Annotated in this window: 108 protein-coding genes and 1 pseudogene (2 of these 109 cut by a window edge); 61 read left to right on the top strand and 48 right to left on the bottom strand. The window is 59.4% G+C overall.

The window, feature by feature from the left end; translation table 11 throughout:
* On the bottom strand, positions 1-1,299 hold the start of the coding sequence (gene polA, locus J1N02_RS13945; RefSeq protein ID WP_027608031.1) for a DNA polymerase I. The gene continues 1,485 nt to the left of window position 1, outside the view; 1,299 of the gene's 2,784 nt are visible here — the first part of the coding sequence; it begins with the start codon at positions 1,297-1,299; the stop codon falls past the left edge of the window.
* Positions 1,300-1,373: 74 nt separating this feature from the next.
* On the opposite strand from polA, the gene J1N02_RS13940 reads away from it, so the two are divergent.
* Both J1N02_RS13940 and J1N02_RS13935 read left to right on the top strand, forming a co-directional pair.
* Entirely contained in the window at positions 1,374-1,664 is a 291-nt protein-coding gene (locus J1N02_RS13940) for a DUF2782 domain-containing protein (RefSeq protein ID WP_027608032.1), read from the top strand.
* A gap of 56 nt (positions 1,665-1,720) precedes the next feature.
* Positions 1,721-2,674 (top strand): homoserine kinase, encoded by a 954-nt coding sequence (locus J1N02_RS13935; protein ID WP_027608033.1) that lies wholly within the window; start codon positions 1,721-1,723, stop codon positions 2,672-2,674.
* 60 nt (positions 2,675-2,734) lie between these two features.
* Here the strand turns inward: J1N02_RS13935 and J1N02_RS13930 are convergent, their stop codons facing one another.
* Positions 2,735-3,664 carry a zinc ABC transporter substrate-binding protein gene (locus J1N02_RS13930; protein ID WP_043293815.1) on the bottom strand — a complete coding sequence of 310 codons (930 nt, stop codon included), beginning with the start codon at positions 3,662-3,664 and terminating at the stop codon, positions 2,735-2,737.
* Positions 3,665-3,722: 58 nt separating this feature from the next.
* On the opposite strand from J1N02_RS13930, the gene zur reads away from it, so the two are divergent.
* The 4 genes from zur to J1N02_RS13910 are packed head-to-tail and all read left to right on the top strand — an operon-like array spanning position 3,723 to position 6,528.
* On the top strand, positions 3,723-4,205 hold the full coding sequence (gene zur / locus J1N02_RS13925) for a zinc uptake transcriptional repressor Zur (RefSeq protein ID WP_026136513.1): 483 nt from the start codon (positions 3,723-3,725) through the stop codon (positions 4,203-4,205).
* On the top strand, positions 4,205-4,990 hold the full coding sequence (gene znuC, locus J1N02_RS13920; protein WP_421147419.1) for a zinc ABC transporter ATP-binding protein ZnuC: 786 nt from the start codon (positions 4,205-4,207) through the stop codon (positions 4,988-4,990). The genes zur and znuC overlap by 1 nt, the downstream gene beginning before the upstream one ends.
* The gene (znuB, locus tag J1N02_RS13915) at positions 4,983-5,771 is read left to right on the top strand and encodes a zinc ABC transporter permease subunit ZnuB (RefSeq protein ID WP_027608036.1); all 789 of its coding nucleotides are present in this window, start codon (positions 4,983-4,985) and stop codon (positions 5,769-5,771) included. Before znuC ends, znuB begins: the two co-directional genes overlap by 8 nt.
* Before the next feature lie 37 nt (positions 5,772-5,808).
* Positions 5,809-6,528: a PA5502 family lipoprotein gene (locus J1N02_RS13910; RefSeq protein WP_421147418.1), complete on the top strand. Its 720-nt coding sequence runs from the start codon at positions 5,809-5,811 to the stop codon at positions 6,526-6,528.
* 81 nt (positions 6,529-6,609) lie between these two features.
* Here the strand turns inward: J1N02_RS13910 and katE are convergent, their stop codons facing one another.
* Positions 6,610-8,751, bottom strand: a complete 2,142-nt coding sequence (katE, locus tag J1N02_RS13905) for a catalase HPII (protein ID WP_027608038.1) — start codon at positions 8,749-8,751, stop codon at positions 6,610-6,612.
* A gap of 265 nt (positions 8,752-9,016) precedes the next feature.
* On the opposite strand from katE, the gene J1N02_RS13900 reads away from it, so the two are divergent.
* From J1N02_RS13900 to J1N02_RS13890, 3 genes are read left to right on the top strand one after another with little or no spacing between them, the layout of a single operon-like run.
* The gene (locus J1N02_RS13900; RefSeq protein WP_027608039.1) at positions 9,017-10,024 is read left to right on the top strand and encodes a methionine ABC transporter ATP-binding protein; all 1,008 of its coding nucleotides are present in this window, start codon (positions 9,017-9,019) and stop codon (positions 10,022-10,024) included.
* Positions 10,024-10,698, top strand: a complete 675-nt coding sequence (locus J1N02_RS13895) for a methionine ABC transporter permease (RefSeq protein WP_098480654.1) — start codon at positions 10,024-10,026, stop codon at positions 10,696-10,698. The genes J1N02_RS13900 and J1N02_RS13895 overlap by 1 nt, the downstream gene beginning before the upstream one ends.
* 51 nt (positions 10,699-10,749) lie before the next feature.
* Positions 10,750-11,523: a MetQ/NlpA family ABC transporter substrate-binding protein gene (locus J1N02_RS13890; protein ID WP_027608041.1), complete on the top strand. Its 774-nt coding sequence runs from the start codon at positions 10,750-10,752 to the stop codon at positions 11,521-11,523.
* A 143-nt stretch (positions 11,524-11,666) separates the two neighbouring features.
* On the opposite strand, the gene J1N02_RS13885 is transcribed toward J1N02_RS13890, so the two are convergent.
* From J1N02_RS13885 to J1N02_RS13865, 5 genes are read right to left on the bottom strand one after another with little or no spacing between them, the layout of a single operon-like run.
* A complete protein-coding gene (locus J1N02_RS13885) occupies positions 11,667-12,302 on the bottom strand; it encodes an SCO family protein (RefSeq protein ID WP_027608042.1) in 636 nt (211 codons plus the stop codon).
* Complete coding sequence (gene cyoE / locus J1N02_RS13880; RefSeq protein WP_027608043.1) at positions 12,299-13,198, bottom strand: heme o synthase; 900 nt, start codon at positions 13,196-13,198, stop codon at positions 12,299-12,301. Before cyoE ends, J1N02_RS13885 begins: the two co-directional genes overlap by 4 nt.
* Positions 13,186-14,265 (bottom strand): COX15/CtaA family protein, encoded by a 1,080-nt coding sequence (locus J1N02_RS13875; RefSeq protein WP_098480656.1) that lies wholly within the window; start codon positions 14,263-14,265, stop codon positions 13,186-13,188. The genes cyoE and J1N02_RS13875 overlap by 13 nt, the downstream gene beginning before the upstream one ends.
* 10 nt (positions 14,266-14,275) lie before the next feature.
* Positions 14,276-14,860 (bottom strand): hypothetical protein, encoded by a 585-nt coding sequence (locus tag J1N02_RS13870; RefSeq protein ID WP_065946462.1) that lies wholly within the window; start codon positions 14,858-14,860, stop codon positions 14,276-14,278.
* Positions 14,826-15,590, bottom strand: coding sequence for an SURF1 family protein (locus J1N02_RS13865; protein WP_421147417.1), 765 nt, complete (start codon positions 15,588-15,590; stop codon positions 14,826-14,828). The genes J1N02_RS13870 and J1N02_RS13865 overlap by 35 nt, the downstream gene beginning before the upstream one ends.
* Before the next feature lie 45 nt (positions 15,591-15,635).
* Between J1N02_RS13865 and J1N02_RS13860 the strand changes: the two genes are divergently transcribed.
* Positions 15,636-15,839 (top strand): twin transmembrane helix small protein, encoded by a 204-nt coding sequence (locus J1N02_RS13860; protein WP_016978774.1) that lies wholly within the window; start codon positions 15,636-15,638, stop codon positions 15,837-15,839.
* Between the two features lie 6 nt (positions 15,840-15,845).
* Here J1N02_RS13860 and J1N02_RS13855 read toward each other — a convergent pair whose 3' ends face one another.
* From J1N02_RS13855 to coxB, 4 genes are read right to left on the bottom strand one after another with little or no spacing between them, the layout of a single operon-like run.
* Positions 15,846-16,733: a cytochrome c oxidase subunit 3 gene (locus J1N02_RS13855; RefSeq protein ID WP_027608047.1), complete on the bottom strand. Its 888-nt coding sequence runs from the start codon at positions 16,731-16,733 to the stop codon at positions 15,846-15,848.
* Positions 16,734-16,768: 35 nt separating this feature from the next.
* Positions 16,769-17,320 carry a cytochrome c oxidase assembly protein gene (locus J1N02_RS13850; protein WP_065926844.1) on the bottom strand — a complete coding sequence of 184 codons (552 nt, stop codon included), beginning with the start codon at positions 17,318-17,320 and terminating at the stop codon, positions 16,769-16,771.
* Between the two features lie 21 nt (positions 17,321-17,341).
* Positions 17,342-18,931, bottom strand: coding sequence for a cytochrome c oxidase subunit I (gene ctaD, locus J1N02_RS13845; RefSeq protein ID WP_024072609.1), 1,590 nt, complete (start codon positions 18,929-18,931; stop codon positions 17,342-17,344).
* 58 nt (positions 18,932-18,989) lie between these two features.
* Positions 18,990-20,117: a cytochrome c oxidase subunit II gene (gene coxB, locus J1N02_RS13840; RefSeq protein WP_092356028.1), complete on the bottom strand. Its 1,128-nt coding sequence runs from the start codon at positions 20,115-20,117 to the stop codon at positions 18,990-18,992.
* A gap of 367 nt (positions 20,118-20,484) precedes the next feature.
* On the opposite strand from coxB, the gene J1N02_RS13835 reads away from it, so the two are divergent.
* The gene (locus J1N02_RS13835; RefSeq protein ID WP_027608050.1) at positions 20,485-21,132 is read left to right on the top strand and encodes a hypothetical protein; all 648 of its coding nucleotides are present in this window, start codon (positions 20,485-20,487) and stop codon (positions 21,130-21,132) included.
* A 67-nt stretch (positions 21,133-21,199) separates the two neighbouring features.
* On the opposite strand, the gene J1N02_RS13830 is transcribed toward J1N02_RS13835, so the two are convergent.
* The 6 genes from J1N02_RS13830 to J1N02_RS13805 all read right to left on the bottom strand — a co-directional run bounded on the left by J1N02_RS13830 (position 21,200) and on the right by J1N02_RS13805 (position 28,769).
* Positions 21,200-22,747, bottom strand: a complete 1,548-nt coding sequence (locus J1N02_RS13830) for a SulP family inorganic anion transporter (RefSeq protein ID WP_421147416.1) — start codon at positions 22,745-22,747, stop codon at positions 21,200-21,202.
* 84 nt (positions 22,748-22,831) lie between these two features.
* Positions 22,832-23,563 carry a carbonic anhydrase gene (locus J1N02_RS13825; protein WP_027608119.1) on the bottom strand — a complete coding sequence of 244 codons (732 nt, stop codon included), beginning with the start codon at positions 23,561-23,563 and terminating at the stop codon, positions 22,832-22,834.
* Positions 23,564-23,789: 226 nt separating this feature from the next.
* Positions 23,790-24,848, bottom strand: a complete 1,059-nt coding sequence (locus J1N02_RS13820; protein WP_421147415.1) for a PA0069 family radical SAM protein — start codon at positions 24,846-24,848, stop codon at positions 23,790-23,792.
* A gap of 70 nt (positions 24,849-24,918) precedes the next feature.
* Positions 24,919-26,217 (bottom strand): cytochrome c, encoded by a 1,299-nt coding sequence (locus J1N02_RS13815; protein WP_027608121.1) that lies wholly within the window; start codon positions 26,215-26,217, stop codon positions 24,919-24,921.
* A 12-nt stretch (positions 26,218-26,229) separates the two neighbouring features.
* Positions 26,230-28,014: a GMC family oxidoreductase gene (locus J1N02_RS13810; protein ID WP_315871170.1), complete on the bottom strand. Its 1,785-nt coding sequence runs from the start codon at positions 28,012-28,014 to the stop codon at positions 26,230-26,232.
* A gap of 2 nt (positions 28,015-28,016) precedes the next feature.
* Entirely contained in the window at positions 28,017-28,769 is a 753-nt protein-coding gene (locus J1N02_RS13805) for a gluconate 2-dehydrogenase subunit 3 family protein (protein WP_141605196.1), read from the bottom strand.
* A gap of 274 nt (positions 28,770-29,043) precedes the next feature.
* Here J1N02_RS13805 and J1N02_RS13800 point away from each other — a divergent pair, with 274 nt between their 5' ends.
* Positions 29,044-29,730, top strand: coding sequence for a tyrosine-protein phosphatase (locus J1N02_RS13800; protein WP_108573551.1), 687 nt, complete (start codon positions 29,044-29,046; stop codon positions 29,728-29,730).
* Positions 29,731-29,755: 25 nt separating this feature from the next.
* On the opposite strand, the gene J1N02_RS13795 is transcribed toward J1N02_RS13800, so the two are convergent.
* Together J1N02_RS13795 and prlC are read right to left on the bottom strand one after the other, a co-directional pair.
* Positions 29,756-30,028, bottom strand: a complete 273-nt coding sequence (locus J1N02_RS13795; RefSeq protein WP_027608125.1) for a YheV family putative zinc ribbon protein — start codon at positions 30,026-30,028, stop codon at positions 29,756-29,758.
* On the bottom strand, positions 30,025-32,124 hold the full coding sequence (gene prlC, locus J1N02_RS13790; protein ID WP_169898816.1) for an oligopeptidase A: 2,100 nt from the start codon (positions 32,122-32,124) through the stop codon (positions 30,025-30,027). The genes J1N02_RS13795 and prlC overlap by 4 nt, the downstream gene beginning before the upstream one ends.
* A 54-nt stretch (positions 32,125-32,178) precedes the next feature.
* Here prlC and J1N02_RS13785 point away from each other — a divergent pair, with 54 nt between their 5' ends.
* Positions 32,179-32,721: a gamma carbonic anhydrase family protein gene (locus J1N02_RS13785; protein ID WP_027608127.1), complete on the top strand. Its 543-nt coding sequence runs from the start codon at positions 32,179-32,181 to the stop codon at positions 32,719-32,721.
* Positions 32,718-33,377, top strand: coding sequence for an HAD family hydrolase (locus J1N02_RS13780; RefSeq protein ID WP_027608128.1), 660 nt, complete (start codon positions 32,718-32,720; stop codon positions 33,375-33,377). Before J1N02_RS13785 ends, J1N02_RS13780 begins: the two co-directional genes overlap by 4 nt.
* 59 nt (positions 33,378-33,436) lie before the next feature.
* Here J1N02_RS13780 and J1N02_RS13775 read toward each other — a convergent pair whose 3' ends face one another.
* On the bottom strand, positions 33,437-34,480 hold the full coding sequence (locus J1N02_RS13775; protein WP_027608129.1) for an aminopeptidase: 1,044 nt from the start codon (positions 34,478-34,480) through the stop codon (positions 33,437-33,439).
* A 110-nt stretch (positions 34,481-34,590) separates the two neighbouring features.
* On the opposite strand from J1N02_RS13775, the gene J1N02_RS13770 reads away from it, so the two are divergent.
* Complete coding sequence (locus J1N02_RS13770) at positions 34,591-35,013, top strand: hypothetical protein (protein WP_027608130.1); 423 nt, start codon at positions 34,591-34,593, stop codon at positions 35,011-35,013.
* Here the strand turns inward: J1N02_RS13770 and J1N02_RS13765 are convergent, their stop codons facing one another.
* Positions 35,014-35,253 (bottom strand): DUF1161 domain-containing protein, encoded by a 240-nt coding sequence (locus tag J1N02_RS13765; RefSeq protein ID WP_017734725.1) that lies wholly within the window; start codon positions 35,251-35,253, stop codon positions 35,014-35,016.
* A gap of 146 nt (positions 35,254-35,399) precedes the next feature.
* Complete coding sequence (locus J1N02_RS13760; RefSeq protein ID WP_027608131.1) at positions 35,400-35,831, bottom strand: OsmC family protein; 432 nt, start codon at positions 35,829-35,831, stop codon at positions 35,400-35,402.
* A gap of 215 nt (positions 35,832-36,046) precedes the next feature.
* On the opposite strand from J1N02_RS13760, the gene J1N02_RS13755 reads away from it, so the two are divergent.
* Positions 36,047-37,048 carry an LLM class flavin-dependent oxidoreductase gene (locus J1N02_RS13755; RefSeq protein WP_021491416.1) on the top strand — a complete coding sequence of 334 codons (1,002 nt, stop codon included), beginning with the start codon at positions 36,047-36,049 and terminating at the stop codon, positions 37,046-37,048.
* Positions 37,049-37,139: 91 nt separating this feature from the next.
* Here J1N02_RS13755 and J1N02_RS13750 read toward each other — a convergent pair whose 3' ends face one another.
* Both J1N02_RS13750 and J1N02_RS13745 read right to left on the bottom strand, forming a co-directional pair.
* Positions 37,140-37,364: a DUF1161 domain-containing protein gene (locus J1N02_RS13750; RefSeq protein WP_005783407.1), complete on the bottom strand. Its 225-nt coding sequence runs from the start codon at positions 37,362-37,364 to the stop codon at positions 37,140-37,142.
* Positions 37,365-37,479: 115 nt separating this feature from the next.
* A complete protein-coding gene (locus J1N02_RS13745; RefSeq protein ID WP_027608132.1) occupies positions 37,480-37,695 on the bottom strand; it encodes a dodecin in 216 nt (71 codons plus the stop codon).
* A gap of 156 nt (positions 37,696-37,851) precedes the next feature.
* Between J1N02_RS13745 and J1N02_RS13740 the strand changes: the two genes are divergently transcribed.
* Entirely contained in the window at positions 37,852-38,178 is a 327-nt protein-coding gene (locus J1N02_RS13740; protein WP_003170746.1) for a DUF883 family protein, read from the top strand.
* 8 nt (positions 38,179-38,186) lie between these two features.
* Here J1N02_RS13740 and J1N02_RS13735 read toward each other — a convergent pair whose 3' ends face one another.
* Positions 38,187-39,083 carry a LysR family transcriptional regulator gene (locus tag J1N02_RS13735; protein WP_108573543.1) on the bottom strand — a complete coding sequence of 299 codons (897 nt, stop codon included), beginning with the start codon at positions 39,081-39,083 and terminating at the stop codon, positions 38,187-38,189.
* A 111-nt stretch (positions 39,084-39,194) separates the two neighbouring features.
* Here J1N02_RS13735 and trpB point away from each other — a divergent pair, with 111 nt between their 5' ends.
* The 4 genes from trpB to J1N02_RS13715 all read left to right on the top strand — a co-directional run bounded on the left by trpB (position 39,195) and on the right by J1N02_RS13715 (position 43,623).
* A complete protein-coding gene (trpB, locus tag J1N02_RS13730; protein ID WP_108573541.1) occupies positions 39,195-40,421 on the top strand; it encodes a tryptophan synthase subunit beta in 1,227 nt (408 codons plus the stop codon).
* Positions 40,422-41,231 (top strand): tryptophan synthase subunit alpha, encoded by an 810-nt coding sequence (gene trpA, locus J1N02_RS13725; protein ID WP_065926830.1) that lies wholly within the window; start codon positions 40,422-40,424, stop codon positions 41,229-41,231.
* Between the two features lie 135 nt (positions 41,232-41,366).
* Complete coding sequence (locus J1N02_RS13720) at positions 41,367-41,807, top strand: anti-virulence regulator CigR family protein (protein ID WP_027608136.1); 441 nt, start codon at positions 41,367-41,369, stop codon at positions 41,805-41,807.
* Between the two features lie 163 nt (positions 41,808-41,970).
* Entirely contained in the window at positions 41,971-43,623 is a 1,653-nt protein-coding gene (locus tag J1N02_RS13715) for an FAD-binding protein (protein ID WP_421147414.1), read from the top strand.
* Between the two features lie 36 nt (positions 43,624-43,659).
* On the opposite strand, the gene J1N02_RS13710 is transcribed toward J1N02_RS13715, so the two are convergent.
* The 6 genes from J1N02_RS13710 to J1N02_RS13685 form a co-directional block, all read right to left on the bottom strand.
* Entirely contained in the window at positions 43,660-44,970 is a 1,311-nt protein-coding gene (locus J1N02_RS13710) for an MFS transporter (RefSeq protein ID WP_027608138.1), read from the bottom strand.
* A gap of 115 nt (positions 44,971-45,085) precedes the next feature.
* Positions 45,086-46,234: a galactonate dehydratase gene (gene dgoD, locus J1N02_RS13705; RefSeq protein ID WP_003170741.1), complete on the bottom strand. Its 1,149-nt coding sequence runs from the start codon at positions 46,232-46,234 to the stop codon at positions 45,086-45,088.
* Between the two features lie 47 nt (positions 46,235-46,281).
* Positions 46,282-46,902, bottom strand: a complete 621-nt coding sequence (locus tag J1N02_RS13700) for a 2-dehydro-3-deoxy-6-phosphogalactonate aldolase (RefSeq protein WP_098480663.1) — start codon at positions 46,900-46,902, stop codon at positions 46,282-46,284.
* A 1-nt stretch (position 46,903) separates the two neighbouring features.
* Complete coding sequence (locus J1N02_RS13695; protein WP_098480664.1) at positions 46,904-47,869, bottom strand: 2-dehydro-3-deoxygalactonokinase; 966 nt, start codon at positions 47,867-47,869, stop codon at positions 46,904-46,906.
* A gap of 177 nt (positions 47,870-48,046) precedes the next feature.
* A complete protein-coding gene (locus J1N02_RS13690; RefSeq protein WP_027608141.1) occupies positions 48,047-48,373 on the bottom strand; it encodes a DOPA 4,5-dioxygenase family protein in 327 nt (108 codons plus the stop codon).
* 31 nt (positions 48,374-48,404) lie between these two features.
* Positions 48,405-49,355, bottom strand: a complete 951-nt coding sequence (locus tag J1N02_RS13685; protein ID WP_092356016.1) for a choline sulfate utilization transcriptional regulator — start codon at positions 49,353-49,355, stop codon at positions 48,405-48,407.
* 103 nt (positions 49,356-49,458) lie between these two features.
* Between J1N02_RS13685 and betC the strand changes: the two genes are divergently transcribed.
* The 3 genes from betC (at position 49,459) to J1N02_RS13670 (ending at position 53,632) form a co-directional block, all read left to right on the top strand.
* A complete protein-coding gene (betC, locus tag J1N02_RS13680; protein WP_421147413.1) occupies positions 49,459-50,973 on the top strand; it encodes a choline-sulfatase in 1,515 nt (504 codons plus the stop codon).
* Between the two features lie 16 nt (positions 50,974-50,989).
* Positions 50,990-51,904, top strand: coding sequence for a choline ABC transporter substrate-binding protein (gene choX, locus J1N02_RS13675; RefSeq protein WP_421147412.1), 915 nt, complete (start codon positions 50,990-50,992; stop codon positions 51,902-51,904).
* A 159-nt stretch (positions 51,905-52,063) separates the two neighbouring features.
* Positions 52,064-53,632 carry a SulP family inorganic anion transporter gene (locus J1N02_RS13670; RefSeq protein WP_421147411.1) on the top strand — a complete coding sequence of 523 codons (1,569 nt, stop codon included), beginning with the start codon at positions 52,064-52,066 and terminating at the stop codon, positions 53,630-53,632.
* Here J1N02_RS13670 and aroE read toward each other — a convergent pair whose 3' ends face one another.
* Together aroE and hemF are read right to left on the bottom strand one after the other, a co-directional pair.
* On the bottom strand, positions 53,633-54,454 hold the full coding sequence (aroE, locus tag J1N02_RS13665; protein WP_092356005.1) for a shikimate dehydrogenase: 822 nt from the start codon (positions 54,452-54,454) through the stop codon (positions 53,633-53,635). It lies immediately after the preceding gene.
* Positions 54,454-55,386 carry an oxygen-dependent coproporphyrinogen oxidase gene (gene hemF / locus J1N02_RS13660; protein ID WP_092356002.1) on the bottom strand — a complete coding sequence of 311 codons (933 nt, stop codon included), beginning with the start codon at positions 55,384-55,386 and terminating at the stop codon, positions 54,454-54,456. Before hemF ends, aroE begins: the two co-directional genes overlap by 1 nt.
* 176 nt (positions 55,387-55,562) lie before the next feature.
* Between hemF and J1N02_RS13655 the strand changes: the two genes are divergently transcribed.
* Positions 55,563-56,540 (top strand): quinone oxidoreductase family protein, encoded by a 978-nt coding sequence (locus J1N02_RS13655; protein ID WP_027608148.1) that lies wholly within the window; start codon positions 55,563-55,565, stop codon positions 56,538-56,540.
* A 103-nt stretch (positions 56,541-56,643) separates the two neighbouring features.
* Here the strand turns inward: J1N02_RS13655 and J1N02_RS13650 are convergent, their stop codons facing one another.
* The 3 genes and pseudogenes from J1N02_RS13650 to J1N02_RS13640 form a co-directional block, all read right to left on the bottom strand.
* Positions 56,644-57,201, bottom strand: a complete 558-nt coding sequence (locus J1N02_RS13650; protein ID WP_027608149.1) for an L-threonylcarbamoyladenylate synthase — start codon at positions 57,199-57,201, stop codon at positions 56,644-56,646.
* 75 nt (positions 57,202-57,276) lie between these two features.
* Entirely contained in the window at positions 57,277-58,380 is a 1,104-nt protein-coding gene (gene dprA / locus J1N02_RS13645) for a DNA-processing protein DprA (protein WP_421147410.1), read from the bottom strand.
* A 118-nt stretch (positions 58,381-58,498) separates the two neighbouring features.
* Positions 58,499-58,636: pseudogene (locus J1N02_RS13640) on the bottom strand (peptidoglycan-binding protein); the annotation flags it as partial.
* A gap of 136 nt (positions 58,637-58,772) precedes the next feature.
* Here J1N02_RS13640 and def point away from each other — a divergent pair.
* From def to J1N02_RS13615, 5 genes are all read left to right on the top strand, one after another.
* Positions 58,773-59,279, top strand: coding sequence for a peptide deformylase (gene def, locus J1N02_RS13635; protein WP_005783383.1), 507 nt, complete (start codon positions 58,773-58,775; stop codon positions 59,277-59,279).
* Positions 59,280-59,348: 69 nt separating this feature from the next.
* The gene (gene fmt, locus J1N02_RS13630; RefSeq protein WP_421147409.1) at positions 59,349-60,302 is read left to right on the top strand and encodes a methionyl-tRNA formyltransferase; all 954 of its coding nucleotides are present in this window, start codon (positions 59,349-59,351) and stop codon (positions 60,300-60,302) included.
* Positions 60,299-61,609, top strand: coding sequence for a 16S rRNA (cytosine(967)-C(5))-methyltransferase RsmB (rsmB, locus tag J1N02_RS13625; RefSeq protein WP_421147408.1), 1,311 nt, complete (start codon positions 60,299-60,301; stop codon positions 61,607-61,609). The genes fmt and rsmB overlap by 4 nt, the downstream gene beginning before the upstream one ends.
* Positions 61,610-61,631: 22 nt before the next feature.
* Positions 61,632-63,005, top strand: coding sequence for a Trk system potassium transporter TrkA (trkA, locus tag J1N02_RS13620; RefSeq protein WP_027608153.1), 1,374 nt, complete (start codon positions 61,632-61,634; stop codon positions 63,003-63,005).
* Between the two features lie 18 nt (positions 63,006-63,023).
* Positions 63,024-63,335, top strand: coding sequence for a tetratricopeptide repeat protein (locus J1N02_RS13615; protein ID WP_092488126.1), 312 nt, complete (start codon positions 63,024-63,026; stop codon positions 63,333-63,335).
* Positions 63,336-63,390: 55 nt separating this feature from the next.
* On the opposite strand, the gene J1N02_RS13610 is transcribed toward J1N02_RS13615, so the two are convergent.
* Positions 63,391-64,278 (bottom strand): lysophospholipid acyltransferase, encoded by an 888-nt coding sequence (locus J1N02_RS13610; RefSeq protein ID WP_330215322.1) that lies wholly within the window; start codon positions 64,276-64,278, stop codon positions 63,391-63,393.
* 40 nt (positions 64,279-64,318) lie between these two features.
* Positions 64,319-64,876, bottom strand: coding sequence for a DNA-3-methyladenine glycosylase I (locus tag J1N02_RS13605; protein WP_027608156.1), 558 nt, complete (start codon positions 64,874-64,876; stop codon positions 64,319-64,321).
* An 81-nt stretch (positions 64,877-64,957) separates the two neighbouring features.
* Here J1N02_RS13605 and glyQ point away from each other — a divergent pair, with 81 nt between their 5' ends.
* The 4 genes from glyQ (at position 64,958) to J1N02_RS13585 (ending at position 69,354) form a co-directional block, all read left to right on the top strand.
* Positions 64,958-65,911: a glycine--tRNA ligase subunit alpha gene (glyQ, locus tag J1N02_RS13600; RefSeq protein ID WP_003187265.1), complete on the top strand. Its 954-nt coding sequence runs from the start codon at positions 64,958-64,960 to the stop codon at positions 65,909-65,911.
* Positions 65,908-67,962 carry a glycine--tRNA ligase subunit beta gene (gene glyS / locus J1N02_RS13595; protein WP_027608157.1) on the top strand — a complete coding sequence of 685 codons (2,055 nt, stop codon included), beginning with the start codon at positions 65,908-65,910 and terminating at the stop codon, positions 67,960-67,962. The genes glyQ and glyS overlap by 4 nt, the downstream gene beginning before the upstream one ends.
* A 2-nt stretch (positions 67,963-67,964) precedes the next feature.
* Positions 67,965-68,501 (top strand): D-glycero-beta-D-manno-heptose 1,7-bisphosphate 7-phosphatase, encoded by a 537-nt coding sequence (gene gmhB, locus J1N02_RS13590; RefSeq protein ID WP_166655292.1) that lies wholly within the window; start codon positions 67,965-67,967, stop codon positions 68,499-68,501.
* Positions 68,502-68,583: 82 nt separating this feature from the next.
* Positions 68,584-69,354, top strand: coding sequence for a lysophospholipid acyltransferase family protein (locus tag J1N02_RS13585; RefSeq protein ID WP_027608159.1), 771 nt, complete (start codon positions 68,584-68,586; stop codon positions 69,352-69,354).
* Between the two features lie 180 nt (positions 69,355-69,534).
* Here J1N02_RS13585 and J1N02_RS13580 read toward each other — a convergent pair whose 3' ends face one another.
* Positions 69,535-71,817, bottom strand: a complete 2,283-nt coding sequence (locus J1N02_RS13580; protein ID WP_098480673.1) for a CHASE2 domain-containing protein — start codon at positions 71,815-71,817, stop codon at positions 69,535-69,537.
* A 448-nt stretch (positions 71,818-72,265) separates the two neighbouring features.
* Between J1N02_RS13580 and J1N02_RS13575 the strand changes: the two genes are divergently transcribed.
* Complete coding sequence (locus tag J1N02_RS13575; protein ID WP_027608161.1) at positions 72,266-72,991, top strand: response regulator transcription factor; 726 nt, start codon at positions 72,266-72,268, stop codon at positions 72,989-72,991.
* A 106-nt stretch (positions 72,992-73,097) separates the two neighbouring features.
* Here the strand turns inward: J1N02_RS13575 and gyrB are convergent, their stop codons facing one another.
* Genes gyrB through dnaA form a run of 4 tightly spaced genes read right to left on the bottom strand, consistent with a single transcriptional unit; the run spans position 73,098 to position 79,306 of the window.
* The gene (gene gyrB, locus J1N02_RS13570) at positions 73,098-75,515 is read right to left on the bottom strand and encodes a DNA topoisomerase (ATP-hydrolyzing) subunit B (protein ID WP_027608163.1); all 2,418 of its coding nucleotides are present in this window, start codon (positions 75,513-75,515) and stop codon (positions 73,098-73,100) included.
* A gap of 4 nt (positions 75,516-75,519) precedes the next feature.
* A complete protein-coding gene (recF, locus tag J1N02_RS13565) occupies positions 75,520-76,623 on the bottom strand; it encodes a DNA replication/repair protein RecF (protein ID WP_027608164.1) in 1,104 nt (367 codons plus the stop codon).
* A gap of 20 nt (positions 76,624-76,643) precedes the next feature.
* Positions 76,644-77,747, bottom strand: coding sequence for a DNA polymerase III subunit beta (gene dnaN / locus J1N02_RS13560; RefSeq protein WP_005783345.1), 1,104 nt, complete (start codon positions 77,745-77,747; stop codon positions 76,644-76,646).
* A gap of 38 nt (positions 77,748-77,785) precedes the next feature.
* Positions 77,786-79,306 carry a chromosomal replication initiator protein DnaA gene (gene dnaA / locus J1N02_RS13555; RefSeq protein WP_027608165.1) on the bottom strand — a complete coding sequence of 507 codons (1,521 nt, stop codon included), beginning with the start codon at positions 79,304-79,306 and terminating at the stop codon, positions 77,786-77,788.
* Between the two features lie 585 nt (positions 79,307-79,891).
* On the opposite strand from dnaA, the gene rpmH reads away from it, so the two are divergent.
* The 5 genes from rpmH to mnmE all read left to right on the top strand — a co-directional run bounded on the left by rpmH (position 79,892) and on the right by mnmE (position 83,841).
* A complete protein-coding gene (gene rpmH / locus J1N02_RS13550) occupies positions 79,892-80,026 on the top strand; it encodes a 50S ribosomal protein L34 (RefSeq protein WP_003213577.1) in 135 nt (44 codons plus the stop codon).
* A 16-nt stretch (positions 80,027-80,042) separates the two neighbouring features.
* On the top strand, positions 80,043-80,447 hold the full coding sequence (rnpA, locus tag J1N02_RS13545) for a ribonuclease P protein component (protein WP_053128141.1): 405 nt from the start codon (positions 80,043-80,045) through the stop codon (positions 80,445-80,447).
* Positions 80,440-80,685 carry a membrane protein insertion efficiency factor YidD gene (gene yidD, locus J1N02_RS13540; protein WP_010207715.1) on the top strand — a complete coding sequence of 82 codons (246 nt, stop codon included), beginning with the start codon at positions 80,440-80,442 and terminating at the stop codon, positions 80,683-80,685. The genes rnpA and yidD overlap by 8 nt, the downstream gene beginning before the upstream one ends.
* 2 nt (positions 80,686-80,687) lie before the next feature.
* On the top strand, positions 80,688-82,391 hold the full coding sequence (yidC, locus tag J1N02_RS13535; protein WP_027608166.1) for a membrane protein insertase YidC: 1,704 nt from the start codon (positions 80,688-80,690) through the stop codon (positions 82,389-82,391).
* Positions 82,392-82,470: 79 nt separating this feature from the next.
* Complete coding sequence (gene mnmE / locus J1N02_RS13530; RefSeq protein ID WP_043293853.1) at positions 82,471-83,841, top strand: tRNA uridine-5-carboxymethylaminomethyl(34) synthesis GTPase MnmE; 1,371 nt, start codon at positions 82,471-82,473, stop codon at positions 83,839-83,841.
* Positions 83,842-83,901: 60 nt separating this feature from the next.
* Here mnmE and J1N02_RS13525 read toward each other — a convergent pair whose 3' ends face one another.
* From J1N02_RS13525 to J1N02_RS13515, 3 genes are all read right to left on the bottom strand, one after another.
* Positions 83,902-86,340, bottom strand: coding sequence for a TonB-dependent siderophore receptor (locus tag J1N02_RS13525; protein ID WP_098480674.1), 2,439 nt, complete (start codon positions 86,338-86,340; stop codon positions 83,902-83,904).
* 92 nt (positions 86,341-86,432) lie between these two features.
* Positions 86,433-87,377 (bottom strand): FecR domain-containing protein, encoded by a 945-nt coding sequence (locus J1N02_RS13520; RefSeq protein WP_421147407.1) that lies wholly within the window; start codon positions 87,375-87,377, stop codon positions 86,433-86,435.
* Positions 87,377-87,883, bottom strand: coding sequence for a sigma-70 family RNA polymerase sigma factor (locus J1N02_RS13515; protein ID WP_027608171.1), 507 nt, complete (start codon positions 87,881-87,883; stop codon positions 87,377-87,379). Before J1N02_RS13515 ends, J1N02_RS13520 begins: the two co-directional genes overlap by 1 nt.
* Positions 87,884-88,447: 564 nt before the next feature.
* Between J1N02_RS13515 and mnmG the strand changes: the two genes are divergently transcribed.
* From mnmG to J1N02_RS13410, 21 genes are all read left to right on the top strand, one after another.
* Entirely contained in the window at positions 88,448-90,340 is a 1,893-nt protein-coding gene (mnmG, locus tag J1N02_RS13510) for a tRNA uridine-5-carboxymethylaminomethyl(34) synthesis enzyme MnmG (protein WP_027608172.1), read from the top strand.
* Entirely contained in the window at positions 90,337-90,981 is a 645-nt protein-coding gene (gene rsmG / locus J1N02_RS13505) for a 16S rRNA (guanine(527)-N(7))-methyltransferase RsmG (RefSeq protein ID WP_421147406.1), read from the top strand. Before mnmG ends, rsmG begins: the two co-directional genes overlap by 4 nt.
* A gap of 18 nt (positions 90,982-90,999) precedes the next feature.
* Complete coding sequence (locus J1N02_RS13500; RefSeq protein WP_016978715.1) at positions 91,000-91,797, top strand: ParA family protein; 798 nt, start codon at positions 91,000-91,002, stop codon at positions 91,795-91,797.
* Positions 91,798-91,806: 9 nt separating this feature from the next.
* Positions 91,807-92,679 (top strand): ParB/RepB/Spo0J family partition protein, encoded by an 873-nt coding sequence (locus J1N02_RS13495; RefSeq protein ID WP_027608174.1) that lies wholly within the window; start codon positions 91,807-91,809, stop codon positions 92,677-92,679.
* 148 nt (positions 92,680-92,827) lie between these two features.
* Positions 92,828-93,235 carry a F0F1 ATP synthase subunit I gene (locus tag J1N02_RS13490; protein WP_421147405.1) on the top strand — a complete coding sequence of 136 codons (408 nt, stop codon included), beginning with the start codon at positions 92,828-92,830 and terminating at the stop codon, positions 93,233-93,235.
* Positions 93,236-93,251: 16 nt separating this feature from the next.
* Entirely contained in the window at positions 93,252-94,121 is an 870-nt protein-coding gene (gene atpB / locus J1N02_RS13485; protein ID WP_017736231.1) for a F0F1 ATP synthase subunit A, read from the top strand.
* A gap of 133 nt (positions 94,122-94,254) precedes the next feature.
* On the top strand, positions 94,255-94,512 hold the full coding sequence (atpE, locus tag J1N02_RS13480) for a F0F1 ATP synthase subunit C (protein WP_002555987.1): 258 nt from the start codon (positions 94,255-94,257) through the stop codon (positions 94,510-94,512).
* Positions 94,513-94,567: 55 nt separating this feature from the next.
* Positions 94,568-95,038: a F0F1 ATP synthase subunit B gene (locus J1N02_RS13475; protein WP_008439543.1), complete on the top strand. Its 471-nt coding sequence runs from the start codon at positions 94,568-94,570 to the stop codon at positions 95,036-95,038.
* 12 nt (positions 95,039-95,050) lie between these two features.
* Entirely contained in the window at positions 95,051-95,587 is a 537-nt protein-coding gene (locus tag J1N02_RS13470) for a F0F1 ATP synthase subunit delta (RefSeq protein WP_027608176.1), read from the top strand.
* A gap of 21 nt (positions 95,588-95,608) precedes the next feature.
* Positions 95,609-97,153, top strand: coding sequence for a F0F1 ATP synthase subunit alpha (gene atpA, locus J1N02_RS13465; RefSeq protein WP_003177064.1), 1,545 nt, complete (start codon positions 95,609-95,611; stop codon positions 97,151-97,153).
* A 50-nt stretch (positions 97,154-97,203) separates the two neighbouring features.
* Positions 97,204-98,064: a F0F1 ATP synthase subunit gamma gene (gene atpG / locus J1N02_RS13460; RefSeq protein ID WP_003195829.1), complete on the top strand. Its 861-nt coding sequence runs from the start codon at positions 97,204-97,206 to the stop codon at positions 98,062-98,064.
* Between the two features lie 27 nt (positions 98,065-98,091).
* On the top strand, positions 98,092-99,468 hold the full coding sequence (gene atpD / locus J1N02_RS13455; protein WP_003177062.1) for a F0F1 ATP synthase subunit beta: 1,377 nt from the start codon (positions 98,092-98,094) through the stop codon (positions 99,466-99,468).
* A gap of 44 nt (positions 99,469-99,512) precedes the next feature.
* Positions 99,513-99,929: a F0F1 ATP synthase subunit epsilon gene (locus J1N02_RS13450; RefSeq protein ID WP_003177061.1), complete on the top strand. Its 417-nt coding sequence runs from the start codon at positions 99,513-99,515 to the stop codon at positions 99,927-99,929.
* Between the two features lie 122 nt (positions 99,930-100,051).
* Positions 100,052-101,419 (top strand): bifunctional UDP-N-acetylglucosamine diphosphorylase/glucosamine-1-phosphate N-acetyltransferase GlmU, encoded by a 1,368-nt coding sequence (gene glmU, locus J1N02_RS13445; protein WP_027608177.1) that lies wholly within the window; start codon positions 100,052-100,054, stop codon positions 101,417-101,419.
* 227 nt (positions 101,420-101,646) lie between these two features.
* Positions 101,647-102,414: a DeoR/GlpR family DNA-binding transcription regulator gene (locus J1N02_RS13440; protein ID WP_027608178.1), complete on the top strand. Its 768-nt coding sequence runs from the start codon at positions 101,647-101,649 to the stop codon at positions 102,412-102,414.
* Between the two features lie 10 nt (positions 102,415-102,424).
* Positions 102,425-104,257, top strand: a complete 1,833-nt coding sequence (gene glmS / locus J1N02_RS13435; protein ID WP_027608179.1) for a glutamine--fructose-6-phosphate transaminase (isomerizing) — start codon at positions 102,425-102,427, stop codon at positions 104,255-104,257.
* Positions 104,258-104,571: 314 nt separating this feature from the next.
* Positions 104,572-105,429: a TnsA endonuclease N-terminal domain-containing protein gene (locus J1N02_RS13430; protein ID WP_034139928.1), complete on the top strand. Its 858-nt coding sequence runs from the start codon at positions 104,572-104,574 to the stop codon at positions 105,427-105,429.
* Positions 105,426-107,594: a Mu transposase C-terminal domain-containing protein gene (locus J1N02_RS13425; protein WP_034139927.1), complete on the top strand. Its 2,169-nt coding sequence runs from the start codon at positions 105,426-105,428 to the stop codon at positions 107,592-107,594. The genes J1N02_RS13430 and J1N02_RS13425 overlap by 4 nt, the downstream gene beginning before the upstream one ends.
* On the top strand, positions 107,591-109,060 hold the full coding sequence (locus J1N02_RS13420; RefSeq protein WP_034139926.1) for an ATP-binding protein: 1,470 nt from the start codon (positions 107,591-107,593) through the stop codon (positions 109,058-109,060). Before J1N02_RS13425 ends, J1N02_RS13420 begins: the two co-directional genes overlap by 4 nt.
* A 15-nt stretch (positions 109,061-109,075) precedes the next feature.
* Positions 109,076-110,761 carry a TnsD family Tn7-like transposition protein gene (locus J1N02_RS13415; RefSeq protein WP_054898301.1) on the top strand — a complete coding sequence of 562 codons (1,686 nt, stop codon included), beginning with the start codon at positions 109,076-109,078 and terminating at the stop codon, positions 110,759-110,761.
* A gap of 316 nt (positions 110,762-111,077) precedes the next feature.
* Complete coding sequence (locus tag J1N02_RS13410; protein ID WP_082423442.1) at positions 111,078-112,751, top strand: TniQ family protein; 1,674 nt, start codon at positions 111,078-111,080, stop codon at positions 112,749-112,751.
* Positions 112,752-113,136: 385 nt separating this feature from the next.
* Here J1N02_RS13410 and J1N02_RS13405 read toward each other — a convergent pair whose 3' ends face one another.
* On the bottom strand, positions 113,137-113,552 hold the 3' portion of the coding sequence (locus J1N02_RS13405) for an arsinothricin resistance N-acetyltransferase ArsN1 family A (RefSeq protein WP_019334872.1). It continues 142 nt past the right edge of the window; 416 of the gene's 558 nt are visible here — the last part of the coding sequence; its start codon lies beyond the right edge, outside the window; the stop codon is at positions 113,137-113,139.

The following is a 113,552-nucleotide window of genomic DNA, read 5'->3' as shown; positions in this document are numbered from 1 at the left end:
CACGCTGATGCCATTCGCCGGGTCGCCGCCAATGGCACAGTTGGCCAGGATATTCATGTCGAACTTGGCGTGCTGGCCGACCTTGAGCTTGCTCGGGTCTTCCAATAATGGCTTCAAGGCCAGCAGCACGGTGTCGCGATCCAGCTGCTGCGGCGCACCGATGTAGGAATGGGTCAGCGGGATGTAGGCGGCTTCATGGGGCTGCACGGCGAAGGAAACCCCCACCAGTTGCGCCTGTTGAGCGTCGATCCCGGTGGTTTCGGTGTCGAAAGCGAACAACGTCGCGTCGTTGAGTTTCTTCAGCCAGACATCGAATGTGGCTTGGTCGAGGATCGTGGTGTAGGTCGTTTCTGCGGGTGCCGCAGGAGTAGCTTCAATAACCTCTTCGGCAACAGGCGCGGCCTTGAGCTCCACTCGCTTGGCATCGCGCTGAATCTCATCGAACCAGCTCTTGAACTCCAGCAGGGTGTAAAGCTCCAGCAACTTTTCGCGATCCGGTTCAATCAGGTGCAAATCGTCCAGACCCACGTCCAGCGGCACATCGATCTTGATCGTCGCCAACTGATAGGAGAGGAATGCCATCTCCTTATGCTCTTCCAGCTTCGCCGGCAGCGTCTTGGCACCCCGGATCGGCAGGCTCGGCACAATATCCAACTGCTCATAAAGTTCTTTGAGGCCGCCGTTCACCCCCACCAGCAAGCCGGAAGCGGTCTTCGGACCAATGCCCGGAACGCCCGGGATGTTGTCGGACGAATCGCCCATCAACGCCAGATAGTCGATGATCTGCTCCGGAGCGACGCCAAATTTCTCCTTTACGCCCTCGATGTCCATCGAGCTACCGGTCATGGTGTTGACCAGGGTAATGTGCCCGTCGACCAACTGCGCCATGTCCTTATCGCCGGTGGAGATCACCACCGGACGGTCAGCGGCGGCACTGCTGCGGGCCAGGGTGCCGATCACGTCATCGGCCTCGACGCCTTCGACGCACAGCAAAGGGAAGCCCAGGGCGATCACGCTCTGGTGCAGGGGCTCGATTTGCACGCGCATGTCATCGGGCATGCTTGGGCGGTTGGCCTTGTATTCGGCGTACATGTCATCGCGAAACGTCCCACCCTTGGCGTCGAACACTACCGCGAACGGGCTGTCCGGGTACTGCTTGCGCAGGCTTTTGAGCATGTTCAACACGCCCTTGACCGCACCGGTCGGCAGGCCTTTGGAGGTGGTCAGCGGTGGCAGCGCGTGGAACGCGCGGTACAGGTAAGACGAACCGTCCACCAGGACGAGGGGGGCTTGGCTCATGAGCAGGATCAACCTTTTCGGCGGGTCAGGCGCTAGAATAGCCGGACCAATGAAAACAAAGGGACAAGGTTATCATGCGTACATTCAATCGCCTGCTGTTGACCGGCCTGATTGCACTCGCTCCGATGGCTGCCATGGCGGCAGACGGCGCGCCTTCGGGTGATCCGGAAGTGACCATTCGCACGGAAGGCGACCGGACCATCCAGGAGTACCGTCAAAACGGTTTCCTGTATGCAATCAAGGTGACCGTAAAAGGCGCACCGCCGTATTTCCTGGTACGCGCAGACGGAACCGACGCGAACTTCATCCGCTCTGACCAGCCGGATATGCTGATCCCGTCATGGAAGATCTTCGAATGGAAATGATTTCTTAACTTCAATTGGCGCCGCGCACCGCGGCGCCCGTACTGGCAGTTTTAACCATGTCTGTGTTCACCCCCCTGGCTCGGCCCGAGCTGGAAACCTTTCTCGCCCCCTACGGGCTCGGCCGCCTGCTTGACTTCCAGGGGATTGCCGCTGGTAGCGAAAACACCAATTTCTTTATCAGCCTGGAACAGGGCGAGTACGTCCTGACCCTGGTTGAGCGCGGCCCCGTGCAGGAAATGCCGTTCTTCATCGAACTGCTCGACGTGCTCCACGACGCCGACCTGCCGGTGCCCTACGCTCTGCGCACCACCGATGGCGTGGCCCTGCGCGAATTGGCCGGCAAACCGGCACTGCTGCAACCGCGCCTGGCCGGCAAGCACATCAAGGAGGCCAACCCACAGCATTGCGCCCAGGTCGGCGACCTGCTCGGCCATCTGCACTTGGCGACGCAGGGCGAGAAGGTGCTGGAGCGCAAGACCGATCGCGGGCTGGATTGGATGCTCAGCGAAGGTGCGCAGCTGATTTCGCACCTGGACGATGCGCAGCAAAGCCTGCTGCAAGCAGCATTGACTGAAATCGAGGCCCATAAGGCCGAGATCCTCGCCCTGCCACGCGCCAACGTGCACGCCGACCTGTTCCGTGACAACGCGATGTTCGAGGGCACGCACCTGACGGGTCTGATCGACTTCTACAATGCCTGCTCGGGCCCGATGCTGTACGACGTGGCGATCGCCCTGAATGACTGGTGTTCGGACGCCGATGGCGTGATTGATGGCCCGCGCGCCCGTGCGCTGCTGGGTGCCTACGCGGGCCTGCGGCCGTTCACGGCCAAGGAGGCCGAGCTATGGCCGACCATGCTGCGGGTGGCGTGCGTGCGGTTCTGGCTGTCGCGCCTGATCGCCGCTGAATCGTTTGCCGGGCAGGATGTGTTGATCCACGATCCCGCCGAGTTCGAGCATCGGTTGACGCAGCGTCAGCAGGTCAGCGTCCACCTGCCATTCGCGCTCTAAGGACCAACCCGGTCAAAATGTGGGAGCAAGCCCCCTCCCACATTTGATCTGCGCTGCGGCTTATAACGACTCCAGGCAACCTGCCAAGTCATTCCCCAATTTCTCCAGCACCTGCTCATAACCCTGGGCCGTGGCCGGGGTGTAGCCGCCCAGCGCATCCAATTCCGCCAGCTTCACCGGCAAACCTGCCACCAGGGTTTCGGCCAAACGCGGACGCAACGGCGGCTCACTGAACACACAGGTCTTGCCCACTTCCTGCAAACGCGTACGCATCGCCGCCACATGCTGGGCGCCAGGCTGCACTTCGGCAGCAACGCTGAACACGCCGGTGTGCTTGAGTCCGTAGGCGTCTTCGAAGTAATCAAAGGCTTCGTGGAACACGAAGTAAGGTTTGTCACCGATGCTCGCCAGGCGTTTTTTCAGGCGCGCATCCAGTGCATCAAGGCGCTCGTCGAAAGCCTTGGCATTACTCTGATAACGCGCGGCGTTCACGGGGTCGGCTGCACTGAGGTCAGCGGCCATACGCGCTGCGATCACCCGAGCGTTCACCGTGGACAGCCACAGGTGCGCATCCAGGCTCCCCGGGCGGTGATCATGGTCATGTTCGTCGGCATCGTCGGCGTGGGAATGGCTATCTTCGGCGAACCTACGCAATTTCAGCCCGGGCAGGTCTTGAACCGCTACGGTCGGCGCGGTACGCCCCTTGAGCACGCGAGGCAGGAAGCCCTCCATGTCCGGCCCGATCCAATACAGCAGATCGACCGACTGCACACGCCGTACGTCGGATGGACGCAAGGCGAAGTTATGGGGCGATGCACCCGGCGGTAGCAACACCTCCGGAACCGCCACACCGTCCTGCACGGCAGCGGCAATCAACTGCAATGGCTTGATGCTCGTGAGCACCTTGACCTCGGCCTGAGCGGCGCCAGCGAGGAACAAACTGGTGACAAATACGACAAAAACGGGAAAAAGTCGGGACACGATGACCACTCAATGACGTAGGAACGGGTAACATAATAACGTCTCTATCAAATATCTGTCGCCGCTCATGCCTAAAACACCGCTTGCCAGCCGTCCACACGACCACTCTCACTGCGTGCATACCGCGCTGTCGGAGGCCGACACCCTGTGCGCACAGAAAGGCTTGCGCCTGACCGCCCTGCGTCGCCGGGTGCTGGAACTCGTCTGGCAGAGCCATAAGCCCCTGGGTGCCTACGACATCCTGGGCGTGCTCAGCGAGCAGGACGGCCGCCGCGCCGCGCCGCCGACCGTGTACCGCGCGCTGGATTTCCTGCTGGAAAACGGCCTGGTGCACCGCATTGCCTCGCTCAACGCTTTTGTCGGCTGCAACCACCCGGAACACGCGCATCAGGGCCAGTTCCTGATCTGCCGCGAGTGCCACGCCGCCATCGAGCTTGAACAAAAGAGCATCAGCGACGCCATCATCAAGAGCTCCGCCGACGTAGGCTTCCGGGTCGAAGGGCAGACGGTCGAAGTGGTCGGCCTGTGCTCGGGCTGCCAGGGGGCTTGATGAGCAATGTGTTAATTCGCCTGGAGCAGGTCGGCGTCACGTTTGCCGGGCAAAACGTGCTGGACAACATCGCGTTGAGCGTCGAGCCGGGGCAGATCGTCACCCTGATCGGCCCCAATGGCGCCGGCAAGACCACCCTGGTGCGCGCCGTACTCGGCCTGCTCAAGCCCGACACCGGCAGCGTGTGGCGCAAGCCCAGGCTGCGCGTGGGCTACATGCCGCAAAAGCTGCACGTTGATCCGACCCTGCCCTTTTCTGTACTGCGGTTTTTGCGCCTGGTGCCCGGCGTGGACCGCACCCGCGCGCAGGCGGCCCTGAAGGAGGTCGGCGCCGAGCAGGTCATCGACAGCCCGGTGCAAAGCATCTCCGGCGGCGAAATGCAGCGTGTGCTGCTGGCCCGTGCCCTGTTGCGCGAGCCCGAGTTGCTGGTGCTGGATGAACCCGTGCAGGGCGTCGACGTCGCCGGCCAGGCCGACCTGTACAGCCTGATTACCCGCCTGCGCGACCGCCATGGCTGCGGCGTGCTGATGGTCTCCCATGACTTGCACTTGGTGATGAGCACCACCGACCAGGTGGTATGCCTCAACCGCCACGTGTGCTGCTCCGGCCACCCGGAACAAGTCAGCAGCGACCCGGCGTTCGTCGAGCTGTTCGGCAAGAACGCCCAGAGCCTGGCGATCTATCACCACCATCACGACCATGCCCATGACCTGCATGGCGCTGTCGTAGACGATCCCGCGACGCCCCACACCCACGTTCATGGAGATAGCTGCAAGCATGGCTGATTTTCTGCTTTACGCCCTGCTGGCAGGCTTGGCTCTGGCGCTGGTGGCGGGCCCACTGGGCTCGTTCGTGGTCTGGCGGCGCATGGCGTACTTTGGCGACACCTTGTCCCACGCCGCGCTGCTGGGCGTGGCCATGGGCTTCCTGCTAGATGTGAGCCCGACCATCGCCGTGACCGTGGGCTGCCTGCTGCTGGCGGTGCTGCTGGTGACCCTGCAACAGCGCCAGCCACTGGCCTCGGACACCCTGCTGGGCATCCTGGCGCCAAGCACGCTGTCCCTGGGCCTGGTGGTGCTGAGCTTTATGCATGAAGTGCGCATCGACCTGATGGCCTATCTGTTCGGCGACCTGCTGGCGATCAGCCCCACCGATCTTGCCTGGATTCTCGGCGGCAGCGCCGCCGTATTGGTGCTATTGGTCGCCCTGTGGCGCCCACTGCTGGCCATCACGGTGCATGAAGAACTGGCCAGGGTCGAAGGTTTGCCCGTACCAGCGTTGCGCATGGCCCTGATGCTGCTGATTGCCGTGGTGATCGCTGTCGCGATGAAGATTGTCGGCGTATTGTTGATCACGTCGCTGTTGATCATTCCCGCCGCCGCCGCCCAGCGCCACGCCCGCTCACCGGAGCAGATGGCGATCGGTGCCAGCCTGTTGGGGATGCTGGCAGTGTGCGGGGGCCTGGCGTTGTCATGGTTCAAGGACACGCCTGCCGGACCGTCGATTGTAGTCACGGCGGCCGCCCTGTTTCTGCTGAGTTTTGTCCTGCCCCGTCGAGGGGTGTAGACTTGCTCGCTTTTTGCGCAAATAGAGAGTCGCAGGAATGAAGCTGTTCACCTCCCGTTATCTGCTCCTTGCCGCGTTTTCCCTGCTGCTGGGCGCCTGTCAAAGCACACCGCCCGCCGCCCCAGAGGCCCCGGATCCGCGTGCTGCGGCCATCGCGCAGCTGGAGCAAAACCTGGCCAGCAGTGAGCTGGCCACCGCCGAAGACCAACTGGCCGCACTGCAGGCCCAGTCGCCCAATGACCCGACGCTGGAACCCTACCAACGGCAATTGGCCGAGGCTTACCTGCAGCGCAGCCAGATCGTGCTGCAAAAAGGCGATGTAAACGCCGCCGCCACCGCCCTGAGCCGTGCCCGCGCGCTGATGCCCAAGGCGCCGGCGCTGACCGGTGGCGTCAACAGCGCCATCACCCACGCCCGTAAAGTCGAGCTGGATAAAGCCGAAGAGGCCCTCAAGGCCGCCGAAGCCAAGCCCGCTGCCAAGGTCATCGACCCGGCCGCGCCAAGCACCACCGTGGCGCTGAACCTCACTGATATTGAAGCGCTGCGCCATCAGCTGGATGCGATTGCCACCGATGTGCTGAATTACCAGTGTGATGTGACGATCCAGGCGCCACGCACCCAGGATTACCCGTGGCTGGCCACGTTGCTGACCAAACGGGTGAAGCGTATTGATTCAGGGTATGACCTGAAGATTCACCGGCAGATTCTGAAACATATTCCGGCGCAGGTTGTGCTGACTCCGCGCAAGGCGGAATAACGCATCGGGGGCAAGCCCCTCTCACATTTGAATTGTGAGAGGGGCTTGCCCCCGATAGCGATCCAACAAGCAACCAATAAATTAAGCCGGAATCGCCTTAGCCTTCGGCTCACGATCCCAAACCCGATGCTGTGCAATCGCGGCAAAAAACGCCTTGAACGCCTTAGCATCCGACCCCACGATCAACCCCGCATCCGTCTCCAGCTTCAGCAGATCCAGCAGTGGCTTCGCGTCACTGGCAACCGCAATCGCCTTCAGGTGTTTGTAGGCTTCCAGAACGTAATGCAGCGCCACACCATCACCGCTCAGTGCTTTCACCGACTCTTTTCCGCCCGGGATAAACACGGCGTCAAACGCAATCGACGGCATGCCTTCCATCGACGCATCCACCGGCAGGCTCTTGCCATCGGCCGTCTTCACCGGCGCCGAGGTCGGCCCCAGCAACTTGGCATGGGCACCTTCTGCCGCCAGGGCTTTTTTCAGCGCATCGATAGCCGCGCCATCCACACCGTCAGCCGCGAGAATCGCGACTTTGCGCGTCTTGATATCGCCGGACAGCAGGTTCACCTGGCTCAATGCCGGCGACTCTTTCAGCGAAGACTCACGCGGCGCTACCGTGCCTTTGGTCGGCGCCGGCAGACCAAGGTTCTGCGCCACGCGCTTGGCCAGTTCCAGATCGATATTGGCCAGAATCTCGTTGACCTGCCGCGCGCGGATAAACTCACGCTCCACCTTGCCCAACTCGAAGCTGTAAGCCGCGATAATGTGCTCTTTCTCATGGTGGCTCATGCTGTGGAAAAACAGTGCAGCCTGGGAGAAGTGGTCGCCAAATGACTCACTGCGCTCACGCACCTTATTGGCATCGACGCGCTCGTAATAGGTTTCGAAACCACCATCCTGGGCAGCCGGCGGCGTTTCTTTCGGCCAACCACCATCAATCGAATTCGGCTCGTACGCGGCTCGGCCCTTGTCGATCACGGTGCGATGCTGGGCGTCGCGCTGGCCGTTGTGGAAAGGTACTACCGGCCGGTTGATCGGCAGCTCATGGAAGTTCGGCCCACCGAGACGGCTGATCTGCGTATCCGTGTAGGAAAACAGACGACCTTGCAGCAACGGGTCGTTGGTGAAGTCGATACCCGGCACGATGTGGCCCGGGCAAAACGCGACCTGCTCGACTTCGGCAAAGAAGTTATCCGGGTTGCGGTTCAGCACCATCTTGCCCAGCGGTGTGATCGGCACCAGTTCCTCGGGGATGATCTTGGTCGGATCGAGCAGGTCAAAGTCGAACTTATGCTCGTCTTCTTCCGCAACGATCTGCACACCCAACTCCCACTCAGGGTAGTCGCCGCTTTCAATCGCCTCCCACAGGTCACGACGGTGGTAATCGGTATCTTTACCGGCAAGCTTTTGCGCTTCGTCCCACACCAGGGAGCAGGTGCCGACCTTCGGGTGCCAGTGGAACTTCACAAAGCTCGACTTACCTTCGGTATTGATCAAGCGGAAGGTGTGAATGCCAAACCCCTGCATGGCACGCAGGCTTTTTGGAATGGCGCGGTCAGACATCGCCCAGATCACCATGTGCGCCGATTCCGGCTGCAACGAAACAAAATCCCAGAACGTATCGTGGGCCGAGCCGCCGGTAGGAATTTCGTTGTGCGGCTCAGGTTTTACCGCATGCACGAAGTCGGGAAACTTGATCGCATCCTGAATGAAAAACACCGGCATGTTATTGCCGACCAGGTCGAAGTTGCCCTCGTCGGTGAAGAACTTCACCGCGAAACCGCGCACGTCACGCACCGTATCGCCCGAACCACGCGGGCCCTGCACGGTGGAGAAACGCACGAACACCGGGGTTTTATGCTCGGGGTTGCGCAGGAAACCTGCCTTGCTCAGCGCGGAATGGTTTTCATAGGTCTGGAAATAGCCATGGGCGCCGGTGCCCCGGGCATGCACGATGCGCTCGGGGATACGCTCATGGTCAAAGTGCGTGATTTTTTCACGCATGATGAAGTCTTCCAGCAGCGAGGGGCCGCGGGCACCGACTTTCAAGGTGTTCTGGTTGTCGGAGATCTTCACGCCTTGGTTGGTACGCAGGGCCTGGCCGGTCGCATCGGAACGGAATTCCTCCAGTGCTTGCAGCTTGGCGTTGGTGTTGCCACGGTCCAGGGTGTCGGTGCCTGCAAGTTCACTCTTCGACGGGGTGGCTGGCTTCTTGGTACTCATCAGTCAAAACTCCTTATTCAAAGTGGCCAGAGCGGTCCCCGGCTCGTTTGAGCAAAACCCCAGGCACGGCACCTGGGAAATCGAGTTGCTTAAGTAGTGACTGACACGGTTTTCTGCCGTTCCTTTTTTATGACCTTTGATCGCGTTATTGCCAAATCACTGGTTGAATGCGAAATAAATGCTAAGAAACGCTATACGGACAGGCTAAAATGCGCGCCCGGCTAACCGCTGATCCCTTTTCAATGCGCCCCACAAGGTTCGCTACGTGATCGAGTTTCAAAACGTCCATAAAACCTACCGCGTCGCCGGTAAGGATATTCCCGCGCTGTACCCCACCAGCCTGCGCGTCGAAAACGGCCAGGTGTTTGGCCTGATCGGCCACTCGGGTGCAGGTAAAAGCACGCTGCTGCGCCTGATCAACCGCCTGGAAGAACCCAGTGGCGGCCAGATCACGGTGGACGGCGAAGAAGTCACCGCCCTGGACGCCAACGGCCTGCGCCGTTTCCGCCAGCAGGTCGGGATGATCTTCCAGCACTTCAACCTGCTGGCGTCCAAGACCGTTGCCGACAACGTGGCCCTGCCACTGACCCTGGCCGGCGAATTGTCGCGCAAGGACATCGACCAACGCGTCGCCGAGCTACTCGCCCGCGTCGGCCTGTCGGACCACGCCAGGAAGTACCCGGCGCAGTTGTCCGGTGGCCAGAAGCAACGCGTCGGCATTGCCCGCGCCCTGGCGACCAAGCCGAAAATCCTGTTGTGCGACGAGGCCACCAGCGCCCTCGACCCGCAAACCACCGCCTCGGTCCTGCAACTGCTGGCCGAGATCAATCGCGAGTTGAAACTGACCATCGTGCTGATCACCCATGAAATGGATGTGATCCGCCGCGTATGCGACCAAGTCGCCGTGATGGATGCCGGCGTGATCGTCGAGCAAGGCTCGGTGGCCGACGTGTTCCTGCACCCCAAGCACCCGACCACCAAGCGCTTCGTGCAGGAAGCCGAGCAGGTCGATGAAGGCGAGCAGCGCGATGACTTCGCCCATGTACCGGGTCGCATCGTACGGCTGACGTTCCAGGGCGAAGCGACCTACGCGCCACTGCTGGGCACCGTCGCCCGGGAAACGGGGGTGGACTACAGCATCCTCGCCGGCCGCATCGACCGCATCAAAGACATCCCCTACGGGCAACTGACCCTTGCGGTCACCGGCGGTGACATGGAAGCGGCCTTTGCCCGCTTTACCGCCGCAGACGTCCACATGGAGGTGCTGCGCTGATGGACGTTTTCTTGAGTTTCTTCGCCAATATCGACTGGTCCGAAATCTGGCTCGCCACCGGCGACACCATGATCATGCTGTTCGGTTCGCTGTTCTTCACCGTGGTATTGGGCCTGCCTTTGGGCGTGCTGCTGTTCCTGACCAGCCCACGCCAGCTGTTCGAGCAAAAAGGCCTGTACGCGCTGCTGTCGCTGATCGTGAACATCCTGCGCTCGCTGCCGTTCATCATCCTGCTGATCGTGATGATCCCGTTCACCGTGCTGATCACCGGTACCTCCCTGGGCGTAGCGGGCGCGATCCCGCCGCTGGTCGTAGGGGCCACGCCATTCTTCGCGCGCCTGGTGGAAACCGCCTTGCGTGAAGTGGACCGCGGCATCATCGAGGCCACCCAGTCCATGGGGGCCAGCACCCGCCAGATCATCATCAACGCGCTGCTGCCCGAAGCACGCCCCGGCATCTTCGCGGCGATAACGGTGACGGCGATTACCCTGGTGTCCTACACGGCCATGGCCGGTGTTGTCGGCGCCGGCGGCCTGGGTGACCTGGCGATCCGGTTCGGTTACCAACGCTTCCAGACCGACGTGATGGTGGTCACCGTGGTAATGCTGTTGATCCTGGTGCAAATTCTGCAAACCGTCGGCGACAAGCTGGTGGTGCACTTTTCTCGAAAATAACGGCCATTGCCGGTCAAAAGCCGGCACATGCCCGAACAAGGAGCTTGTTGGATGAAAAAACTACTGGTTGCTTTCGCCGCCGTTGCCGCGTTTTCCGCCCACGCCGCCGAGACCCTGAAAGTCGCTGCCTCGCCGGTGCCCCACGCGGAAATCCTGGAATTCGTGAAGCCTGCCCTCGCCAAAGAAGGCGTGGACCTGCAAGTCAAAGTCTTCACCGATTACGTGCAGCCCAACGTCCAGGTAGCGGAAAAGCGCCTGGATGCGAACTTCTTCCAGCACCAGCCATACCTGGATGAATTCAACAAAGCCAAAGGCACTCACCTGGTGAGCGTCGGCGCTGTGCACCTGGAGCCTCTGGGCGCTTACTCCAGCAAGTACAAAAAACTGGAAGACCTGCCTGACGGCGCCAACGTGGTGATCCCGAACGACGCCACCAACGGTGGCCGCGCGCTGTTGCTGCTGGCCAAGCACAACCTGATCACCCTGAAGGACCCGACCAATATCCTGTCGACCATCAAGGACATCACCGCAAACCCGAAAAACCTGAAATTCCGCGAACTCGAAGCCGCCACCCTGCCGCGCGTGCTGACCCAGGTCGACCTGGCGCTGATCAACACCAACTATGCGCTGGAAGCCAAGCTGGACCCGTCCAAGGACGCCCTGGTGATCGAAGGCAATGACTCGCCTTACGTGAACATCCTCGTGAGCCGCGAAGACAACCAGGATTCGGACGCGATGAAAAAGCTGATTGCAGCCCTGCACACCCCTGAGGTGAAGCAATTCATCCAAGAGAAGTACAAAGGCGCGATCCTGCCGGCGTTCTGATCCGACTCGGTCTCCAACACGCTGGAGATCAAAAAATGTGGGAGGGGGCTTGCCCCCGATTGCGGAGTATCAGTCGCTGCATGAGCTGACTGACCTGCCGCCATCGGGGCAAGCCCCCTCCCACATGTGTTGTGCATTGCCTGTTACTTGCGCTGCAACAGCCCCGGCAGTTGCGCCACCAGCTTCTGGTTGTTCAACGGCGCACGGATAAAGCCGCGCTGGGTACCATCCGGACCGATCAGCGCGAGGTTGCCGCTGTGGTCGACGGTGTAGTTGGGCTTGTTGGTGTCTGCCGGGATGAACGGGATGCTCACGGCATTCGAAACCTTCTGCACATCCTCTACGTTCGCACCGGTGAGGCCTTGGAATTGCGGGTCGAAGTAGCCCAGGTACTGCTTGAGCTGGGTCGGGGTGTCGCGGTTCGGGTCGACGCTGACCAGGATTACCTGCAACTTATCCACAGCCTCCTTAGGCAACTCGCTCTTGATCTGGCGCAGTTGGGCGAGGGTGGTCGGGCAGATGTCGGGGCAGAAGGTGTAGCCGAAGAACAGCAGGCTCCACTTGCCTTTCAACTCGTTGACCAGCACCGGCTGGCCTTCCTGGTTGGTCATGCTCACCGACGGCAGCTGGCGGCTTTGCGGCAGCAGGATGATACCGGCATCAATCAATGCCGTAGGGTCGCCCTGGCCCTTGCCCGAGAGCACTTTGTTAACGGTCAGGCCCATGATCAACGCGACGATGGCCACCAGGATAAAGACGGTTTTTTGAGTTCGAGTCATAGGTTCAACAGTAAGTAGTGGTCTACGAGCAGGGCGATAAACAGCAGGAACAGGTACCAGATAGAGTACTTGAAGGTGTTGATCGCCGCGTGCGGCTGAGCGCCACGGTACAGCACCCAGGCCCATTGCAGAAAGCGTCCGCCCAAAACCAGCGCACAGGCCAGGTAGAGCGGGCCGCTCATGTGGATCACATAGGGCATCAGGCTCACCGCCAACAGGGCGAAGGTATAGAGCAGGATATGCACCTTGGTGTAGTGCTCGCCGTGAGTGACAGGCAGCATCGGGATATCGGCCTTGGCGTATTCCTCCTTGCGGTGAATGGCCAGGGCCCAGAAGTGCGGCGGCGTCCAGGCGAAGATGATCAGCACCAGCAACAAGGGCTCGGCGCTGACATGGCCGGTAACGGCGACCCAACCCAACAGCGGTGGCGCGGCACCGGCCAGGCCTCCGATAACAATATTTTGTGGCGTCGCCCGCTTGAGAAAACCGGTGTAGACCACCGCGTAACCGAGCAGCGAAGCCAGCGTCAGCCATGCCGCCAGAGGGTTGGTAAACGCCAGCAACAAGGCCAATCCTGCAACGGCTAGAAACAAAGCAAAGGCCAGCGCCGCCACCGGCGATACACGCCCCTCCGCCAACGGCCGCTTATGGGTGCGAGCCATCACTGCATCAATCCGTCGGTCCACCACATGGTTCACCGCCGCCGCACCACCGGCACACAGGGCTATTCCCAGGTTGCCGAAAATCAGTACCGCCCACGGCACACCGGCGCGGGTCGCGAGGAACATGCCGACCAGGGAGGTGATGAGCATCAGCACCACCACTTTCGGCTTGGTCAGCTCCAGGTAATCGCGCCAGATCGCCTGGCTGTGGCGCGCGCCGATCAAGGTCGCCATGGCATCTCTCCTTTAAGGGTGATGAGGCCCGATACGTGTTTGCGCGGGCTGAAGCGCCAGCCGAACGGCAACTGGTGACGCACCCGGACCAGACTGGTGCGGGCGTGGTAATTGACCAGCACCAGGGTCAATAACAGCGCCGCACCGCCGGCGTTATGGCCGACCGCAACCGGCAGCGGCAGGTGGAAATACACGTTGCTCAGGCCCAGGCTGATTTGTGCCGCCAGGGCAATCAACAGCAGGCCCGCGAGCCGCGTCATACCCACCGCACGCAGCTGCCAGGCCAGCCCCGCAAGCACCAGGGTGACCAGCACCGCACCGATGCGGTGGGTCAGGTGGATGGCGGTGCGTGCGTCGCTGTCGAGCTGGCCGCCAAGGTAATTGGGCCCGATGTGCTGGGTCAGGTGAAAGCCGTTGGCGAAGTCCGCCGCAGGCCACCACTGGCCGTGGCAGGTGGGCAAATCGATACAGGCCACCGCTGCGTAGTTGGAACTGACCCAGCCGCCCAAGGCGATCTGGCCGATCACCAGCACCAGACCCGCCGTGGCCCAATATTGCAGGCGCCTGGGCACGATCAACGCGGGCAACACCCCAGACAAGCGCAGGGTCAGCAGAAACAGCAGGCTCAAGGTCGCAAAACCGCCCAACAAATGCCCCGTCACCACCTGGGGCCACAGCTTCAAGGTCACCGTCCACATGCCAAACGCGGCCTGGGCGAACACCACCATCAACAGAAACAACGGCAGTTTCACTGGCTGGCCCGGATCACGCCGATGGCTCCACGAACGCGCCGCCAACAGCACAATCAACAGGCCCAGGGTGCCGGCGAAGTAGCGATGGGTCATCTCCGCCCAGCCCTTGTCAGCCTCCACCGGCGTATCGGGAAAATGCAATTCGGCATGGGCCAGCTGGGCCTCGCTTTGCGGCACGCTGATAAACCCGTAGCAGCCCGGCCAGTCCGGGCAACCGAGGCCGGCGTGGGTCAGGCGGGTGTAGGCGCCAAGCAGCACGACGATCAGCGCCAGCAGAGTGGCAAATAACGCGAGGCGAAATCCAGGTTTGGCCATGACGATGCCCTTATCCGATGTTCGACAGTTTCAACAGGTGGCGCAGGTCATTGAGCAAGTCCTTGCCCTTGACCTTGGCGTCGTAGCGCAGCACCAGGTTGCCGTGGGGGTCGACGATCCATAGTTGCGCAGCGCCCGGCGCGGCGGCGTTTTTGGTGAAGGTCGAGAGATCCAGCGAGTAGCGCTGCAATTGCGGGTATTCGGCCTTGAGCTTGGTGTCATAGTCGGCAGCGACCGGTTGCGCACTGGCCAAGGCATGGCTGGCGCGTGAAGCGTCGCGCCCCAGGCCGATCTGCAACTGGCGCGCGAGGTACACCAGTTGCTGGCAATCGGCGGCGCAGGCGCCAGGCGCGGTGACCAGCAACTGCCAGCGCTGTTCATCGGCCTGCACGCCAATATCGGCGCGGGTCTGACCGTTACCGATCATTTCTCCGTGGTAGCTGCGACTGTCCGGCACCCAGAACTGCAGTTTGTACATGAAGGTGGCCAGCACCATCGGACCGATCACCATCAGCAGGATCAGCATCAACTGCCAGCGGCCTTTGCGCCGATCAGGTACCTCAGACATGTTGAGTGGATTCGTGGCCGTTCCCATGGGGCTTCTCCTTTGTGGTGTGCCATCCGAGGTAGAGGTAAAGAGCCAGTAGCGCCAGGGACATGGCGAACCACTGCACCGCGTAGGCCAGGTGTTTTTCCGGACCCATCGCCACGATGGGCCAGGTGGTTTCGTACGTGCCGGGGCCGGCTTCGGTGCGCAGTTCGTAGGCAAAACCGTTGCGGCCCAGCTCGGCCCACAGCGCGGCGGGGTGCAGCGCGGTCAACAGGCGCGGCCATTGCACGGTCGTGGGGTCCGCATGCAGCTGGAAGGTTTCGCCGGGCGCGACATACACCCAGGCGTCGAGATTCAAGGGCTGAGCGGGAGTAGTGAAGACGGGCGGGGTGCGCCGATCAGGCCACGGCAACCAGCCCCGATTGAGCAATAGCCACAGGCCGCTGGCTTGGTCATGAAAGGGTTGCAGCAACTCGACACCCGCCTTACCGTCGCGCATGCGGTTATCCAGCAATACGCTGTGCTCGGCATCGAACTGGCCGCGCAGATGCACGCGACGAAAGGCCGGGTCCGCCATATCCCCGAGTTGCACACTGCTGATCGGCTCAGCGGCGCGGCGTTCGGCATAGCTGTCCACCAGCAACTGCTTCTCATGGCCGCGCGACAGCTGCCAGACGCCCAAGCCCACCATCAAAGGCAGCAGAATCACCACCACCACGGTCGGTGCGATACCTGGACGAAAGCGTTTCATGGCGCTGGCTATACTTGTTTTCATTGCCCGCCCATCCCCTTGATGCCCACCAACGCCAGGAACCAGACCATGCTCAAAGCAGCCATTGCCCTGATGCTGATCGCGACCGTCGTGAGCCTGTTCAGTGGCCTGTTCTTCCTGGTCAAGGACGAGGGCAACTCCAACCGCCTCGTCACGGCCTTGACCGTGCGTGTGGTACTGGCCGTGATCACCGTGGCGTTGATCGCCTGGGGATTTTTCAGCGGCCAGCTGGTATCTCATGCGCCCTGGTAAGTCGCCTCACAGCACGTAGACGAAGAAAAACAGCCCGATCCACACCACATCCACGAAGTGCCAATACCAACTGGCCGCCTCGAAACCGAACTGATGCTCGGCATTGAAATGCCCGCGCAGGATGCGCATCAGCATCACAAACAAAATGATGGTGCCGATAGTCACGTGGGCACCGTGGAAGCCCGTGAGCATAAAGAACGTCGCGCCGTACACCCCCGAACCCAAGGTCAGGCCCAGCTCTTTATAGGCGTGGATGTATTCCTCGGCCTGGAACCCGAGGAATGCCAGGCCCAGCAAGACGGTGATCGCCAGCCAGATCTTCAGCGCGCCGCGATGCCCCTTGCGCAAGGCGTGGTGGGCAATGGTGATGGTCACGCTGGAACTCACCAGCAGGATGGTGTTGACCAACGGCAAGCCCCACGGGCTGATGGTGCCCTCCGGCGCGGGATAAAGTTTCGGGTCCGGGTTGTTGAGCAACGGCCAGGCAAACTCGAAGTTCGGCCACAGCATGTGCGCAATACCTTTGGGGCCTTCGCCGGCCAACGCGGGGCCGGACAAGTGGCGCACGTAGAACAGCGCACCGAAGAACGCGATAAAGAACATCACCTCGGAAAAAATGAACCAGGTCATGCCCCAGCGAAACGAGCGGTCCATCTGGGCGCTGTACAAACCGGCGCGGCTTTCCTTGATCACCGCCCCGAACCAGCCAAACAGCATGTAGGCCAGCAACAGCCCTCCGACGAAAAAGATCCACGGCCCGTGGGATTCCGGGCGTGCCGCCTTCAGGTCGTTGAACCACACGGCCAGGCCATACACGGTGACCAGCATGCCAATCGTGGCAATTATCGGCCATTTGCTTTGCGCTGGTACGTAGTACGTATCATGAGTCGACATGTATTCGCTCTCCTGATTGAGCGGGCAAACAGTAGCTAGCCGCCGGTACGGACAGCCACGGGCGGTTGGCGCGCAGTGATATCAAACAGCGTGTACGCCAGGGTCAAATGCTTCACATCCTTGGGCATGTCACGGTCGACAATAAAACGCACCGGCATCTCGATGCGCTGGCCTGGCTGCAGCACTTGCTGGGTGAAGCAAAAGCATTCGGTCTTGTGGAAATACATGGCCGCTTCGGCGGGGGAAATGCTCGGCACCGCCTGGGCGGTCATCGGCTTGTCAGTAGGGTTGTAGGCCACGAACAGCATCTCGGTGACGGCACCGGGGTTGACCACCACCTCATCAGCCTTGGAATGAAACTCCCAGACCATGTCGATGGCATTGGTGGACAGGAACTGCACCCGTACCTGGCGCGTGAGGTCGACGACCTGCTCGCCTTCGTACTGCCCGGCCGTCTTGCCGTTGATGCCGAATGCCTTGCACATCACGTCGTAGATCGGCACCAGGGCAAAGCCGAAGGCGAACATCGCCACCACCAGGATCAGCAGGCGGGTAACCAGGCGCTTGAGAGGCACGGAGTCAGCCATGACCACCTCCGCTTACCCTGTTCATTTGACCTCCGGTGGCGTGGTGAAGGTGTGGTACGGCGCGGGCGAGGGCACGCTCCACTCCAGGCCTTCGGCGCCATCCCACGGCTTGGCCGGCGCGGGCGGGCCGCCACGGATGCACTTGATCACGATAAACAGGAAGAAGATCTGCGTGGCGCCAAACATGAACGCGCCAATCGACGAGACCATATTGAAGTCGGCGAACTGCAGGTTGTAGTCCGGTACCCGGCGCGGCATGCCGGCCAGCCCCACGAAGTGCATCGGGAAGAACGCCATGTTCATGCCCACGAAAGACAGCCAGAAATGCAGCTTGCCCAGGGTTTCGTCGTACATGTGGCCGGTCCATTTCGGCAGCCAGTAGTAGGCCGAGGCGAAGATGCCGAAGATCGCACCGGGCACCAGTACGTAATGGAAGTGCGCCACCACAAAGTAGGTGTCGTGGTACTGGAAGTCCGCCGGGGCAATCGCCAGCATCAATCCGGAGAAGCCGCCGATGGTGAACAGGATCACGAAGGCCACGGCAAACAGCATCGGCGTCTCGAAGGTCAGCGAGCCTTGCCACATGGTACTGACCCAGTTGAACACCTTCACGCCGGTGGGCACCGCAATCAGCAACGTGGCGTACATAAAGAACAACTCGCCGACCAACGGAATGCCCACCACGAACATATGGTGCGCCCACACGATAAACGAGAGGAACGCGATGCTCGCCGTGGCGTAGACCATCGACGTGTAGCCGAACAATGGCTTGCGCGAGAAGGTCGGGATAATCGAACTGACGGCGCCAAACGCCGGCAGGATCATGATGTACACCTCGGGGTGGCCGAAGAACCAGAACACATGCTGGAACAGCACCGGATCACCGCCACCGGCCGCACTGAAGAAGCTGGTACCGAAGTGGATGTCCATCAGCATCATGGTCACGCAGCCGGCCAGCACCGGCATCACCGCGATCAGCAGGAATGCGGTGATCAGCCAGGTCCAGACGAACAGCGGCATCTTCATCAGGGTCATGCCGGGCGCACGCAGGTTGAGGATGGTGGCAACCACGTTGATCGCACCCATGATCGAGCTGATGCCCATCAAGTGGATGGCGAAGATGAAGAACGTCACGCTTTCCGGCGCGTAGGTGGTGGAGAGCGGGGCGTAGAACGTCCAGCCGAAGTTCGGCCCGCCACCGGGCGTGAACAGGGTCGAGACCAGCAGCAGGAACGCCGCCGGCAGCAGCCAGAAGCTGAAGTTGTTCATGCGCGGCAAGGCCATGTCCGGCGCGCCGATCATCAGCGGAATCATCCAGTTGGCCAGGCCGACAAACGCCGGCATTACCGCACCGAACACCATGATCAGGCCGTGCATGGTGGTCATCTGGTTGAAAAACGCCGGCTCGACGATCTGCAGGCCAGGCTGGAACAGCTCGGCACGGATCACCATGGCGAACGAGCCGCCGAGCAGGAACATGGTGAACGCGAACCACAGGTACATCGTGCCGATGTCCTTATGGTTGGTGGTCAGCACCCAGCGCATCAAACCCTTGGCGGGGCCGTGGGCATGGTCACCGGCGTGGCCATGGTCATCGATCACAGCGCTCATGGCCGTTCTCCTGCAAGCGAGTGGGCGGGGCGGTTCGGGGCATACGCAATGAATGAAGTCATTTGCTTTCCGCCTGCTTGATGGCCAGCACGTCTTTAGGCGTGACCATGTCGCCTTTGTTGTTACCCCAGGCGTTGCGCTCGTAGGTCACCACGGCGGCGATATCCACTTCCGAGAGCTGCTTGCCGAAAGCCGCCATCGCCGTACCGGCCTTGCCGTGATAGACAAGATTCAGGTGGGCTTCCTTAGGCCCGGTGGCAATCTTCGAACCCTTGAGCGCCGGGAACATCGGTGGCAGGCCCTGGCCTTCGGCCTGGTGACAGGCCACGCAGGTGGTGTGGTAGACCTTGTCGCCACGGGCCACCAGCTCTTCCAGCGTCCACTCCTTGGAGGTCAGCTCCTTGAGCTTGGCGGCCTCTGCCTTGCGCTCGCCGAGCCAGGTGTCGTAGTCGGCCTTGGACTTGACCTCGACCACGATGGGCATGAAACCGTGGTCCTTGCCGCACAGTTCGGCGCACTGACCACGGTAGATGCCGGGCTTCTCGACGCGGGTCCAGGCCTCGTTGACGAACCCCGGGATGGCGTCACGCTTGACCGCAAAGGCCGGCACCCACCAGGAGTGGATCACGTCGGCGGCGGTCACCAGGAAGCGCACCTTGGCGCCCACCGGCAGCACCAGCGGCTGGTCGACTTCCAGCAGGTAATGTTCGCCCTTGGTGGCCTGGTTATGGATCTGCTCGGCGGGCGTGGCCAGGTTGCTGAAGAACTCCACGTCCTGGCCCAGGTATTTGTAATGCCACTTCCACTGATAGCCGGTGACCTGGATATCGATATCCGACTCGGTACTGTCGTAGATATTGATCAAGGTCTTGGTCGCCGGAATGGCCATCGCGACCAGGATCAGCAAGGGCACCACGGTCCAGAGGATTTCCACGGTGGTGCTTTCGTGGAATTTGGCCGCGACCTGGCCCGTAGAGCGGCGATGAAGGATCATCGACCAGAACATCGCGCCAAAAACGACAATGCCGATCACTACACAGATCCAGAAAATGGTCATGTGCAGGTCGAACACAGCGTGACTGACTTCAGTTGCCCCTGGCGCCATATTCGTTGTCCAGGCGGCGTGCGCCTGGCCGAATACCGACCACAACAGGAGGCCCATCCAAACATGTGGATGTCGCGTCATTGCGGGTTCCCCTTATCGTTCTTGTTATCCCGCCGGTTTGCACCTGCGTCGAAGGGAGCGGCTTCCATACTGCTTACAACCGCTTAGCCTTACCTGCTTATGCAGTCTGGCGTCATCAGCTAATCGCGTACAAACCCGAGTATAGACACGCTCTGCAACCCCGCAATGTGTAGGGGCAAATGAGCAAAAATGAGTGGCCAGGCCTAATAAAACCGAGTGCGGAATCGTTTATCCGACCAACGATGGCAATTCGATATAACGCCTGTGCATAACCATGAAATAATTATGACAAATGCGTCTTAGGCGCTCGTATAAACGAGCTACCTTATGCTGTCCCTATTCCTACACCTGCTTCACTGGAGCCTTCATGAACACCGCCGCATTGCGCGAGCAGATTTCCCGTGCCCATCAACACGAATCCAGCACTGGCCAGTTGGCCAAGCAGTTGGAAGAGCAATTGCCGCACCTGCATTCGGCCATTTCCCTGGCTGATGGCGATCGCAACATTGTCATGACCCGCTTCGTCACGGCCTACATCGATCTGGTACCAGACCTGCTGGACGCCGCCAACGACGTGGCCCGCGAGGCCGGCATCGAAAGCCAGATCAAGCCAGTGCTGAAAATCGCCGAGCATTTCTTCCTGCAGCCCCCCGCAATCCTGGCCGGCCATGAAGGGCTCGACGGCCTGCTGGACGAGGCTTACCTGGCCCATCGCCTGGTGGAAGAGGTCAACGATTTGTACATCAAACACTTTGGCCAGCCGCTGATTCCGGCAGATACCACCGTGGCCAACGTGATTGCCCATCAGTTGATCGGCGAAGCATTCGCCAACCAGCTGGATGAAGCCGTTCATCATGCGGTGGATGAAATGCTCAACGAAGACAGCTTTGCACTGGAGTCTGTCGAAGCATATCGCGAACAGCTGAAAAGCCCGGCAACGGAAGCCGCGTGGAAGCGCTGGCCATGCCTGTCCCGCCAGCTGGGGGTTGAGTTGGCGTTGGACCAGCCGGCTTAAATCCTGAATTCGACACAGAACGAATGTGGGAGGGGACTTGCCCCCTCCCACATGTTGATCCGACTTCTCAGCCGACTGAGGGCGCCGAGCCGATCCCTGTCGTCATCCTGACCCGGCCTTCGAGCCTGCGCTTCAACCCACGCGCTTCGATCACCAGCTTCGAGCCCTTGGCCGCATTCGCCCGACCCCACTCCTCCAGCAACTCCAGGCAGGAATGGTCGATATAACTCAGGTTACTCAGCGGTACGTGCACAGTCGTGCCCGGAGGCACTGTCGCCAGCACCCGGGTCAACGCCGGCACTTTCAGGAAAGTCGCCGCACCAGTCAAACGCAGCTCCATTTCCCCCTCCGGGGGCAGGTCGATCAGACTGACTTTCAGGCGTGAGGCCTTGAGCGCCAGCTTGACCAGTGTGAGCCCGAAGCCCACCAGCACACCGGTCAGCAGGTCGGTGAAAATGATCGCCAACGCGGTGGCCGCGTAGGTAAACATCGGCATACGCCCATAACGACCGAGGGCCTTGAAGGCCTTGATGTCCACCAGCTTGATCCCGGTGTACACCAACACACCCGCCAGGCTTGCCACAGGAATGCTTTGCAGCACGCTCGACAGCAACAGTACGAACCCCAACAGCCATACGCCATGGAACATCGCTGACAACCGCGTGGTGGCACCGGCCTGCACGTTGGCCGAGCTGCGCACGATCACACCGGTCATCGGCAGGGCACCGACCAGGCCGCACAGCATGTTGCCCACGCCTTGGGCGGACAATTCCTTATCGAAATCGGAACGCTGGCCGCTGTGCATGCGGTCGACCGCTGCCGCAGAGAGCAGGGTTTCGGCACTGGCGATAAACGCCACCGCAAACGCAGCGATCAACAACTGAGGGTCAGCCAGGCTCAACAGGTCGCTGGGACGCAGCCAATCGATGGCGTCGGCGAGATTCTCCGGGACTTCCACACGCTTGACCTGCAACGCCAGCACCAGGCTGGCCACCGTTGCCAGGCCCACGCCCAACAGGGCTCCCGGCACGAAACGCAGGGTTTGCGGACGGAATTTATCCCACAGGTACATCACCAGCATCGTCGACAACCCGAGCAATCCGGCCTGCCAACCCAGGCCGCCACCCAAGGTAGGAATCGCCTCCGCCAGCGCGGCGGGGAAGCCCGCCAGGTTATCCAGCCCTGAGGGCTTGGGCGCACCGTCGAGCATCACATGGATCTGCGATAGCACAATCAATACGCCGATCCCCGCCAGCATCCCGTACACCACCGCCGGCGCCGTGACGCGGAACCAGCAACCCAGGCGCAGGCGCCCGGCCACCAATTGCAGGAAGCCGGCCAGCAGCAGGATCGGCCCGAGCATCAGCATCCCGTGCTGGCGCACCAGCTCGAACACCAAGACCGCCAGCCCCGCTGCCGGGCCGCTGACCTGCAGCGGCGAACCCGCCAGCCAGCCCACCACCAGGCCACCGATAATCCCGGTGATCAGGCCCTTGGCCGGCGGCATGCCGGACGCGATGGCGATCCCCATGCACAGGGGCAGGGCGACCAGAAACACAACCACGGAGGCGAGCAGCTCCCGTGGCAATACAGCTTTCAATTGAGCAGCACGCATGATGGCTCTCCCGAGGTATTCGCCGGGCGCGGCAAAGCCTGGCTGCATCCATGGCAGCCACCGCTTTACCCGGCAGGGAAGTGTTTAGAAGCGCGCTTTAGGCGTCGCGGAAGGAATCGGCCCTTCGCCGCTCAACGGTCGGAACGCCGACTGATCAGCATCGTAGGCTCGAATTTCACTGGTCTCGATGTTGTAGATCCAGCCGTGAATAAACAGCTGACCGTTGGCCATGCGCGACGCCACCGAAGGATGGGTACGCAAATGCTGCAGTTGGGCGATGACGTTTTCTTCGGTGAGCACTTTCATGCTCTCGCCTTCGTTGGCACAGTCGCAGTTGTCCTCGACCATGGACTTGGCGACTTCGGCGTGCCGCAGCCAGGCCCTTACCGTTGGCATCTTCTCCAGGCTGGCGGGGTTGAGGACCGCGCGCATGGCGCCACAATCGGAGTGCCCGCACACGATGATGTGCTGCACACCCAGGGCCAGTACCGCGTACTCGATGGCAGTGGAGACACCGCCGTTCATCTGCCCATAAGGCGGCACGACGTTGCCGACGTTGCGGGTCACGAACAGGTCGCCGGGAGAGCTTTGGGTAATCAGCTCAGGCACGATGCGCGAGTCAGCGCAGGTAATGAACATCGCCCGTGGGCTCTGGGCCGTGGCGAGTTTCTTGAAGAGTTCTTCCTGCTGAGGGAAGACGTCGTGATGGAAATGCAAAAAGCCGTCAACGATATGTTTTAGCGCTGCATCGGCAGACTCTGCCACCTGAGGGGCTGAAGCCGACGCAGCCAACGGCTGTTTATCCTTGTCACTCATGATTCATCCTCTTGATTAATGCAGGGGAGTTTTCAGGTCAGTTCGACGCCAGGCCAGTGAAATAGTTGTAAAAGCCACAAACCAGGCTGCCGACTCATCAGTCACTCGCTGAACAAGGTAACCACCGAAACTTAACTCAAACTGAATGAACCGCTCTAGATCGCGGGTTTCAGTGATATCAAAACGCGACTATTCCTACAGGAACGGTGCATTCTGCCTTTTCAGTCTACAACAATGCCATCTGTCTGCCCGGTGGACAGAACGCCGTGCAATCCAGATTGAAGCCTTCTCTGCGATCGAGCCCCAGGCGTTTGATCGCCTTGCTGAAGCGCTGGGCCAGCAGGTCGGCGAACGGCCCCTCGCCCCGCATGCGGACGCCGAACCGACTGTCGTAGACCTCACCACCGCGCACCTGGCGCACCAGGCTCATGACATGGGCCGCACGCTGCGGGTAATGCGCCGCCAGCCACTCCTCGAACAGCGGCGCCACCTCCAGCGGCAGGCGCAACATCATGTACGCCGCACTCTGCGCACCGGCGGCATGGGCTTCGGTGAGCAGGCTTTCCAACTCGCTGTCGTTGATCATCGGGATCATCGGCGAGCACAGCACGCCCACCGGGATGCCCGCCCCGCGCATCACCCGTATGGCCCGCAACCGCGCCTTGGGCGCGGCGGTGCGCGGCTCCAGGATGCGCTTGAGCTCATCATCCAGGCTGGTGAGGCTGATCATCACCGCCACAAGGCGTTGCCTGGCCAGCTCCGCCAGCAGGTCCAGGTCGCGCAGGATCAACGAGCCCTTGGTAATGATGGTGACCGGGTGCCGATAACGCAGCAGCACCTCGAGGGTTTGCCGAGTGATCCTGTACTCGCGCTCGATAGGCTGGTACGGGTCGGTGTTGGAACCCAGGTTGATCGGCGCACACACATAGCCCGGCTTCGACAACTGCTGCTCCAGCACGTCGGCCGCGTTGCTCTTGGCGATCAGCCTGGTTTCGAAATCCAGCCCCGGCGACATGTCCCAATAGGCATGGCTGGGCCGTGCATAGCAGTAAATGCAGCCATGTTCGCAGCCACGGTAAGGATTGATGGAGCGGTCGAACGGCAGGTCCGGCGAGTTGTTGCGGGTGATGATGGTCTTGGCCGTTTCGATGCGCACTTCGGTGCCCTGGGTCGGCGGCACTTCCTGGTACCAGCCGTCGTCCTCGGCCACGCTGACGGTGGGCGCAAAGCGGTTGTGCAGGTTGGTGGCCGTGCCCCGACTACGGGGCGGCAGCGGAGTAGACATGAAAGCGCCTCGACACTGTTTTTATATACAGTACCGAGGCGCGAGGTTCCTGACCAGTGCCGTCTGGCGGTCAGTGCTTTTGGGTGACCTGCCCCAGGTCATCGCCCGAGGTGGTGCGCATGTCGTTCTTGCGCAGGTCGGCCACGTCACTGGCTTTCACCGCGGCCCCCTGGTTACCCCAACTGCCACGGATGAAGCTGACCACATCCGCCACTTCCTGGTCCGACAGACGCCAGGCGAACGCCGGCATGGTAAAGGTCGACGGTGCCGTGTGAGTGGCCGGCAATGTGCCGCCGTTCAACACGATGTTGATCAACGACGTGGCGTCCGCCGTCTGCACCACCGGGTTGCCCGCCAACGCCGGGAACACCCGTGTGTAACCATGGCCATCGGTACGGTGGCAGGCCGCGCAGTTGTCGATATACACCGAGGCACCGGGCTTGCTGTCATCGCCCTTCCACAGCGCCTCGGCCACCTGCTTGTCATACTGGTGCGGCTGGTCCTGTGGGTCCACCGCCGGCAGGCTCTTGAGGTAACGGGCGATAGCGGTCAGGTCGTCCTGGGACATGTACTGCATGCTATGCACGACCACGTCGCTCATACCGCCAAACACCGCACTGCGATCACTGCGACCGGTCTTGAGGAATTGCACCAGCTGCGCCTCGCTCCAACTGCCGAGGCCGTCCTTGTGGTCACCGCGCAGGCTCTTGGCGATCCAGCCTTCCAGTGGCGCACTGCCGGACAGGAAGGCCTTGCCGTCAGTCGCGCTCAGGGCTTTTTCCTGCATGGTCAGGGCGCGTGGTGTATGGCACGCGCCACAGTGGCCAAGGCCTTCCACCAGGTAGGCGCCACGGCTGATCACCGGGTCTGCGTCGGCCACGACAGGCTTATCCACCACCTCAGGGGCAAACATCCAGCGCCACGCCGCCAGCGGCCAACGCATGCTCAACGGCCACGGAATGTCGCTGTCCTTGTTCACCTGGGCGACCGGTTCCACGCCCTTCATGAAGTACGCATACAACGCCTGCATATCGCTTTCGCTGACACGCGCATAGGACGGGTAGGGCATCGCCGGGTAAAGCGTACTACCACTCTTGGCGACACCGTGACGCACGGCCTTGTCGAAGTCCTCGAAGCTGTAGTCGCCCAGGCCGGTCTTGTCCGGGGTGATGTTGGTGGAATAGATCACACCGATGGGGGTTTCCATCGGCAGGCCACCGGCGAACGGTTTGCCGCCCTTGGCGGTGTGGCAGGCCACGCAGTCGCCGGCGCGGGCCAGGTATTCGCCCTGCTTGATCAGGTCGGTTTCGGCGGCACTGATCGAGCAGCTGCTGAGCAGGGCAAACGTCGCGATAACAAATGCTTTCATGGTCATCGCTCCTTATGCCTGAACCAGCGGGCCGGGTTTTTTCAGGTACTGCTCGCGGATCGCCCGGGCCGACCAGTAGGTCAATGCCGCCACCAGGCCTGTAGGGTTGTAGCCCAAGCCCTGTGGGAAAGCAGATGCGCCGGGGACAAACACGTTGTGTACATCCCAGCACTGCAAGTAGCGGTTCAGCGCACTGGTCTTCGGGTCGGTCCCCATGATCGCGCCACCGTTGAGGTGGGTGGTCTGGTACGACGCGGTGTTGAAGTGCTCACCGACTTTTTTGCCCAGCACCGCAATCGCCTTGGGGTTCATCGCTTCGGCGACCTTGCCCATTTTCTCGACCATGAAGCGGTTCATCTTGATGTCGTTTTCCTGCCAGTCGAACGTCATGCGCAGCAGCGGCAGGCCGTAGGCATCGCGGTAGACCGGATCCAGATCCAGGTAGTTACCCCGGTAGGATTGATGGGCACCGTGAGCATCCATCGACACCTGGTGGGTGTAGTAATCGGCGGTGGCGCGCTTCCAGGCACTGCCCCAGGCCGGTGTGCCGGGCGGGTTGGACGTACCGGCAATCGGCCGGCTGCCGGCCTGGTTGACCCACATCGGCGAACCGCCCACAAAGCCATGGGGCCCGTGATCGAAGTTGTCGGCGTTGAAATCATCGATGGCCACGCCATTGCCGCCGGCACCGATAAAGTTGTTGGTATGGGTGTCCTTGTCGAAGAACGCCTTGATGGTGGCCATGTTCTGGTAGGCAAAGTTCCTGCCCACCACACCCTCATTGGTCATCGGGTCGTAAGGCTTGCCGATGCCCGACAGCAGCATCAACCGCACGTTGTGGAACTGGAACGCGCCGAGGATCACCAGGTCTGCCGGTTGTTCGCACTCTCGGCCCTGGGCGTCGATGTAGGTCACGCCGGTGGCCTTGCTCTTGGTGCTGTCCAGATTGACCTTGAGCACGTGGGAGTTGGGCCGCAGCTCGAAATTCGGCACCTGGCGCAGCGCCGGCAGGATGTTCACGTTCGGCGAGGCCTTGGAGTACATGTAGCACACGTAGCCGCTGCAAAAACCGCAGAAGTTGCACGGGCCCATCTGCGCGCCGTAGGGGTTGGTGTAAGGCCCGGAGGTATTGGCTGACGGCAGGTTGTAGGGCTTGTACCCGACGCTGGCGGCGGCTTTCTGAAACAGCTGTGCGGAGACTGTGTTCTTTTGCGCTTCCAACGGAAACGGGTTGGAACGGTCCGGCGCATAGGGGTTGCCGCCACGCCCTTCGCCCACCACCTGGCCTTTCACGGTCCAGGCCTGGCCTGAGGTACCGAAGACTTTTTCTGCATAGTCGAAAAACGGCTCCAGCTCTTCGTAGCTCACGCCGAAGTCCTGGATGGTCATGTCCTTGGGAATGAAATGCTTGCCGTAGCGCTCTTCGTAATGGCTGCGCATGCGCAGTTCAATCGGATCGACACGGAAATGCACGCCCGACCAGTGCAAGCCCGCACCGCCCACGCCGTTACCCGGCAAAAACGCGCCGAGCTGACGGTTAGGCAAGGCAACGTCATTCACGCTATGGCGAATCGTCACTGTCTCCTTGGAGATGTCCTGGAAGAGTTTTTTACGCACGCTGTAGGTCAGTTCGTCGATGACCTGGGGATAGTTGCCGTCCGGGTAAGTGTCCTGCATCGGGCCGCGCTCCAGCGCTACCACGTTCAGTCCGGCTTCCGTCAGCTCCTTGGCCATGATCGCGCCGGTCCAGCCGAAGCCGACAATCACCGCATCCACTTTCTTCATGATGGTCGCCACGTTTATGCCCTCTCGCCGCGAATGGATACTGCCGGGAAGGGGTACTGCTCGTTGCGTTCCACCCAGTCCATGAAATCGGCGCGGGCGCCGGGGAAGCCGATCATGGTCCAGCCGACCATGCCTTTGTTGCCACCATGGATCGGGTCGCAGAAGAAGCCTTCCTTGGTGTTTTGCAGCAGCAGGTTGAAGAACATCTTCGGCGGCACCGCGTCAAAATGTGCCGTAACCTCACTGCCGCCCGCCTCCAGGCGCCGCAACATATCGTCTCGGGTAGCGCTGTCTTGCGCAGCAAAAACTTTGCCGTTGAACGCCTTCGACCAGGCATCCGTCGCGGCAATACCCAGGCGATAGATGTCCTTGGGCACCAATTTGCTCTGCCAGCCCATCTCCGGCGGCGCATCGGCATTAAACGGGCCTTGCATGAACCACAGGGCACCGCTGGCGTAAGGCGTGTTCATCTGCCGGTCGATGTACTCCGGCGCGCCAGCTTCCAGGGCGCCGGGGCCTTGGGCATCGGCCGGGATCAAACGCTCGACGGCAGCGTTGATAAACGCCCATTCCTCGGCAGTGAAATAGCTTGGCTCGTAGGCTTTCTCGCTGGCTACAGGCTTAGCCGGCGCGGCCTCGACCGGCGCAGGCGTCGCCATCAGCATCGAACCGCCAAGGCCGGTGCTGGCAACCGTGACCACCGGGATCAAGGTCAAGGATTTGCGTAGAAAGTCACGCCGGGGGTTGTCTTGATCTTGATCAGACATGGTGGCACCTCATCATGTGGTCACGGGGTTATCAGCCGCTTCTAGGGAGTGGCTTGGCGTTGTCGGGCGGCGAACTGGATCCAGGTGATCCAGGGAGATAGAGCGCAGCGCGCAAACAATAGTTACAAATGATAGCAGCCTAAGCATCGAGAGAATCGCTTCAGTGACTAAAGATTGAGGATTCACGATTCTTTGACGCACACCTCACACCTCCTTGACCCGCCGTGACCGACTCTGGGCGCCATCAACCACTCCCTATAGGGTGACGTCGCCCATGTACAAGCATCATTGGTTGCCGGCCCTGGGCCTGGCGTTCATGGCACTGTTCACCACAGCTTTTGCGCGGGCCGATGACGCTACGTCCCTTCGTTCTCCAGAATGGGCGCAGCCAGTGGGCGACCGCTACAACCTGCATCAAATGACGCCCACGCTCTATCGCAGCGCATTGCCGGATAGCAAGGCAGCGCCGTTGCTGGAACAGCTCAAGATCGGCACCGTGATCAACTTCCTGCCCGAGTCCGATAGCAACTGGCTGAAGGCGCCAGGCATCCGTCAGGTTCAGTTGAGTTATCGCACCAACCATGTGGATGACTCTGACGTGCTGGCGGCACTCAGGGCGATCAAGGAAGCGGAAGCTGACGGCCCGGTGCTGATGCATTGCAAGCACGGCTCTGACCGCACCGGCCTGATGGCGGCGATGTATCGCGTGGTGATCCAGGGATGGAGCAAGGAGGATGCGTTGAACGAGATGACCCTGGGCGGTTTCGGCACCAGTAACGGCTTCAAGGACGGCGTTCGCTACATGATGAGGGCCGATATCGACAAGTTACGCACAGCCTTGGCGAATGGCGATTGCAGCACCAGCGCCTTTGCCCTGTGCTCGATGAACAGCTGGCTGAACCCGGCGAACAAGGATCACGAGCCCGCCGAGGAAAAAACCGCACTGCTGGTTACCCCCTGAGACGCACTCCCAGGGGGTAGACGAATCAGTCTTTCTTCAGCTTCGGGTTAGGGAAAAACTGCACCGCCTGCACCTTCGGATCCGGCGCTTTCAACGCCGATGTATTGACCCGCGTGCCCAACTCCTTGGGCACCGACAGGCCTTGATCATTCAGCGTATCGGTATACCCGCAGGCCACGCACTCACGATGCGGCACGCTGTCCTCGGTCCACATCTTCAACTTGTCCGGCTCGCTGCACGCGGGGCAGACCGCCCCGGCGATAAATTGCTTTTTGGTAATCACAGGCCCTTCACTCATGCTGCTGCGTCCTCACTCAGGCCGCTGTGGCGCAAGAGTGCGTCAATCGACGGGGCACGTCCGCGGAAGTCGACGAACAGCACCATCGGCGCCTGGGAACCGCCGCGCGCCAGGATCGCCTCGCGGAAGGCACGGCCGGTCTCGGCATTGAGCACACCATCTTCTTCGAATTTGGAGAAGGCGTCCGCCGACAGCACTTCGGCCCATTTGTAGCTGTAGTAGCCCGCGGCATAACCGCCAGCGAAGATGTGCGCAAAGCTGTTGGGAAAACGATTGTAGGCCGGCGGACGCATCACCGACACCTCATCGCGCACGCCTTCGAGCACCTGCGCCACGCTGCGGCCATCACCATGGGTGGCATGCAACTCGAAGTCGAACAGCGAGAACTCCAACTGGCGCACCATCATCAGGCCGGACTGGAAGTTCTTCGCCGCGAGCATTTTTTCCAGAAGGTCCTGGGGCAGTGGCTCGCCGCTTTCATAATGGCCGGAGATCAGCGCCAGGCCTTCCGGCTCCCAGCACCAGTTCTCCATGAACTGGCTTGGCAATTCCACCGCATCCCACGCCACGCCATTGATACCGGACACGCCGGCATGCTCGACGCGGGTCAGCAGGTGATGCAGGCCATGGCCGAATTCGTGGAACAGGGTGGTCACTTCATCGTGGGTCAGCAGGGCAGGTTTGCCGCTGTCGGCCGGAGTGAAGTTGCACACCAGGTTCGCCACCGGGCTTTGCAGCGCACCGTCGATGGTACGACGACGGTCGCGCGCGCCGTCCATCCAGGCACCGCCACGCTTGTTGGCGCGGGCGTAGAGGTCGAAGAAGAAGCGCCCGACGTGCTGGCCGTTTTCCTTGATTTCAAACAGGCGAACATCCGGGTGCCAGGTGTCGAAGCCTTTTTGCTCGGCAATCTCGATGCCGTACAAACGCTGCACGATGGCGAACAGGCCGCCCAGCACCTTGTCGATCGGGAAGTAGGCGCGCAGGGCTTCCTGGGACACACTGTAGCGCTGCTCACGCAGCTTTTCGCCGTAGAAACCGCTGTCCCAGCTTTGCAGGTCGGCGCAGCCTTGTTCGGCGGCGTAGGCCTTGAGCTGTTGCAGGTCCTGGGCAGCGAACGGCTTGCTGCGCTTGGCCAGGTCGCGCAGGAAGCTCAACACCTGGTCGCTGGACTCGGCCATCTTGGTGGCCAGGCTCAGCTCGGAGAACGAGGCGTAACCCAAGAGCTTGGCCAGTTCCTGACGCAGGTCGAGGATCTGTTCCATTACTGGGCCGTTATCGTTCTGACCGGCATTCGGGCCTTGGTCTGACGCACGGGTGCAGTAGGCCGCGTAGATTTCTTCGCGCAGGGCGCGGTCTTGGGCGTAGGTCATGACCGCGTAGTAACTCGGAAACTCCAGGGTGATCAGCCAACCGTCGAGGCCTTTGGCCTGCGCGGCAGCGGCCATCTGCGCCTTGGCCGAATCGGTCAGGCCGGCGAGGGTGGCTTCCTCGGTGACGTGCTTGGTCCACGCCTGGGTGGCGTCCAGCAGTTGGTTGGAGAATTTGCTGCCCAGTTCGGAAAGCTTGCTCTGCACCTCGGCGTAACGTTTTTGCTGCTCAGGCGGCAGATCGATACCCGAGAGGCGGAAGTCGCGCAGGGAATGTTCGAGGATGGTTTTTTGCGCCACGTCGAAACCGGCGGCTTCCGGGCTGTTGGCCAGGGCTTCGAAGGCTTGGAACAGCGCGCGGTTCTGGCCCATCTCGGTGGAGTAGGCGCTCAACGCCGGCAGGCACGCCTCATAGGCTTCGCGCAGCTCGGCGCTGTTGCACACGGCGTTGAGGTGACTGACCGGGCTCCAGGCGGCGCCCAGGCGATCATTCAATTCGTCCATGGCCAGCACCAGGCCGGCCCATGTCGGATTTTTACCCTGGCTTTGCAGGATGCCTTCGATGGCAACACGGTTGTCGGCGAGGATCTGTTCGATGGCCGGTTGCACGTGCTCGGCACGGATCGCCGAGAACGGCGGCAGGTCGTAGGACTGCAGAAGAGGGTTGTTCGCGCTCACGGTTGGCACCTTGGCTGAAGAAACATGTAAGAACAAAGATGGGGCCATCTTAATTACAATCAACGCCCACCGCAGCTATCAGCACATAAGAGAGAGGCTATCGTGACCCTTCGCACCTATCAGAACCACACGCCAACCCTGGGCGCCGGGGCTTTTGTCGATATTTCGGCGGTGGTGATCGGCGATGTCGAAATCGGCACCGACAGCTCGGTCTGGCCGCTGACCGTGATTCGCGGCGACATGCACCGCATCCGTATCGGCGCGCGCACCAGCGTGCAGGACGGCTGCGTGCTGCACATTACCCATGCCGGACCGTTCAATCCTGACGGTTTCCCGCTGCTGATCGGCGATGACGTGACCATCGCCCACAAGGTCATGCTGCATGGCTGCACGGTGGGCAATCGGATTTTGATCGGCATGGGCAGCATCGTGATGGACGGCGCCGTGGTGGAAGACGACGTCATCATCGGCGCCGGCAGCCTGGTGCCACCGGGCAAGAAACTCGACAGCGGTTTTTTGTATGTGGGCAGCCCGGTTAAACAAATCCGCCCGCTGACTGACAAGGAACGCGCCTTTTTCACCTACAGCGCCGCCAACTACGTGAAGCTCAAAGACCTGCACCTGGCTGAAGGATTCGACCAATGACCCTCCCTTACCAAACCGTGCTGTTCGACCTGGATGGCACCCTCACCGACCCACGCGAGGGCATCACCCGCTCGATCCAGTACGCCCTAGGCAAACTGGGCATTGACGAACCCGACCTGAGCAAACTCGAACACTTCATCGGTCCGCCGTTGCTGCAAGCCTTCATGCAGTTCTACGACTTCGATGAGGCCAAGGCCTGGGAGGCGGTGAATTTCTACCGCGAGCGCTTCAAGGTCACCGGGCTGTATGAAAACCGCGTATTCGACGGCGTGATGCCGCTGCTCGAAGACCTGGGCAAGCAGGGCCGCCAGTTGTACGTCGCCACGTCCAAGCCCTGGGTGTTTGCCCGCGAGATCGCGCGGCATTTCGATTTTGCCAGGCACTTCAAGGTGATCTACGGCAGCGAACTGGACGGGACACGCACCAACAAGGTCGAGTTGATTGCGCATTTGATCAGCGAAGAAGGCCTGGACCCGGCGACCACCTTGATGATCGGTGATCGTAAGCACGACCTGATCGGGGCGCGCAGCAATGGCGTGGATTCGGCGGCCGTCGGTTATGGGTTTGGTAGTTTCGAAGAGTTGAACGCCGAAGCGCCGACCTGGCATTTCGAGACGTTGGCGCAGATGCATCAGGCGTTTTTGCAACGGCCCTGAGGCCGCCATCGGGGGCAAGCCTCCTCCCACATTGGGAGCGGCTTGCCCCCGATGAGGCTCTACCGATCAGTACCTTCCAACCGCCTCAACGCAGCCTTGCGCTGCCCCACCGGCAACTCGCCCATCTTCTCTACTGCGGCGTAAAACTTCAGCCAATCCCCGCCTTCCTGCCTGAACAACGCCGCAAACGCCGGCACCCACCGGTCATACAGCCCGAACGGCAACAACCGCGCATTGTTCATCGGCAGGTTCATCCAGGCGTCATAACGCTTGTCCCCGCCCCATTGGCTATCGCGCATCTGCCGGTACTCACGGCGCAACGCCTCGAATTCGGCCGCCTTGGCCTGGCGCATCGCCTCGACGGACAGCGGTTGCACGTAGAGTTTTTCCAGGCGCTTACGGGTATCGAGGATCAACTGGGTAAATTGGTCCCGCTGCTGCCGCGTCGAGCTGCCAAGCGGCGCCAGGCCCTGGGCCGCGCGCCACTGGCGGGTGCCTTCCTGCTCGACGAAGCTGGCAAACGACTCGTTGAATTCGGTGTCGTCCTGCACGTAGAACCGCTGGTGCGCCAGCTCATGGAAGATCAGCGTGGCCAGGCGTTCGTCGCCCCAGTTCATCATCGAATTCATGATCGGGTCGTTGAACCAACCCAGGGTGGAATAGGCTTCAACGCCACCCATCGATACGTCCATGCCTTGCTGGCGCAACAATGCCGCCTCACCCCGTGCCGCGCCCTGGCGGTAATAGCCGCGATAGGCCACGCAACCGGCAATGGGGAAGCAATGGGTTTGAGGCGCCAGGGAAAATTCCTGCGTGGCGAAGACATTCCAGACCACATAAGGTCGGCCAATATCGGCATACAGCCGGTAACTTTGGTTGTCAGGCAGATGCAGGTGTTCGCTGGCGAAGGTTCGGGCTTTCTGTGCTTGAGCCAGATGATCACGCAGCCCCTGTGGCCGCGACGGATCGGCGATGACCTCGGCAACCGGTTCCCGGGCTCGCAACAGCTGCCACTGGCCGCCCGCCAATTGGCTGTAGTAACTGACGCTGGAACAGCCACTGAGCAGCACGACTATCAACCCTGGAAGAAAACGCCTGACCATGCCCCGACCGCTCCTGGGTGATGTGTTCGCCAGACTATCGCGCCTGAAGGGGATTTTTCCACGGCGTGGCGTGTTTATACTCAAACCTCTCCTTGCGTTGAGTACCTGCCATGCGCCAGCTCCTGCTTCCCATCGTCGCCCTGTTGCTCAGCGCCTGCGCTTCGACCCCCCTGCCGCCGGTCGACCCGCATCAGGCCTGGGTCGATTTCGCTACGCCAACGCCGGGAGCCAAGCTGGTGATGGCGCAGCGCCTGGATGGTAAGAACCTGCCGGACGGACGCTACTTCCAGGTTTCACCGGGCAGTCACGAGTTGATGGTGCGCTTTGATTTCGAGGTGCCGACCGGCGGCAGCCTCAATGGCTTTGGGCAAACGGCCGACCGCACCTGTTTCATCACGCTGCAGTACGACCATTTCGAGGCTGGCCAACGCTATCGCCTGGAAGGGCGCTCATTGGCCTTCACGCCGAATATCCGGTTGTATAACGCCGCTCGCCAATTGCTGGCGGAAGAACGCAGCGTCAACTGTCTCTGATCAGTCGTTGTTCTTCTGATAGATGATGGCTTTGGTACCGTTCTCACAGCTGCCGACGACCATGGCGACGTCGTGCTTGTCAGCCTCTTCCTTGCTGACAATTTCCAAGGTGTAGGACGGAACCGCGTTCGCCTGGATCTTGACCTCAATCTCTTTCCTGAGCTCTTCGCAGTCTTTTGGTGCGGCCACAGCCGATGTGGCCAACACACCGCAAATGATCGCCAAAGCAAAACGTTTCATGTGTGAAGCTCCCTGAATGCATGCGCACGGGTGTGCGCCTAAGGCTGCATAGGCTATAGGACCACATTCGGGAAACACGAGTTCTGATTTAACGCAGAACAAAATGTGGGAGGGGGCTGGCCCCCTCCCACAGTGGACCTGCGGTGTCAGCTGACCAGCGTGGCATCCAGGCTGATCTTCGCATTCAGCACCTTGGACACCGGGCACCCTTCCTTGGCCTTCTTGCTCAATTCATCGAACTGCGCCTGGCTGGCACCCGGGATCTTGGCCTTGAGCACCAAGTGCACGGCGGTGATCGCGAAGCCGCCATCGACCTGGTCCAGGGTCACTTCGGCCTGGGTGTCGATGCTGTCAGCCTTGAGCCCGGCGTCGCCGAGAATCATGGAAAAGGCCATGGAGAAACAGCCGGCGTGGGCCGCGCCAATCAGTTCTTCAGGATTGGTACCCTTGCCGCCTTCGAAACGGGCCTTGAAGCCGTAGGGCGCTTCGCGCAGCACGCCGGTTTCGGTGGAAATGGAGCCCAGGCCAGTCTTCAGATCACCTTCCCAATGCGCGGATGCCTTTTTAACGATACTCATAGCTTTCTCCTCGAACGGTGGTTTTGCGTCGGTAAGGTTCTGAGGATAGACGCGCCGGCAAAGTTCAGTTGTAAGAGAAACCTAGCGATTAAGTAGGAAATTTCATTGCCGCTATTGAATCTCGGGTATATGCCCTCATTGCATAGAGCATGCACATGAAGCGGCAGGTTTTGGTTCGTCTAGGAAGCCTGCGCCCCCATTGGAGAAGCAGGCTTATGAAATCGCTGTCCGACGTAAAGTTTTCGACCCTCGACCTGGTGCCGGTGCGCGCCAACGGCAGCCCGGCGCAGTCGCTGCGCAATTCCCTGGATTTGGCCCAGCATGTGGAAAAGTTCGGCTACAACCGTTTCTGGGTGGCGGAACACCACAATATGGATGGCATCGCCAGCTCGGCCACCTCGGTATTGCTGGGCTACCTGGCCGGCGGTACCTCGACGATTCGCGTCGGCTCCGGCGGCGTGATGCTGCCCAACCATGCACCGCTGGTGATCGCAGAGCAGTTCGGCACCCTGGAAAGCCTCTACCCAGGGCGTATCGACCTGGGCCTGGGCCGCGCGCCCGGCTCCGACCAGATGACCGCCCGCGCCCTGCGCCGTGAACGCTCCGGCAGTGCGGATGACTTCCCGGAAGACGTGGCCGAACTGATGGCCTACCTCGGCCCACGCACACCGGACCAACGGGTGATTGCGGTGCCCGGCACCGGCACCAACGTACCGGTATGGCTGCTGGGTTCCAGCCTGTTCAGCGCGCAACTGGCGGGCGAACGCGGTTTGCCCTACGCCTTCGCCTCCCATTTCGCACCGCGTTTGATGCACGAGGCGATTCGCGTGTACCGCAACCACTTCAAGCCCTCGGCCGTGCTGGACAAGCCTTACGTGATGCTCGGCATTCCCTTGGTTGCCGCCGACACCGATGAACAGGCCGACTACCTGGCCACCTCGGTGTACCAGCGCATCCTTGCCTTGATGCGCGGGCAAAGCCTGGTCCAGCGCCCCCCCGTGAAAACCATGGACGGCCTGTGGCTGCCCCATGAAAAAGACGCCGTCGGCAGTTTCCTCGGACTGGCAATGGTGGGCAGCCCGGCTAAGATCCGCGCCAAGCTGGAAGTGCTGATCGAACAGACCGGCGCCGATGAATTGATCTTCACCTGCGACCTGTACGAGCACGCCGATCGGATTCATTCCTACGAGCTGCTGGCGCAGTTGATGAAGGGCTAACCCCCCAGGCGAAAAAAAAACCGACGCACCTGTGGCTAGGGAGCTTGCTCCCTAGCCACAGGTGCGTCGGCTTCAAGCCTGCCACACGGGATTAACCGCGCTTGTAGACGATTTCCTTGGTACCACCTTCACAGGTGCCAACCACTTTAGCGTCGGTCGAGGCGCCTTTATCCACGACTTCCAGCGAATAACCCGAAGCGCCCTTGGCGTCGATTTTCGCTGCAATTTCACTTTTCAGCTCTTCACAAGGCTTGCCCGCCGCCAGGGCCGTGCCCGCAATGCTCAACAAACCTACCGCTAACAGGAACTTCTTCATCCGTCACTTTCCTTGCGCTGATTGAAACGAGCGTGCCGAGGCTGCAGGCATCGGCACCCATTGTTTGTAGCGCAGGTTATGGCAATCGGCCAGCCGGCAAGTTCAACCGACGCGATCAACTACTGGCAATTCGGAACCCCACCTTGAGCGTGACCTGGTAGTGGGCAACCTTGCCATCCTTGATATGACCACGGGTCTCCGTCACCTCAAACCACTCCAAGTGCTTGATGCTCTTGTTGGCTTCGGCCAGGGCATTGTTGATTGCGTCTTCGATGCTGGTGGTGGATGAACCTACCAATTCGACTTTCTTGTAGGTGTGATGATCAGACATGGTGTTTCTCCTGAGGGTCGTCAATAAAGCCTAGCAGTCATTGTTCATACTGCTTCTGGCGACGGTTCCTACCCGAAAGTTCAGATTTACTGCACTTTCTGAAAACGCTGGAGTCGGTATCTACACACGCCACTCAATCACTTCAGGAGAATCCACATGGCCAACACTTCTTTACGCAAAGCGTCGCTGGAAAGCATGGAAGCCGAGATTTCGAGCCTGCTCAAGTCCCTTGAGAGCCTCAAGGACGATGCGTCGGATGAGTCGCGCAAAACCCTGAAGGCCCTGAAAAGCAATGCCGAGAATGCCCTCAAGCATTCCCGTCACCTGATCAGCGATGCCTACGAAGAAAGCAAAGTCAAAATCCGCGAAACCGGTGTTGCTACCCGGGATTACGCACAAGAGCACCCATGGACCACCGCCGGCGTCGCCGTTGGCGCACTGGGCCTGCTGGCCGCTTACCTGCTGTGCAAACGCGGTGACTGATTGACCGGCTACACAGGCTGGCGCGCCAGCTCAGCCTTGAGCCAGTGCGCCAACTGACCCGCGCGCCCGTCTGCGGCGCGCTTGGGTAGCCACAACGCCAGGTGCGCCGGGGTTTCACTGAAACCCCACGGCGCCACCAGGCGACCTGCGCGCAGGTCCTCTGCTACCAGCGGTTTTGGCGCAATCGCCACACCCAACCCTGCAACCGCCGCCTCCAGCAAATAATACAAATGCTCAAAACCCTGGCCGTGTTTCAACGCGCCGGGCTCGATGCCGTGCCGTTGCGCCCAACTGGGCCAGGCTTGCGGACGGGACGTGGTGTGCAATAAAGCTTCGCCACACAAGGCGTGCGGCGGCGCCTGGCGCAGGCGCTCATAGCCGGCAAAACGCGGGCTCATCACCGGGCCGATACGCTCGCTCGCCAGCTCATACACCTGCATATCCGCCGGCCACGGCGGTTCGGCGAAGACCAGCAGGGCGTCGAGGCCGGGGCGTCGAGGGTCGAGGTCGCCGTCGCCTGCCGACAGGTGCAGGCGCAGGTCCGGCAGGTCGGCATTCAAGCGGCCCAGGCGCGGGATCAACCAGCGCGCCAGCAGACTGCCTGAGCAGCCGAGCACGAAAGGTGCGTCGGCGCTGGCCTGGGTGAGTTCGGCGCACACGTCCCGCAAGCGCTCGAACGCCTCGGCGCTGGCATCTCGCAACCGCACACCTGCATCTGTGAGTTTAAGGCCGCGCCCGTCCTTGATGAACAGGCTGACACCCAAATGCTCCTCCAGCACTTTCAACTGACGGCTGACCGCACCGTGGGTCACGTGTAATTGCTCGGCAGCCTGGCTGACGCTGTTGAGGCGGGCAGTGGCTTCAAATGCGCGCAGGGCATTGAGGGGCGGGAGGTCGCGGCTCATCTGTGAGTTTTCCTGACAGGTTGCAGCGATCTTATCGGTTTTCAGCGCCGGATGTGAGGGGTAGAGTGGCCGTCATTGCTTCCCATACAGAATTCCTACCTGGAGCGTCCCATGACTCAGTCCCAGACCGATCTGCGCAACGGCCCTGACGCCAACGGCCTGTTTGGCGCGTTCGGCGGCCGCTACGTCGCCGAAACCCTGATGCCGTTGATCCTCGACCTGGCCCGCGAATACGAAGCGGCCAAGATCGATCCGGCGTTCAACGAAGAATTGGCCTACTTCCAGCGCGACTACGTCGGCCGCCCCAGCCCGCTGTATTTCGCCGAGCGCCTAACCGAGTTCTGCGGCGGCGCCAAGATCTACCTCAAGCGCGAAGAGCTGAACCACACCGGCGCGCACAAGATCAACAACTGCATCGGCCAGATCCTGCTGGCGCGGCGCATGGGCAAGAAACGCATCATCGCCGAGACCGGCGCCGGTATGCACGGCGTAGCCACGGCCACCGTGGCCGCGCGTTTCGGCCTGCAGTGCGTGATCTACATGGGCACCACCGACATCGAGCGCCAGCAGGCCAACGTGTTCCGCATGAAGCTTTTGGGCGCTGAAGTGATCCCGGTGGTCGCCGGCACCGGCACCCTCAAGGACGCCATGAACGAAGCCCTGCGCGACTGGGTGACCAACGTCGACGACACCTTCTACCTGATCGGCACCGTGGCCGGCCCGCACCCGTACCCGGCGATGGTGCGCGACTTCCAGGCTGTGATCGGCAAGGAAACCCGCACCCAGCTGCAAGCCCAGGAAGGCCGCCTGCCGGACAGCCTGGTGGCATGCATCGGCGGCGGCTCCAACGCCATGGGCCTGTTCCACCCGTTCCTGGACGACACCAGCGTCGAGATCATCGGCGTTGAAGCGGCCGGCCACGGCATCGAGACCGGCAAGCACGCCGCCAGCCTCAACGGCGGCGTACCGGGCGTGCTGCACGGCAACCGTACCTTCCTGCTGCAGGACGACGACGGCCAGATCATCGACGCCCACTCGATTTCCGCCGGCCTCGACTACCCAGGCATCGGCCCGGAACACGCCTGGTTGCACGATATCGGCCGTGTCCAGTACACCTCGGTGACTGACGATGAAGCCCTGGATGCCTTCCACAAATGCTGCCGCCTGGAAGGGATCATTCCTGCCCTGGAAAGCGCCCATGCCCTGGCCGAAGTGTTCAAGCGCGCACCGACCCTGCCGAAGGATCACCTGATGGTGGTCAACCTGTCCGGCCGTGGCGACAAAGACATGCAGACCGTGATGCACCACATGGATCAGTCTCAGCAGGAGAAACACTAAATGAGCCGCCTGCAAACCCGCTTTGCGCAACTCAAGGAACAAAACCGCGCCGCCCTGGTGACCTTCGTCACGGCCGGCGACCCGGGTTATGACACCTCGCTGGCGATCCTCAAGGGCTTGCCCGCTGCGGGCGCCGATGTGATCGAGTTGGGCATGCCCTTCACCGACCCGATGGCCGACGGCCCGGCCATCCAACTGGCCAACATCCGCGCGCTGGAAGCCAAGCAGAACCTGCTGAAAACCCTGCAGATGGTGCGTGAGTTCCGCAAGGACAACAACGATACCCCACTGGTGTTGATGGGCTACTTCAACCCGATCCACAAATACGGTGTGCCTAAGTTCATCGCTGACGCCAAAGAGGCCGGCGTCGACGGCCTGATCGTGGTCGACATGCCGCCCGAGCATAACGGCGAGCTGTGCGACCCGGCCCAGGCCGCAGGTATCGACTTTATCCGCCTGACCACGCCGACCACCGATGACGTGCGCCTGCCGACCGTGCTCAACGGCAGTTCCGGGTTTGTGTACTACGTATCCGTGGCCGGTGTGACCGGTGCTGGCGCTGCGACCCTGGAACACGTCGAGGAAGCCGTGACCCGCCTGCGTCGGCATACCGACCTGCCGATCAGCATCGGTTTTGGTATCCGCACACCGGAACAGGCGGCCGCCATCGCGCGCCTGGCCGATGGCGTGGTGGTGGGCTCGGCCCTGATCGATCACATCGCCAATGCCAGTAACGATCAACAAGCAATCGATGGCGTATTGAGCCTGTGCGCGGCACTGTCGGAAGGTGTGCGCAACGCCCGTAAGTAAGCGCCATGTAGCCAGAGGTAAAGTTCCTGATACAGAGGAATCAACGCGCGCAATCACGGCCTAAACAGCAAGACCAAGGGATTTCGAACCGCGTTCGAGATCCCTTTTTTGTATGTGTGCCCTGAGGAATACCCGATGAAAATGCCTAAATCCGTGATTGCAGGTCTTGGTGTGCTGGTGCTTGGCGCCAGCGCCCTGGTGCAAGCCGCGCCGCCTGACCAGCGGGGTGACGACCGTGGCGGCCCGCAAGGCCAGCACGAGCAACGTGGCGACGACCATCGCGGCCCGCAGGACAACCGTCGCGGCGGCCCGCCCCAGGACTTCGGCCCGGTACGCCAGATCATTCACGACAACCACGGCCAGTTCTCCCGTGGCGCACCGCCGCCGCCGAATGTGCGCCTGGTGCGCGGCCAACCCCTGCCGCGCGGCTACTACGGCGAGCGCCTGGACAACCGTGCGCTGGCGCGCCTGCCGGTGTACCCGGGTTATGAGTGGCGCCGTTCGGGGCCGGATGTGGTGTTGATCGCGGTGGGTACCGGTATCGTCTATGAAATTCTGGACGGCGTGCTGAACTGATCCGGGCTTTTTCCATATAGGCTAGGCTTGAGGGGGAATACCCCCCCCTCAACACACTTCGTGCCTATTGCCGTCTAACCACCTCTGCAAGTCACGCCTTCTTGCGTTGCCGGTCGTTAAGTTAGCTGCATCAGAAGTCATTATCGTCTCCCAGGAGTCCATCATGGCATTTGATCTCATCACCCCCTCGGACCGTCGTCATTCCACGTTGCAAAAGGGTTTCAACCTGCGCTGGCCATTGGGCAACGTCCAGGGCGAGTCTTCACCCAACGGCGCCAGCCAGATCTACCTCTGCCACAACCCACAAGACATCATCGACGCAGCCGCCCAGGCCCTGGCTGTGCCCAATGGCCGTATCACGGTGCGCAGCGGCGGGCATTGCTATGAAGGATTTGTCTCTAACAAGATGCCGGATGCGCCAGGCGAGGTGTTGTCGATCCTGGACATCGGCCAGATGAACCAATTGGCCTACGACCCCAACGGCCTGATCAGCTCAGTGCTGGTACCCGCTTCGCCCCATCGCTATGCATTCCGCCTGGAGCCCGGCTGCCAGAACTGGGACACCAGCGTCGCGCTGTACAAATTGGCAGGTAAGGCGCTGCCCAGTGGATCCTGCTATTCGGTGGGACTGGGCGGGCATATCTGCGGCGGCGGCTATGGGTTGTTATCGCGTAAATACGGGCTGGTCTGCGACTGGCTGGACGGCGTCGACCTGCTGGTCGCCAATGGACCCGGCCCGGGTCTTGAACCTGTCCATGTGTCCCGTAACAGCCTCGACACCGATGAGCTGGACCTGTTCGCCGCCTGTTGCGGCGCCGGTGGCGGGCAGTTCGGCATCATCACCAGTTACTATTTCAAGACGCTGCCGCCAGCCCCGGAGGAAGTGCTCTGGCTGCCATTGGAATGGGACTGGTCAGACCTCTCACGCGCCGCCCTCGAACGTTTGCTGCACGCCTATCAAAACTGGTTCGTGGATCATCAGGCCGACCCGGCAACCTGGGGCCTGGCCACCAAACTGGAGATGCGCCACCTCAATACCGGCAACGTGACCCTGGGCATCCACTACGTCGACAAGGACGGGAAGCTCGATGACCTGGCGCCTTTCGACGACTTTGTCAGCAGCATGCAGGCCGCGGTGGGTGTCGGTGCGACGGAGTCGCTCCTGCCGTTCCACGTCGTGCATCAGCCACGTGGCGGGCAAAAGGGCCGCTGGGTCGACTCCCTGCAGAGTGCCCATGAGGCCGCCAGGCGTTTGGACTGGTTGTACGCCACCCAATCGCTCAACGGTTCCGGCGACAATCAGCGCGGGCGGTATAAATCGGCGTATCAGAAAGGCGGGTTTACACAGCGCGTGCTGGACGCGATCTGGACGACGCTGACCTTGCCGGACGCCGAGCAATACCTGACCCAAAGCCTGATCCAGATCCAGTCGTTCGGCGGGCGCATCAACCAGATGGACGGCCCGATCCTGGCGCAGACGTCAGCCGCGCAACGCTCCTCGTACCTCAAATGGCAACCGCAGTGTTACTGGCACGCCGACGATGACGCCATCGACCGCGCCCATGCCGACTGGATCCGCGGCCTCTATTACGCTGCATTCACCAACGGCGTTCCCAATGACCCGGAGTTCGAGGGCTGCTACATCAACTACCCCGACCTGGACATGACCCACCTCGGTGGCAATCCCGCGAACCCCAGGAACCCTCTGTGGTATGGAATTTTCTTCCCCAACACGATCATCGAGAACCGCCTGCGCCGAACCAAGCAACGCTGGGATCCGTTGAATGTGTTCCGTAATGAAATGTCGGTGCCCTGAGCCCGGCCAACGGGCGGCCCGCAGGCCGCCCACTGTTTACAGCTCGATCCGCTCGACCTTGCCCACCAGCAGCACATAGGAGAGTGCGCCCAACAGCGCCAGCACGGCGATGTAAGTGATCGCCGGGGCAAACGAATCGCCGCTGGCCAGGAAACCGATGACGATCGGCGTGGCAATCGCCGCCAGGTTGCCGATGAAGTTGAACACCCCGCCGGTCAGTCCCAGCAGACGTGCCGGGGCAAGGGTCGAGACCAGCGACCAGGTGATCGAGGCCAGGCCATTACCGAAGAACGCCAGGGCGAGGAAGGCGATGACCAACGGTGTCGATTCGACGAAGTTGGCGCCAATGATCGCCGTCGAGATCAACAGGCCGCTGATGATCGGCAACTTGCGGGCAAACCCCACCGAAGCGCCACGGCGGATCAGCCAGTCGGAAAACAACCCCGAACACAACACGCCGACGAAAGCCGCGAGGAAGGGCAGTGACGCGAGCATGCCGGACTTGATGAAGTCCATGCCGCGGTATTTCACCAGGTAGGTCGGGAACCAGGTCAGGAAGAACCACAACGTGGAGTTCAGGCAGAACTGCCCCAGGTAGATACCCCACAACTTGCGCTTGCTCAGGACAATGCCCAGGTCGACCCAACTGAAGGGCGCCTTGCTCTTGCTCGCTTGTGCGCTCAAGTCCACCAGCCCGCCACCTTCGCGGATCAACTCGATTTCAGCGGCGTTGACGCCTTTGAAGTCCCGAGGCTCGCGATACAGGGCATACCAGATCGCCGCCCACAGAATGCCCACGCCACCGGTCACGACAAACACCATGTGCCAGCCGTAATGGTGCTGCAACCAAGCCAGGACCGGCGTCAGGAACGCCAGCCCGACAAACTGCCCGGAGGTGTAGAAGCCAATGGCCGTGGCGCGCTCACGCTCGGGGAACCAGCTGGTGACCACGCGACTGTTGATGGGGTAAGCCGGTGCTTCCAGGGCACCCACCGCCATGCGTAGCACAAACAGCGCAATGAAGCTGGCGGCAAAACCGAGCATCACGGTGGCGATGGACCACAGCAACAGGGCGGCGGTGTAGAGGATACGCGGCGGCACCCGGTCCACCAGCCAGCCGCCGGGGATCTGCATGGCGGCGTACGTCCAGCCGAACGCGGAGAAAATCAGCCCGACATGTACCGGGTCGATACCCAGTTCGCTGGTCAGCGCCGGGGCGGCAATCGACAGGTTGCTGCGGTCGAGGTAGTTGATCACCACGGTGATAAACAGCAGCACCATGATGAAGTAGCGCTTTCGGGTAGGCGTGACTAAAGAAGCCTGCCCGCTCAAGGATTCAGGTTGCATGGTAGGTGCCTCTTCTTATATTTGTTGAGGAAGGGACTTCTGCAGAAACCGGATCAACATGTGGGAGGGGGCAAGCCCTCTCCCACATGTCTGACCGTGTTCTTTCAGGCAGACATCACCACTCGGCAAAGCTGCCGTCGGCGTGGCGCCAGATCGGGTTGCGCCAGCGGTGGCCGATGGCTGCGCGTTCGATCACGTATTCCTCATTAATCTCGATGCCCAGGCCCGGCCCGTTGGGGATCTTCACAAAGCCCTGGTCATAGTCGAATACGCCCGGGTCGCGCACGTAGTCGAGCAGGTCGTTGCTCTCGTTGTAGTGAATGCCCAGGCTTTGCTCCTGGATAAACGCGTTGTAGCAAACCGCATCCAGTTGCAGGCACGCCGCCAACGCAATCGGGCCCAGCGGGCAGTGCAGGGCCAGGGCCACGTCGTAGGCTTCGGCCATGTTGGCGATCTTGCGGGTTTCGGTGATACCGCCCGCATGGGAAGCGTCCGGCTGGATGATGTCGACGTAGCCTTCGCTGAGCACGCGCTTGAAGTCCCAGCGCGAGAACAGGCGCTCGCCCAGGGCAATCGGGGTGCTGGTCAGGGGCGCCAGTTCCTTGAGGGCTTCGTAGTTTTCGCTGAGCACCGGCTCTTCGATAAACATCAGTTTGTACGGGTCGAGTTCTTTCATCAGCACCTTGGCCATGGGCTTGTGCACACGGCCATGGAAGTCGACGCCGATGCCGACGTTAGGGCCGACCGCATCGCGCACGGCCGCGACGTTGGCCAGGGCCAGGTCGACTTTTTCGAAGCTGTCGACGAACTGCAACTCTTCGGTGCCGTTCATTTTCACCGCGGTAAAGCCACGGGCTACGGCCTCTTTGGCGGCGCGGGCGGTGTCGGCCGGGCGGTCGCCACCGATCCAGGAGTACACGCGGATCTTGTCGCGTACCTGGCCACCCAACAGATCGCTGACCGATACGCCCAGGGCCTTGCCCTTGATGTCCCACAGCGCCTGGTCGATGCCGGCGAGGGCGCTCATGTGCACGGCGCCGCCACGGTAGAAGCCGCCGCGGTAGAGCACGGTCCAGATATCTTCGATATTGCGTGGGTCCTTGCCGATCAGGTAATCGGACAGTTCCTCGACCGCCGCAGCCACGGTGTGAGCGCGGCCTTCGACTACGGGCTCACCCCAGCCGGTCACGCCCTGGTCGGTCTCGACCTTGAGGAAGCACCAGCGCGGCGGGACGATAAAGGTCGTCAGTTTGGTGATTTTCATCTGTTATCTCTCTTATAGATGCAGCGCCAGGGGCGCGGAACTTGATCTCAGCTCAGGGCTTTCCAGGCGGCGACATAAGCCTGGGCGCGGCTCGCTACCTGATCCACTGTCATACCCGGTTTGAACAACCCGGAACCCAGCCCGAACCCCTTGGCGCCGGCGTCGATAAACACCTGCATGTTGTCCGGGGTAATGCCGCCCACCGGCAGCAGCAACGTGCCTGCCGGCAATACCGCCAGCCACGCCTTGATCACAGAAGGGCCCATTTGCTCGGCCGGGAACAGCTTCAACACGTCGGCGCCTTCGTCCAGCGCGGCGAACGCTTCGGTGGGCGTGGCCACACCCGGCGACAGGTACAGGCCAGCGGCTTTCGCGGCGCGCAAGACCTTGGCATCGCTATGGGGCATGACAACTACTTGGCCACCGGCGGCTTTCACTTGCTCGACCTGCGCAGGCGTCAACACCGTACCGGCGCCGATCAGGCAATCGGCGGGCAGGCTGTCGCGCAGGGTGCGGATGCTGGTGTAAGGGTCCGGCGAATTGAGCGGGACTTCGATCACGCGAAACCCGGCGTCGTACAGCACCTGGCCGACCGCCTGGGCTTCGTCCGGGCGCACGCCACGCAGGATCGCGATCAAACCGTTTTGTGCCAGTGCTTGCTTGAGCATGTCAGGCCTCCGTTGCAGGTTGAGTGAGCCCGGCGGCCACTGCCAGTTGCCACAGGCCGCGCTCGGTCGCTTCCTGCGCCAGGCTGACGTGGGCGAAACCGCAGAGGGCGAGGGCGCGTTGGTAGCGCACGCAAAGCGGGCCGGCGCCCACCAGGATGATGGGGACGAGCCTTGCACTGGCTGGCAGACCGGCCAGTTCATGGCCGATCAGCAGGCCGGACAGGTAATCGGGTTGCTGCTCAGGGGTAAGTTCGGCAGTCAGCCCAAGGGTGCGCGCACTGAACAGGGTCGACAGCACGCCGCGCTGACCCTCTTTCGACAGCGCCACTTGAACGCCGCGGTCGAAAGCCTCGGCCTGGAACTGCGCGGATACCTTTTGCGTACGTCCCAGCAGGCTGTGCTTGCTCAGCACCGCGAACAGTTCACCGGTCATGAAGGTATCGAAGTGGGTGATGCAACCTTCCACCACCTCGACCCATTTGGAATGGCTGCCGGGCAGGCCGATCAACATTTCACCGTTGGCCGAGAGGCTTTGCAGCACACCCAGCACCTGGGTTTCTTCACCGCGCATCACATTGGGCAAACCCACCTGCTCGATCACGCCGGGCACGATATGCACATCGACGCCGCGCAAGCTGCGCACCGTGTGCAACGCCTGGCCCAGGCTGGCGACGTCGACCGGCGTATTGCGATATGCCGCCTCGCTCCAGCCCTGGGCGCTGCCGACCATGCCGCAGGCGATCACTGGAAGATGGGGTTGGGCCTCGAGCCAGTCGCCGCATGCCGCATCGAACGCCAACTCGAAGCCATCGCTGCAGTGCACACCGCCGATGTCCCGGGGCTCACTGGGCAAATGCATGATGCCCGACGCCAGCGAGCGCTGTTCCAGCACGACGCCTGCGGGCCCGAGTTTATAAGCACGAAGGGAGCTGGTCCCCCAATCGAGCGCGATCAATTGCGCCTGCATCGCTTCACCTGAAATGAGTGGGTGCTGAAAAAAGCAGATGGGCGAATATAAACCTATGGCCGGCAATATCTCAATATATAAATAACAGTCCCATATATCGGGACGAAACAAGACAAATCCTACAACTTCCTCGCCTTTTACTGCGGGAAGAAGCGGGTTTTATCTGATAAAGACAGGTTAAAAAACCGACAGATCCAGCTCGCGCATCGCACCCATCCAAATCGCGTGATCGGTGTGATCCTTCAGCTCATCGCCGGTTTCGGGGTGCAGGAACACCACCAGCCCATTGCGATGCAGCGCCAGCCACGGCAGCACCACGCCAATGTATTCGGCATCGAACGCCAGCTGGCAGCTCCAGTCCGGGTGCGGGCCTACGGGCCGTTCATGCACACGGCCCATGCGCAGCGGGAACAGTTTCGCGCCGTCTTCACATAGGGTGCGCGCCTGGTCGATGGTGCTGGCGTCAAAGTAGATATGGGCGTGGTAGCCCTTGATACGTTGCATGACGGACTCCGGATCCAATGTGCGGCAAATCCTAGACCGCAATCGACGGCAGGGCCAGTCCGGTCAGGGACTGCGCGCTGCTGGCCTGTTCTGCCTGCAACCAGTCGACGAAACGTTCGACCAACTGCCCACGCCGCTTGCGCTGGGGCTGCACCACGTAATAGCCAAAGCGCGAAATCACCGTATTGCCGATCGGTCGGCACAACCAGTTCTGTTCCAGCAGGTTATCCACCAAATGGCGCCAGCCGATCGCCACCCCTTGGCCGGCAATCGCTGCCTGGATCAATAAAGTGTAGTTGTCGAATCGCAGCTGGCCGGGCGTGGGCGCGGCGGTGATGCCCAGCTCGCGGAATACGCCACTCCAGTCGAACCACTGGCTGTTGTTTTCCTGGCGCAGGTGCAGCAACGGGTAGTCGGGCAAGGTATGCACAGTCAAAGGACTGGCCTGCTCCTTGAGCCATTGCGGGCTGCACACCGGGAATACCTCCTCGTTGAACAACCACAGGCTGTCGCCCTGCTTGAAACGGCCATCGCCAAACAGCACCGCCACGTCGATGTCGCTGCGCAGTGTCGCGTGGTTGCGCTCGCTGGTTACCAGGCTCACGTCTACCTGGGGGTTGGCGGCGTGGAAGCGATGCAGGCGCGGCATCAGCCAGTAGGCGGCGAACGCAAAGTCTGTGGCCACTTGCAGCACTTCGTGCTGGTCCTGCTGGGTGATCACACTGAGGCCCTGGTTGATGCTCTGCAAACCGCCTTGCACATGCTCGAACAGCAGGGCGCCGGCGTCGGTCAGTTCGATGCCCCGATAGATGCGGTCAAACAGGCGGATCGTCAGTTGTTCTTCCAGGCGCTTGATCTGCTGGCTGATCGCCGGCTGAGTGGTGCCCAGCTCCATCGCCGCGGCGGTAAAGCTGCGATGGCGCGCGGCCGCCTCGAATGCGCGTAGCAGGTCGAGGGACAGGTCTCCAAGGGCTTCATACATAAGCTGTGCTTATCCTAGACATTGCTCGTCATGGGCTTTACCCCGTTTTCCATGGGCTGCATGCTCATTCGCATAAACACTGCCTATGGAATGCCGAAGCCCCATGAAGCGCAAGAACATTCTTTTCATCATGGCCGATCAAATGGCCGCGCCGCTGCTTCCGTTCTACGGACCTTCTCCGATCAAGTTGCCGAATTTGAGCCGCCTCGCCGCACAGGGCGTGGTGTTCGACGCGGCCTATTGCAACAGCCCGCTGTGTGCCCCCTCACGCTTCACCCTGGTCAGCGGCCAATTGCCGAACAAGATCGGTGCCTACGACAACGCGGCGGATTTTCCCGCCGATGTGCCGACCTATGCCCACTACCTGCGGCGCCTCGGTTATCGCACCGCGCTGTCAGGCAAGATGCACTTCTGCGGCCCCGACCAACTGCACGGCTATGAAGAACGCCTGACCAGCGACATCTACCCCGCCGACTATGGCTGGGCAGTGAACTGGGATGAGCCGGACGTACGCCCCTCCTGGTACCACAACATGTCCTCGGTGCTGCAAGCCGGCCCGTGCGTGCGTACCAACCAGCTGGATTTCGACGAAGAGGTGGTGTTCAAGGCCCAGCAATACCTGTTCGACCACATCCGCGAAGACGGTGACCAGCCGTTCTGCCTGACCGTGTCGATGACCCATCCCCACGACCCGTACACCATTCCCAAGCCGTTCTGGGATCTGTACGACGACAACGACATCCCGTTGCCCGCAACGCCGAACCAGGAAGATCTCGACCCGCATTCCCAGCGTCTGCTCAAGGTCTATGACCTATGGGACAAGCCGCTGCCTGTAGATAAGATTCGCGACGCCCGCCGCGCCTACTTCGGCGCATGCAGCTACATCGACAGCAATGTCGGCAAGCTGCTGCAGACCCTGGAAGACACCGGCCTGGCCGACGACACGATCATCGTTTTCTCCGGCGACCACGGCGACATGCTCGGTGAGCGCGGCCTCTGGTACAAAATGCACTGGTTTGAAATGGCCGCCCGCGTGCCGCTGCTGGTCAGTGCGCCGGGGCAATTTGCACCGGGCCGGGTGACCCAGGCCGTGTCCACCGCCGACCTGCTGCCCACCCTGGTGGAACTGGCCGGCGGCGAGCTGGACCCGCGCCTGCCACTGGACGGTCGCTCGCTGGTCCCGCACTTGCAGGGGCAGGGCGGGCATGACGAAGTCTTTGGCGAATACATGGCCGAAGGCACCATCAGCCCATTGATGATGATTCGCCGTGGCGCCTACAAATTCATCTACAGCGAAGACGACCCTTGTCTACTGTTCGATGTGCACAACGACCCGCACGAGCGGGAAGACCTCAGCCAGTCACCGGAACACCGGCCACTGTTCGAGGCGTTTTTGAATGAGGCGCGGGCCAAATGGGACATCCCGGCGATCCACCAGCAGGTACTCGCCAGCCAACGCCGTCGTCGCCTGGTGTTCGAGGCGCTGACCCAGGGCAAGCTGAAGAGCTGGGATCACCAGCCACTGGTGGACGCCAGTCAGCAATACATGCGCAACCATATCGACCTCGACGACCTGGAGCGCAAGGCACGTTATCCACAACCCTGCCAAAACCAATAAGTACAGAGGGAAGGCCATGCAAAAGTTAACTGCAGTAGTGGGCATGTTGGTGCTAAGTAGCGCCAATGCGTATGCGGACACCCGCTGTGAGACCGTGAAGATGGCCGACCCAGGCTGGAGCGACATTGCCGCCACCAACGCCATTACCGGTTTCCTGCTGAACGGCATGGGCTACAAGGCCAAGGTCGACACCCTGGCGGTGCCGATCACCTTCGGCGGGCTCAAGGACGGCCAGGTGGATGTGTTCCTGGGTAACTGGATGCCGGCGCAGCAGGGCTTCTACGACAAATTCGTGGCCAACGGCGATGTGGTGCAGTTGGCGAAGAACCTCGACGGCACCGAGTTCACCCTCGCCGTGCCGGATTATGTGTGGGATGCCGGGGTGCATGACTTTGCCGACTTGAACAAATTCGCCGACAAGTTCGACAAGAAGATCTATGGCATCGGTTCCGGCGCGCCGGCAAATATCTCGCTGCAGGAGATCATCAAGAAGAATGACTTCGACCTGGGCCAGTGGAAGCTGATCGAGTCCAGTGAACAGGCGATGCTCGCCGAGGTCTCACGGGCGGTGAAGAAACAGCGTTTCGTCACCTTCCTCGGCTGGACGCCACACCCAATGAACGTGCAACTGAAAATGCACTATCTCAAAGGCGGCGAGAAATACTTCGGTGACACCGGCAGTGTGTATACCTTGACCCGCAAAGGGTATGCGCAGGCCTGCCCTAACGTCGGCAAACTGCTGAACAACCTGAGCTTCACCCAGGAAATGGAGAACAGCATCATGGCTGAGGTGGCCAACAACAAGGTCAGCAATGCCGACGCGGCGAAGGCGTGGATCAAGGCGAACCCGGCGGTGCTGGATAAATGGTTGGACGGTGTGAAAACCGTGGATGGCAAGGACGCGTTGCCGGCAGTAAAGGCCAAACTCTAGGGCCTTGCGCTATTCCAATGTGGGAGGGGGCTTGCTCCCGATAGCGGAGTGCCAGTCAGAGAGATTTCGACGGGTCCACCTATATCGGGAGCAAGCCCCCTCCCACAAGGACCAGTGTGTACTGATACCCTGAGTCAAACCTTTTCAGCCGAGTTATAAATGCCCCGGCCCAACCGCCATACACTCTTCCCGTTCCTCAGCTGGCTGCCGCGCCAGACCCGCGCCAGCGTCGGCCGGGACGCGCTGGTCGGCCTCAGCGGCGCCGTGCTCGCGCTGCCCCAGTCGATTGCCTACGCGCTGATCGCCGGTCTCCCACCGGAGTACGGTCTGTATGCCGCCATCATCCCGGTGCTGATCGCCTGCCTGTGGGGTTCATCCTGGCACCTGATCTGTGGCCCCACGGCAGCGATTTCCATCGTGCTGTACGCCAGCGTCAGCCCGTTGGCCGTGCCGGGGTCTCAGGACTACATCACCCTGATCCTGTTGCTGACATTCCTCGCCGGGGTATTCCAGTGGCTGCTGGGCATGCTGCGCTTTGGCGCGCTGGTGAACTTCGTCTCGCATTCGGTGGTGCTGGGTTTCACCCTCGGTGCCGCCGTGGTGATTGCCCTCGGGCAGCTGCCCAATCTGCTTGGCCTGGATTTACCGAGCCAGGCCACAGCGATCAATAGCCTGCTGGCGCTGATCGACCACGCTGGCGAGTGGGACCATGCATCCCTTGCCCTTGGGCTCGGTACTTTGCTGGTGGGCGTGTTGCTCAAATACCTTGTGCCTCGCTGGCCAACGCTGCTGATCGCACTGACCCTGGGTAGCCTGGCAACGTGGCTATGGCCGACGATGTTCGGGCATGTGGTGCTGGTCAGTTCGTTTATCGGCAAGCTGCCACCGTTCAGCCCGTTGCCGCTGGATCCGGACATGATCCTGCGCCTGCTGCCCAGCGCCGTTGCGGTGGGCATGCTGGGGCTGGTGACCAGCCTGTCGATTGCCCGTTCGCTGTCGGCCCGTTCGCAACAATTGCTCGATGCCAACCAGGAAATTCGCGCCCAGGGTTTATCCAATATCGTTGGCGGATTTTTCTCCGGGTATCTGTCGGCAGGGTCGTTCACCCGCTCCGGCCTCAGCTATGAGGCGGGTGCCTGTTCGCCGTTGGCCGGGGTGTTTTCCGCAGTATGGGTGGCCTTGTTTGCGCTGTTTGGCGCGGCATTGATCGCACATATTCCGATCCCGAGCATGGCCGCCAGCATCTTGCTGATTTCCTGGGGCCTGGTGGATCGTCGGGGTATTCGTGCGTTGTTCCGCGTGAGCCGCGCAGAGTTCGTAGTCATGAGTCTGACCTGTGTCGCCACCTTGTTGCTGGAGTTGCAAACGGCGATTTATGCGGGGGTGTTGGCGTCGTTGTTTTTCTACCTTAAGCGCACGTCGCAGCCACGGGTACAGCAATGGCGTGATGGGGAAGAGGATGTGTTGCGCGTCGGTGGGTCGATCTTCTTTGGCGCCAGCCATTACCTGCAAGTGCGCCTGCAAAGCTTGCAGGGTGAGCGGGTGGTGATCGAGGCGCAGCAGATCAACTTTATCGACTATTCCGGGGTGGAGATGCTGCACCAGGAGGCGCGTCGTTTAAACGGGCTGGGCCGTAGCCTGACATTGCGCCGCGCCAGGCCACAGGTGGTGGAAGAGTTGAAAAAACTGGAGGGGGCCGATAAATGCCCCATCCAGTTTGAAGATTGATTACTGCGCCAACTGTCGGCGCAGTTCAGCCAACACCGGCGCCGAATCCGGACGCACACCACGCCACAGGAAGAACGCTTCAGCCGCTTGCTCCACCAGCATGCCCAGGCCATCCATCGCCACGGCTGCGCCTTGCTCACTGGCCCAGCGGCAGAACGCGGTGGGTTGCTTGGCGTACATCATGTCGTAGCAAAATGTCTTGCCCGGTGCGATCAGGCTGCCGGCAATCGGCGGTACATCGCCTGACAGGCTGGCGGACGTGGCATTGATGATCACGTCCACCGGCTCACGCAGCCAGTCGAATCCACTGGCGGACACCGGGCCCAGGTCGTCGAACAGCTCGGCGAGCAATTCGGCTTTTTCCACGGTACGGTTGGCGATGATCAACGAAGCGGGCCGTTCAGCCAGCAACGGCTCCAACGCGCCCCTTACCGCGCCACCCGCGCCCAGCAACAGGATGCGTTTGCCTTGCAGATTCAAGCCGGCGTTTACCGTCAGGTCACGCACCAGGCCGGCGCCGTCGGTGTTGTCGCCGAGCAACGTACCGTCGGCCAGTTTGCTCAAGGTGTTCACCGCCCCGGCGCGCTGGCCCCGCTCGGTGAGGCTGTTGGCCAGGCGGTAGGCGTCTTCCTTGAACGGCACGGTGACGTTGGCACCTCGGCCCTGTTGGAAAAACTCACGGGCACAGCCGGTGAAATCCTCCAGGGGCGCGAGCAAGGTGCTGTAGTCCAGTTGTTCGCCGGTCTGCTCGGCGAACATACGGTGAATCAGCGGCGATTTGCTGTGGCCGATGGGGTTGCCGAACACCACATAACGATCCATCAGACAGCCGCCTTGGGCGCCGCGACGCCCAGCCAATCGCGGTCTTGCAGGAAGTAGTCGGTGAGGCGTGCTTCTTCGCTGCCGGCCTCGGCTTTCCAGTCGTAGCTCCAGCGCACTTGGGGCGGCAGCGACATCAGGATCGACTCGGTACGCCCGCCCGATTGCAGGCCGAACAGGGTGCCACGGTCGTAGACCAGGTTGAATTCAACGTAGCGGCCGCGACGGAATTCCTGGAACTGGCGTTGCTGTTCGGTATACGCGCTGGCTTTGCGACGTTGCACAATCGGCAGGTAGGCGTCGATGTAGGCGTCGCCGATGGCGCGGATGAAGGCGAAGCAGGTGTCGAAGTCCCACTCGTTCAAGTCATCGAAAAACAGGCCGCCGATACCACGGGGCTCGTTGCGGTGCTTGATGTGGAAGTAGGTATCGCACCAGGCCTTGTAGCGCGAGTAAACGTCCGGGCCAAACGGCGCGCAGGCCTGCTCGGCCACGCGGTGCCAGTGAATGCAGTCTTCTTCGTTGCCGTAGTAGGGCGTGAGGTCGAAGCCGCCACCGAACCACCACACCGGCTCTTCGTCTTCTTTTTCGGCGATGAAAAAACGCACGTTGGCGTGGGACGTCGGCACGTGTGGGTTGTGCGGATGAATCACCAGCGACACGCCCAGGGCTTCAAAGCCGCGACCGGCCAGCTCGGGGCGATGCGCACTGGCTGACGGTGGGAGGCCGCTGCCGAACACGTGGGAAAAGTTAACGCCGCCCTTTTCGATGACCGAGCCGTTCTCGATCACACGGGTGCGACCGCCGCCGCCGGCAGGCCGGGTCCAGGCGTCTTCGATAAAGCGAGTGTCCGTCTCGAAGGTTTCCAGGGCGCTGCAAATGCGGTCTTGCAGGTCGAGCAGGTAGGCTTTGACAGCCTCGGTGCGAGTAGTCATGACATCACCTTGAATCGGGCAAAGCTACGCGAAGCCGTGGGGCGTCGGCGGCAAATGGGCGCACAGGATACCACTGCACTTGGACAGCACTGCACTTAGGAGCGCCGCAGTTGACGAAGATCAAGCTTAGGAGTCCGATAGGGGGCTACGCGAATTCGACCTCAGGAGAAGTGCAGATGGCCAAACGTATCCAGTTCAGCGCCCATGGCGGCCCCGACGTACTTGAATATGTGGACTACACACCGGCAGAGCCCGGCCCGCAGCAGGTTCGAGTGCGTAACGAGGCGATTGGCCTGAATTTCATCGATACCTATTTCCGCAGTGGCCTTTACGCGCCGCCGGCCCTGCCATCGGGGCTTGGCGCAGAAGGCGCCGGTGTGGTTGATGCGGTGGGCAGCGAAGTCACGCAATTTAAAGTCGGCGACCGCGTGGCCTACGGCAGCGGCCCACTTGGGGCCTACAGCGAGTTGCACGTGCTGCCCGCCGCCAACCTGGTGCACCTGCCGGACGACATCAGCTTCGAACAAGCCGCCGGCGCGATGCTCAAGGGCCTGACCGTTCAATACCTGCTGCGCCAGACCTATGAGCTCAAAGGTGGCGAGACCATCCTGTTCCACGCCGCCGCCGGTGGCGTGGGCTCCCTGGCCTGCCAATGGGCCAAGGCACTGGGCGTGAAGCTGATCGGTACCGTGAGCTCGCCAGAAAAAGCCGCCCTGGCCAGATCCCTCGGCGCATGGGAAACCATCGACTACAGCAAGGAAAATGTCGCACAGCGCGTGCTGGAGTTGACTGACGGCAAAAAGGTGCCCGTGGTCTACGACGGTGTCGGCAAGGACACCTGGCTGACCTCATTGGACAGCGTGGCGCCACGTGGCCTGGTGGTGAGCTTTGGCAACGCGTCGGGCGCGGTGGATGGGGTGAACCTGGGGATACTCGCGGCCAAAGGCTCGCTATACGTGACACGGCCGACCCTGGCGACCTACGCCAACAATCCGGCGAACCTGCAGGTGATGGCGGATGATCTGTTTTCGATGATCAAGAGCGGCAAGGTGCGCATTGATATCAACCAGCGGTATTCGCTGGCAGACGCGGCGAAGGCACAGACGGAGTTGTCGGGGCGGCGTACCACTGGGTCGACCATTCTGTTGCCTTGAGGCTTCTTCGGGGGCAAGCCCCCTCCCACATTTGACCGTGTTGTCATGACGGACACGGTTCAAATGTGAGAGGGCGCTTGCCCGCGATGGGTGCGACGCGGTCTCAGGAAGGCCGCACCACCTCACCCGTTGCCAAATCGCGAATCAGGCTCGGGTTCTTGCGCCCACCCAGGGCACCACCCAGCACCAGATCCACCTGCCCGCGGAAGTACTGCTCCACACGAATCCGCGTGCGCGCCGCCGGGCGGCCCTGGGGGTTGGCTGAGGTGGAAATCAACGGCCCCACCAGCGCGCACAAGTCCCGTACCAGCGGATGATCGCTCACCCGCAGCGCCACCGTGTCGTGCACACCGGTGACCCACTCCGGCAACAAATCCTGATGCGGTACCAGCCACGTATTCGGCCCGGGCCAGGTGCTGGCCATGCGTTCGATCCAGGTATCCGGGAAGTCTTCGAACAGAAAGTCGAACTGGCGAATATTGTCTGCCACCAGGATCAGGCCCTTGTCCACCGAACGGTTCTTGATCGCCAGCAGCCGATCCACCGCCTCTTCGTTCCAGGGATCGCAACCCAGGCCCCAGACCGCTTCGGTTGGATAGGCAATCACCGCGCCTGCGCGAATTTCTCGTGCGGCTTCCAGCACACGCCACCTGTTGACCATTGTTTACTCTCCGGACTAAAGCTCTGGGCAGTTTACCGATCTTCTTTACAAAACCTAGTTCCAAAAAACTGGCCGCTACAAAAGCTGGCCACGCGCAAGCCAGCGCCCGCTTTCGCAGATCACCAGGCCTTCAAGTTCCAACTCCGTGAGGGTCGCCAACACCTGGGCCAACGGCCGCCCACTGGCCAGCGCGAGGGCTTCGCTGGTATGGGGCGCCGCGTGCAACAGCGCCACCAGCGGATGTATCACAGGCATCGGCGCCGGGCGTGACAATGCCTGCCAGCCACGCAAGCCTTCGAGGATGTGTTCAATGGTTTCCACCAGCATCGCCCCATCACGGATCAACTGGTGACACCCCTTGGCCCCCGGATGATGGATGGAGCCCGGGATTGCATACACCTCGCGCCCTTGCTCGGCCGCGAGCTTGGCGGTGATCAGCGAGCCGCTGGCCATGCTGGCCTCCACCACCAGCACGCCCAGGGACAGGCCGCTGATGATGCGGTTGCGCCGGGGGAAGTTACCGGCCTGGGGCGCGGCGTCCAGTGGAAACTCGGAAACCACGGCGCTGCCTTGGGCAATCATCGCCGCCGCAAGCCGTCGATGGCGCTGTGGATAAAGATTTTCCAGGCCCGTGCCGAGTACGCCGATTGTATGACCCCCCACATCCAAAGCGGCTTGATGGGCCGCACCGTCGATTCCCAGCGCAAGGCCACTGGTGATGACAAAACCGGCGCTCGCCAGGCTGCGGGAAAATGCGGCGGCCGTGTCCATGCCGGGGCGGGATGCACGGCGGCTGCCGACCATCGCCAGTTGCGGTTTTTCCAGGATCCCGGGGTCGCCGGCGACAAATAAAAGCGGCGGGGCATCATCTATCTGGGCGAGCAGTGCCGGGTACTCAGGTTGGTCCCACATCAGCAAATGCTGGTTCGGACGTTCCAACCAGGCCAACGCCTCACTGGCGCCGTCGCGGATCTCATGGCTACGGCGGGCATCGGCGCTGATGGGTGACAACCCCAAGGAGCGCCACGCGCTGGCCGGGGCACCGATGGCCTTTGAAGCGCTGCCGAACGCTTCGATCAACAACCTAAAACGCTTCGGGCCTACCTCCGGCAGCCTGTGCAGGCGTAGGCGGGCTTCCAGTTCTGAAGGGGAAATTTCATTGCAGTTTTTCGAAAGCATCTGATCATCCTTGACCGGAACAAGCTGTGGATAACTCTGTTGGTAACTTATTTAGCAGGCTATTTATTACGGTCGAGGGGCAGTCTCGAAATGGGGGGTAAAGCCCTTGGGACGTCGTAGTATTAAGAATGGGATTGTGTAACAAGAAATAGTGAATGGCCTGTTGCGTCGCTTGATCCAGCCGCGGGCCGGGCTCTGGAAGCAGGGCCATGGCGAACGAGGCCCATAGCAGCAAGACGAGTAGCGATTTCCTCATGGGGTGAATCTCCTTTATTATGTGCGTTCGCGTGAAATGCCACAGCCTTCGCGGCTTTCGGGCGTTTCACACCGGCCGTATGGGTCCATTCCCACCGCCGATTTGCCTTTACCTCACATGTGCAGCAATTACGCTTATGGCTATTTTGAACATCCTCGAATTCCCCGACTCGCGCCTGCGCACAATCGCCAAGCCGGTGGCCGTAGTGGACGACAAGGTTCGTCAGCTGGTCGATGACATGTTTGAAACAATGTATGAAGCACCTGGTATCGGCCTCGCCGCCACCCAGGTCAACGTGCATCTGCGCGTCGTGGTCATGGACCTGTCGGAAGATCGCAGCGAACCGCGGGTGTATATCAACCCCGAGTTCGAACCGCTGACCGACGAGATGGGCGAATACCAGGAAGGTTGCCTCTCGGTACCGGAGTTCTACGAGAACGTCGAGCGCCCGCTGCGCGTGAAGATCAAGGCCCTCGACCGCGACGGAAAACCGTTCGAACTGATTGCCGAAGGCCTGCTGGCCGTGTGCATCCAGCACGAATGCGACCACCTCAACGGCAAGCTGTTTGTCGATTACCTGTCCACGCTCAAACGCGACCGGATCAAGAAGAAGCTGGAAAAAAAGCATCGCCAGCAAGCTTGATGCCCTCCTTCCAAAGGCTTGCTGCGGCAAGCCTTTTTCTTTTGTGACTGCTTTTAACCGAGACCTCCCATGACCGAGCCATTGCGCATTGTTTTTGCCGGCACGCCTGAATTTGCCGCCGAACACCTCAAGGCCCTGCTTGCCAGCTCTTATGACATCGTCGCGGTGTACACCCAGCCGGATCGCCCGGCCGGTCGCGGGCAAAAACTGATGCCGAGCCCGGTCAAGCAGTTGGCGCTTGAGCACAACATCCCCGTGCTGCAACCGCCGACCCTGCGCAACGCCGAGGCCCAGGCTGAACTGGCGGCGCTGCAACCGGACTTGCTGGTGGTGGTGGCCTACGGTTTGATCCTGCCCCAGGTCGTGCTGGATATTCCACGCCTGGGCTGTATCAACAGCCACGCCTCACTGCTGCCACGCTGGCGCGGTGCGGCGCCGATCCAACGTGCCGTGGAGGCAGGCGACAGCGAAAGCGGCGTGACCGTGATGCGCATGGAGGCGGGTTTGGACACCGGCCCGATGCTGCTCAAGGTCACCACTCCGATCACGGCCCAAGACACCGGTGGCAGCCTGCACGACCGCCTCGCCGAGATGGGCCCGCCCGCCGTGATCCAGGCCATTGCCGGTCTCGCCGCTGGCACCCTGCAAGGTGAGGTGCAGGACGACAGCCTGGCCACCTACGCCCACAAGCTGAACAAGGACGAAGCCCGCATCGACTGGAGCCGCCCGGCTGTGGAGCTGGAACGCCTGGTGCGTGCCTTCAACCCGTGGCCGATCTGCCACAGCACACTCAATGGAGAAGCCTTGAAAGTGTTGGCCGCGACCTTGGCCGACGGCAAAGGCGCACCCGGTGAAATCATCGGTGCCAGCAAGGAGGGGCTGCTGGTCGCTTGCGGCGAACAGGCGCTGTGCCTGACCCGTCTGCAATTGCCCGGTGGCAAGGCGCTTAATTTCAGCGATTTGTACAACAGTCGCCGTGAGAAATTTTCCCTGGGCACGATCCTCGGGGTGGCAGCCCAATGAACCCGCGTCTGGCCGCCGCCAAGGCCCTGGCCGCCGTACTCAACGGCAAGGCTTCGCTGAACAGTTCGCTGCCCACGCAGTTGGACAAGGTCGAAGACCGCGATCGTGGTTTCACCCAGGACCTGGCCTTCGGCACCGCCCGCTGGCAACCACGGTTGTCGGCGCTGGCAGCCAAGCTGCTGCAAAAACCTTTCAAGGCGGCCGATGCTGATGTCGAGGCGCTGCTGCTGGTCGGTCTCTATCAGCTGCTCTACACCCGCGTGCCGGCCCACGCCGCCATCGGTGAAACCGTCGGTTGCGCCGACAAGCTGAAAAAGCCCTGGGCCAAGGCCCTGCTCAACGCGGTACTGCGCCGCGCCCAGCGCGAAAGCGAAGCGCTGCTGGCCGAGTTGGAACATGACCCGGTGGTGCGCACTGCTCACCCGCGCTGGCTGCAAAAATCCCTGAAGGCCTTCTGGCCAGAGCAATGGGAAGCCATTTGCGCGGCCAACAACGCGCACCCGCCGATGATCCTGCGGGTCAACCGTCGCCATCACAGCCGTGATGCGTACCTGCACTTGCTGACGAGCGCAGGGATCAACGCCACGCCATGCGTGTACAGCAGCGACGGCATCGTGCTGGAAGCGGCCACCGACGTGCGCAGTCTGCCGGGCTTCGCCGAAGGCTGGATCAGTGTGCAGGACGAGGCCGCGCAACTGGCCGCCGACCTGCTCGACCTGGCTCCCGGTCAGCGTGTACTGGACGCCTGCTGTGCTCCGGGCGGTAAGACCTGTCACATCCTCGAAGTCGAAAAGGACCTGGCCGGTGTAGTGGCGGTCGATCTGGAAGCCAAGCGTCTGGTGCGTGTACGGGAGAACCTCGCGCGCCTGGGCCTCAGCGCCGAGCTGATCGCTGCCGACGGCCGCGACACCACCACCTGGTGGGACGGCAAACCGTTCCAACGCATCCTGCTTGACGCGCCGTGTTCCGCCACCGGTGTGATCCGCCGTCACCCGGACATCAAGCTCACCCGCCAACCCGACGACATCGCCGCCCTGGCGGTGCTGCAAGGCGAACTGCTCGACGCACTGTGGCCGACCCTCGAAGTCGGCGGCATCCTGCTTTACGCCACCTGCTCCACCTTGCCCACCGAAAACACCGAGGTGATCGAAGCCTTTCTCGCCCGCACCAGCGGCGCACGGGAACTGGACCTCGCCACGGCCGCCGGTATCAAGCAGCCCCATGGCCGCCAGTTACTTGCGCAGGAAGGCGGGCATGATGGTTTCTACTACGCCAAACTGATCAAGATCGCCGCCGCGCGCGGCTGAACGGGTTTAAGGGAGTGACCGGATGAAAATCATCATCCTTGGAGCAGGGCAGGTTGGCGGCACACTGGCCGAACATTTGGCCAGTGAAGCCAATGACATCACCGTGGTCGACACCGATGCCGAGCGCCTGCGCAACCTGGGCGACCGCCTGGATATCCGCACCGTACAAGGCCGGGCGTCGTTTCCCACCGTGCTGCGTCAGGCGGGTGCCGACGACGCCGACATGCTGGTCGCGGTCACCAACAGCGACGAGACCAATATGGTCGCCTGCCAGGTCGCCCACACCCTGTTCCACACCCCGACCAAGATCGCCCGGGTGCGTGAAGCCGCCTACCTGACCCGCGCCGGTCTGTTTGATAACGACGCTATCCCCGTGGACGTGCTGATCAGCCCGGAACAGGTCGTCACCCACTACATCAAGCGCCTGATCGAAATCCCCGGCGCCTTGCAGGTGATCGACTTCGCCGGCGGCAAGGCGCAACTGGTGGCCGTGAAGGCCTACTACGGTGGGCCGCTGGTGGGTCAGCAGTTGCGTCAACTGCGTGAACACATGCCGAATGTGGAAACCCGCGTAGCCGCGATTTTCCGACGTGACCGGCCGATCCTGCCCCAGGGCGATACGGTGATCGAGGCCGATGACGAAGTATTCTTCATCGCTGCCAAAGCGAATATTCGTGCCGTCATGAGTGAAATGCGTCGGCTCGATGAGAGCTACAAACGCATCGTCATCGCCGGCGGCGGGCAGATTGGCGAGCGTCTGGCCGAAGCGATCGAGAGTCGCTACCAGGTGAAAATCATCGAGATGAGCCCGGCACGCTGCCGACATTTGTCCGACACCCTGGACAGCACGGTCGTACTGCAAGGCAGTGCCTCGGACCGCGACCTGCTGATGGAAGAAAACATCGCCGATGCGGATATTTTCCTGGCCCTGACCAACGATGACGAGGCCAACATCATGTCGTCGCTGCTGGCCAAGCGGCTGGGGGCCAAGAAGGTCATGACCATCATCAACAACCCGGCCTACGTCGACCTGATCCAGGGCGGCGATATCGACATCGCCATCAGCCCGCAACTGGCCACCATCGGCACCTTGCTTGCCCACGTGCGCCGTGGCGATATCGTCAGCGTGCACTCCCTGCGCCGGGGCGCGGCGGAGGCCATCGAAGCGATTGCCCACGGTGATTCGAAGTCGAGCAAAGTGATCGGCAAGGCCATCCGCGATATAGGCCTGCCGCCGGGCACCACCATTGGCGCAATCATTCGTGATGAGGAAGTGATCATCGCCCACGACGACACGGTGATCGCCACGGGTGACCACGTGATCCTGTTCCTGGTGGATAAAAAACATATCCGCGATGTGGAGAAGCTGTTCCACGTGGGATTGAGCTTTTTCTGATCAACCGGAGTGACCGACATGCTCGAATCCCTGGAAAAAATGCTCGCCAAGGGTGTGGATAATTCCCTGCTGCGCTTTGGGTTGGGCAAGGGTTATCTGGACCTGAAGGACAATGCCAAGGCGGCGGAGCATTTGCACAAATGCGTCGAGTTCGATCCGAAGTATTCGGCGGCGTGGAAGTTGTTGGGCAAGGCGCAGCTGGGGCAGGGTGATAACGCCGCGGCGCGACAGGCGTGGGAGAAGGGCATCGAAGCGGCCCAGGCCCATGGCGACAAGCAGGCCGAGAAAGAAATGACGGTGTTCCTGAAGAAACTCGAGCGCCAGGCCTGAGCAGATCGAAAATGTGGGAGGGGCAAGCTCCCTCCCACATTTGGTCAGCTGTGGGTCAGTACCACCGTTCTTCACCCGGCGGGCGTTTCTTGAAGCGCTTCATGCTCCACATGTACTGGCTCGGGTAGGCACCGACATAACGCTCCACCACTTTACTCATCGCCGCGCAGGACGTGGCGGTGTCGGTGCTGTACATGTCTTCCGGCGCCGCTTCCAGGATCACTTTGTAGCCCGAACCGTCCGGCAGCCGCAGGGCATGCAGGAACACACCGACCGCCTTGTGGCCGGCGAGCATGTTCGGCACAAACTTGCTGGTGAGCGCCTGGGTGGCGAAGAACGGCACGAAGATCCCGGCGGACTCCGCGGGCTCCGGGTCGGCCGGAATACCCACCTGGCCGCCTTTGCGCACTTCCTTGATCACACTGAGGATGCCTTCCTTGGTGGACGCCGCCACGCGGTTACCCAGTTGTACGCGCTGCTTGCGCAGCAATTCATCCACCGCCTTGAGCTTGGGCGGACGGTAAAAAATGATCGGTTTGCACTGGCTGCAATAGAAGTGGTTCAACACCTCCCAGTTGCCCAGGTGGCTGGTGATGCCGACCACACCTTTGCCCGAGGCCAGGGCTTCGTGCAGCACCTCGAGGCCTTCGACTTCACGCACCAGGTCGATGGAGCGCTGGGCCGGCCAGATCCAGGCGCAGGCGCTTTCGGTCAGGGACTTGCCGATGTCCTTCAGGCTCTGGCCAACCAGGCGCTCGCGCGCGTCGGGGTCCATGTCCGGGAAGCATTTAGAGAGGTTGATCCGCACCGTGTCACGGGAGCGGTTAGGGGTTTTCCACATGATCCAGCCGATGGCCGTGCCGACCGCTTGAACCGCGCGCCAGGGCAATAGGGCAAACAACCGAAGAGCGCCTACCAGCAAGGCGCCTTTAAACTTTTCCACAGGTCACTCCTGATCGTGTGTGGTGCGCAAAGCCGCCATTCTAACCGGCGTTGACCAAGTCCGCGTAACGGTCGCAGTCCTGGGTATGGTCCATGACCATGCCCGAGGCCTGCATGAACGCGTAACAGATGGTCGGGCCGACAAAGGTGAAGCCGGCTTTCTTGAGTGCTTTGCTCATGGCTTCAGCCTCCGGCGTAATCGCCGGCACTTCGCTGCGGTCCTTGAAATGGTTGACCTTGGGCACGCCGCCGACAAACGACCAGAGCCACCCCACCGGATCTTCAAGCGCCAGCCAGGCTGCGGCGTTGCGCCGGGTGGCATTGAGCTTGAGGCGGTTACGCACAATGCCAGGGTCAAGCATCAGCGCTTCGATCTCGGCATCGGTCAGCTGTGCCAGACGCAGGGCATCAAAACCAAACAAGACCTTTCGATAATGCTCGCGTTTGCGTAAAACGGTGATCCAGGACAGGCCCGCCTGGAACCCTTCGAGCAAAAGCAACTCGAACAAACCCTGCGCATCGCGCAGCGGCGTTCCCCACTCCTGATCGTGATAAGCCATGTACAGCGGATCTTCAGAACACCAAAAGCAGCGTGGCATAAGGCTCCAGGGGATGGTGGCGCGGCCGAATCGGGTATACTCCCGCTCTTTAAATCGCAGCCCAAGTAACAGGTGAATTTCGTGAGCCAGCCTACGCCAGCCGTGCGTACCTTCCAAGACTTGATCCTCGCCCTCCAGCAATACTGGGCCGAGCAAGGTTGTGTGGTACTTCAGCCCTACGATATGGAAGTAGGCGCCGGCACTTTCCACACCGCTACATTCCTGCGGGCCATCGGCCCGGAAACCTGGAACGCCGCTTATGTGCAGCCCAGTCGTCGCCCGACTGACGGCCGCTACGGCGAAAACCCGAACCGTCTGCAGCACTACTATCAGTTCCAGGTAGTCCTGAAGCCGAACCCGGACAACTTCCAGGAACTGTACCTGGGCTCGCTCAAGCACGTGGGCCTCGACCCGCTGGTGCACGACATCCGTTTCGTCGAAGACAACTGGGAGTCGCCCACCCTCGGCGCCTGGGGCCTGGGCTGGGAAGTCTGGCTCAATGGCATGGAAGTCACCCAGTTCACCTACTTCCAGCAGGCCGGTGGCATCGAGTGCTACCCGGTAACCGGTGAGATCACCTACGGCCTCGAGCGCCTGGCCATGTACCTGCAGGGCGTGGATTCGGTCTACGACCTGGTGTGGGCTGACGGCCCGTTCGGCAAAGTGACCTATGGCGATGTGTTCCACCAGAACGAAGTGGAGCAATCGACCTACAACTTCGAACACGCCAACGTCGACAAGCTGTTCGAACTGTTCGACTTCTATGAAAGCGAAGCCAAGCGCCTGATCGAACTCGACCAGCCGCTGCCGTTGCCGAGCTATGAAATGGTGTTGAAGGCCTCCCATACCTTCAACCTGCTGGACGCCCGTCGTGCCATCTCGGTAACCGCGCGCCAGCAATACATCCTGCGTGTACGCACCCTGGCGCGTTCCGTCGCCCAAGCCTACCTGCTGGCTCGCGCCAAGCTGGGCTTCCCGATGGCCACCCCGGACCTGCGTGATGAAGTGTTGGCTAAGCTGGAGGCTGCACAATGAGTGCTCAAGATTTCCTGGTTGAACTGGGCACCGAAGAGCTGCCACCCAAGGCACTCAATACCCTGGCCGATGCGTTCCTGGCCGGTATCGAAAAAGGCCTGCAGAGCGCCGGCCTGAAGTTTGAAGCGAAAAAAGTCTACGCCGCGCCGCGCCGCCTGGCCGTGTTGCTGACCGCGCTGGAAACCCAGCAACCGGACCGCAGCATCAACCTCGACGGCCCGCCACGCCAGGCGGCTTTCGACGCCGAAGGCAACCCGACCCAAGCCGCACTGGGCTTCGCCAAGAAGTGTGGCGTCGAGCTGAGCGAGATCGACCAGAGCGGCCCGAAACTGCGTTTCAGCCAGGTCATCACAGGCAAGCCCACCGCCAGCCTGTTGCCGACCATCGTCGAAGACTCCCTGAACGACCTGCCGATTCCCAAGCGCATGCGCTGGGGCGCGCGCAAGGAAGAGTTCGTGCGCCCGACCCAGTGGCTGGTGATGCTGCTCGGTGACCAGGTCATCGATTGCACCATCCTCGCCCAGAAAGCTGGCCGTGATTCCCGTGGCCATCGCTTCCACCATCCACAAGCGGTGCGCATCACTTCGCCGGCTAACTATGCCGCCGATCTGCGTGCTGCCTACGTGCTGGCCGATGCCAACGAGCGTCGCGATCTGATCAGCAAACGCACCGAAGAACTCGCCCGCCTGCAGGAAGGCACCGCCATCGTGCCGCCAAGCCTGCTCGACGAAGTGACCGCGCTGGTTGAATGGCCGGTGCCGCTGGTGTGCTCGTTCGAAGAACGTTTCCTCGATGTGCCGCAGGAAGCGCTGATCACCACCATGCAGGACAACCAGAAGTATTTCTGCCTGCTGGACGTGGACGGCAAGTTGCTGCCGCGCTTTATCACCGTGGCCAACATCGAAAGCAAGGACCCGCAGCAGATCATCGCCGGTAACGAGAAAGTCGTGCGTCCGCGCCTGACTGACGCCGAGTTCTTCTTCAAGCAAGACAAGAAGCAGAAGCTGGAAGACTTCAACCTGCGCCTGCAGAACGTGGTGTTCCAGGAAAAACTTGGCAGCGTCTACGACAAGGCCGTGCGCGTTTCCAAGCTGGCGGCCTACATTGCCCCACGCATCGGCGGTGATGCCGCCTGGGCTGCGCGTGCAGGCTTGCTGTCCAAGTGCGACCTGGCCACCGAAATGGTCGGCGAGTTCCCGGAGATGCAGGGCGTTGCCGGTTACTACTACGCCCTCAACGATGGCGAGGCGGACGATGTCGCGCTGGCGCTGAACGAGCAGTACATGCCGCGTGGCGCCGGCGCCGAGCTGCCGACCACCCTGACCGGTGCGGCCGTGGCCATCGCCGACAAGCTGGATACCCTCGTCGGTATCTTCGGTATCGGCATGCTGCCTACCGGTAGCAAAGACCCGTATGCCCTGCGTCGCGCGGCCCTCGGCGTGCTGCGTATCCTGATCGACAAGAAACTCGACCTCGACCTGACCCAGGCCGTGGTGTTCGCGGTCGGCCAGTTCGGTGGCAAGGTCAAGCAAGCCGGCCTGGCCGAGCAAGTGCTGGAGTTCGTGTTCGACCGCCTGCGTGCGCGTTATGAAGACGAAGGCGTGGACGTTTCCGTCTACCTGTCGGTACGTGCCCTGCAACCGGGTTCGGCGCTGGACTTCGATCAACGCGTACAAGCCGTACAGGCGTTCCGTAAGCTGCCGGAAGCCGACGCCCTGGCCGCTGTGAACAAGCGTGTGTCGAACCTGCTGGGCAAGGCCGAAGGCCTGGGCAACGCCGATGTCGACCCAGGCCTGTTCGCCGACGCCAAGGAGTTCTCGCTGAATTCTGCCATTGCCAAGGCAGAGAACGCGGTGAAGCCGCTGATCGCCGAACGCAATTACGCCGAAGCCCTGGCACGCCTGGCGACCTTGCGTGAGCCGGTGGATGCGTTCTTCGAAGCGGTGATGATCAATGCCGAAGATGCCGGCGTGCGGAAAAACCGCTACGCCATGCTGGCGCGTCTGCGTGGCCTGTTCGTCAACATCGCTGACATTTCTACGCTGAGCTGACCATGTTGAAACTGCTGATTCTCGATCGGGACGGGGTGATCAACTACGACTCCGACGCTTACATCAAGTCGGTGGCGGAATGGATTCCACTGCCCGGTTCGATCGAGGCCATCGCGCAGTTGAGCAAAGCCGGCTGGACGGTGGCCATCGCCACCAACCAGTCCGGCATCGCCCGCGGCTATTACGACATCGCCACCCTGGACGCCATGCACACGCGCTTGCGCACGCTGGTGGCGGAGCAGGGCGGGGAAGTGGGGCTGGTGGTGTACTGCCCTCACGGGCCGGATGAGGGCTGCGATTGCCGCAAACCCAAGCCTGGCATGTTGAAAACCATTGCAGAACATTACAAGGTGCCCTTGGCTGGGATATGGTTCGTCGGGGACAGCCTCGGTGACCTGGAGGCGGCCAAAGCCGTCGACTCTCAGCCAGTTTTGGTAAAGACCGGGAAAGGCGAAAAGACCCAGGCGAAAAACCTGCCGGTAGGCACCTTGATTTTTGACGATCTGGCGGCGGTTGCCGCAGAACTTATCAACAACTAGCCGCCCTCGACTTCCTGGCCAAGGACTGTTCGGGAGTGCGCTTTTAACAGGCGGGCCATGTCCCGCAACGGTAAATGCCGCCATGTCGATTTTGCAGGCCATCAGAACCTTTTTCTTTTACCTGCTGCTGGGCACCAGTTCGTTTCTCTGGTGCACCCTGAGCTTTTTTATTGCGCCGTTCCTGCCGTTCAAGGCGCGCTATCGCTTTATCAACGTCTATTGGTGCCGCTGCGCGTTGTGGCTGACCAAGGCGTTCCTGAACATTCGTTTCGAGATCAAGGGCGCTGAAAACGTACCGGAGCAGCCGTGCGTGATTCTGTCGAACCACCAGAGCACCTGGGAGACCTTCTTCCTCTCGGCTTACTTCTCGCCGTTGAGCCAGGTGCTCAAGCGCGAGCTGCTGTACGTGCCGTTCTTCGGCTGGGCCATGGCCATGTTGCGCCCGATCGCCATCGACCGTGACAACCCCAAGGCGGCGCTCAAGCACGTCGCCAAGAAGGGCGATGAACTGCTCAAGGATGGCGTGTGGGTGCTGATCTTCCCGGAAGGTACGCGGGTACCCTTTGGGACAGTAGGCAAGTTCTCTCGCGGCGGTACCGCATTGGCAGTTAACGCAAACCTGCCGGTGCTGCCGATTGCGCATAACGCCGGCAAGTTCTGGCCGAAGGCGGGTTGGGCAAAACGCGCAGGCACCATCACTGTGGTGATAGGCGAGCCAATGTACGCAGAAGGGGAAGGCCCACGCGCCATTGCCGCGCTGAATGACCGTGCCCAGGCATGGAATGAAGCGCAGCAGCGGGCCATGGGTTCCCTACCGCCAGAGCCGATTGTGGTGGAGACGCCGGTGGTATGAGCATCTGTGGATAACCTGTGTACGCTTTGTTGGCGAATTGGCTTTTTTTGGTCCTAATAAGTTGATTTAGTTAGATATTTCCAAATCCATTAAAATCGCAAAAAACGTGCATAAGTTTTTTCCTTCATTAAAAAACCGGTCCTTGAGACCGGTTTTTTATGCACAGCGGAAAAGTACGTTTTAGCAGTCGTCCAGCAAGGGCAACTGCAGGCGGAAAGTGGTGCCTTTGCCCACGGTGCTTTCACACTCGATACGGCCCCCATGACGCTCCACCACCGCCTTGACCATGCTCAGTCCCAACCCCAGCCCTTCGCTGCCTTGGGCCGAGTCAAAGCGCTTGTACTGGCTGAACAGTTCAGGCAAATCCTCGGCGGCTATGCCTGGGCCCTGGTCGCTGATGCGGCATTCCAGCCAGCCTTGCGCGCTGCTGTGTCGCAGCCGGACAGTGGTACCGGACGGGGAATATTTGATCGCGTTCTCCAGCACATTGAACAATGCGCGGGTGAGCAGCGATTGATCGGCTGACACCATCCCTTCGTCGGCCTCGTCCAGATCGTGGACCAGGTGAATCCCCTTGAGCTGGGCGATCACGGCCACTTGATCAAAGGCATCCATTACCAACATGGCGAACAGCGTAGGCTCGAACTGGTAGCCATCGGCCTCAGCCCTCGCCAGTTGCACAAATGATTCGGTCAGGCTCAAGGCGCGGCGTACTTGTTGCTCTATCTGTGCAAATATCGGCGACTCACTGTCGTGCACATCCAACAGGGCGAGGATCGCCGAGTGGGGGGCGCGCAAGTCGTGGGAGAGGAAGCGCAGCATGGTTTCCCGATGCTGCTGGGCCTCGCGCTCCTTGCTCAGGTCGGTGAGGCTCAGCAGCCATCCCAGCGCGACATCCCCTTCGGCCGGCAGCAAGGGGGCAAGCTCCATGCGCAGGCTGCGTTGGTGGATATCACGAAACTCAACGAGTTCCAGTGTCGAGAGGGTAGGGCGTACGCCATTGTGCAGCGGCGGATAACCCAGGTCGGCCAGTTGCTCCAGAAGGTTATGGTTGATCAAGTCATTGCCGAACACTTCCCGGGCGATGCGGTTGGCCAACAGGACATTACCCTGGGTGTCTGTGATCAGTGTCGCCACCGGCAGGCATTCCAATCCATCAGCCATAAACCGTCGCGTGTCCCGCGTACGACTGACGGCTTGCTCCAAGGCAAAGATACGGCCCTGCAATACGTCACCCTTATTGGCGGGTGCACGGCGGCGCTCGGGCAAGACTTTGGGTTCGTTATCCAGGCGCGCCAATTCCCAGCCGAAGTAGGCCAGGATCACGCTGAGACGCCGCCAGTTCCAGATCAGGTAGCTGAGCAGCAAACCGATCAAGCAGGCCGCAGGCGACCACCAGTAGCCCAGGCGCAATAAGGCCGCTGAACCGAGCAAGGCCAAGCACATGCATCCCAGGGTCATCCACAGCGCATAGCGTGGGCGGTAGAGCAGCAGGCCCAGCAACATCGCCACCAGGGACGTTGCGATCAGTGCGGCCAGCCAGCCGGGCAAGTCCACAATACTTCGATCTTGCAGCAAGCCATTGAGCACATTGGCCTGGATCTCCACACCCGCTGTGGTGCCAGCCATAGGAGAGAGCGGTGTGACAAAGCGATCGCCCATGCCCGACGCTGTCGCCCCCACCAGAATCAGACGGCCCCGCAACCGCTCAGGAGGGACCTCACCACGTAATACGCTGACATAAGACACGCTCGGGAAATGGGTGTCGGCAGCAATAAACGGGATACGGACCGCATGCTCCCGGTGCCAATCCTGGGTGATCGATGGCAGAGGTTCCCCGGGCATCTCGGCCGATTGCCCGCTCATCGCGAAAGCCAGCCACGCTAACTGAAGCGCCGTGGCACCGGCTGGCCCCTCGCGCATATACAGCCTGCGGACCACGCCATCGCTATCCGCCTCCACATTGATATGCCCGACACCCTTGGCACATTTGAGCAGCGACAGCATTTGTGCCCCAGACTGGCTGTAGCTGGCCGAATCGTCACGAGCCAAGGGCAACAATACGTTGCCGGCGTTGCACACCGCGTCGGCCAGGCGCTTGTCATTGACCGGGTTACCGGGCTCGCTGAAGATCACATCAAACAGGATACCGGCCGGCTGCGCCGCGCTCAGGCGATCGATCAGGTCGGCGTGCACACTGCGCGGCCAGGGCCACTGGCCGAGTTTCTTCAGGCTAGGGTCATCGATGGTTACCAGCAGGATGCGCGGATCCACCGGCAGGGGCGCCAGACGTCGAAGGCTGTCGTATAGCGGGTTGTTCAAGGCCAGGCCAGGACTCATCGAGAGGTATGCAGTGATTGGCAACAGCAGCAAACCGATCCATAACCACTCACGTACCAGACCGTGGAACAGGCGCTGGGCATGGGTGGGTTGGCGCTTTTCGGCCTTTCCCCAGAGCATCATGGATCAACGCGCTTGAGTTGTTGGCGTGCGATAGAAGATGGCATAGCCCCCCGATTCCTCCTCAGGCGTTGCACGGCGTAAGCCGACACGCGTACGTGATAGAACGACGCATTGAGCCCAGTGAAGCTCATTTTCGACACGGTGGAAAAAATTTCCTGCTGGATGTTCATAACGGCGGGGAGTCCAAAGGGCATCCACTATCGGGGCACAGGAGTTTACGACAGCGCATGCGTCGGCTGATCCTTTTCCTTAACGCCTGGAGCCGGTATCTTTCCCACATAGGTATGGAGGGCTTTCAATGGCGTATTCGCTTATTGATCCCAGCGTACCGAGAGATCCAAGGGGTCGACGAACCTGAGCACAATTCTTCAGATTCATTGACCGGCATCTGCGCAGTACGTGCCCCTCAATACGACTGCCGTACTCTTCAAGAAGAAAGGACCCCCCCATGCGTGTCGCAATACTGGATGACGAACCCGCTGAATTGCGACGGGTGGAACAGACACTGCGACAAATCCCCAGCACCGCCGAACAACCCTGGACACTGCATTGCTTCGAGCGCGGCGAAGACCTGCTGCGACAATTGCGCCGGGAGACCTTCGACCTGCTGATACTCGACTGGCAACTGCCCGACATCACCGGTATTGCCTTATTGCGCTGGACCCGTGAACACATGGAGTCGCCACCTGCAGTCATCATGCTCACCAGCCGTGATGCCGAAAGCGATATCGTCAGCGCATTGAACAGCGGGGCCGACGACTACGTCAGCAAACCCTTTCGACCTAACGAACTGAAGGCACGAGTGACAGCCGTTCTACGTCGGCATGGCCTGCAGAGATCGGCAACCCCTGAAGTGCAGAGTTTCAACGACCTGACCTTCGACGATGCAGAGTTGACCGTCACACGCGCAGGCAAACCGATCAACCTTACCGAGCGCGAATATCGCCTGGCGAGCTGCTTGTTCGCCAACCTGGCTCGGCCGCTGTCACGCGAGTACCTTTATGAGCGGTTCTGGACCCATGAAGAAATGGTGTCCTCCCGGCCACTGGATACGCATATCTATCGGCTACGCAACAAGCTCGGGCTTACCGCTGACAGGGGTTGGCAATTGTTGACGATCTATGGGTATGGGTATCGATTGGAGAGTGTGGCGGCGGCTTCTTCTCATGGATAAAAACCACGATGTTCCACGTGGAGCATTTGGCAGAAGATGATTTCCACACAATAAAAAAGGCCAACGCTATGCGTTGGCCTTTTTTATTTTGGGCGTCGTACCTGGATCAGAAATCCAGGTTAGACACTGCCAGGGCATTGCTCTCGATGAAGTCACGGCGAGGTTCGACCGCATCACCCATCAGGGTGTTGAAGATCTGGTCTGCGCCGATGGCGTCCTCGATGGTTACGCGCAGCATACGACGCTGAGCTGGGTCCATGGTGGTTTCCCACAGCTGATCCGGGTTCATTTCGCCCAGACCTTTGTATCGCTGGATCGTGTGGCGCTTGGTGCTTTCCGCCATCAACCAGTCCAGGGCTTCCTTGAACTCCTTGACCGCTTTCTTACGCTCGCCACGCTGAATATAAGCACCGTCGTCCAGCAGGGTGCTCAGTTGCGCGCCGAGGGTCACAACGGTCTTGTAGTCGTTGCTGCCGAAGAAGTCGCGGTTGAAGGTGACGTAGTTCGACAGGCCGTGGGAGATCAATTCGACCTCTGGCAGCCAGACGTTACGTTCACGGTCTTCACGCAGGCTGGCTTTGTACACCAGGCCGGATTTTTCGACAGTGCGCAGGCGCACTTCGTACTGGGCCAGCCATTCCTGCATGTGTGCGTGGTCGCCCAACTGCTCCAGGCTTACGGACGGCAGGTAGATGAAGTGCTCGGTCAATTCCTGTGGGTACAGGCGCGACAGGCGCTTGAGTGTCTTCATCACCATACGGAAGTCGTTAACCAGACGCTCCAGCGCCTCGCCGGAGATCCCCGGGGCTTCGTCGTTCAAGTGCAGGCTGGCATCTTCCAGGGCCGACTGCGTCATGTACTCTTCCATGGCGTCGTCGTCTTTGATGTATTGCTCTTGCTTGCCTTTCTTCACTTTGTACAACGGCGGCTGGGCGATGTAGATGTAGCCACGCTCGATCAGCTCGGGCAACTGACGGAAGAAGAAGGTCAGCAGCAGGGTACGGATGTGCGAACCGTCGACGTCAGCATCGGTCATGATGATGATGTTGTGATAGCGAAGCTTGTCGATGTTGTACTCGTCTCGGCCAATACCGCAGCCGAGTGCCGTGATCAAGGTGCCGACTTCCTGGGAGGAAATCATCTTGTCGAAACGAGCCTTTTCGACGTTGAGGATCTTACCCTTCAACGGCAGGATGGCCTGGGTGCGACGGTTACGACCCTGCTTGGCGGAACCGCCAGCAGAGTCACCCTCCACCAGGTACAGTTCGGAGAGGGCAGGGTCCTTCTCCTGGCAGTCAGCCAGTTTGCCTGGCAAGCCGGCAATATCCAGCGCACCTTTACGGCGGGTCATCTCACGGGCTTTACGCGCCGCTTCACGGGCACGTGCGGCGTCGATCATCTTGCCGACAACCAGCTTGGCTTCGTTCGGGTTTTCCAGCAGGAAGTCGGAGAAGTACTTACCCATCTCCTGTTCAACCGCAGTTTTCACTTCGGAAGACACCAGCTTGTCTTTGGTCTGGGAGCTGAACTTAGGGTCCGGCACTTTCACCGAGATGATTGCGGTCAGGCCTTCACGGGCATCGTCACCGGTGGTGGCGACCTTATGCTTCTTCGCCAGGCCTTCGGCTTCGATATAGGTGTTCAGGTTACGCGTCAGCGCCGAACGGAAACCCACCAGGTGAGTACCACCGTCACGCTGTGGAATGTTGTTGGTGAAGCACAACAGGTTCTCGTTGAAGCTGTCGTTCCATTGCAGGGCGATTTCCACGCCGATGCCGTCTTCACGCTGGATGTTGAAGTGGAACACCTGGTTGACCGCAGTCTTGTTGGTGTTCAGGTATTCAACGAACGCACGCAAGCCACCTTCGTATTTGAACAGCTCTTCCTTGCCGCTGCGCTCATCCTTGAGGACGATGCCGACACCGGAGTTGAGGAAGGACAATTCACGAATCCGCTTGGCCAGGATGTCCCAGCTGAAGTGGATGTTCTTGAAGGTATCAGCCGAGGGCTTGAAGTGGATCTGGGTACCAGTGGTTTCGCTGTCGCCAACGATTTTCATCGGTTCCTGCGGTACACCGTGGACGTAGGTCTGCTCCCAGATCTTGCCACTGCGGCGAACCGTCAGGATCAGCTCTTCGGACAGAGCGTTCACCACCGACACACCCACACCGTGCAGACCACCGGAGACTTTGTAGGAGTTGTCGTCGAACTTACCACCGGCGTGGAGCACGGTCATGATGACCTCTGCCGCCGAAACACCTTCTTCTTTGTGCACATCTACCGGGATGCCGCGACCGTTATCGCGCACGGTAATGGATTCGTCCGGATGGATGATGATGCTGATGTCGTCGCAGTGACCGGCCAAAGCTTCGTCGATGGAGTTGTCGACCACCTCGAACACCATGTGGTGCAGACCGCTACCGTCATCAGTGTCGCCAATGTACATACCGGGACGTTTGCGTACGGCATCCAAACCTTTCAGCACTTTAATGCTGGTCGAGTCGTACGTGTTTTCTTCGCTCATGCCTTCACTCCCGATGGTCGTGGGTCTGGGTGATACGGCCTTGTTCCACGTGGAACAAAGCGACTGGCGTTTCCGTCTGCCAGCCTTCCCTCAATAATTCGTGGTCTACACAGGTGATAAACACCTGGCAGCGTAAATCTTCCAACAAGCGGCATAACGCACGGCGGTGTTGCTCGTCGAGTTCAGACGGCAAGTCATCCACCAGATAAATACACTGACCACGTCGGGCTTGGCTAACCAGATGCCCCTGGGCGATCCGCAGTGCACACACCACCAACTTCTGCTGGCCGCGGGACAAGATATCCGCAGCATTGTGTGCGCCTAATCTAAGACGCAAATCAGCCCGTTGGGGTCCGGCCTGGGTATGGCCAATTTGCTGATCCCGCTGCAGGGACGTCGCGAGCACTGCACTCAGCTCACGGTCTTTGTCCCAGCCACGGTAGTAACTCAGCGTCAGCCCCTCGAGATCCAACAACTCACTCAAGGTCTGCTCAAAGACTGGTTTCAAGGCTTTGATATAGGCACGGCGGTATTCATCTATTTCATCGCTGGCCAGGCACAATTCCCGGTCCCAGGCCGCTTGCGAAGCGGCGTCAAGTGTACCATGCCGCAGCCATGAGTTCCGCTGCCGCAGGGCCTTCTGCAGGCGCTGCCACGTGGCCATGAATCGCGGTTCCACGTGGAACACTCCCCAGTCGAGGAACTGCCTGCGGATCTTCGGCGCGCCTTCCAACAAGCGGAAGCTGTCAGGGTTGATCAGTTGCAACGGCAGGATCTCTGCCAGTTGTGCGGCACTGCGAGCATTTTGCCCGTCGATGCGAATCTGGAACTCACCGCCGCGATCACGAGAAATCCCCAGGCTGCTGTGCCCACCCTCTGCCAGTTCGACTTGGCCAAATACCGTGCAAGCCAGTTGTTCGTACTGAATCACCGGCAACAAGCGGGCACTGCGAAAGGAACGGGCAAGCCCGAGCAGGTGGATGGCTTCCAGCACGCTGGTTTTGCCACTGCCGTTGGCGCCGTGGAGGATATTGATGCGGGGGGAGGGGGAGAAGGTCACCGGGTGCAGATTGCGCACCGCGGTGACCGAGACGCGACTAAGGGACATCTAGCTTCTGCTGGGCATGATTACAGGCGCATCGGCATAACAACGTAAGCCGAGTCGTCATTATCGGATTCCTGCACCAGGGCACTGCTGTTGGAGTCGGACAGGATCAGGCGAACCTGTTCGGTGGTCATCACACCCAGCACGTCCAGCAAGTAGCTCACGTTGAAGCCGATTTCCAAAGAACCGCCGTTGTAGTCGACGCCCACTTCCTCTTCCGCTTCTTCCTGCTCCGGGTTATTGGCCTGGATTTTCAACTGACCGTTGGCCAGCTGCAGACGAATGCCCCGGTACTTCTCGTTGGACAGGATCGCAGTACGGCTGAACGCTTCACGCAGGGCCTGGCGATCACCGATCACCAGCTTGTCGCCGCCTTTAGGCAGAACGCGCTCGTAATCCGGGAACTTGCCGTCGACCAGCTTGGAGGTGAAGGTGAACTCGCCGGTGGTCGCGCGGATATGGTGCTGACCCAGCACGATGCTGACATTGCCATCCGGCTCGGTGAGCAGGCGCGCCAGTTCGAGAATACCCTTACGCGGCACGATCACCTGGTGACGGTCAGGTTGACCGATATCGGCGCGCATCGAGCACATCGCCAGACGGTGACCGTCAGTGGCCACGGCGCGAATGATGCCTTCCGACACTTCCAGCAGCATGCCGTTGAGGTAGTAACGTACATCCTGCTGGGCCATGGCGAAGCTGGTGCGTTCGATAAGACGGCGCAGTTTGCTTTGCTCCAGGCTGCAGGTCAGTGAGCCCGGGCCTTCTTCCACAGTCGGGAAATCATTGGCCGGCAACGTAGACAGCGTGAAACGACTGCGACCCGCCTTGACCACCAACTTCTGCTCATCAACCTTGATGTCGATCAGCGCGTCGTTCGGCAGGCTTTTGCAGATGTCCATCAGCTTGCGCGCGGGTACTGTGATCTCGCCAGGTTCAGCGGGCTCTTCCAGTTGCACGCGACCGACCAGCTCGACTTCCAGGTCGGTACCGGTCAGGGACAATTGCTGGCCTTCGACCACCAGCAATACGTTGGAGAGCACCGGCAAGGTCTGTCGGCGCTCGACGACGCCTGCGACCAGTTGCAGGGGTTTCAACAGGGCTTCGCGTTGAATGGTGAAATGCATGGTCTAGTCCCTTGCCTTAATAAGCTGCGCTGGTGTCATCAAGTAGTCAGTGTACGCAGCAGGTTCTTGTAGTCCTCGCGAATATCCGCGTCGGATTCCTTAAGTTCGTTGATCTTGCGGCACGCGTGCAAGACCGTGGTGTGGTCGCGGCCGCCAAACACATCACCGATTTCCGGCAGGCTATGGTTGGTCAACTCCTTGGAGAGTGCCATGGCCACCTGACGAGGACGCGCCACCGAGCGCGAACGGCGCTTGGACAGCAGGTCGGAAATCTTGATCTTGTAGTACTCGGCCACGGTGCGCTGGATGTTATCCACACTCACCAGTTTGTCCTGCAATGCCAGCAAGTCTTTCAGGGATTCGCGAATCAGCTCGATGGTGATGTCGCGGCCCATGAAGTGAGAGTGCGCAATGACACGCTTGAGCGCACCTTCCAGCTCACGCACGTTGGAACGGATGCGTTGGGCGATGAAAAACGCGGCGTCGTGGGGCAGATCGACTTTCGCCTGGTCGGCCTTTTTCATCAGGATCGCTACGCGGGTCTCCAGCTCCGGCGGCTCTACCGCAACGGTAAGGCCCCAGCCAAAGCGCGACTTCAAGCGTTCTTCCAGGCCTTCGATTTCCTTCGGGTAACGGTCACTGGTCAGGATGACCTGTTGGCCGCCTTCGAGCAGGGCGTTGAAGGTGTGGAAAAATTCTTCCTGGGAACGCTCCTTGCGCGCGAAGAATTGAATGTCATCGATCAGCAATGCATCAACGGAGCGGTAGAACCGCTTGAACTCGTTGATCGCATTGAGCTGCAGGGCCTTGACCATGTCAGCCACGAAGCGCTCCGAGTGCAGGTACACAACCTTGGCATTCGGGTTCTTCTTTAATAGGTGGTTACCCACAGCGTGCATCAAGTGGGTCTTACCCAAGCCAACGCCGCCATACAGGAAGAGCGGGTTGTAACCATGCTTGGGGTTATCGGCGACCTGCCAGGCGGCCGCGCGGGCCAGCTGGTTGGATTTACCTTCGACGAAGTTCTCGAAGGTGAACGTGCGGTTCAGGTAGCTGGTGTGCTTGAGCGCACCTTCGACCTGCACCGTGCGCTGCTCGGCGCGGACCGGAGCCTGCTGTGAACTGGCACCCGCCATCGGATCGAAGCTGTCGCGGGACGGCTCTTCATTGATAGGCGCGTTGTTCTGCGACGAGGCTTTCGAAGGCGTCTGGGCAACCGGCGCTGGCGAGTTATTAACAGGCGCCACAGGGGCTTGAGCCTGCGAGGCACTCGCTGCGAGCGGAGCATTCGGTGCAGCACGAGGTGCCGAGCTGCGTTTGCTGCCTATTAATAAGGAAAGCACGGGCGCAAGGCCATTGCCGTGTTCATCGAGCAATTCGAGAACGCGGCTCAGGTACTTCTCGTTGACCCAGTCGAGAACAAAACGATTGGGCGCATAGACACGCAACTCGTCGCCTTCGGCTTCGACCTGTAGCGGGCGGATCCAGGTGTTGAATTGCTGGGCAGGCAGCTCATCGCGCAAAAGCTCCACGCACTGCTGCCAAAGTTCCACTGACACGGATATCCCCTAAGTTGAAAGCCGGTGAGGCAAAAACAGCCGCCATTGTAGCGGCCAGCAGCCCACTTATCCACATGTAGGTTGCTCACAGGCCAGCCAAAATCAATGCCTTAACTGCAAAAAATGCGACAGATGGTCTGTGCATAAGCTCTGTGGATAAGCGCGCCTGAGCTCGTTGTACAAGTGGGGTCGAAAGTCTGTGGGTAACTGGCCTGTGGATAACATGCCATTCCACACACAGCTTATCCGACAGCGCAGCACAGGCAGAGCACCGCTTCTCCCCCATGTTGTCATTCTCTGTACAGCACGTGGAATATGGCCTTAAGGCAGTTATCCACAGAGGATGGCCTGCCTAGCTTTTATAAGCTTTACAGAAAAGCTTTAAATAACTTCCTTCTTTATTTTTATATCTATGGCATTGCTCATGGAAGCAGAACGGAAAGAAAAGGTCTGGAGGCCCGTAAAGATCTAATTGAAGGAAAAGCTGGTTGGAAATTGACCTAGAGGCTTGCTTTCTCTAGAATCGCCGGTCTCTTAAAACGGGGGCCATTCCGGCCCGTTGTGGACGAACCAGGTAACAACGCCATGAAACGTACTTTCCAACCAAGCACCATCAAACGCGCCCGTACCCACGGCTTCCGTGCTCGCATGGCTACCAAGAACGGCCGTGCTGTCCTGTCGCGTCGCCGCGCCAAAGGTCGTGCGCGTCTGGCAGTTTGATAATCCGGTACTGGTGGTGAGTCAGGACTTCAGTCGGGAAAAGCGTCTGCTAACCCCCCGGCACTTCAAGGCAGTCTTTGACTCCCCCACCGGCAAGGTTCCGGGGAAAAATCTCCTGCTCCTTGCGCGTAACAACGATCTTGATCACCCCCGTCTCGGGTTGGTGATCGGCAAGAAGAGCGTAAAGCTCTCCGTTGAGCGCAATCGCCTCAAGCGTCTGATGCGCGAATCGTTTCGCCTCCACCAGGACACCCTGGTTGGTTGGGATATTGTTATCGTCGCGCGCAAAGGCTTGGGGGATGTAGAAAACCCCGAATTGATTCAGCATTTCGGCAAGCTCTGGAAACGTCTGGCGCGTACCAACAAACCAGCACCAGCAGTCAGCACCGAAACTGTAGGGGTAGACAGCACCGATGCGTAAACTGGCACTCGTTCCGATCCAGTTTTATCGCTATGCCATTAGTCCTCTGATGGCCAGCCACTGTCGTTTCTACCCCAGTTGTTCCTGCTACGCGTTAGAGGCCATAGAAAATCATGGTCTTCTGCGCGGTGGCTGGCTGACCTTTCGTCGTTTAGGTCGCTGTCATCCGTGGAATCCCGGTGGTTATGACCCGGTTCCACCTATCCCTACCTCCCGTTCTTCTTCGATGGCCGAGTAATCATGGATATTAAACGCACGATCCTGATCGTCGCCCTGGCAATCGTGTCCTACGTCATGGTCCTTAAGTGGAACCAGGACTATGGCCAGGCTGCCCTGCCGACTCAGAATGTTGCTGCCAATGCTGTTCCAGCGGGGCTTCCCGATACAGTAAGTGGCACCAATACTGCCGCCAGTGATGACATTCCACGGGCAGCGGGCGAAACAAAAGCACCTGCCGAAGTTGCAGTTGCCGCAAGCACCGACCTCATCCAGATCAAGACGGATGTGTTGGACCTGGCTATCGACCCGCAAGGTGGCGATGTTGCCAAGCTGACACTTCCGCTGTATCCGCGTCGTCAGGATCACCCGGAAATCCCATTCCAGTTGTTCGATAACGGTGGCGAACGTGTTTACCAGGCACAAAGTGGCCTGATCGGCACCAACGGCCCTGATGCGAGTGCAACCGGTCGTCCGATTTTCTCTGCGGAGAAGAAGAGCTATCAACTGGCAGATGGCCAAGACCAACTGGTCGTGGACTTGAAGTTCAGCAAGGACGGCGTCAACTACATCAAGCGCTTCACACTCAAGCGCGGCCTGTACGACATCGTTGTCACCTATCTGATCGACAACCAGAGCGCCCAGCCTTGGACCGGCGCAATGTTTGCGCAGCTCAAGCGTGACGCCAGTTCCGATCCATCGTCCAGCACTGCGACGGGTACCGCGACTTACCTGGGCGCTGCCCTGTGGACAAGTTCGGAGCCGTACAAAAAAGTATCCATGAAAGACATGGATAAAGTGGCCGAAGACAAAACCAAGGCGCCGATCACCTATAACGTGAACGGTGGCTGGGTAGCCTGGCTGCAGCACTACTTCGTGACCGCGTGGATTCCTCAGCCCGGCCAGAACAATGCAGTACTGGCGCGCAAGGACAGCAAAGGCAACTACATCATCGGCTACACAGGCCCGGCGATGACCGTCGCTCCAGGTGCCAAGGCTGAAACCAGCGCTACGCTGTACGCCGGCCCGAAAAGCCAGGCCGTGCTGAAAGAGTTGTCCCCAGGTCTGGAACTGACTGTGGATTACGGCATCCTGTGGTTCATTGCCCAGCCGATCTTCTGGCTGCTGCAACATATCCACAGCATCGTCGGTAACTGGGGCTGGTCGATCATCTTCCTGACCATGCTGATCAAGGGGATCTTCTTCCCACTGTCGGCCGCCAGCTACAAGTCGATGGCGCGCATGCGTGCCGTGGCCCCTAAACTGGCCGCACTGAAAGAACAACATGGCGATGACCGGCAGAAAATGTCGCAGGCCATGATGGAGCTGTACAAGAAAGAGAAGATCAACCCGCTGGGTGGATGCTTGCCGATTCTGGTACAGATGCCGGTATTCCTGTCGCTGTACTGGGTACTCCTGGAAAGCGTGGAAATGCGCCAGGCACCGTTCATGCTGTGGATAACTGACCTGTCGATCAAAGACCCGTTCTTTATCCTGCCGATCATCATGGGCGCGACCATGTTTATCCAGCAGCGCCTGAACCCGACGCCGCCGGATCCGATGCAGGCCAAGGTGATGAAAATGATGCCAATCATCTTCACCTTCTTCTTCCTGTGGTTCCCGGCTGGCCTGGTTCTGTACTGGGTGGTCAACAACGTGTTGTCGATCTCTCAACAGTGGTACATCACACGTAAAATCGAAGCGGCTACCAAAAAAGCCGAGGCGTAATTTACTCTGTGGATAACCACTCAAGACGCCCCCTAGTGGGGCGTTTTGCTTTCCGTCACTTTTATTCTGGAACCTGCTGATGAGCGCTCCTCGTGAAACCATCGCTGCTGTCGCTACCGCTCAGGGTCGCGGCGGTGTCGGTATCGTTCGTATTTCCGGACCGCTCGCCGGGATTGCCGCGAAGGCCATCAGCGGACGAGAGTTGACGCCGCGCTATGCCCATTACGGCCCGTTCCTCGGCTCTGATGAGGAAGTATTGGACGAAGGCCTGGCCCTGTATTTCCCGGGACCCAACTCCTTCACGGGTGAAGACGTGCTGGAATTGCAGGGGCACGGTGGCCCGATCGTTCTGGATATGTTGCTGCAGCGCTGCCTGCAGTTGGGTTGCCGCCTGGCTCGCCCGGGTGAGTTCAGTGAGCGGGCATTCCTCAACGACAAGCTCGACCTGGCACAGGCCGAGGCGATTGCCGATTTGATCGAGGCCAGTTCTGCGCAAGCTGCACGCAATGCGCTGCGCTCTCTGCAGGGCGCTTTTTCCCTGCGTGTGCATAACTTGACCGAACAGTTGATCAGCCTGCGCATCTACGTCGAGGCGGCGATTGATTTTCCTGAAGAGGAAATCGACTTCCTTGCCGATGGCCATGTATTGGCGATGCTGGATAAGGTCCGTGATGAGTTATCCACAGTCCTGCGGGAAGCCGGGCAAGGCGCGTTGCTGCGAGACGGCATGACCGTCGTGATCGCCGGGCGTCCCAATGCCGGCAAATCCAGCCTGCTCAATGCGCTGGCGGGGCGTGAAGCAGCCATTGTCACCGAGATCGCCGGCACCACCCGGGATATCCTGCGCGAACATATCCACATCGATGGCATGCCGTTGCACGTCGTCGACACCGCCGGTTTACGCGATACCGATGACCAGGTGGAAAAGATCGGCGTGGAACGCGCGCTCAAAGCCATCGGCGAAGCGGACCGGGTACTGCTGGTGGTGGACGCCACCGCGCCGGAGGCTGTGGATCCTTTTGCATTGTGGCCGGAATTCCTCGAGCAACGGCCGGACCCGGCCAAAGTCACCTTGATTCGTAACAAAGCCGATCTGACGGGTGAAGCCATTGCGATGGAAACCAGCGCTGATGGCCACGTCACTATCAGCCTGAGCGCCAAGTCTGCGGGTGAGGGCCTGGAATTGCTGCGCGAGCATCTCAAGGCCTGCATGGGTTACGAGCAGACGTCGGAAAGCAGCTTCAGTGCGCGCCGCAGGCACCTGGAGGCGCTGCGCCATGCAAGCTCGGCATTGGAGCACGGCCGGGCGCAGTTGACCTTGGCGGGGGCGGGGGAGCTGCTGGCTGAGGATCTTCGCCAGGCGCAGCAGCTGTTGGGAGAAATCACCGGCGCATTCAGCTCCGATGATTTGTTGGGACGGATCTTCTCCAGCTTCTGTATCGGCAAGTAGGAGCAGGCTTGCCAGCGATAGCGGCCTGAAGAGCATTTTGATTCTTCAGGCCTTCATCCATCACCAGTTGTACGAAACAGTCCCAAGCAGTGTTCGACTGTCACCCCAGTAGCAGCGGCCCGCGTCGTTGCATCCAGAAACATACTCCTTGTCGAACAGGTTCTTGGCGTTCACGTCCACTGACCAGTGCTTGTCGATCTGATAGCCGACGGCTGCGTCCACCAGAGTGACGCTCCCAGCATCCAGCTTTCCGTACAGGCTTGGCTGGGTGTAAGAAAACGTACTGTCGAAATAGCGCACACCGCCGCCCAGGGACAAGCCCTTGAGTTGGCCATCGAGGAAGCGGTACTTGCCCCACACCGAGGCCTGGTTGCGCGGAACCCCCGTCATCTGATGCCCCTCGACCAGCGAGGTAGCCGAGTCCTTGGTAATACGAGCGTCAGTGTAGGTGTAGGCTGCGGTCACATTCAGGTTGGGCGTGATGTTGCTGTTCACCTCGACCTCGGCCCCTTTGGCCCGGCTTTCGCCCACCTGGCGGTAGCTGTTGGTGGTGGCGTCGAGGTAGGTGTCATCTTCCTTGCGCAAGTCATACACCGACAGGGTCATCGCCGTATCCCAGCCGACCGGTTCGTACTTCACCCCCACTTCGTACTGACTGCTGGTGATCGGCTTCAACGGTGAACCGGCGTTGGAGATCTGCTGTACAGGCACAAATGCGGTGGAGTAGCTGACGTACGGCGTCAGGCCGTTGTCGAACTGGTACATCACCCCGCCCTGGTAGGTAAACTTGCGGTCTTCGGAGCCGGTGTCGCTGGCCTTGTTGACCTTGTCGCGGAAATCACTGTCGACCCAGTCCTGGCGGCCGCCCAGCAGGAACAACCAGTGGTCATACTTGCTCTGGATTTGTGCATAAACACCCTTCATCTGCTGCTCGAGCAAGGTGTTTTGCACAGCCACCGGGGTAAGCGGCTCACGCAGGTACACGGGGTTATACACATTGATGGTGCCGGCGAAGCCTGCGTCCCAATCCTGGTTGAACGAGGTGCGGTCATAGCTGGCGCCGAACAGCACGGTATTTTCCAGGTCACCGACCTGGAATTTGCCTTCCAACTGGTTATCCAGGGAGTAGACCATCGACTTGTTGTAGCGGTCGTAGGCCGTCATGTTCAGTTGGGTGCCGAAACCGCCATTGTTCAATGTGCCCGGCCAGGTTTCGTGACGGTTGATGCGCGATTGCATGTACCGCGAGTTCTGGCGGAACTGCCACTCATCATTGAAGCTGTGGCTGAATTCGTAGCCGCTGCTCCAGGCTTCACGTTCGAACGTATTCCAGTCCGGGTCGCCGAGCATGGTGTGCTTGGACAGCTTTCCGTTCGGATTTGTAAGCAAGGTCCCCGCGGCGGGTAGGCCGAGTTCGAGATTGGTGTGGTCCTTTTGGTAATTGGCCAACAGAGTGAGCGTGTTGAAGTCGTCGAAATTCAGGGTCAGTGAAGGCGCTATATACAGGCGATCATCAGGAACATGGTCAGTCTGCGTATCAGACTTGCGGCCGAGCATCACCACCCGGCCAAGGATATTGCCGCTGTCGTTGAGTGGACCAGAGATATCCACACCCAACTGACGCCGATTATTCGAGCCATAACCGAGCTGCACTTCACCCTGCGGCGTGGCAGTCGGATGTTTGCTCACCAGGTTCACTAAACCGCCAGGCGCGTTTTCACCGTACAGCAGGGAAGAGGGTCCACGGAATATTTCGACCCGCTCCAGGCCATAGGGCTCACTGGTGGTGTCGTACCGATTGCCTTGTACACGCAGGCCATCTCGCAGCAGGCCGTAGCCGTAATCCGTGGCATTGAAACCGCGGATGAAGAACAAGTCACCTGCGAGACCGTCGCCAGCAGCAAAGGGCGGCGCGAAGATACCTGGCACGTAGCCCAATACTTCAGTCAGGGTCTGCGACTTCTGGTCCTTGATGCGCTGGCCGGTGACGACCGATACCGAACGCGGTGTTTCCGACAGAGGCGTGCTGGTCTTGGTACCGATACGGCTGTTTTGCGCTTTGTAGCCCACATCCCCGGCAATCTCCTGATTGAACCCAGCCTGTTGATAAGTGCTGACAGTGGTGGGCGCGAGCGTGAGTTGCCCTGTAGGAATGGCCTGCAGGACATAGCTGCCTGGCGCCTGGACTACCGCTTGTAACCCCGAGTTCTGCAGCAACAGTGCAAAGCCTTGCTCAACCGAATAGTCACCTTCCAGCCCGGTGGTGTTCAAGCGCGCGGTTTGTTGGGGCGGGAAAGACAGAATAACATTCGCCCTGGCGGCAAATTGGCTCAAGGCATTGTCCAGGGGACCAGCCGCAATGGCGTAATGCTGCACCGTGCTGGCGGCCATGGCGTCACTGGATAGCAAAACACCGGCTGTGGCTGCTGTGCCGAGCAGTAGGCTGCACGTCATACCGTGGTAGGAAAGTCGCTGGCGGAGCTTGGTGCGAAGGCGCATAGGTGGGTAAGCCCTGAAGGTGGCGTCGTGATTACCTTTAGGGCCGTGCCAGGTAAAAAAAAGATAACCCCTTGTGAGGATATTTTTTCCGATCAAGCGATTCGCTTCACCGAAACCCAATAGCGAGTGAAGTATTTCACCTGAATGGGCAAGGTTGCCTGCAGATTCGCCAGCACCGCATCGGTGGAATCGAGGCGGAAAGTCCCGGAAACACGTAGGCGTGCACTAGCCAAGTCGCATTTCAGGACGCCCGGACGGTAGCGGGCAAGGTCTTCGATCACATCCCCGAGGCGAGCATCCAATACGATCAGCTGGCCATCGACCCAGGCAGCCTGGGACCCGCTATACGTGTGGCCAAGCCCTACGTTTTGACGATCAAAGTCAGCGCTTTCACCGGCACCGAGCAGTCGAGCATGGTTGGGCCGGTCACCAGGGGCCACACTTACGCGATCCTCCAGAACACCGACACGCGTGGAATCCGGCAACTGGCGCACTGTAAACCGAGTACCCAATGCCTGGACTCGGCCCTGGCGGGTTTCGACATAAAAGGGCGTGTGCCCGCCCAACTTGCCGGTGTGGATAAGTACTTCACCTTCACGCAGCCGGATCAAACGTTGGCGCCCGTCGAAGATCACGTCAATCGCCGTGCTGGTATTCAGATCAATCCGTGTGCCGTCAGCCAATGCGATACGCCGGCGTTCCCCCACAGAGGTCCGGTAGTCGGCCCAAACATTGCCCAGGGAGGTGTGTTGCTGGACATTCCAGCCCAGGCACCCGGTACCGCCCATTACCAGCATCCACTTCAATACCTGGCGACGTTGTTGCGTGGTCGACAATGCCCGGCGGGTGAAATCCTGGGGCAGGGCGCCGAGACTGCGCTGCAATTGCTCCATCTGGTTCCACGCCGCCTGATGGGACGGATCGCCGTTGAGCCATTGTTGCCAGGCAAGGCGTTCAGCAGCCGTAGGCGCTTGGGATTGAAACTGTACATACCAGTGAGCAGCGGCCTCGAAGGTCTTGCGATCGGGGGCGGCCATTACAGGCTGGCCATGATCAGCGAGCATTCAGTCAATGCACGGATCATGTGCTTCTTCACCGTGGTCAGCGACACCTGCAGTTGATCGGCGATCTGTTGATAAGTCAGCCCCTCGATCTGCGACAACAGGAAGATCCGTCGCGTTCGCTCGCCGAGTCCGGACAGGGCTTTATCCACAGCCACCAGCGTCTCGATGATGATGGCTTTGTCTTCCTCACTGATGGCCGTGGCTTCAGGCCGTTCGGCCAAGGTCTGCTTGTAGGCCTGCTCGATGGCATGCCGGCGATAACGATCAATCACCAGGCCCCTGGCGATGGTTGCCAGGTAGTCACGCGGTTCAACGATCTGCGCCGCATGCCGCCCAACCAGAATGCGCACGAACGTATCGTGCGCCACATCGGCTGCATCGCACGCGTTATGCAACTTACCTTTGAGCCACCCGTGCAACCAGGAGTGGTGCTGCTCGTAGATGTTCTGAACCGCAGCCGTGTGTGAAGAAGGGGACATAGGGCATGACAAGCTAGGTTAATGATAATCGCTATTATTAACTACCTGGCTGTTTTCTCACAATAGATCTCTTTTTGACGTGCTCACCCCCGAATAGAAAGATTCGGTTGGCTTCGTCGTGGGCGAAATTCACACCATTGCACGGATTTCTGTGGATTAAGCCCTGTGAATAACCGCCCCTGTGCCCAGTTGATAACAGGGCTCGAAACCTGAGTAAAAACCCCTCTGTGGATAACCACCTGTTTAATCCACAGGCTTAAAGCACTTATCCAAGGGCCTCATTGGCACATGACCACAGACTTTTGAATCGCTGTACACATTGTAAATAAAGGCCTGTAGAGATCTATCCACAGAAACGTTGCCCAGTAGAAATAAACATAAAAACAAAGATTTAATAAATTTCTTTCTTTTAATTTCTATTGTCTGTGATTCATCCACAGCTGGTTAAATTTTGTGCAAAGGGTTCTTTAGGAAGGGCGAAGTCCCTATACTTGCCGCCAAAGCTCCAAAACCCTTTCAACAAACAATTCCTGATTACCTACATAAGCAGGCACGAGGTGCGTGGTGGATTTCCCTTCCCGTTTTGAAGTGATCGTCATCGGCGGCGGTCATGCCGGTACCGAGGCAGCACTGGCGTCAGCACGCATGGGCGTAAAAACCCTGTTGCTGACGCATAACGTGGAAACCCTCGGCGCCATGAGTTGCAACCCTGCCATTGGTGGGATCGGCAAAAGCCATCTGGTCAAGGAAATCGACGCCCTTGGTGGCGTGATGGCCGAGGCTACCGACAAGGGTGGTATTCAATTTCGCGTGCTCAACAGCCGCAAAGGCCCGGCCGTGCGTGCCACTCGGGCCCAGGCAGACCGCATCCTGTACAAAGCCGCGGTCCGCGAAACCCTGGAAAACCAGCCCAACCTGTGGATATTTCAACAAGCCGCCGATGACTTGATCGTCGAACAGGACGTGGTTCGCGGTGTTGTCACCCAAATGGGCCTGCGTTTCTTCGCAGAATCCGTGGTGTTGACCACCGGTACGTTCCTCGGCGGACTTATCCACATCGGCATGCAGAACTATTCGGGTGGCCGCGCCGGTGATCCGCCGTCGATTGCCCTGGCAAAACGCCTGCGCGAATTGCCGCTGCGCGTCGGTCGCCTGAAAACCGGGACCCCACCGCGTATCGACGGGCGTTCCGTGGATTTCTCGGTGATGACCGAACAAGCGGGCGATACTCCGATTCCGGTAATGTCGTTCATGGGTTCCAAGGAGCAACACCCCAAACAGGTGAGCTGCTGGATTACCCATACCAATGCGCGCACTCACGAAATCATTGCCGCGAACCTCGACCGTTCGCCGATGTACTCCGGGGTAATCGAAGGTATTGGCCCGCGTTACTGCCCGTCGATCGAAGACAAGATCCACCGCTTTGCCGACAAGGAAAGCCACCAGGTCTTCATCGAACCCGAAGGCTTGACCACCCACGAGCTGTACCCGAACGGGATTTCCACTTCCCTGCCGTTCGATGTGCAAATCCAGATCGTGCAATCGATTCGCGGCATGGAAAACGCACACATCGTGCGTCCGGGCTACGCCATCGAATACGACTACTTCGACCCGCGTGACCTGAAGTACAGCCTGGAAACCAAGGTTATCGGCGGCCTGTTCTTCGCCGGGCAAATCAACGGCACCACCGGCTACGAAGAAGCCGGCGCCCAGGGTTTGCTGGCCGGGACCAACGCCGCATTGCGTGCACAAGGCAAAGACAGCTGGTGCCCGCGTCGCGATGAAGCGTATATCGGCGTGTTGGTCGACGACCTGATTACCCTGGGAACCCAGGAACCGTATCGGATGTTCACTTCCCGAGCGGAATACCGCCTGATCCTGCGCGAAGACAACGCCGACCTGCGCCTGACCGAAAAAGGCCGTGAACTGGGCCTGGTCGACGATGCGCGCTGGGCGGCCTTCTGCAAAAAACGCGAAAGCATCGAGCTTGAAGAGCAGCGCCTGAAAAGTACCTGGGTTCGCCCCGGGACCGAGCAGGGCGACGCGATTGCGGAAAAATTCGGCACGCCGCTGACTCATGAATACAACCTGCTGAACCTGCTGTCCCGTCCGGAAATCGACTACGCCGGTCTGGTCGAAGTGACCGGCGGCGGCGCCGATGATCCACAGGTTGCCGAGCAGGTCGAAATCAAGACCAAGTACGCCGGTTACATTGACCGCCAGCAGGACGAGATCGCTCGTCTGCGCGCCAGTGAAGACACCAGGCTGCCTGTGGATATCGACTACACCGGTATTTCCGGATTGTCGAAAGAAATCCAAAGCAAGCTGGGGATAACTCGCCCCGAGACCCTCGGGCAGGCTTCACGTATCCCGGGCGTCACCCCTGCAGCTATTTCGCTGTTGATGATTCATTTGAAAAAACGCGGCGCGGGCCGTCAGTTGGAGCAAAGCGCTTGAGTTCGTTGGTCACCTCGCAACACGCCGAAGAGTTATCCACAGGTGCGCGCCAATTGGGCGTGGACTTGACCGAAGCCCAGCACGATTTGCTGCTGGGTTACCTGGCCCTGTTGATCAAATGGAACAAGGCTTACAACCTGACGGCTGTGCGTGATCCCAACGAAATGGTTTCCCGTCACTTGCTCGACAGTCTGAGCGTGATGCCGTTTATCGAAAACGGTCGTTGGCTCGATGTCGGCAGTGGTGGCGGTATGCCTGGCATCCCGCTGGCTATCCTGTTTCCCGAGTCGCAAGTGACCTGCCTGGACAGCAACGGCAAGAAAACCCGCTTCCTGACCCAGGTCAAACTCGAACTCAAGCTGGATAACCTGCACGTTATCCACAGTCGCGTCGAAGCCTTCACGCCTGAGTTGCCCTTCAACGGAATTGTTTCCCGGGCGTTCAGCAGCATGGAGAACTTCAGCAACTGGACTCGTCACCTGGGCGACCGCGACACCCGCTGGCTGGCAATGAAGGGCGTCCATCCAAGCGATGAGCTGTTAGCATTGCCGGCAGACTTCCACCTCGATAGCGAACACGCCTTGGCCGTACCCGGTTGCCAAGGCCAACGCCATCTGCTGATACTGCGCCGCACGGCATGATTGGGAACACAAGCAAGAATGGCTAAGGTATTCGCGATAGCGAACCAGAAAGGTGGCGTGGGCAAAACCACCACCTGCATCAACCTCGCAGCATCCCTGGTTGCCACCAAGCGCCGGGTGCTGTTGATCGATCTCGATCCACAGGGCAACGCCACCATGGGTAGCGGTGTGGATAAACACGGCCTGGAAAACTCGGTCTACGACTTGCTGATTGGCGAGTGCGACCTGGCCCAGGCCATGCACTACTCCGAGCATGGCGGTTATCAACTGCTGCCGGCCAACCGCGATTTGACTGCGGCGGAAGTGGTGCTGCTGGAAATGCAGATGAAGGAAAGCCGTCTGCGCAGCGCGTTGGCACCGATCCGCGAGAACTACGACTACATTTTGATCGACTGCCCACCGTCGCTGTCGATGCTCACGCTTAACGCATTGGTGGCTGCCGATGGGGTGATTATCCCCATGCAGTGCGAGTACTACGCGCTGGAAGGGTTGAGCGACCTTGTGGATAACATCAAGCGTATCGCCGAGCTGCTCAACCCGAACCTGCAGATCGAAGGCCTGCTGCGAACCATGTTCGATCCGCGCCTGAGCCTGATGAACGATGTGTCGGCGCAGCTCAAGGAACACTTTGGCGACCAGCTGTACGACACCGTGATTCCACGCAACATCCGCCTGGCCGAAGCGCCAAGCTATGGCATGCCCGCGCTGGCGTACGACAAATCATCCCGTGGTGCCATTGCCTACCTGGCATTGGCCGGCGAGATGGTTCGTCGTCAACGCCGCAACTCACGCACCGCTGCAGCCCAGCCAACTTAAGGAATCCCCATGGCCGTCAAGAAACGAGGTCTCGGACGTGGACTGGATGCACTGCTGAGTGGTCCGACCGTCACATCGCTTGAAGAACAAGCGGTGCAGGCTGACGAACGCGAGCTGCAGCACCTGCCCCTGGACCTGATCCAGCGCGGCAAATACCAGCCACGCCGGGACATGGACCCCCAGGCGCTGGAGGAACTGGCCAATTCGATCAAGGCCCAGGGCGTGATGCAGCCGATTGTGGTGCGCCCGATCGGCGGCGGCCGCTTTGAAATCATTGCCGGTGAACGCCGCTGGCGCGCCAGCCAGCAGGCGGGCAAGGACACCATCCCGGCGATGGTGCGCGATGTAACGGATGAAACCGCCATCGCCATGGCGTTGATCGAGAATATCCAGCGTGAAGACCTCAATCCCATCGAGGAAGCGATCGCCTTGCAGCGTTTGCAGCAGGAATTCCAGCTGACCCAGCAACAGGTCGCCGAGGCCGTGGGTAAATCCCGTGTCACCGTGTCCAACTTGCTGCGCCTGATCGCGCTGCCGGAAGTCATCAAGACCATGTTGTCCCATGGCGACCTCGAGATGGGCCACGCCCGTGCTTTGCTCGGTCTGCCGGAAAATCAACAGGTTGAAGGGGCGCGACACGTTGTCGCACGAGGGCTCACCGTTCGTCAGACCGAGGCCCTGGTTCGCCAGTGGCTCAGCGGCAAACCTGCACCGGTAGAAACAGCCAAACCTGATCCGGATATTGCGCGTCTCGAGCAGCGCCTGGCCGAGCGCCTGGGCTCTGCGGTACAAATTCGCCACGGTAAGAAAGGCAAAGGGCAATTGGTCATCGGATATAACTCCCTTGATGAGCTTCAGGGCGTCCTTGCCCACATCCGCTGAAACATTTGCTTATGTAGCGCGTGATCGGAAATCACTACCCGGCAGTTGAATAGGGGCAGAACCGCCCCTATACTCTGCGCGCATTTTGTCGGCACAAATTATGCCAAGTTATTGATTTCCGGCAGCCGACTATTGAGGAGCAAGAGTGATGGAAACCCGCACGCCAAACACGTTGCCCTTCCATCGCTTGGCTGTTTTTCCGGTTTTATTGGCTCAATTTGTCATCTTGCTGATCGCCGCATTGGCGCTTTGGTACTGGTATGGAGTCGTAGCCGGATATTCAGGACTCTGCGGAGGCCTGATAGCCTTGCTGCCCAATATGTATTTTGCTCACAGGGCCTTTCGGTTTTCCGGCGCCCGAGCAGCCCAGGCTATCGTCCGGTCTTTTTATGCCGGCGAGGCGGGGAAACTGATTTTGACGGCAGTGCTGTTTGCACTGACCTTTGCAGGTGTGAAGCCATTGGCGCCGCTGGCTGTATTCGGCGTCTTCGTGTTGACCCAACTGGTCAGCTGGTTCGCTCCCCTGCTGATGAAAACAAGACTTTCGAAACCTTAGGGCGTTTGAGGCAACCATGGCAGAAACAACCGCTTCGGGCTATATCCAGCACCACTTGCAGAACCTGACCTTCGGTCAGCTTCCCAACGGCGGCTGGGGCTTTGCCCACTCCGCAGCAGAAGCCAAAGAAATGGGCTTCTGGGCTTTCCACCTGGATACTCTGGGCTGGTCGGTCGCTTTGGGTCTGATCTTCGTCCTGATTTTCCGCATGGCGGCAAAGAAGGCGACTTCCGGTCAACCAGGTGCTTTGCAGAACTTCGTTGAAGTACTGGTCGAATTCGTCGATGGCAGCGTGAAAGACAGCTTCCATGGCCGTAGCCCGGTGATTGCACCGTTGGCACTGACCATCTTCGTCTGGGTGTTCCTGATGAACGCCGTCGACCTGATCCCGGTTGACTGGATCCCTCAGTTGGCCATGGCGATTTCCGGCGACCCGCACATTCCATTCCGTGCCGTATCGACCACTGACCCGAACGCTACCCTGGGCATGGCCCTGTCGGTATTTGCGTTGATCATTTTCTACAGCATCAAGATCAAGGGCATCGGCGGCTTCATCGGCGAGCTGACCCTGCACCCGTTCGGCAGCAAGAACATCTTCGTTCAAGCCCTGCTGATCCCGGTGAACTTCCTGCTGGAGTTCGTCACCCTGATCGCCAAGCCGATCTCCCTGGCCCTGCGACTGTTCGGCAACATGTATGCCGGCGAGCTGGTGTTCATTCTGATCGCTGTGATGTTCGGCAGCGGCCTGCTCTGGCTCAGCGGCCTGGGCATTGTTCTGCAGTGGGCGTGGGCTGTGTTCCACATCCTGATCATCACCCTGCAGGCCTTCATCTTCATGATGCTGACCATCGTCTACCTGTCGATGGCGCACGAAGAGAACCATTAAGGCCAGTCTCGACTAGCCTGATGTCCTTCCCGGTGAAACGGGAAGGTGGCCCACCAGGGCTATGAAACGATTTGTTTTACCGCTTTAAAATCTAAAAAACCTAAACCATACGACGTAAAAGTCGGGAGGAAAGATGGAAACTGTAGTTGGTCTAACCGCTATCGCTGTTGCACTGTTGATCGGCCTGGGCGCCCTGGGTACTGCCATTGGTTTCGGCCTGCTGGGCGGCAAGTTCCTGGAAGGCGCAGCGCGTCAGCCAGAAATGGTTCCAATGCTGCAAGTTAAAATGTTCATCGTTGCCGGCCTGCTCGACGCCGTGACCATGATCGGCGTTGGTATCGCTCTGTTCTTCACCTTCGCGAACCCCTTCGTTGGTCAACTCGCCGGTTAATCACTCGTTTTTCGAGTGATTGGTGTGTTGTGCAACGAATGAGCGAGGTATTGGCGTGAACATTAATGCAACCATTATTGGTCAGTCCTTAGCGTTCTTGATTTTTGTCGTTTTCTGCATGAAGTTCGTATGGCCTCCGGTCATCGCGGCTTTGCACGAACGTCAAAAGAAGATCGCGGATGGACTGGACGCTGCCGCACGAGCAGCTCGCGACCTGGAGTTGGCCCAAGATAAAGCGGGTCAGCAACTGCGCGAAGCGAAAGCTCAAGCAGCCGAAATCATTGAGCAAGCCAAGAAACGCGGTAACCAGATTGTTGAAGAGGCTGTTGAAAAAGCCCGTATCGACGCTGACCGTGTGAAGGTTCAGGCTCAAGCCGAGATCGAGCAGGAACTGAACGGTGTCAAAGATGCGCTGCGTGCCCAACTGGGTGCTCTGGCCGTCGGCGGTGCTGAGAAGATCCTGGGTGCCACAATTGATCAAAACGCGCACGCGGAGCTGGTTAACAAACTGGCTGCTGAAATTTAAGCGAGGGCGATCATGGCAGAATTGACCACGTTGGCCCGACCTTACGCTAAGGCAGCCTTCGAGCACGCCCAGGCCCACCAGCAGCTGGCCTCTTGGTCAGCCATGCTCGGCCTGGCTGCAGCAGTGTCGCAAGACGGCACCATGCAGCGCGTGCTCAAGGCCCCGCGACTGACGAGCGCAGACAAGGCCGCCACTTTTATTGAAGTGTGCGGCGACAAGTTTGATGTGAAAGTGCAGAACTTCATCAATGTCATCGCCGAAAACGACCGTCTCCTGCTTTTGCCGGAGATTGCCGCTCTGTTCGACCTGTACAAGGCCGAGCAAGAGAAATCGGTAGACGTTGAAGTGACCAGTGCTTTTGCATTGAACCAAGAACAGCAAGACAAACTCGCCAAGGTTCTCAGTGCACGACTCGACCGGGAAGTGCGCCTGCAAGTTGCGGAAGACCCATCCCTTATTGGGGGTGTTGTCATTCGCGCCGGCGACCTGGTTATCGATGGCTCGATTCGCGGCAAACTCGCGAATCTTGCCGAAGCATTGAAATCTTGAGTTTGAAGGGGCAGCAGAGCAATGCAGCAACTCAATCCTTCCGAAATAAGTGAAATTATCAAGGGCCGCATCGACAAGCTCGATGTGACCTCCCAAGCCCGTAACGAAGGCACTGTCGTCAGCGTATCTGACGGCATCGTGCGGATTCACGGTCTGGCCGACGTTATGTACGGCGAGATGATCGAGTTTCCGGGCGGCGTCTACGGTATGGCCCTCAACCTGGAGCAAGACTCCGTAGGTGCCGTGGTATTGGGCGCGTACACCAGTCTGGCTGAAGGCATGAGCGCCAAGTGCACTGGCCGCATCCTGGAGGTTCCGGTTGGTAAGGAATTGCTGGGTCGCGTAGTCGACGCACTGGGTAACCCTGTTGACGGTAAAGGTCCACTGGGCAACACCGAGACCGACGCGGTCGAGAAAGTTGCTCCAGGCGTGATCTGGCGTAAGTCGGTAGACCAGCCTGTACAGACTGGCTACAAGGCTGTCGATGCCATGATCCCAGTCGGCCGTGGCCAGCGTGAGCTGATCATCGGTGACCGTCAGATCGGTAAAACCGCTCTGGCGATCGACGCGATCATCAACCAGAAGAACAGCGGCATTTTCTGCGTCTACGTAGCGATCGGTCAGAAGCAATCGACCATCGCCAACGTGGTTCGCAAGCTGGAAGAAAACGGCGCCCTGGCCAACACGATCATCGTGGCTGCCAGTGCTTCGGAATCTCCTGCGCTGCAATTCCTGGCACCGTACTCCGGTTGCACCATGGGTGAATTCTTCCGCGACCGCGGTGAAGACGCGCTGATCGTTTATGACGATCTGTCCAAGCAAGCAGTGGCTTACCGCCAGATTTCCCTGCTGCTGCGCCGTCCACCAGGCCGTGAAGCCTACCCAGGCGACGTGTTCTATCTCCACTCCCGTCTGCTGGAGCGCGCATCCCGCGTTTCGGAAGAGTACGTAGAGAAGTTCACCAACGGCGCAGTGACCGGCAAAACCGGTTCCCTGACCGCACTGCCGATCATCGAAACCCAGGCTGGCGACGTTTCCGCGTTCGTTCCGACCAACGTGATTTCCATCACCGACGGTCAGATCTTCCTGGAATCGGCCATGTTCAACTCGGGCATCCGCCCTGCAGTGAACGCCGGTGTTTCGGTATCCCGTGTGGGTGGTGCCGCTCAGACCAAGATCATCAAGAAGCTCTCCGGTGGTATCCGTACCGCTCTGGCTCAGTACCGTGAACTGGCCGCATTCGCCCAGTTCGCTTCTGACCTGGACGAAGCGACCCGTAAGCAACTTGAGCATGGTCAGCGCGTTACCGAGCTGATGAAGCAGAAGCAATACGCCCCAATGTCGATCGCTGACATGGCGTTGTCGCTGTATGCCGCTGAGCGTGGGTTCCTGACCGACGTTGAAATCGCCAAGGTCGGCAGCTTTGAACAAGCGCTGATTGCTTACTTCAACCGCGATCACGCCGAATTGATGGCGAAGATCAACGTGAAGGGTGACTTCAATGACGATATCGACGCTGGCATGAAAGCCGGTATCGAGAAGTTCAAGGCCACCCAAACCTGGTAAGCCGCAGCGGGAGCCGCAAGGCTCCCGCTTGCTAACCTGATAGGTGTTACATGGCAGGCGCAAAAGAGATTCGCAGTAAGATTGCGAGCATCAAAAGCACGCAAAAAATTACCAGCGCCATGGAAAAAGTGGCGGTCAGCAAAATGCGCAAGGCACAAATGCGCATGGCTGCTAGCCGTCCTTATGCGGAGCGTATCCGCCAGGTAATTGGGCATCTGGCCAACGCCAACCCGGAATACCGCCACCCGTTCATGATCGAGCGCGCCGTCAAGCGTGTGGGTTATGTGGTAGTGAGCAGTGACCGTGGTTTGTGCGGTGGTTTGAATACCAACCTGTTCAAGGCCCTGGTCAAGGACATGGCGGTAAACCGCGAAAACGGCGTCGAGATCGATCTGTGTGTTGTTGGTAGCAAGGGTGCGGCCTTTTTCCGCAACTTCGGCGGTAACGTCGTTGCAGCTATCAGCCACCTGGGTGAAGAGCCGTCGATCAATGATTTGATCGGCAGTGTGAAGGTGATGCTGGATGCTTACCTGGAAGGCCGGATCGACCGCCTCTCCGTGGTATCCAACAAGTTCATCAACACCATGACCCAGCAGCCAACCGTGGAGCAATTGATTCCACTGGTGGCGACTCCGGATCAGGAACTCAAGCACCACTGGGACTACCTCTACGAACCAGACGCCAAAGAGCTGCTTGACGGCTTGATGGTGCGCTACGTGGAGTCGCAGGTGTACCAGGCGGTGGTCGAGAACAACGCAGCTGAACAAGCGGCGCGGATGATCGCGATGAAAAACGCTACCGATAACGCCGGTGATCTGATCAGCGATTTGCAGCTGATCTACAACAAGGCGCGTCAGGCTGCGATCACCCAAGAGATCTCGGAAATCGTCGGCGGCGCTGCCGCGGTTTAACGGTTCAAATATTCAGAGGATCCAGCTATGAGTAGCGGACGTATCGTTCAAATCATCGGCGCCGTTATCGACGTGGAATTTCCACGCGACAGCGTACCGAGCATCTACAACGCGCTGAAAGTACAAGGCGCGGAAACTACTCTGGAAGTTCAGCAGCAGCTGGGCGACGGCGTAGTTCGTACCATTGCGATGGGTTCCACCGAAGGCTTGAAGCGCGGTCTGGACGTTATCGACTCTGGCGCTGCCATCTCCGTACCGGTCGGTAAAGCGACCCTGGGCCGGATCATGGACGTACTGGGCAACCCGATTGACGAAGCTGGCCCGATCGACACCGAAGAGCGCTGGGGCATTCACCGTCCAGCACCTTCGTTCGCGGAACAGGCTGGCGGCAACGACCTGCTGGAAACCGGCATCAAGGTTATCGACCTGGTTTGCCCGTTCGCCAAGGGCGGTAAAGTCGGTCTGTTCGGTGGTGCCGGTGTAGGCAAGACCGTAAACATGATGGAACTGATCCGTAACATCGCCATCGAGCACAGCGGTTATTCCGTGTTCGCCGGTGTGGGTGAGCGTACTCGTGAGGGTAACGACTTCTACCACGAGATGAAGGACTCCAACGTTCTGGACAAAGTGGCACTGGTCTACGGTCAGATGAACGAGCCGCCGGGAAACCGTCTGCGCGTAGCACTGACTGGCCTGACCATGGCCGAGAAGTTCCGTGACGAAGGTAACGACGTTCTGCTGTTCGTCGACAACATCTACCGTTACACCCTGGCCGGTACTGAAGTATCCGCACTGCTGGGCCGTATGCCTTCCGCAGTAGGTTACCAGCCGACCCTGGCTGAAGAGATGGGCGTTCTGCAGGAACGTATCACTTCGACCAAGGAAGGTTCGATCACTTCGATCCAAGCGGTATACGTACCTGCGGATGACTTGACCGACCCATCGCCTGCGACCACCTTCGCCCACTTGGACGCCACCGTCGTTCTGTCCCGTGACATCGCTTCCCTGGGTATCTACCCAGCGGTCGATCCACTCGACTCGACTTCGCGCCAGCTGGACCCGAACGTGATCGGCCAGGAGCACTACGACACCGCTCGCGGCGTTCAGTACGTGCTGCAGCGTTACAAAGAACTGAAGGACATCATTGCGATCCTGGGTATGGACGAGCTGTCGGAAGCCGACAAGCAGTTGGTAAACCGTGCTCGTAAGATCCAGCGCTTCTTGTCGCAGCCGTTCTTCGTGGCTGAAGTCTTCACCGGTGCTTCGGGTAAATACGTTTCCCTGAAAGACACCATTGCTGGCTTCAAAGGCATCCTCAACGGTGACTACGACCACCTGCCAGAACAAGCGTTCTACATGGTCGGCGGCATCGAAGAAGCGATCGAGAAAGCCAAGAAACTGTAATCCAGGCGCCCGGAAACGGGCGCTCATCAGGTTGAGGCAATCAGATGGCTATGACAGTCCATTGCGATATCGTCAGCGCGGAAGGGGAAATCTTCTCCGGTCTGGTAGAAATGGTGATTGCACACGGCGAACTCGGTGACCTGGGTATTGCCATGGGCCACGCGCCATTGATCACCAGCTTGAAGCCAGGTCCGATCACTCTGACCAAGCAAGGCGGGGAAAAGGAGGTGTTTTACATCTCCGGTGGTTTCCTTGAGGTTCAGCCGAACATGGTCAAGGTACTTGCCGACACCGTGCAACGTGCTGGCGACCTGGATGAAGCCTCCGCTCAGGAAGCCGTCAAGGCTGCCGAGAAGGCCCTGAACGAAAAGGGTGCGGACTTCGACTACAGCGCTGCTGCTGTACGTCTGGCCGAGGCTGCAGCTCAGCTGCGCACGCTCCAGCAGATCCGCAAGAAGTAAGCGGCGACGCCGTGATGCTTATGCGCGATTGATTAAAAAGGGTAGCCTCGGCTACCCTTTTTCTTTTTTAGCAAAACACATCTTTGGTCTGAAGCCGGACCGCCCAGGATTGGTAGCCATTCATGTCTCTTGAAATCGTCATTCTCGCCGCAGGCCAGGGCACCCGCATGCGTTCGGCCCTGCCCAAGGTGCTGCACCCGGTCGCGGGCAATTCCATGCTTGGGCATGTTATCCACAGCGCTCGTCAACTGGACCCGCAACGTATCCACGTGGTGATCGGCCACGGTGCTGATGTGGTGCGCGAGCGCCTGGCGGCGGATGACCTGAATTTCGTATTACAGGACAAACAACTGGGCACCGGCCACGCCACCGCGCAAGCTGTGCCGTTCATTACCGCCGACACCGTGCTGATCCTCTACGGTGACGTGCCGCTGATCGAAGTGGAAACCCTGCAACGCCTGCTCAAGCATGTGGTGCCCGGCCAGATGGGCCTGCTCACCGTTGAGCTGGATGACCCCACCGGTTACGGGCGCATCGTGCGCGGTGCCGACGGCAAGGTCGCGGCGATCGTCGAGCACAAGGACGCCAGTGAAGCCCAGCGGGCTATCACCGAAGGCAACACCGGCATCCTTGCGGTGCCTGCCAATAAGCTCGCCGACTGGATGAGCCGCCTGTCCAACAACAACGCCCAGGGCGAGTACTACCTCACCGACGTGATCGAGATGGCCGTGAGTGATGGCCTGCTGGTCGCCACCGAGCAGCCCCACGACCCGATGGAAGTACAGGGCGCCAATGATCGCAAGCAGCTTGCAGAGCTCGAGCGTCACTACCAACTGCGTGAAGGCCGCCGCCTGATGGCCCAGGGCGTGACCCTGCGCGACCCTGCGCGTTTTGACGTACGCGGTGAGGTCACCGTCGGCCGCGATGTGCTGATCGACATCAACGTGATCCTCGAAGGCCGCGTGATCATCGAAGACAACGTGGTCATCGGCCCGAACTGCGTGATCAAGGACAGCACCCTGCGCAAGGGCGTGGTGGTCAAGGCCAACAGCCATATCGACGGCGCCGTAATGGGCGAGGGCAGCGATGCCGGGCCTTTTGCGCGGTTGCGTCCGGGCACTGTGATGGGCGCCAGGGCGCACGTCGGCAATTTCGTCGAACTGAAAAACGCACGCATGGGCGATGATGCAAAGGCCGGCCACCTGGCTTACCTGGGGGATGCGGTGATCGGTGCGCGCAGCAACATCGGCGCAGGCGCGATCACCTGCAACTACGACGGTGCCAATAAGTACCAGACCACTATTGGTGAGGACGTCTTCATCGGCTCGAATAACTCGCTGATTGCACCTGTGACGATAGGTGATGGTTCGAACACTGCTGCGGGCTCAACCATCAACCAGGATGTGGATAAGTCCCAACTGGCCGTGGCCCGTGCACGCCAACGTAACATCGACGGCTGGAAACGCCCGGTCAAAATCAAGAAGACCTGAGTTATCCACAGCCTTATCAGCAGCGTTATCCAGATGTGGGAGGGGGCTTGCCCCCGATGGCGGATTTTCAGTCAATGTTTCAGTCGACTGATCTACTGCAATCGGGGGCAAGCCTCCTCCCACATTTGTGTGTGTTGCTTGAAAAATCTGTTTCCGACGCTTGACGATATCTTCTCAATAGGTTTTGATTGCCTTCGTTATCTTTCGAAACGAAACTTATAATTACCATGTCGAAACGAAATACACCCCAACGACGCCACAACATCCTGACCTTGCTTAACGAACAGGGCGAAGTCAGCGTGGACGAACTGGCCAAGCGTTTCGAAACCTCGGAAGTCACTATCCGCAAGGACTTGGCCGCGCTCGAAAGTAACGGCCTGTTGCTGCGTCGCTACGGTGGCGCGATCACCATGCCTCAGGAACTGGTGGGCGACCCCGCCCAACCGGTCTCGGCCTACAAACGTGCGATCGCCCGTGCTGCGGTGATGCGTTTGCGTGAACACGCCCGCATCATCATCGACAGCGGCAGCACTACCGCCGCCATGATCCCGGAACTGGGCCACCAGCCCGGCCTGGTGGTCATGACCAACTCCCTGCACGTGGCCAGCGCCTTGAGCGAACTGGAGCACGAACCGGTGCTGTTGATGACCGGCGGCACCTGGGACCCGCATTCGGACTCGTTCCAGGGCCAGGTCGCCGAGCAGGTGTTGCGTTCCTACGACTTTGATCAACTGTTCATCGGCGCCGACGGCATCGATCTGCAACGTGGCACCACCACCTTCAACGAATTACTGGGCTTGAGCCGTGTGATGGCCGAGGTCGCCCGTGAAGTGGTGGTGATGGTCGAATCCGACAAGATCGGCCGCAAGATTCCCAACCTGGAACTGCCCTGGAGCAGCGTCCATACCCTTATTACCGATGATCGCCTGCCGCTTGAGGCCCGCGACCAGATCCAAGCCCGCGGCATTACGCTGATATGCGCGGCAATCATCTAGGAGAAGCACCATGTGTGGAATTGTTGGCGCAGTCGCCGAACGTAACGTTACTGCCATCCTGCTCGAAGGTCTCAAGCGCCTGGAATACCGGGGCTACGACAGCGCGGGTGTGGCCGTCTTCACCAACGCCGGCAAGCTTGAGCGCATGCGCCGCCCAGGCAAGGTCAGCGAGTTGGAGCAGGCGTTGGCCGGCGAGCCGCTGGTGGGTCGCCTGGGGATTGCCCACACCCGCTGGGCCACCCACGGCGCACCGTGCGAGCGCAACGCCCACCCGCACTTCTCCGGTGACTTGGCCGTGGTGCACAACGGCATCATCGAAAACCACGAAGTGCTGCGCGAACAGCTCAAGAGCATGGGCTACGTGTTCACCTCGGATACCGACACCGAAGTCATCGCCCACCTGCTCAACCACAAGCTCAAGGACCACAGTGACCTGACCGCCGCCCTCAAGGCCACGGTCAAGGAGCTGCACGGCGCCTATGGTCTGGCCGTGGTCAGCGCCAGCCAACCTGACCGCGTGGTCGCCGCCCGCAGTGGCAGCCCGCTGGTGATCGGCCTGGGCCTGGGCGAGAACTTCCTCGCCTCCGACCAACTGGCCCTGCGCCAGGTGACCGACCGCTTCATGTACCTGGAGGAGGGCGATATTGCTGACATTCGCCGTGAAAGCGTGGCGATCTGGGACGTGAACGGTAATTCCGTCGAACGCGAAGCCGTGCAATACCGCGACGGTGCCGAGGCTGCCGACAAAGGCGAGTTCCGCCACTTCATGCTCAAGGAAATCCACGAACAACCGGCCGTGGTGCAGCGCACCCTGGAAGGCCGCCTTGGTGACAAGCAAGTGCTGGTCAACGCCTTCGGCCCGCAAGCCGCCGAGCTGTTCGCCAAAGTGCGCAATGTGCAGATCGTGGCCTGTGGCACCAGCTACCACGCCGGTATGGTTGCTCGTTACTGGCTGGAAGAACTGGCCGGCATCCCGTGCCAGGTCGAAGTCGCCAGTGAGTTCCGCTACCGCAAGGTGGTGGTGCAGCCCGACACGCTGTTCGTGACCATTTCCCAGTCCGGCGAAACCGCCGACACCCTGGCCGCGCTGCGCAATGCCAAAGAGCTGGGCTTCCTCGCCAGCCTGGCGATCTGCAACGTCAGCATCAGCTCCCTGGTGCGTGAGTCCGACCTGACCCTGCTGACCCAGGCCGGTCGCGAAATCGGCGTGGCCTCCACCAAAGCCTTCACCACCCAGTTGGTCGGCCTGTTGCTGCTGACCCTGTCCCTGGGCCAGGTTCGCGGCACCTTGGCTGCCGGCGTCGAAGCCACTCTGGTGGAAGAACTGCGCCGCCTGCCGACCCGCCTGGGCGAAGCCTTGGCCATGGACAGCACCGTGGAAAAAGTCGCCGAGCTGTTCGCCGACAAGAACCACACCCTGTTCCTCGGCCGTGGCGCGCAGTACCCGGTGGCGATGGAAGGCTCCCTGAAGCTCAAGGAAATTTCGTACATCCACGCCGAAGCCTACCCGGCCGGTGAGCTCAAGCACGGCCCGTTGGCCCTGGTGGACGACGACATGCCGGTGGTCACCGTCGCGCCGAACAACGAACTGCTGGAGAAGCTCAAGTCCAACCTGCAGGAAGTCCGCGCCCGTGGCGGCCAACTGATCGTGTTCGCCGACGAAAAAGCCGGCATGACCAACGGCGAAGGCACCCACGTCATCAACATGCCGCACATCCACGACACCCTGTCGCCGATCCTCTACACCATCCCGCTGCAACTGCTGTCGTACTACGTCGCCGTGCTCAAAGGCACCGACGTCGACCAGCCGCGCAACCTGGCGAAGTCGGTGACGGTGGAGTAACCCGCTCCACCCTGGAGGCCCGCCCGGGTCTCCAGGTACCCGCGAAAGGACGCGCCTTCTGGTTTCTAACAATAAAGATTGACACAAAACAATAAAGATTGACACGACACAACATAGATTGACACAAGGCCGAAACCCCCGTATCTACGGGGGTTTCCATTTTTGGGCTGAGCCATCGGTCTAGATTCTCCGCTTCGTTCCGCTCCGGGAGTAGGCTAAAGAGGGCTGTACCATGAACAGGTGGTGGGCGATTTTTTCCTATAACTATTTTTCAGGGCGAGGAGAGGCGGTCCCGGCGGACGAAGGAGGTAGCATTGCGCGGTCGTAGGTTTTCGTCTGAGACAGATATTCAGCGGCATATTTCGAATGGATTCGGTAGCGGAGCTGGTGCCAGTTATCTGCCGTGGCTGCGCGTCCAAGATGTGCCCTCCAGAGGACGCTCCCACAAGATCCAAGGTGTGAAGATCGATCGTCTCCACCACCTCTTTTCTGACCTAGAACGCGCCTATTTTTTGGTATGTGAATTTTCGGAAAATGTTGTGGATATACGCGAGCAGTATCCATTGCTACCGCGAGAAAGTGCTCAAGCAATCGCGAGCTCTATGGGAGTGCGATACCCAAAGTATCCGAAGACAGTGCTTCCTTACGTTATGACCACGGATTTTTTATTAACGATAAAAAAGCCCGACGGCAGCTTTAAGTCTGTAGCCAGAACAATCAAATACCGCGGCGACCTCGAAGGCAAACAAGCCAGGAGAACGTTGGAAAAATTTGAGATCGAAAAGCGATTCTGGGCTGGCCAACACGTTGACTGGGCTATTGTCACTGAAGAAATGTTCAGCCCCGATTTGATCAAGAATTTAGGCTTACTCAGGAAGTTCGCTCAACTGCCGCGCGCCTTGGCAGAGCCATCATTACACACAGATTTTCTGGGGCACTTAGCGAGCTGTCGTCCCTACCCGTGGAGTACTGCTGAATCTCTGCGAAAGATTGCCGCACGTTTATTTATCTCCTATCAAGACTCTCGGGCTTTATATCATCACCTGATATGGGCTAAGTCGATCAAGGTAGATTTGGTTGGTACTCCCATTCAAATGACTGCACCACTACCAACATTTGAAATCATTGAGAAACCAATGAAAATTTCACTGACGGCGGAGGGCCTATCATGAAAGTCCAAGTCAATGATTGTTTCGAACCGCTTACTGAGTTTTCCGTCGTGCCGGGCTTCGTTAGGGTCTTGTACCTCAATGAGCGATACGATGCGGTCGTTTTGATCCAATTAACGGATCCGCCCCGCCAACCGATTGGTTTAGGCCTGGAGGAGCTTCGCGGATCCGTCATTGCAGGTGATACGAAGCTAGCCAAGGTCGTTACGCCTGAGTTTCTCTTAGTGTTAGAGGATGACTTGGATGAGAAAAAGAAGCGGGAAAGGGATGAAAAGTGGAACATCATCGCACCCCTGATCGACTCAGATTATCCAGGTCAGATATTCGCTCCTGGTGAGATGGGTCAAATGGTCGGCGCTAGAGCTGTTGAGCTCGGTATACAGCGCAAGAGCATCTATCGACTTCTGTACCGTTACTGGATCAATGGCCAAGTTCGAAATGCGCTCTTGAAAAACTATGCGAGCGTCGGAGTTCCTGAGCGCAAGTATGATCCCGCAAAGCCCCCAGGTAGGAAGCCAAGGTATCAAGGTATTGCCGTTTCACCGACCAAGGTTATCGATGCCGTGGATAAGCGCTGTATCCGTATCGGCTACTCGTTATTTGTCGGGGATAAGACTTCTACGATAACCAACGCCTATGTTGAGATGCTCAGGAGGTTCTATACCGCGAAAGACCTGTCGAAAAATCCAGAATCAGGCGGTCGTTTGCTACCCGAATCGGAAATTCCTTCCTTTAGACAGTTCGATTATTGGGGAAAGCAATATTTCGACGAGGTTGAAACTGAACGTGGCCGTAAGGGAATGCGTAAGTGGCTAAAAGATTGCCGCCCCCTTTCTGGAACCGTCCGTGACTGGCTTCGTGGCCCCTGCCATCAGTTTGAGATCGATGCCACCATTGCGGACATTTATCTCGTGAACGGATACTCCAGGCGAATGCTCATTGGACGGCCGGTTGTGTACGTCGTCATTGATAGCTTTTCCGGCATGATCGTCGGTCTCTACATCGGATTAGAGGGCCCGAGTTGGAACGGAGCCAGGCAAGCGCTTTTCAACGCTTTCACTTCGAAGGTTGAGTTTTGCGCTACCAATGGGGTCACAATCGATTCAGAGGAATGGGACTGTCATCACCTCCCACATCACATCTACGCTGATCGAGGCGAGATGTTGGGGAAAGCAGCTGAAGGTCTTGCCACTGGCCTGAATATCGAGCTGGGAATTGCTCCGCCCTACCGCCCTGACTGGAAGTCGATGGTTGAGAGCCGGTTCGGTATCCTGAACAACCTGACTGGCATCAGGTGGCTTCCTGGTGGCGTAGCGGCTAGGGAGAAGGAGCGTGGGGAGCGAGATTACCGACTTGACGCGACGCTGAGCATGAAAGAGTTCACTAAGATCATCATCCAGTGCGTCCTTCACTATAACCGCTTCAACCGGCAGCCCGACAGGCTCACTCAAGAGATGATGAACGACGGTGTCGATCCGACGCCGGTAGGTATTTGGACTTGGGCATTGGAAAATGGCCATGTCGAACCAAACAATCATCCCGATGAACTGGTCTATCTCCATTTGCTTCCGCGTGAGCAAGCAACGGTCCAAAAGGGTGGTGTGCTATTCCGAGGAATGCATTATGTCTGTGATGTGGCGATCGAGAACAACTGGTTTGCGAAAGCCCGTAGCCGCGGGGTTTGGTCGATAGAGTGTTGGTATGACCCAAATTCCTCAGCACATATTTGGATCCGGGGAGACACCAAACAGTTTATCCGTTGCGATTTGCGTAAGTCTGATAGCAAGTATGCTGGTTATCGGTCCGATGAGATTTTCGACCTGCTCGAAGCTTACCGCCAGACTCCACCGACTCATAAACGCGCTGAGTTGGAGAGTCGGATTTCGCTTCTAGAGGAAGTTAATCAAGTCGTCAGCGGTGCGATCGCTGAGCGAAATGATGAGCCAGCGCCTGCGACCAAAGCTGAGATGATTGGAAATATTCGTGAGAATCGCGCCGTTGAGCGCCTCAAGGAGCGTGAGACCGCCCATGTGCCAGAGGGTGTGAGGATTGAATCGCCTGTGCTCAAGACAGAGATCTCCCAAGATCGCTCAGAAAACTTTGCCGGTCCTCGCAGCGCTCAGGTTATCGATATGCTCAAACGCCTCCGCCCAGGACAAAACTCATGAAAGGCGCCCAAGTTTTCGCAAGCTACACGAAGCAGGCGATAGCGGACTACGCGGGAAATCCACTCATCGAAGCGCTGCCACCGATCTTCTCAGAAGAGGTGGCAATGCAACTAATCTCGAACTTCCCCCGTCCTGTTGATCCAGAAGAGCTGACCCTCGACCGATCGACTCGGGTTCACTGCATCGACCGGTTGAGAACGGTGGTCCAGCCTTTGTTGGTCCACATGGATCTGGAGTCCGTATTTTCATTGCTGGTACGACGTGGGTACGTCGGACGCAACCCGACCTCTCCAGACACTGTCAGACATCTTCACTCACTTTCGGGCGCACAGCGCTACCACGATGGATTCAAGTCCACTGCCGAAACGTTCAGTCTGGTTGGCCTTAGTGGCATTGGAAAGTCCACCGCACTCGAAGCCATTTTGAGTCTCTACCCTCAAACGATTCGCCACGAGCGTTATGAAGGAAAGCAGTTCGTTCATACCCAGATCACCTGGCTCAAGCTTGACTGTCCCCGAGATGGGTCGCTGGCAGGCTTCTGTCAGCAATTTTTCTATGCGGTCGGGCGAGCTTTAGGTGATGAGGATTACTACAAGCGGTATCGGGCTCGGAACATCAATGACTCGTTGCAACAAATGGAACAGGTTGCGAGTACATTTTTCATCGGAGCTTTGCTGATCGACGAACTTCAGAACCTGCACCTTGCAAAAACTGGGGGCAAGGACAACATGCTGAATTTCTTCCTCCATCTAGTGAACAACATCGGCATTCCTGTGGTGTTCATCGGGACCAATTCGATGATCAGCCTATTTTCTGACGTCATGCGCAACGCAAGGCGTTGCTGCGGCGTCGGGGTACTCGAATTTAAACGTTTTGAGAAGGACGATGACGAGTGGCGCATGCTTGTTGAAAACCTCTGGAGCTATCAGTGGTACCAGCAGCCGGTCGAACTGACAGAGGATGTGTTTGATGCGCTGTATGAGCATACACAAGGGGTCACCGACTTTTTGGTGAAGCTTTTGGTGCTCAGTCAAAGGTATGCGATCCAGAGTGGTTCGGAATGCGTTACCGCCGAGACAATTGCGTTGGTGAGCAACACCAAGATGCAGATATTGAAGCCAGCTTTGTCCGCTCTGCGAAGCCGAGATCCGAAACGGATGCGGCAGTTCGATGATTTGCTTCCGATTGAAGACCAACTAAGCGACATGATGGCGCTCGATGGTGTGGCTCGGCCGGAGCGACTGGCGTTGCTGCGCAGTGTCATCAGTCGCAGCGACAATAGTGCTACCAAACCTAATGTGGCGGCCGTTAACCAAGTCAAATCGCAGTCACCTGCGGCGGTGGCGGTTGAGACCTCAGAGGCACAGGCGCTAAGTGAAAGTGAAGACTCCATTGAGGCGCTGAAGAGCGCCGGTTGGATAAACAGTGATCTATTCGAGTTCTCTCCTTTGTATCGGAGGGGGTGAATAAAGGGTGACGAAATGGCGCTTAAATTCCATTTCTTTCCGGCTGTTTTTCCCGATGAAACGCTTCACAGCGTCCTTTCAAGATACGCCCGGCTCTGTGGCGTACGTAGCTGTGGAGCCGTTTTCGATGGAGCGCAGTCCGCGAACTTCTTCTCGCAGAACGTGGCTTTTCCATGTCGACTAGCCGAGCTTGCCGAGGCGCTGCCTTATGACACAGGCTTATCGCTAGCCGCAGTTATAAAGCGTCATACGCAGCTGCCCTACTACGAACCATTTTTGACCCAGCAACAGGTGGACGACGCTCATATCTTGATGGCGGGAAACGGAAAGGGGTTGATGCTCAGGTTGGGGTTGATCGCGAGTCGACTCGAGTTCGCTTCGAGAGTCCGATTTTGCTTCGACTGTATCGAACAGGATAGAGCCCGTATGGGAGCAGCGTACTGGCACCGTGTGCATCAGCTGCCAGGCGTTTTGATCTGTCCCCACCATGGAACCCCGTTGAAGTACCTTGATTACCGCTGGTTGAGTCGAAATTCTCGAAGAATGCACTTGCCGGACGATGAGGACGTTCAGTCTCACTCCATTCCGTTAGACATCCCTCAAAATCTACAAAGTGCTCTGCACGAAATAGCGCAGCGTTCGATGCAGGTGCTTGAGGTCGATGTTCCTCCTTTATGTCCTGATGCGATTCGCTCGGTGTTTTTGGATGGTGCTACCGCCTTGGAAATGGCTTCCGACACTGGTCGGCTGCACTTAGGTAGATTGGCGCGGCACATGTCTGCGTTCTTTGAGGTTCTCCCCTCCTCAGGGGAGTACTCGATACTGAGCAAATCGTCTGCGGATATACCGGCGGCCTGGGTTGTGAAGCTTTTGCGTAAGCCGAGGGGCACCCATCATCCGCTGAAGTTCATCCTGCTGGCCTGCGCGCTGAAGGTCGACATGGAAAGGATACTTCGGCAGAACGCGCCTATTACCGAGTCGTTGAATCGAACAGCCAATACCGAAACACCTGGTGAACAAGCTGCCAACGGATCTCCAACCAGTCGCTCAAGCACCAATGAGTATATGAGTGAGGCATCTGAAACGATCTGGAGGCTGGCGCTCTCGGGGGCTGACGCGAAGACCATGGCGTCAGTAACAAGGAACTCGGTTACATGCGTCTACCGAATGATACGCGCGATTTCCGATGGACCTGACCGATGGAAAGAGGCGAGGCTTTCGAAACAGCTGGGTGATAGGAGGAATCGATTTGAGGGGGATTACAGAGCTCACCTAGCTCATGAGTGTCGAGATTATGTGTGGCTTCATCGAAACGATCGGCAATGGCTGTCCGAGCGTACACAACAGCCAGGTAAAGCCCACAGACTGCGCGGACAGCAAGCAGAAAGATTCAAAGACCTGGACCTCAACCTTGCCAACGAAGTGGTTCAATGCGCTGAAATGTTACGAGCGCTTCCAGGTAAACCTGTCCGTATCTCTCGGACAAAAATAGGCAGAGAGCTTCATGTGTTATCTAGGTTTGAAAAGCAGCTCAACAAGCTGCCGCACTGTGCGGTTGCACTGGCAGCCGAATGCGAAACCCTTGATGCATTCCATCGGCGGCGCCTGAGCTGGGCCGAGTGGAAGCTAAAACTTGACGGCAAACCAATTACTCAATCAGCGCTGTATCGAACAGCGTGTCTCAGAAAATTCCAAATATGAGTGAATGCACCCTGATCCGCGTATGAATATTGCTCTGTAACGCCGTCGACACAAGCCTCCATATTTGAGCTGTACGTAGATTCGATGTGTGAATTTTGACGAGGCGTGCAGTTAACGTATTTATATGTGTGGTGTATCGCATTTTGACTATGGCGTGAAAACGGCTGTTTTCTTATAAAATAGTTGCTGGCTGTTCGCTACTGTATGGCGTTCATCTTCAAAAATCCTTACCCGGGTACACGGTGGTATGTGATAAAAGAACACCATCCACAGGACTCGCGTCCTACCAGAACCCACGCTAGAAAGTCGGCTACTCATGTCCAGTATTCTGTTTTTTCCAATGTCAATGCCAGACGAGACACTATTATCTCGTATTACGAGATACCATTTTTTGTCCGGAAACAAAACCGAGGCAGAAACTTTTCTTGATCTTTTTGGCGTTGCACCATTCCAACTATCTATCATACCAAAGCAATTAGAAAACCTTGCTTCTCGATTGCCGGGAGTTAAAGAAAGCAACTTGGCTGAGTTGCTTGAGATTAACACTACGTTCCCAGCCTACAAACCTTTTATAGGACTATCAAAAGAACCCTCTAGGGAATTAGACAAGGTTTTATCTGATGTCGCTCGAGTGCCTAGGAGAGAAGGTACGAGGAATAGCAGAGCTAAAATTTGCTTGGCCTGTGTGCAGGCCGACCTCATAGAGTGTGGCTACGCATATTGGCACCGAGCTCATCATGTACCGGGCGTTACAGCGTGCTGGCGACACGGTGAAGAACTTCTTCAATCTTGCCCTAATTGCTCTCACCCTTTCTATCGTAAAAACCGATTGTTACCGGGGTTGACCGATGATTGTGCTTGCGGGTGGAACGCTGTTAAACCTGCGAACCGCTCACCCGCCTCAAATGAAGAGCGCGAGTTTGCAGTTTTTGTAAATGATATTCTGCAACGCAATCTGCCATCGATAGATTATACGGTTTTGGCTGCTTGTTATCGGCGTCAAGCAAAGAAGCAAGGGTTTGTTCATGGGAACCTAATTGGCACAGCTAAATTATTTAGCAGTATTCGTGATAAGTTCAGCGATGAAATTATTTCGAAAATTGATTTGGCATACGCAGCTGGAATTCGAAGTCAATGGATTAGGCTATCGACAACAAGAGGTCAAATTGATATGCCGTTGGCAAGGCATCTTTTAATATCTCTCCATCTTTTTGGATGTGCAGAAAAGTTTGAGAAATGCTTGGCAGAAGAGTCTCTACTTGCTAGCTCGGCAAACCCGACGGTCCGTCTTAAAGAGAAAACTTTGCCAGAACATAAGAAAAAGGCTTATCGAGAAAAAATCTCAATGCTACTTGAAGTGAAGCCAGGCATTGGTATGGACTATCTTTGGGTAAGTGCTTATCAAGTAACCCGTTGGCTCAACGAAAACGATAAGGACTGGTTGTTGAGTAAAATTACAGGGAACTTAATGCAGAAGAGTAGTGTCGAGCCGGTGGTAAACGATGAGGACGAAAAATACGCAACTATTCTTATAGAGGGCGTTGAGAACTTGTACCGCATCACCCAAAAACAGGTGCGAGTAAATATCAGTAACATGCTTGCAATTTTGCCGCGAAAAGTAAGTAGGGAGCGTGCGACTCGTAAGTCTTTCCCATTGCTGTCAGCTCAACTTGAACTTCATCTTGAGTCTCTTTGGCATTTTAGGTTACGGAGATTTATATGGACGATGTCGGAGATCGCGAGGCTTAAGTTACCCCCAAACAACTCCAGCTTGAGATTATTGACAACAGTGCCTCATGTGGCCTGCCAGGCTCTCATAAATCACTTCGAGTGGGATTTAGACAGCATGGTTAAGGACGGCATTAAGGTTGACGTTATGCTTAGAAATACCGGTGTCTCGCGGCAATGGGAAGGGCCACCAGGTTATGATATTCCCATGGGTGGCAATGCATACATGGAGATGATCGCGTCCAATTCAAAGCTCCAGTAGATATTTTTATGGCGTGGCGCAGTTGCTCTGGATCCGGTGATTTCTGAGGCTTATTGCTGCGCGTTGGATGTCACTATTAATACCGACGCCTATTGCGTATTGATCGGGCATTGGACGTGCAACGATATCAGCGACTTCCGCAGACACGGGCTTATACCGCATACGTCGATTTCGCGTATTCAATGTCCGCAGACATCGGTATCTATCTCAACGTCGATTCAAGCATGAGCAGGGGAATTACGTCGCTAGCGCAATCCACTCCAGTGGGCTGCGTAATTACATAGACTTGACCACATATTTGCATTCGACTTGACCAGTTAGGCCGTGATTGATTGTTTCGCTGTACGTAGCCTGACTGACAAGGTTTTAAGTGTGATAGAGAACCCTAACAGCCGCTTAATCCATTTGATTCAGTCTTGGTTGCAGCCATTGGTGTTAGCCACGGCATTTGATTCGTAGGAATGAGTCGCTCGACAATTGCGCAGTCGATCCAACGACCGTCAAGGCATGCATGTTTCTCGTAAACCCCGACTTGGCGGAATCCGCAAGCTTCGCACAGGGCGAGACTGGCGCGGTTAGAGGTGAACACGCGAGAAAGGACTTTCCAAAATCCGCGAGCTTCTGCCTCTTTAAGCAGCGCCTGAAGGAGATTCTTACCCAGCCCCTGGCCTCGCACCTCACGGCTCATGTAAATCGAAAAGTCAGCGATGCCGTCATAGCACGCGCGATTGCGGTAGTCACTAAGGCTCGCCCATCCGATGACCTTATCGTGCTCATCAAGCATCACCAGAACGGGATAAC

It is taken from the genome of Pseudomonas sp. NFX5 (assembly GCF_049132125.1).
Classification (GTDB): domain Bacteria; phylum Pseudomonadota; class Gammaproteobacteria; order Pseudomonadales; family Pseudomonadaceae; genus Aquipseudomonas; species Aquipseudomonas marginalis.
Note: the sequence above shows the minus strand (reverse complement) of the source record. Positions and strands in the feature narration are given on the sequence as shown.

Bases quoted from the DNA above. Each gene is read 5' to 3' on its own strand.
- J1N02_RS13940 (WP_027608032.1), top strand. From the start codon at position 1,374: ATGCGTACATTCAATCGCCTGCTGTTGACCGGCCTGATTGCACTCGCT.
- J1N02_RS13935 (WP_027608033.1), top strand. From the start codon at position 1,721: ATGTCTGTGTTCACCCCCCTGGCTCGGCCCGAGCTGGAAACCTTTCTC.
- zur (WP_026136513.1), top strand. From the start codon at position 3,723: ATGCCTAAAACACCGCTTGCCAGCCGTCCACACGACCACTCTCACTGC.
- znuC (WP_421147419.1), top strand. From the start codon at position 4,205: ATGAGCAATGTGTTAATTCGCCTGGAGCAGGTCGGCGTCACGTTTGCC.
- znuB (WP_027608036.1), top strand. From the start codon at position 4,983: ATGGCTGATTTTCTGCTTTACGCCCTGCTGGCAGGCTTGGCTCTGGCG.
- J1N02_RS13910 (WP_421147418.1), top strand. From the start codon at position 5,809: ATGAAGCTGTTCACCTCCCGTTATCTGCTCCTTGCCGCGTTTTCCCTG.
- katE (WP_027608038.1), bottom strand. From the start codon at position 8,751: ATGAGTACCAAGAAGCCAGCCACCCCGTCGAAGAGTGAACTTGCAGGC.
- J1N02_RS13895 (WP_098480654.1), top strand. From the start codon at position 10,024: ATGGACGTTTTCTTGAGTTTCTTCGCCAATATCGACTGGTCCGAAATC.
- J1N02_RS13890 (WP_027608041.1), top strand. From the start codon at position 10,750: ATGAAAAAACTACTGGTTGCTTTCGCCGCCGTTGCCGCGTTTTCCGCC.
- J1N02_RS13885 (WP_027608042.1), bottom strand. From the start codon at position 12,302: ATGACTCGAACTCAAAAAACCGTCTTTATCCTGGTGGCCATCGTCGCG.
- cyoE (WP_027608043.1), bottom strand. From the start codon at position 13,198: ATGGCGACCTTGATCGGCGCGCGCCACAGCCAGGCGATCTGGCGCGAT.
- J1N02_RS13875 (WP_098480656.1), bottom strand. From the start codon at position 14,265: ATGGCCAAACCTGGATTTCGCCTCGCGTTATTTGCCACTCTGCTGGCG.
- J1N02_RS13870 (WP_065946462.1), bottom strand. From the start codon at position 14,860: ATGGGAACGGCCACGAATCCACTCAACATGTCTGAGGTACCTGATCGG.
- J1N02_RS13865 (WP_421147417.1), bottom strand. From the start codon at position 15,590: ATGAAAACAAGTATAGCCAGCGCCATGAAACGCTTTCGTCCAGGTATC.
- J1N02_RS13860 (WP_016978774.1), top strand. From the start codon at position 15,636: ATGCTCAAAGCAGCCATTGCCCTGATGCTGATCGCGACCGTCGTGAGC.
- J1N02_RS13855 (WP_027608047.1), bottom strand. From the start codon at position 16,733: ATGTCGACTCATGATACGTACTACGTACCAGCGCAAAGCAAATGGCCG.
- J1N02_RS13850 (WP_065926844.1), bottom strand. From the start codon at position 17,320: ATGGCTGACTCCGTGCCTCTCAAGCGCCTGGTTACCCGCCTGCTGATC.
- ctaD (WP_024072609.1), bottom strand. From the start codon at position 18,931: ATGAGCGCTGTGATCGATGACCATGGCCACGCCGGTGACCATGCCCAC.
- coxB (WP_092356028.1), bottom strand. From the start codon at position 20,117: ATGACGCGACATCCACATGTTTGGATGGGCCTCCTGTTGTGGTCGGTA.
- J1N02_RS13835 (WP_027608050.1), top strand. From the start codon at position 20,485: ATGAACACCGCCGCATTGCGCGAGCAGATTTCCCGTGCCCATCAACAC.
- J1N02_RS13830 (WP_421147416.1), bottom strand. From the start codon at position 22,747: ATGCGTGCTGCTCAATTGAAAGCTGTATTGCCACGGGAGCTGCTCGCC.
- J1N02_RS13825 (WP_027608119.1), bottom strand. From the start codon at position 23,563: ATGAGTGACAAGGATAAACAGCCGTTGGCTGCGTCGGCTTCAGCCCCT.
- J1N02_RS13820 (WP_421147415.1), bottom strand. From the start codon at position 24,848: ATGTCTACTCCGCTGCCGCCCCGTAGTCGGGGCACGGCCACCAACCTG.
- J1N02_RS13815 (WP_027608121.1), bottom strand. From the start codon at position 26,217: ATGAAAGCATTTGTTATCGCGACGTTTGCCCTGCTCAGCAGCTGCTCG.
- J1N02_RS13805 (WP_141605196.1), bottom strand. From the start codon at position 28,769: ATGTCTGATCAAGATCAAGACAACCCCCGGCGTGACTTTCTACGCAAA.
- J1N02_RS13800 (WP_108573551.1), top strand. From the start codon at position 29,044: ATGTACAAGCATCATTGGTTGCCGGCCCTGGGCCTGGCGTTCATGGCA.
- J1N02_RS13795 (WP_027608125.1), bottom strand. From the start codon at position 30,028: ATGAGTGAAGGGCCTGTGATTACCAAAAAGCAATTTATCGCCGGGGCG.
- prlC (WP_169898816.1), bottom strand. From the start codon at position 32,124: ATGGCCCCATCTTTGTTCTTACATGTTTCTTCAGCCAAGGTGCCAACC.
- J1N02_RS13780 (WP_027608128.1), top strand. From the start codon at position 32,718: ATGACCCTCCCTTACCAAACCGTGCTGTTCGACCTGGATGGCACCCTC.
- J1N02_RS13775 (WP_027608129.1), bottom strand. From the start codon at position 34,480: ATGGTCAGGCGTTTTCTTCCAGGGTTGATAGTCGTGCTGCTCAGTGGC.
- J1N02_RS13770 (WP_027608130.1), top strand. From the start codon at position 34,591: ATGCGCCAGCTCCTGCTTCCCATCGTCGCCCTGTTGCTCAGCGCCTGC.
- J1N02_RS13765 (WP_017734725.1), bottom strand. From the start codon at position 35,253: ATGAAACGTTTTGCTTTGGCGATCATTTGCGGTGTGTTGGCCACATCG.
- J1N02_RS13760 (WP_027608131.1), bottom strand. From the start codon at position 35,831: ATGAGTATCGTTAAAAAGGCATCCGCGCATTGGGAAGGTGATCTGAAG.
- J1N02_RS13755 (WP_021491416.1), top strand. From the start codon at position 36,047: ATGAAATCGCTGTCCGACGTAAAGTTTTCGACCCTCGACCTGGTGCCG.
- J1N02_RS13750 (WP_005783407.1), bottom strand. From the start codon at position 37,364: ATGAAGAAGTTCCTGTTAGCGGTAGGTTTGTTGAGCATTGCGGGCACG.
- J1N02_RS13745 (WP_027608132.1), bottom strand. From the start codon at position 37,695: ATGTCTGATCATCACACCTACAAGAAAGTCGAATTGGTAGGTTCATCC.
- J1N02_RS13740 (WP_003170746.1), top strand. From the start codon at position 37,852: ATGGCCAACACTTCTTTACGCAAAGCGTCGCTGGAAAGCATGGAAGCC.
- J1N02_RS13735 (WP_108573543.1), bottom strand. From the start codon at position 39,083: ATGAGCCGCGACCTCCCGCCCCTCAATGCCCTGCGCGCATTTGAAGCC.
- trpB (WP_108573541.1), top strand. From the start codon at position 39,195: ATGACTCAGTCCCAGACCGATCTGCGCAACGGCCCTGACGCCAACGGC.
- trpA (WP_065926830.1), top strand. From the start codon at position 40,422: ATGAGCCGCCTGCAAACCCGCTTTGCGCAACTCAAGGAACAAAACCGC.
- J1N02_RS13720 (WP_027608136.1), top strand. From the start codon at position 41,367: ATGAAAATGCCTAAATCCGTGATTGCAGGTCTTGGTGTGCTGGTGCTT.
- J1N02_RS13715 (WP_421147414.1), top strand. From the start codon at position 41,971: ATGGCATTTGATCTCATCACCCCCTCGGACCGTCGTCATTCCACGTTG.
- J1N02_RS13710 (WP_027608138.1), bottom strand. From the start codon at position 44,970: ATGCAACCTGAATCCTTGAGCGGGCAGGCTTCTTTAGTCACGCCTACC.
- dgoD (WP_003170741.1), bottom strand. From the start codon at position 46,234: ATGAAAATCACCAAACTGACGACCTTTATCGTCCCGCCGCGCTGGTGC.
- J1N02_RS13700 (WP_098480663.1), bottom strand. From the start codon at position 46,902: ATGCTCAAGCAAGCACTGGCACAAAACGGTTTGATCGCGATCCTGCGT.
- J1N02_RS13695 (WP_098480664.1), bottom strand. From the start codon at position 47,869: ATGCAGGCGCAATTGATCGCGCTCGATTGGGGGACCAGCTCCCTTCGT.
- J1N02_RS13690 (WP_027608141.1), bottom strand. From the start codon at position 48,373: ATGCAACGTATCAAGGGCTACCACGCCCATATCTACTTTGACGCCAGC.
- J1N02_RS13685 (WP_092356016.1), bottom strand. From the start codon at position 49,355: ATGTATGAAGCCCTTGGAGACCTGTCCCTCGACCTGCTACGCGCATTC.
- betC (WP_421147413.1), top strand. From the start codon at position 49,459: ATGAAGCGCAAGAACATTCTTTTCATCATGGCCGATCAAATGGCCGCG.
- choX (WP_421147412.1), top strand. From the start codon at position 50,990: ATGCAAAAGTTAACTGCAGTAGTGGGCATGTTGGTGCTAAGTAGCGCC.
- J1N02_RS13670 (WP_421147411.1), top strand. From the start codon at position 52,064: ATGCCCCGGCCCAACCGCCATACACTCTTCCCGTTCCTCAGCTGGCTG.
- aroE (WP_092356005.1), bottom strand. From the start codon at position 54,454: ATGGATCGTTATGTGGTGTTCGGCAACCCCATCGGCCACAGCAAATCG.
- hemF (WP_092356002.1), bottom strand. From the start codon at position 55,386: ATGACTACTCGCACCGAGGCTGTCAAAGCCTACCTGCTCGACCTGCAA.
- J1N02_RS13655 (WP_027608148.1), top strand. From the start codon at position 55,563: ATGGCCAAACGTATCCAGTTCAGCGCCCATGGCGGCCCCGACGTACTT.
- J1N02_RS13650 (WP_027608149.1), bottom strand. From the start codon at position 57,201: ATGGTCAACAGGTGGCGTGTGCTGGAAGCCGCACGAGAAATTCGCGCA.
- dprA (WP_421147410.1), bottom strand. From the start codon at position 58,380: ATGCTTTCGAAAAACTGCAATGAAATTTCCCCTTCAGAACTGGAAGCC.
- def (WP_005783383.1), top strand. From the start codon at position 58,773: ATGGCTATTTTGAACATCCTCGAATTCCCCGACTCGCGCCTGCGCACA.
- fmt (WP_421147409.1), top strand. From the start codon at position 59,349: ATGACCGAGCCATTGCGCATTGTTTTTGCCGGCACGCCTGAATTTGCC.
- rsmB (WP_421147408.1), top strand. From the start codon at position 60,299: ATGAACCCGCGTCTGGCCGCCGCCAAGGCCCTGGCCGCCGTACTCAAC.
- trkA (WP_027608153.1), top strand. From the start codon at position 61,632: ATGAAAATCATCATCCTTGGAGCAGGGCAGGTTGGCGGCACACTGGCC.
- J1N02_RS13615 (WP_092488126.1), top strand. From the start codon at position 63,024: ATGCTCGAATCCCTGGAAAAAATGCTCGCCAAGGGTGTGGATAATTCC.
- J1N02_RS13605 (WP_027608156.1), bottom strand. From the start codon at position 64,876: ATGCCACGCTGCTTTTGGTGTTCTGAAGATCCGCTGTACATGGCTTAT.
- glyS (WP_027608157.1), top strand. From the start codon at position 65,908: ATGAGTGCTCAAGATTTCCTGGTTGAACTGGGCACCGAAGAGCTGCCA.
- gmhB (WP_166655292.1), top strand. From the start codon at position 67,965: ATGTTGAAACTGCTGATTCTCGATCGGGACGGGGTGATCAACTACGAC.
- J1N02_RS13585 (WP_027608159.1), top strand. From the start codon at position 68,584: ATGTCGATTTTGCAGGCCATCAGAACCTTTTTCTTTTACCTGCTGCTG.
- J1N02_RS13580 (WP_098480673.1), bottom strand. From the start codon at position 71,817: ATGATGCTCTGGGGAAAGGCCGAAAAGCGCCAACCCACCCATGCCCAG.
- J1N02_RS13575 (WP_027608161.1), top strand. From the start codon at position 72,266: ATGCGTGTCGCAATACTGGATGACGAACCCGCTGAATTGCGACGGGTG.
- gyrB (WP_027608163.1), bottom strand. From the start codon at position 75,515: ATGAGCGAAGAAAACACGTACGACTCGACCAGCATTAAAGTGCTGAAA.
- recF (WP_027608164.1), bottom strand. From the start codon at position 76,623: ATGTCCCTTAGTCGCGTCTCGGTCACCGCGGTGCGCAATCTGCACCCG.
- dnaN (WP_005783345.1), bottom strand. From the start codon at position 77,747: ATGCATTTCACCATTCAACGCGAAGCCCTGTTGAAACCCCTGCAACTG.
- rpmH (WP_003213577.1), top strand. From the start codon at position 79,892: ATGAAACGTACTTTCCAACCAAGCACCATCAAACGCGCCCGTACCCAC.
- yidD (WP_010207715.1), top strand. From the start codon at position 80,440: ATGCGTAAACTGGCACTCGTTCCGATCCAGTTTTATCGCTATGCCATT.
- yidC (WP_027608166.1), top strand. From the start codon at position 80,688: ATGGATATTAAACGCACGATCCTGATCGTCGCCCTGGCAATCGTGTCC.
- mnmE (WP_043293853.1), top strand. From the start codon at position 82,471: ATGAGCGCTCCTCGTGAAACCATCGCTGCTGTCGCTACCGCTCAGGGT.
- J1N02_RS13525 (WP_098480674.1), bottom strand. From the start codon at position 86,340: ATGCGCCTTCGCACCAAGCTCCGCCAGCGACTTTCCTACCACGGTATG.
- J1N02_RS13520 (WP_421147407.1), bottom strand. From the start codon at position 87,377: ATGGCCGCCCCCGATCGCAAGACCTTCGAGGCCGCTGCTCACTGGTAT.
- J1N02_RS13515 (WP_027608171.1), bottom strand. From the start codon at position 87,883: ATGTCCCCTTCTTCACACACGGCTGCGGTTCAGAACATCTACGAGCAG.
- J1N02_RS13500 (WP_016978715.1), top strand. From the start codon at position 91,000: ATGGCTAAGGTATTCGCGATAGCGAACCAGAAAGGTGGCGTGGGCAAA.
- J1N02_RS13495 (WP_027608174.1), top strand. From the start codon at position 91,807: ATGGCCGTCAAGAAACGAGGTCTCGGACGTGGACTGGATGCACTGCTG.
- J1N02_RS13490 (WP_421147405.1), top strand. From the start codon at position 92,828: ATGGAAACCCGCACGCCAAACACGTTGCCCTTCCATCGCTTGGCTGTT.
- atpB (WP_017736231.1), top strand. From the start codon at position 93,252: ATGGCAGAAACAACCGCTTCGGGCTATATCCAGCACCACTTGCAGAAC.
- atpE (WP_002555987.1), top strand. From the start codon at position 94,255: ATGGAAACTGTAGTTGGTCTAACCGCTATCGCTGTTGCACTGTTGATC.
- J1N02_RS13470 (WP_027608176.1), top strand. From the start codon at position 95,051: ATGGCAGAATTGACCACGTTGGCCCGACCTTACGCTAAGGCAGCCTTC.
- atpA (WP_003177064.1), top strand. From the start codon at position 95,609: ATGCAGCAACTCAATCCTTCCGAAATAAGTGAAATTATCAAGGGCCGC.
- atpG (WP_003195829.1), top strand. From the start codon at position 97,204: ATGGCAGGCGCAAAAGAGATTCGCAGTAAGATTGCGAGCATCAAAAGC.
- atpD (WP_003177062.1), top strand. From the start codon at position 98,092: ATGAGTAGCGGACGTATCGTTCAAATCATCGGCGCCGTTATCGACGTG.
- J1N02_RS13450 (WP_003177061.1), top strand. From the start codon at position 99,513: ATGGCTATGACAGTCCATTGCGATATCGTCAGCGCGGAAGGGGAAATC.
- glmU (WP_027608177.1), top strand. From the start codon at position 100,052: ATGTCTCTTGAAATCGTCATTCTCGCCGCAGGCCAGGGCACCCGCATG.
- J1N02_RS13440 (WP_027608178.1), top strand. From the start codon at position 101,647: ATGTCGAAACGAAATACACCCCAACGACGCCACAACATCCTGACCTTG.
- glmS (WP_027608179.1), top strand. From the start codon at position 102,425: ATGTGTGGAATTGTTGGCGCAGTCGCCGAACGTAACGTTACTGCCATC.
- J1N02_RS13425 (WP_034139927.1), top strand. From the start codon at position 105,426: ATGAAAGTCCAAGTCAATGATTGTTTCGAACCGCTTACTGAGTTTTCC.
- J1N02_RS13420 (WP_034139926.1), top strand. From the start codon at position 107,591: ATGAAAGGCGCCCAAGTTTTCGCAAGCTACACGAAGCAGGCGATAGCG.
- J1N02_RS13415 (WP_054898301.1), top strand. From the start codon at position 109,076: ATGGCGCTTAAATTCCATTTCTTTCCGGCTGTTTTTCCCGATGAAACG.
- J1N02_RS13410 (WP_082423442.1), top strand. From the start codon at position 111,078: ATGTCCAGTATTCTGTTTTTTCCAATGTCAATGCCAGACGAGACACTA.